Source organism: Bacteroidales bacterium (assembly GCA_035299085.1).
GTDB lineage: Bacteria > Bacteroidota > Bacteroidia > Bacteroidales > UBA10428 > UBA5072.
On sequence record DATGXG010000024.1, the window covers coordinates 173015 to 288357 of the forward strand.

Sequence of the window (115343 nt, forward strand, 5' to 3'; positions counted from 1 at the left end):
AGAATAGGCATTAAAAAGATGGAAGTATTTTTGGCTCCCAGTATTTGCGTGATTTTTGTATCGGTCAGGATCACCTGTTCGGCTGATTCGCACTTCGGAATGAGGATAAGGTTAACCGGGTGCCCGATACACCAGCGGAGGTCATCCAGACCGGCCGGAACCTGGTTGATTCGTACCATTCTTTCGGCACCATAGAAATCAACCGAACGAAGTGCGTTCCTGACTAGAATCCGGGCCTCATGCTTTTTCTCAGGGGAAACGGCATCCTCGAGGTCAAGAATGATTCCGTCACTGCCATAAATACCGGCATTGATCATCAACTTGGGATTATTTCCCGGAAGGTACAACCGGGTAATCCGGTCTCTATCCCTGTCAGTCGAATAAATATTTTGTGGTAAAACCGGCAGAAGGTATTCTTTATTTTGAGGCCTTAACAGGTTAATAGCAGCTTCGAGCCGTGCAGCAAGTGTAAATGGAAGGGCACCTGAATCATCAATTTCAAGCCTGGCGTGTTCAATTTCAAAGAATTGAAACATTTCCAGGCATAATCCGGTGATCGAACGACCGTATAATGCTTTGACTTTGCTCCTGAGATCAATTTGAATTCCGCCGGCTGACAATACCTCCAGGCTCATAAAACAGTCCGACCGGATACCTTCGCCGTGATTACCGGATGTGTATACCATAATCGCCAATTAGTACCAAAAAAGTACTGAATAAAAAGCGATTAATTGCTGATTGTTGTCATGGTGCAATAGGCGGGGTTTCACCCCGAACCCTGACTTACTTTTTTTCTGCAGCAAAAAAAAGTAAGCAAAAAATGCCGCCGCTGCTGAAAAAATCGCTAAAAATTAATTCACTACGCTAAAAGAAAAGAACTCGCCCGCAGGAATCGGGCTCAGACAGCTTTTCTTTTTTAACGCTTCGTGAATTAATTTTTTTAACGCGTTTTTTCAGAGGCGGACGTAGCGGTCCCTAGGCCTTATCATTATGTTCAATGAAGCGGATAGTCAATAACACTATCACACTGCTTTAAATATAGATCACAACAATAATCGAAGCACCGTGGGTGGGCCGGGACAAAGAAAGAACACACTATTCGGGGTGAAACCCCGATTAAGATTGAAAGGATTTCAATCCTATATCAATCCTCCTCACCGTCTCACTCTTTCCTATCATTTCCATGATATCAAACAAATGGGGACCCATGCCTGAACCGACGATCAGGAGCCTGAGAGGAGTTGCCACTTTGCCGAAGCCTATCTGATTTTCGGTGACATATTGATTCACGGCTGCTTCCATGCTTTGTGAACTGAAATCAGTTAACCCTTCAAAAATTGATTTGACTTCAACCACAATGCGGTACGTATCTTCTTTCCAAACCTTTTTAACCATCTGCTGATCATAAGAAGCCGGGGCTTCAAAGAAATAGAAAGCCTGGTCCCAGAAATCCTTTACAAAAACAAGCCTTTCCTTAACGTGAGCAGCCACTTTTTTAAGATAATCCAATTGAACCGGGTGTCCTTTCTGCTGAACCACGGGTACAAAAAAGGCAGCCAGATCGGCATCTGATTTCGAACGGAGATATTGCTGGTTGTACCATTTTGCCTTTTCAGGATCGAAGTGCGAACCTGATTTCCCTACCCGGTCAAGGCTGAATGCATCCGCAAGTTCGCACATCGAGAAAATCTCCTTTTCGGTGCCCGGATTCCAGCCCAGGAACGCCAGGATGTTCACCATGGCTTCAGGAAAATACCCCGATTCACGGTAACCAGATGAAACTTCACCTGAGAACGGATCCGTCCATTGCAGGGGGAATACGGGGAATCCCATTTTATCACCGTCGCGTTTACTGAGTTTTCCCTGTCCATTGGGTTTCAGAATAAGGGGCAGATGAGCGAATTCCGGCATCACATTTTCCCATCCCAGAGCCCTGTATAACAGCACATGCAGGGGCAACGAGGGAAGCCATTCTTCTCCCCTGATCACATGGGTGATTTCCATCAGATAATCATCCACAATGTTGGCCAGGTGATACGTGGGAAGACCGTCACCTTTATATAACACCTTGTCATCCAGCAATGATGTGTTCACCTTAACCTCACCCCGGATTATGTCTTTAACAACGACTTCATGGTTTTCAGGCATTTTGAACCGGATTACATGCGGAGCACCTGTTTCAAGAAGTTCAATGGTTTCAGTTTCACCCAGCGTAAGGGAATTTCTCATTTTTAAACGGGTGGAACTGTCATACTGGAAGTTCTTTCCATCCGATTCGTACTCTTTGCGAATCGTGTCCAGTACCTGGGGCTCATCAAATGCATAATAAGCATTGCCTTCAGATACCAGTTTTTCGGCATACTGCCTGTAAATTTCTTTTCTCAGGCTTTGCCTGTAAGGGCTGTGAGGTCCTTCTTTGTCAGGACCTTCGGAATAATGAAGGCCACACCACTTGAGTGATTCAATAATGTATTCTTCGGCTCCCGGCACAAACCTGGCCTGGTCGGTGTCTTCAATCCTCAGAATAAAATCACCATTGTTCCTGAGGGCAAACAGATAGTTAAACAAAGCTGTCCGGACCCCGCCGATGTGCAGGGGACCTGTTGGACTAGGCGCAAAGCGCACTCTGACTCTTCTGGACATAGAAATGAATTATTTGGCAAAGATATGTTAATTTTGCCGGATGGAACATCCACTCCAACACTATTACTCCCGTATTTACCGCACATACGATCTGGTTAACAGGCTTTTTACTTTTGGTCTCGATAAAAAATGGAGAAAGATTACGGTTAACGAATGCCTGTCGGTAAATCCCCGGAATGTGCTTGATCTTTGCTGTGGTACAGGCGACCTTGCCATCGAAATACAAAAGAAGGCCGGCACGAACTGCACAGTGACCGGGTTTGATTTGAACCCTGAAATGCTTTCAGTTGCCAGTCATAAATCGGAGAAAGATAATCTGAATATTGAATTCATCCGCGGGGATGCCGCTACAATGCCTTTCACTGACGAATCATTTGACTGCATTACAATCGGTTTCGGTTTCAGAAACCTTACCTGGCAAAATCCGTCAGCCGCTAACCATATCGCTGAAATCAGCCGGGTTCTTAAAATCGGCGGCAAACTGCTGATCCTTGAAAGTTCGCAGCCCTCAAACGGATTCATCCGGTTTTTTTATTCGGTATATCTTAAATCTGTGTTGGTGCCGCTTGGCGGTATCCTTTCGGGCAACTGGAATGCTTACCGTTACCTTGCCGGATCATCCGCCGGTTTCTATACATTCAATGAACTAAGGTCAATGCTTGAACCGTTTGGTCTGGATCTTCATATGAAGCACCGTTTTCTTTTCGGATCGGCAAATCTGCTTGAAGTCATTAAATCAGCGAAGTGATTTTGCTATCTTTGTTACAGTTTAATTCTATTTATGATCAACAAACTGAATGAAATCTGCCGCGGAACCTTTATCAGTTTTCTCGGTATTGAATTTCTGAACTATGGTGACGATTTCCTTGAAGCATCAATGCCGGTAGATAATAAACTTCAGCCAATGGGTCTTTTGCATGGAGGAGCTTCACTTGCGCTTGCTGAAACTATTGCCAGCGGAGGATCTTATTTGCATGTTGATGCTTCAAAATATGATGTGGTAGGATTGCAGGTTTCCGGTAATCATTTGTCACCGGTAAGTGAAGGGATGCTTTATGCAAGGGCTGATATTATCCACAGGGGTCGGAAAACGCATGTATGGGATGTGAGAATCAAGAGTGATACGGGTAAACTAATTTCTGTGGTTCGGGTTACTATGATGATCATAAAAAAGAAACAACATCCTGATGCCGGAAGTATTGAACAATAGTACCACCCTACAGGAGGCAATCTCACTTTGTCTTCACCGGAATTTACATTTTGCAGCCTACAGGTTACCAGGCGAAAAGAATTCAACGCTTGTTATACAGCAGGATCCGGTAGTGCAGATCCCGGCAAAAATGGATCATCATCTTCCGGACAAAGGATTTCTGATCGCTCCCTTTTCAAGGGAACATAATGAAACCTGGTTAATCCGGCCTGATATCATTCTTCATAACACAACCACAGGCGATCAGTTTGAAAGGCTTCAGCACCTTCCTGAACATGATCCGTATCCGCTTTCTCCTTTTCCCGATGATACAACCCAAGCAGAATATATTAAGCTCATCAGCGATTCAGTGATTAAAATCAAAAGAGGTGATTTTGAAAAAGTTGTATTATCAAGGGTTAAATCAGTGAAGGGAAAATTCAGAATGCTTATGCCGCAGGTTTTTACGGCGTTGTGTTCTGCCTACCCTGATGCATTTGTTTATCTTTTCTTTGTTAAAGGTCAGTGCTGGATTGGTGCCAGTCCCGAACCCTTTGTCTGCTCACACGATCAGCGATTGAAAACCGTTTCCCTGGCCGGGACCAGACCATTGAACAAATATAATCTTGATATCGCCAACTGGAATCATAAAGAACTCGAAGAGCAGAAATATGTAACCCGGCATATTGAGAAAATCCTGAATGGATTTGATATAAATCATGTTGAAAAAAACGGCCCTTATGTGATCCGGGCAGGGAACCTGCTGCATTTAAGAACCGATTTCTCATTTGACCGGAAAATGGTTGGCCGAAGATTGCCGGCACTTATCCATGCCCTGCATCCCACTCCTGCCGTTTGCGGGATGTCGACAGGACAGGCGATGGATTTTATCCGGAATTTCGAAAAACATAACCGTGAATTCTATGCCGGATTTCTCGGACCGGTTGGCTTTACCGATAAGGTATGCCTGTTTGTGAATCTCAGATGCATGAAAGTGTATGACGACAGGCTTATTCTGTACATTGGAGGTGGAATTACAGGTGAATCAATGCCTGAAGAGGAATGGGAAGAAACAGAAATCAAGGCTGACACATTGCTTTCGGTTATTAAAGAGATGCAGTGATAATGCTTCATCCCAAACAACATATCACCGACCTTGCAGAAATTCTTAAAAGAAGGAGCATTGAACACATTGTAATCTCCCCCGGATCGAGAAGTGCGCCGCTGATAAGGGCTTTTTCCGAAAGATTCGGCGATAACTGCATAAGTTTGGTGGATGAACGAAGTGCCGCATATTTTGCCCTGGGTATCGCTCTGTATACTCAAAAACCGGTTGTGCTGATTTGTACATCCGGGACCGCAGTTTTGAATTACGCTCCGGCACTTGCTGAAGCTTTCTATCAGAAAGTCCCCCTCATAGCCATTACAGCCGACAGGCCTCATGAATGGATTGACCAGTTTGATAACCAGACTTTAAGGCAAAACGGTATTTACCGGAATTATATAAGGCGGAGCTTTGAATTACCGCAGTACACGGTTACAGAAGATGATCTTTGGTTTGCCCACAGGATCGCGAACGATGCAGTAAATGCAAGTTCAGGTAATCCTAAGGGCCCGGTGCAGATCAATGTTCCTCTTACTGAGCCCTTATATGAAGACCTCCCTTTACCCTCTGAACATCTCAGGATCATTCCTGAATTTGCAGGGGAAACAATGCTTAGCCTTCCGCAAGAATTCCTGGATATGTGGAAAAATGCCCGGAGGATCATGATCGTTCACGGCCAGGATCAGCCGGGGGCCATAGAAGCATTGAAACCCCTGCTTGAGGATCCGAGAGTTGCCCTGATTGCAGAAAACATCTCAAACCTTGGAAGCGAAAAGGTTATCCAAAATTCAAACCTGGCATTGTCGGTATTCAAACGGAACAGTCCGGCACCACCTGACCTGGTTTTGCATAGTGGTGGACAGGTAGTTTCAAAATCGCTGACCTCTTACCTGCGGAAAGCTCGTGATATCAGGTGCTGGAGAATCGGAAAGGATGACAGTATTGTAGATACGTTCAGAAAGATTTCCGGGGTGATCCCGTATCCGGCCGTACCTGTATATGCGGCATTGAATAAGTACATCCAGAAAAAAACCGGAAGTGATTACCGTTCTGACTGGCTGAAGCTGTCTGAAACTGCAGATAACCTTGCATCTGCAAAGCTTGAAGAATTACCCTTCTCTGACATCCATGTTTTCAGAAAACTGGTTGACCTGGTGCCCGACAATGCTGTTGTCGTTGCCGGAAACAGCAGTATTATCCGCTATTCACAGCTTTTCAGGTTCAGGAAAAAACTAACATTCTATTCAAACCGCGGGGTTTCGGGAATTGATGGTAGTTTTTCAACCGCCGCAGGAATTGCACGGGTTAGCGATAAACCCGTGGTGGCTATGATTGGCGACCTGGGATTCCTGTATGATTCAAATGCCATGTGGAACCGTGAAATGCCAGCTAACCTTAAGGTTATTGTGATTAATAATGAAGGCGGCGGTATTTTTCACATATTGAAAGGCCCTTCGGATCAACCCGGATTTAAAAAGTTCGTGGAGGCAAACCATCCGGTAAATATTGCTAAATTAGCTGATGCTTACGGATTAGGTTATTTCGCCGCATCCGATCCGGGAGAAATAGAAGAAAAATGGCCAGAACTTATGAACGCAAAATCATCAGCCATTCTTGAGATAAAAACAAATGCCGTGACAAGCGCGGATTCCTTCCGGAAGCTGATGGCCGGAAACTGAAACTAATTTGAAAGAGGAATGCATATGAGAGAATGGAAGACACTAAAAACATATGAAGAGATTCTCTTTGATTTCTTTGAAGGAATCGCAAGGATAACCATTAACCGCCCCAGGTACCGCAATGCCTTTACGCCCGATACAACACGGGAAATGTGTGATGCCATGTCGTATTGCCGTGAAAACCCTGATATTTCAGTTGTAATTCTTACAGGCGCAGGGGATAAAGCTTTCTGCAGCGGAGGTGACCAGAATGTAAAAGGATTTGCGGGATACATCGGCAAAGATGGAGTTCCGCGTCTGAATGTGCTCGATTTGCAGAAAATGATCCGGTCGATTCCCAAGCCGGTTATCGCCATGGTTAACGGTTATGCCATTGGGGGCGGCCATGTGCTGCATGTGGTGTGTGACCTCACGATTGCATCCGATAATGCTATTTTTGGTCAAACCGGTCCGCGTGTGGGAAGCTTCGATGCCGGTTTTGGTTCTTCTTACCTGGCAAGAATTGTGGGACAGAAAAAAGCGCGGGAAATATGGTTCCTGTGTGAACAATATTCGGCTGCCCAGGCACTTGAAATGGGACTTGTGAACAAGGTGGTACCTTTTGATGTTTTAGAGGATGAGACTGTTGCGTGGTGCGAAAAAATTATGCAGCATAGTCCCATTGCACTCAGAATGATTAAAGCAGGTCTAAACGCTGAGCTTGACGGACAGGCCGGAATCCAGGAACTGGCCGGAAATGCCACGATGTTGTATTATATGTCCGATGAAGCACAGGAAGGTAAAAAGGCCTTTCTTGAAAAGCGTAAGCCTGATTTTTCAAAGTATCCGAAGCTCCCGTAAGCTCCGTTAGGAGCGACATTATGGTAGCATGGTATGGGTACAGGATTTAGAGCACCGGTACGGCATTATGGTTAATAACTATAACATGAAGCATCTGAACATCTGGATAAAAGCCTTCAGGCTGCGGACACTTCCCCTTGCCCTGTCAAGCGCCATTCTCGGAAGTTTCCTGGCCTATGCTCATGGTTCATTTCACTGGTATGTTTTTATCCTTGCCATACTTACAACACTTTTCCTTCAGATACTTTCAAACCTTGCCAATGATTATGGCGATACCGTTCACGGAACGGATAATGCAAACCGTGTCGGCCCGTTAAGAGCCATGCAGAGCGGTCTGGTAACCCACCAACAGATGAGAAGCATGATCGTGCTTTTCATAGTACTTGCTCTTGCATCCGGATCAATCCTTATTTTTACCGGGCTGCGGAACATCGGATGGAAAACTATCCTGTTCTTCTTTATCCTTGGACTTTCAGCTATTTATGCCGCCATAAAATACACAATCGGGAAAAACCCCTATGGATATATCGGGCTTGGAGATGTTTTCGTATTCATTTATTTCGGTATTGTGGGCGTGGCCGGTACGTTTTATCTTCATACCAATTCTTTTGATCCCTGGATTTTACTTCCTGCTTCTGCAATCGGTCTTTTAAGTTCCGGCGTTCTGAACATTAATAATATGCGGGATATTGAAAATGATACCCTATCAGGAAAACGCACACTGGTTGTATATATCGGCAGCAAAGCAGCAAAATATTACCATCTTGCCCTGATTAGTTTTTCCATTGTTTTTTCCCTGATCTATACTTTTGTTAAATTTGATTCCGTATTTCAGTTTCTTTTCATACTTACCTGCCCGCTTTTTGCATTAAACGCCATCGTCGTAATGAAAAACACGGATCCGGGTGAATTAAATACCGAACTCAAAAAACTGGCATTCAGTACCTTTATATTTTCAATAACCTTCGGCTTAGGACTCATTTTAAAATGATAAAAGCTAAATCCTCATACCTGGAATTTCATTTCCAACGGCCTGCAACCACCTCACGTGGAACCCTGATGACCAAAAAAGTATATTTCATCATATTGTATCATACTGATGATCCCACCATTGCAGGAGTGGGTGAATGTTCGCTGTTTCCGGGACTTAGTTATGATGATGTCAAAGGCTTTAAGCAGAAACTCAATCAGACTATTGACCGGATCAACGAAGGGGACTATTTTAATGACAGTAGCCTTATTGAATGGCCTTCTATCAATTTTGCCGTAGAAACGGCCTGGAAAGATATCCGGGCTAACGGTTCAAAGATTCTGTATCCGTCAGGTTTTACTGAAGGGAAGGACTCCATTTGGATCAACGGCCTTGTATGGATGTCGGATAAAAGCGAAATGATCCGCCAGATACGCCAACGGATGAATGATGGGTTTACATGCCTGAAGCTTAAGATCGGAGCGCTTGATCTTCGGGAAGAGATAGAAGTGCTGCGTTTCATAAGAGAACACTGTTCACCTGATGAAGTTGAAATACGCCTGGATGCCAACGGTGCCTTCGGGAAATCGGAGGCACTGGAAGTTATTAAAATACTCTCTGAATTTCAGATTCACAGCATTGAACAGCCTATTTCTGCAGGACATCCCGAAGACCTCGCGAAGATATGCGAGGCATCGCCGGTACCCATTGCACTGGATGAGGAACTGATCGGAAAACATACAATGACAGGCCGGAAAAAGCTTCTTGAAACTATAAAACCAAAATACCTGGTACTAAAACCCGGGTTACTGGGCGGCCTGGCTTCATGCAAGGAATGGATAAACCTTGCACAGGAAAAAAATATCGGGTGGTGGATCACTTCCTCACTTGAAACAAATATCGGCCTCAATGCCATAGCCCAGTGGACTTATACCTTGAAAAATGAAATATACCATGGGCTAAGCACGGGTTCACTTTACAACAATAACATCAGATCACCTTTATACCTTCATGGCGAAAGGCTGTATTTTGATCCCGAACGTAAATGGGATCTTTCGTCGTTTGAACTGGAGTGAAATATGGAGCCCTGGAAACTTGGACTGACACTACACAACAACTATTACTCGTATAAAGAACTGCTCGAATATAGCGGAGAGCGCATCGTTTCTTCTGACACACATCCGTGGGAGAAGGAAATCTTCAGGTTTATTATTACCTGGCTCAGTAACAGCGATCATATCATTCAATATTCATCCGGAACCACCGGTAGGCCCAAGGAAATAAAATTGTCTAAAATGGCAATGATTAAATCGGCCCTGAATACGTGTTCTTTTTTTAATCTTCACAAAGGGGATTCAGCACTTCTTTGTATGCCCACCGATTACATTGCCGGCAAAATGATGATCGTTCGGAGTATGGCTGGCGGATTAAATTTATTCATAACAGAGCCCCGTAGTGTACCTGAGATTCGGGTTTCGGAAAAGATTGATTTTTGTGCCATGGTTCCGCTCCAGGTGACCAATCTGATGCTTTGCAGCACTGACCTGTCGCCTGTTAAAAAACTGCTTATCGGAGGGGCCGAAATAAGCCGCGAACTTGAAAAGCGACTCCAGGAAACCGACACCCTTGCATTTGCCAGCTACGGTATGGCCGAGACCTGCTCTCATGTTGCTATCCGTAAATTAAACGGTTCCGGTCAGCATCCCGATTACATAGCGCTTCCTGATATCAGCCTGTCGGCTGATGAAAGAAGCTGCCTTCTTATTCATGCATCCTATCTGCCTGCACCGGTTATCTCAAACGATATGGTGAGTTTTACCGGTAATAACAGATTCCGGTGGATCGGAAGGTTTGATAACCTGATTAATTCAGGAGGCATCAAAATCGTTCCCGAGGAAGTGGAAGCACTTGTAATGGAAAAAGAATCAATAGAGTGCGTGGCAATGGGAATTCCGGATAAAAAACTGGGCAATAAGCTTGTAATTGTGGTTGAAGACACCAGCACAACAACAGATTCTGCCGATACTCTGAAAACAAGATTTGCAGGTATACTTCCCCGTCGTTGGAAACCAAAAGAGGTAATTTCAGTACCGCATTTTCCCCGTAACGATGCCCTGAAGATTGACAGGAGAAAGCTCGCTGAAATTATTTTGAACTGTTATTAAATTCCGATTACCCGATTTTCTATCTTTATTTTGTTTACAGTGTCCTAAACCCTAAAAATTTAACAATATGTTTCTGATTATTCTTGGAATAATTGTGCTCATCATTGGTTTCTCTTCGGCCAGGATGAACAGCTCATCATTGCAGCGCTACGGTAATCCTATAAAAGCAGCAGGTTTTCTTATTATTCTGATCGGACTTATGTTAACCTGTGTGGTACAAATCGAACCCGGTGAGGTTGGCGTTCAGAAACTTTTCGGAAAGGTCAGCGACCGGATTCTCGAGAGCGGCTTAAACGTTAAAAATCCGCTTGTTCAGGTTGTACGATTCGACAAGAGGACGCAGAACTATACTATGTCGGGTGTAGCTGCGGAAGGGGATATTACAGGTGATGATGCCATCAGGGTTCTTACATCGGATGGCCTCGAAGTAGTACTTGACCTTACCGTCCTTTACAAAGTGATTCCTGCAGAAACACCAAAAATTCTGAGGGAAATCGGGATAGATTATAAAAATATCATTGTTAGGCCGATATGCAGAACCAAAATCAGGGACAATGCAGTATATTACGAAGCAGTGGCACTGTATTCGACAAAAAGAGATGAATTCCAGGAGCGCATATATAAGACTATTGAAAGTGATTTTAAAGCCAGGGGTCTGCTGCTCGAGCAATTGCTTGTCAGGAATATTACCCTCCCTGAATCAGTTAAACAGGCTATCGAGTCTAAAATCAATGCTGAACAGGAGGCACAGAAAATGACTTTCGTTCTGCAGAAGGAAAAACAGGAAGCTGAACGCAAGCGTGTGGAAGCACAGGGTATCGCCGATTACCAGAAAATCATCAGCCTTTCATTAACTGACAGGCAGTTGCAGTACGAAATGATCAAGGCTATTTCTACATCACCGAATGCCAAACTGATCATAATGGGTGACGGCAAGAATACGCCGATTATGCTGAATAGCAATTGAGTAGAAGGGATTAAGGGATTAAGGGATTAAGGGATTAAGGGATTAAGTAATAAGGTAATTATCTCCTTATTGCTTAATCACCTTATTACTTAATCACCTTATTACTTAATCACTCAATCCTGCTCTCTGCTTAAGCAGTTCCGGAGTTAATGTAATCAGGTGACCAATCTCCTGTCCGTTCCTGTAGGTTACCACTCTAAGGGTTATAGGTCCCTCGGGCAAGGCAAAAGGAGCTGTATATTTCGGAGAATATTGATCGGGCATTGAACCGTCGATACTATAGAAAATATCAACTCCGGGAACTTCCGATGCCATATCAATCCACATCTTGCCGTCCTTAATGGTTGCATTGACAATGGCATCATACATAGCTTTTGAATAGTTTATTTCTGCGATGTCCGAGCGCGTAAACTGGTTTTCCACTCTTTCCACAAAATTGCTCCAGTTCTTATTCTGTGCAGGAGTCCAGAAATCCTCGATCAGGGCCCAGCCTCTTGGCCAGGTCATATATTGCGCATAGCGAAGCGTTTCAACCTGTTCGGTCCAAAGGTTGCCCTGGCCACCCAGGATGTACTTTGCATCAACACCTTCTGGAACCGGTTCAAAGCTGTAGCTTTTCTGCAGTCGTAAAGTAGCATATATCGGAGGATCAACAGTAACGTCACCCTGCGTATAGTCGATATAACAGAATGTTGTAGGCGTCATAACCACATCATGTCCCATTTTTGCAGCTTTTATTCCGCCTTCGACGCCTCTCCAGCTCATTACAGTAGCGCCCGGTGAAATTCCACCCTCAAGGATTTCATCCCATCCCAGGAGCTTTTTACCTTTTGCATTCAGAATTTTCTCGAGACGGTTCACAAAATAACCCTGGAGCTGTTCCACATCGGTCATATTCTGTGCTTTCATGAGCGCCTGGCAACCGGCATCTTCTTCCCAAAATCCCTTGTAGCATTCATCACCGCCAACATGGATATAGGGATTCGGGAACAACTGTGCCACTTCGGTGAAAACCTTGTCGAGAAACTCATAAACCTTTTCATCGGAGGGATTCAGCGTATTTTCAATGAGCATTCTGAACTTCCCGTCACCATACCATTCGGCAAAATTAGTACCGGGATTTACACGGGTATTCGGATCCTTTTTGGTACTGAGTTCCGGATACGCTGCAATGGCGGCCATGCTGTGACCGGGAACATCAATTTCAGGCACTATGGTAACATATCGGTCAGCAGCATATTTGATGATCTCCCGGATATCGTCCTGGGTATAAAAACCGCCAACTGTTGAAGGTTCATCGGGCTTAACGTCAGCCCTGTCACCAAAATGACCATGCCGTTCGGCACGCCATGCCCCTACTTCAGTAAGCCTGGGCAGCGACTTGATTTCAATTCTCCAGCCATTGTCATCGGTTAAATGCCAGTGCAGGGTATTAAATTTGAAACGGGCCATCTGGTCGATATAGGCTTTAACCTCATCTTTTGTGAAAAAATTACGGCTTACATCGAGCATAAGACCTCTCCATCCGAAACGCGGTGAATCGGTAATCAATACTGCAGGTATTGTCCACTGGCCTTTTACGGCTTTTTTGCTTTCAATTTCCTTAGGGAATAACTGAAGCAGGGTTTGTATGCCATAATACAAGCCTGCCGGTTTGTTAGCAGTAATTACAACCCCTTTTGCCGAGCTTGCAAGTGTATAACCTTCTGAACCCAGTTTAGCATCCTCTTTGTCATTCAGGTTAAGCTGGATAGAATTCCCTGTTCCCTTTTTGCCGGCAAACTTAAGCCCTGTTGGTGTGCCCAGGTATGTAACAAGAGCATCCGCAACAGGCTTCGCCTCATCTTTATTATATCCCACTGAAGCGCCCTGGTTCAGGGTCCATGATCCGGTAAGAACCTGGACACTGGCCGGCTGAGGAATAATATTCACTTTAGTTGTCTGTCCCATAGCAGCAACTCCGGTAATCAGTAATAATCCAAAAATTAGTCTTTTCATATTGCATTTACAATTAGTAATAAAATTCAATTACCATAGACGCGATAAATCGCGTCTCTACCTCTCCCTACTCCTTACTCCTTACTCCCTACTGCTTTCCGGAGTTGCTTACAAATGCCACATGCCGGCTGTCAGGCGACCATGACGGAACATTGATTGTCCCCTGCCCTCCGTAAAGATAAGCCACCACTTTGGGTGCGCCGCCGTTAACCGGCATAATTCTCAGCATTACCCTTTTGTAAGAGGGATGTGCATCGGGATCGATTTCTGTCGGAAACGATATGAACAGAATCCATTTGCCATCCGGCGAAATATGCGGGAACCAGTCGTTATACTCATCAAAGGTAAGCTGTTCCCTTGCCGAACCATCCGGCTTCATTCTCCACAGCTGCATGGTGCCGGTCTGGCTGCCGTTATAGTAAATATATTTATTGTCGGGTGATCCTTCAGGTCCGTCAACATGACCGTTTTTGAAGAAAGTAAGCTGTACTTCCGGTCCGCCGGCAGCGGGACTCTTATAAACATTATAAATAGGAGTATCACGCTGGGCTACATAAAGCACCCATTTGTCATCTCCTGTCCATCCGTGGAAATAGGAGGGTGTTTTTTCCGTAATGAGTTTGCCTTCTCCGCCTGAAAGCGGTAACACATAAACCGATGATCCTCCGCCTGGCAAGCCGGGACGATGGTTGCTCACGGCAAGCATTTTACCTTTGAACGAGATGCCGTGATCATTATTCATCCTGTCGAGTGATCCGGTATTCAGTTTCGCCGGTGTTCCTCCTTCAACAGGAATGGTATACAATGAGCCGTTTTCATTAAAAAGCAGGCTTTTTCCGTCAGGCATCCAGTTAGGTGCTTCAAAACGGCCTTTCGATTCATGAATTACTTTTCGCATACCGGTGAAAACATCAAGAATCTCCATCCTGCATCCAATCCATCCTTCTTTATCGGGATTGTATGTATCAGCAACCGGCTGATCAATCCTTACATTCCAGATTTTCGCCTGTTCAACCACATCGGGGTTATGCGATGTAATAAAAATTCCTGCAAAAACATCATCCGGAAGATCATTTGCCATTGTGGTTCCTATAAGCTGTAAAGGCTCACCGACCTGGGCAGCCCTGAAGATCATTTTTTTGCCCTGGCGTTCCAGCTGAAGCACCTGGTAACCTTCCTTGGGTGCAAAGATCTCATCCTGCGGGTCCCTCATGAAAGCGCCTTTCAAAGGCCGCCATTGCATAACGGTTAGCCCTGCACTGTGCAATACGGCACTGTAATGCGAAGAATTATCGTCAAGTGTTTCCCGTACCATCCAGCCCACTTTCCGGTGCGGGTCAACACCTTTTCCTTCAAAAGCAAAATTCGCTGTCAGAATAAAATCGCCTTTTAATTTTTTATAAGCATACTGAAATTCATCCCTTTCGAACCATATATTATATCCTGCTCCTTTCATTGTATAGGTTTGTGAGCTCTCATCAAATACAGTTGATCCTGCATGTTTTGGATTTCCGATATCCGAGTGGCTTTCAAAAACCCCCACCGGGGTTTGGGCAAAACTACCTGTTATCATGGCGGAGGCCAGTATTAAAGTAATGACTTTCATAAAGAATTATAGTTAATTGAGTAATTCCCGTTTTGTTGCAATGAGAATTCAAGTTGGATCATCTTTAATCCAAATTTAGGAATTTCCGCTGAACATCCTCTATGTTGATTTTCACAGAAGGGTTAAAATCCGAAGACGACATGTATTTCTTCAGACTATACAGAAATTGCCGGCTTTCAGGCCTTTTACCGCTATCCGTAATTAAATCAATTCCTGAAACGATAATTTTACCCTTCCCTATCCGGGCCTCGAATAGTAAGGCCAGCGGACGGTTCCTGAACCAGGTATCAATAACTCTGACTATGGGTTTCAGGCCAGGTGGAAGATCAGATAATAACAGGGCATTGGAATGGCTCATGGCATCCCACCACTGATAATCACTGTAAAAATCTGTCGGAAATTCATTAAATGCAGGATGTTTGGGATTGCAAAGAATTCCCAGGGTATGCGGTGCCTGGTTACTTGTCCATGCAGTGTTCCAGAATATGCTTGAAAATCCCACAGCAACATCTCCTCCCTGCTCCGGTTTAATGCTGCCTTTTTTTATTGTCAGCAAAACTTTTCCCCCATGGTTCAGCACATCCACAGCTTTCTGATCTAAAGATTGTGTTACCAGGATATTATCCCTTATTTCCTGCTGTTTACCGGGATATACCCAGACAGGCCAGCTGTTTTCATATTCACCCGCCGATAAGGTAAGGGTAAGTTTCTGAGGCTTTTCAAAACCTCTGAGTTGAATATGAATGGCTCCCAACCAGTATGAGCTTCCAATGGGTATATCGGTTGCCGGTAATTTTCCGTCTGCAATTGGTTCTCCACCCTCTGCAGTGAGTTTCCAGGAAGGGATCATTTGCTTAAGCGGTGCCTTTCCGAAATGTGCTATTTCAAGTGAGGCAATAAGGGAATCGCCATCAGTATAAATCAGTTTGGGTAACCTGACCAATGGTACTGTGGAATTGCAGAATCGCCTGTATTCCCCGGGAGTCACATATCCTTTTGAGTTCCAGAAAGCATTCAGTACGCCCACCAAAGCTGTTCCCTGACCCGGAAAATCATGCAGATCGAGTAATTCAAAGCCTCCGAAACCCGGTGTCCTCAAGGCGGCCTCGATATCTGCCTTGTAGCATAAAACCTGCAATTTCCCCGATGCCAGAAGGAAACTATCGGCCAGGGATCCCATGTTGTTCTTTTCAAGTGTTTCCCTGAAGATCTCAAAATTCTCAGGCTTTAAGACTCCTGTATATTGAGAAATCTCCTTAAAATCGGGATAAGCACACCATTGGCCGATTTCATGACTTATGGTTGGCTTTGTGGCTGATATTTTATCTCGCCAGTCATAATCGGTTTTTGGTGGCTGGGCATTGATAATGCTGTTTAATCCCTGGCCCCATCCCTGGATCCTGGGTTCCGGCACATTATTGAAATCATTTTCAGGTATAATCGGCCAACCGGCACCCCCGGAGTATATTCGCCGTAAATCTTTACTCTTCCAGTGATCGATAAAACTTCCAAGCCATGTATTCATATTTTTTCCATCCGGTTCATTTCCATAAAGCAGCATGCAGAATGAAGGATGATTACCATAAGCATTTACCATTCGTTCACTTTCGTCATAAATAAACTGATCCACAGGCAGGCCGTTGCCTATAGATGTTCCCTGGTTGGCCCAGGAAGAACATTCAACATGCAGGTAGAAACCTGTTCTGTCAGCCGCTTCAAAAGCAGCATCAGGCGGACACCATGAATGGAAGCGCATTAAATTTAACCCATAGGAACGGGCAATCCTGAATATCCGCATCCATTCGGCAGTATCAGTAGGAGGATACCCGGTTCTGGGAAATATGGCGCATTCAAGTGTCCCTCTGAAAAAAACTGGTTTCTCATTAACAACGATTTGTTTCCCGTTCACACGGATTTCCCTCATACCAAATAAAACTTCCTGGGAGTCTGTTTCCTTTTTCACATTCTCAACCGATACTTTGAGCCTGTACAGGTTAGGGTTGAATTCATCCCAAAGCATGGGCTCATTCCCCATCGGATATTCAAGGTCATATTCAGCTGAACGGCCTTTTATAAATATCTCTGTGGATTCAGAGTTAAGCTTCTCCGGAGATATCCCCTGTTCAGTGACGGCCAGCAGGGTGATTGTGGCTTTCTGTTCAATTTCCGCTGTATTTTCAACAGTCACTTTAACACGGATTAGTTTCTTTTTAAGATCAGGAAAAACTTTTATGTTGACGATGTGAAGCAGGGGTTTCGACTGAAGTTCAATTTTGCCTGCTATGCCATTCCAGTTCGTCTGTGTGTGATCGGAAATACTGTGCGAATTCTGGCCGACATTAATGTCTTTTATCCGGTTATCTACCAATATGGTTATGGAGTGTTTACCGGGCGTTAGGTATTCCGTCAGATCATAGATATGGGGCGTACCCAGGGAATTCAGTGTGCCTGTCCATTTGCCATCGACCCACACGGATGTTTCCCAATGACATCGTTCCAGAAAAAGTTGAATGTATTTGCCCTTCCAGTTATTTGGGATGGTTATCTCCTTTTGATACCAGGCCATTCCGACATAATGCTTGTTGAGTTGCAGCCAGAATGGAATTTTTATTTGCCCTGCCTTCCTGTATTTTTCATATTCCGGAGAGGTAAACCATGAGCTATCCACAATCTGCCCGGTCCATTCCGTTTTTACTGAAATATCATCACCTTTGATATTGGTTGCCATGGAACCCGGCAACAGTACAGTCTCTTCAAACCGACTATTATACCATTTTTCCTGAATTCCCTTAGATCCGGGATCTGTTTTAAATGACCATTTGCCTGAAAGGTCGATCCCTCCTGTTTGTTTGCAGCCAAAAAGGCCCGTGCATACCAAAATCAATAAGCAAAAACTCTTTTTCATATTTTTATCTGATATGATTTTGATCCAAGCCCGGCATTCAAAGCATGTTAGGTTCTTTCAGAATTCCCTTTCTGTAGAAGTCTCTGAATTAATTACCGGTCGAATGAAATTACAAAAAAATGCGATAAACCGGTGCTGACCTAAATCATCATAAAAAAAATAGTTGCACAAAAGGTATTTTCTATTTTTACAAACCGGTATTTAAGCCGACCAAGATTATGTGTAAATTTCTTTTCTCTCTCTTCCTGCTGTTTTCACCTATGCTTTATTCAATAGCAGGTTCCACGATCCGGGTTGTCCAGGTCAGTGACGTTCAGCTGGGTTTTACAGAAGCCCATGCGAAGGAAACCGGCAAAATTGCTGAAACAGGCCTTGATGACAAGTATTTCATGAAAGCTGTGGAATTGATAAACAATCTTCAGCCTGCAGCCAACCTGGTTGTGAACACGGGAGATATGGTAAATGATCCTGCAAACGAAGAGCTGTGGCAACAATACAAAACAATTTCGCAAAGATTAAATCCTCCTGTTTATGAGGTAATGGGAAATCACGATGGCTGGAGTGAAAAAGGAATCCAGGACTACCGTAAGCATACGGGCAGGAATGATTTTTATACATTCACTCTGAAAAACTGTCGTTTTATCGTGCTGAACAGCTGGTACCTGAAAGAACCGGAAAAAAACAGTGGGGCCGCCTCAGAACAAAAAAAATTCCTCGAAAAAGTTCTTCGGAAAGACAGGTCCGCATTCAGGGTAATCATGCTTCATCATCCGGTTTTTATTGAGCGTCCGGATGAAAATGATGCCTATTTTAATCTTCCGTTAAAAGAAAGGCAGTGGCTCCTCGATTTAGCTGTAAAGTATAAGGTAAAGCTTATTCTGTCGGGGCACAGTCACCGGAATATAATTAAAACATACAGGGATTCGGTTACCCTGATCACTACCGGACCTGTAAGTGAACCGCTCGGACTTAACGATGACCAAACCCCTTCGAAAAGAGGATTTCGGATTATCGATATCGATCCTGAAACAGGCACATTTACCCATGAATACATTACCCTTCCACAGGCTGAAAAAAAAGAAACGGCGAACTCCTTTTCCTTTATCTTTTTAGGTGATCTCCACTTTGATAAACCCGGGCATCACGATATGGATTGGGTACTTCGTACTCATCCTGCAGACACATCACAAATCAGGCATTATTGTTTTACGACTAAATACCATCTGCCGGTACTGTACAATGAGATTGGTGCCATAACACGAAAAGATGCATCGTTTGTTGTTCAAACCGGCGATTTTACCGAAGGACTTTGCGGAAATTACAGACTGGCTGCACTTCAGTTGAATGAGTTCGTGCATTACACCGAGAACATGATCCATGTTCCTTTTATGGTAAGCAAGGGAAATCATGACATTACCGGACCGGGAGCTGATTCAGCCTATAAAGAGGTAATTCTACCCTTTGTATCAAGGCAATCAGGAAATAAAATTACAAGTTCGAGATATGTCTATTTAAAAGACGAGGCTGTTTTCTTCTTTTACGACAGTTACGACAGGACCTCTCTGCCCTGGCTTGCCAGCCAGATGAAAAAATACGCCGATATTCCCCTGAAGTTTGTTGTTATGCATGAACCTGTGGTGCCCATTAATGCCAGGTCTGAATGGGTTGAATTTTCAAGGCCGGAAGAAAAAAAGGATCATGATGACCTCCTTGAATTGCTGGGTGACAACCGGGCTATAGTTCTGGCAGGTCATTTACATGCATATGGAATAATAGAGCGGGAAACTTCGCACGGCCGGTTTGTTCAGTTGTCGGGATCATCAGTGTTAGACAACACTGAACAGGTTCCCGGCAAGGCTCTTTCGGGAGTTGAGAACTACGGACCTTCCCTTACAGAGCTCGAACCGGGTTTTTCTCCTTCCGACCGTGAACGACGAAAAGAAAAGTTATCAAAGGAAAAACCTTATGTCCGGCATTTTGAATATGGGGATATTCAGGGCTATATATTAATTCATGTAGCCGGAAACAAGGTCACCGCCGATATTTATAGCGGAACGGGATTAAAAAGGTGGAAAACTGTGGATATTACGTCTCTTTTATCAAATTAACGAAGATAATTATCAAAGTGCTCGGGCAGCCTGAGTATCTCATCAAACGTAAGCTGGAAATTCTTTGACAGGCTCTCACTGTACTTCAACCTGAATTTATTGAATTCGGATATGGCCCTTGAGCTGTTTTTCAGAATATACAGTGATTTTATTTTGTACACCATCGCTGATTCATTGAGAAAATCGAAATGATTGAGAATGACGTCTGAAATTTCTATGCACTTCATATGATTATGAATATGGAATGCATTACGGTTCATTTCAGTTAATACATCAATTACAGCCGCACTATAGCCATCCTTGAACTGATCAACATAATCCCATGTCTCATTGCGCAGCAGATTTCCGAACGAAAAATAATCAAGAACCAACTCGCTTGTTTGCTCATCATGTATCGTAACAATAAGCTTCCGAACCTCAATATAATCAATATAAACCTTTTCAGAAAAACTGATCTTCCAGTGCATTTCATCTTTTAAAATACTGACCCCGTCCATATCCTCAAAAATCTTACGGAGGTTATTTATTACAACTCCCCTGTTGTTCTTCTGCTGGATTTTATTAAGGGAAGGCCATAAAAGATCCGAGAAATCGGCTGAAAGAATGCCGTTCCTGAAATAACTTTCCATGAAAAGCACGATAAAGGCATGCCTCAATTTGGTGGCAAACCTGTAGGTTATATCATGGCCATTCCTGTCAAATACCCTGAAATCATTCAAAAGCCATATTGAATTCTGTTTCCTTCTTTCGAATTTCTCAATTAATTCAGGCTTTTCAGGGGTAATCGTTTTTCCATTTTTCTTCCTGATAAAATAAAGGGTGAGAAGGATAAAGAATGCCAACAGTAAGCCTGCAATGAGCATCCATACTTTTCTTGGTTCAGTCTGGCTTACTGGAATCATCCCTGAAGGAGGAAAGATAAGCCTGTAAACAGTTATTGCAGCGTAGTTCTGGTTGGTAGTCTCACGGGTTACACAGTATAATTCATTTTGAATCTTGTTTTGAAACAGGAAGGCATTCCCTGACATATCCGAAAAAATAACGGGTATTGAATCGGTTACAACCTTTATTTCAGGTTCTTCGAGATTGATTTCATATAATCTCAGGCTCGATTTCTCAACCGGTTTGTTGCCCAATACATAGGCAAGGGGCTTGTCGGGTCTGAAAATTAAGGTACCTCTTGGCACAAAATCAAAGCCCGGGGAATCAATATCCCATAATTTTTTAATTTTTCCTGCCTGCGGGTCAAATTGGTAAAGATCATAAAAGTATTTCCCTTCAAGTGATTGTGATCCTTCCTTATTACCAAATCCTCCGAAAAGATAATAATCTCCCGTATACATGTTGCGATTAACCGATGCATGCGTGCGTGGATAGATTTCATCACCTGAAAAGTCCATTTTTTCCCAAAAACCGGAATTAAAATCAAAGGATCTGAATGTATTGTAATAATGAAAGTATGAATAGCCTCCAAAAGTAATTACTTTACTGGTGTCATTATTCCAGAAAATACAATGATGGTGGTTCTGATCAAGCACTGTAGCACTGTCAGGCATTGACCACAAATTCGTTATAGGATCATAAACAGAATAAACCCTGCTTCCGTCATTTACTTTGAGGAAATGAAAATCATACCCGATAACGGTCTGGTTTTTCGGATTAAAAACAGCAAAGAATGCATCCCTCTCAAAAGGTCTTTTATTTGCATAGTGCAAAGATCGCAATGACAGGCTGTGAGGATCACACATGACAAGCGAGTCCCTGTTCAGTATAAGAAGAGTATTATCCTTGACCATTACAATGCCGGCCATCGGATCCGATTTCAATGTCATTACCTTTTCCCAGTAATAATGCTTATCCTGCATCCAGTTCGGATTACTGACATCCGATTCAATCTTACTTATTTTTTCATGTGCGATATCTCCTGAAAACTCATCCAATGGCCACTGATAGTCTACCTGGTCATTCAGGTTAAGCCTGACATTCTGCAAAATCATCGGTGCTACGTCGGTGTTTTCACCAAACAGGCCAAATACAAAATTCATATTCAGGTTGTTCGGAAAAGCAAACTCCGTTTCCTGGTTCCTGCCATTGAGCGTTATGAGGATAAGCCTCTCTTTTACAAGTCCCCGGATTGCAAAAGACAGGTTATTCAGTTGAAGCGTGTCCACTGTAAACTGGATTGTTTTTTTGGAATTGGCAAAATGGAATTCAAAAAGGCACTTCCCTGAATTTCCCTGGGCCGGAATAAAAAGAAGGTGCATCAGCGGTGCTGAATTCTTTTCTGAAGCATGAGTGGCTCTGAAAACAAAACCGAAATATTTCGGATTATAGATTTGACAATTAAATTCAAGATCAAACGATTTTGTAACACGCTTGAAATCATTGAAAAGTTTGAATGATGTTCTTTGCCCCGAATAAACCTGTTTTGAAAGAAATTTAAGGCCGCCGGAATTCAGGCTATTATCAGATGTTACTGCTGAAATCAAAAAAACTAAGGATAACAGGGCAATATATCTGAAATGTTTTTTTAAAAAAGTCATCAAGTTTTAAAATATGCATAAAATCTCCACTTACAGGAGTGTGTGGGATTGATTGAATAGGCAGATTGCAACTCAACCTGTGTTAAAAAGCTATGATATAGTTTATTTAACAGTACAGCTAATCCAAAATTAACCCTTTTTTTTATCATCGACTTCTATTTTCACGCAAAAATTTATGCCTGCAGTGGTGCAAGGCCATTCAACCGATACAGGATTATTAACTAATAAGTACAATTTCATGAAACAATTATTACTAATGCTGCTCTTACAAATACCCTTGCTTGGTTTTTCACAGGAAAGCAGGATCAGTGGTAAGGTAGTGGACCAGGACAATATTCCCGTGGCGGGAGTTTATGTACTGATAAAAGGTACGCAGTCGGGTGCTGTAACCGATGTCAATGGTGACTATTCATTAAATGCAAAACAGGGTGACGTTCTTACTTATTCTTTTTTGGGAATGATACCCCAGGAAGTTACAATCCAGGGACAGACTACAATTAATATAACCCTGTTAACCGAGACAAAAATGCTTGACGAAGTGGTTGTCACAGCATTGACAATTAAGCGTCAGGAACGGTCACTGGGGTATTCGCAGCAGCGGATTGAAGGAAACCAGGTAAGTGAGGCAAAGGAAAATAACCTGGTGAGCCTGCTTTCTGGAAAAGTAGCAGGTATTCAAATCACACCACCGCAGACAACTACAGGTTCAAGCCGTATTGTAATAAGAGGTGCCAATTCATTATCGGGGAATAACCAACCTTTATTTGTGGTTGACGGAGTGCCAGTCGACAACTCCGGCACTGAACTGGCCACCTGGAGTACCGGAACCCAGCTCGACTATGGCAATAACGCCGGTTCGATTAATCCGGATGACATTGCGGAAATCCAGGTACTTAAGGGTGCCAATGCGGCTGCCCTTTACGGATCGCGTGCGGCAAACGGTGTCATCATGATCACTACAAAACAGGGATCTAAACAAAACGGGCTCAAAGTAAACCTTAATTCGAGTGATTCATGGAGTAAGATTATTGAGTATCCCGATTACCAGAACGTTTACGGGTCAGGTGCTGATTTTAATTTTACACGTGACCAGTACGGTATGCCCAATATGGCCGACTGGTACAGGAGCTGGGGCCCGAAGATGCAGGGACAGGAAGTGATCCGTCTTGACGGAACTGTTGGCAAATATGTTCCCCAGCCCGATAATGTGAAGAATTTTTACCAGACTGCCCGGTCCCTGTCAAATTCAATTTCAGTTGAAGGAGGAAACGAAGCGCTGTTATACCGTTTGTCATATACGAATCTGAATTCAAACAGCATAGTTCCGAAATGCAATGTGGATAACCGTCATACTCTTAACCTAAGGGGAAGTATAAACAAAGACCGGTTTAAGATCGATTCGAAGATCACCTATACCCTTGATAAGGTCGATAAGAGAATGTACAACAATGGCAATGTCAGGAACCCGGCAAATGTATTCATTTTTATGCCCCGCGATCTGTCGCTTGAAACCATGAAACATTACAAAGATGCCGACGGAAGCGAAATCACAACCGAACATGAAGGTTTCAGGAATCCTTACTGGGCTATTTATGAAGATCCCAACCAGGATCAGCGCGACAGGATTGAAGGATTTCTCGCCCCGGAATATAAACTTACCGATTGGCTCACCCTGGCAGGCCGGCTGGGAACCGACATGATATTTTTCCAGGGATACAATGCCACAACCAAAGGCAGTTCAGTAGATCCCGACGGGTATTATTCCACATTCCAGAACTATAACAGGGAGATCAATGCCCAGTTTATGGCGCTTGCACAAAAGACTTTCGGCGATCTGGATTTATCAGCCAACTTTGGCGGGAACATTTCTGACAGGCAGGCGAAGAATAACAGGTCTACTATCAACAGTTTAATCCAAAGCGATTTATTTACAATTACAAATTCAAACGACAGACCTGTTGTTAGCCAGTATACCGGTCATAAAAGAATCAATTCACTCTTCGGGTCATTTGTGGCAGGTTATAAAAACTTTGCGTTTCTTGAGCTGACAGGAAGAAATGACTGGTCCTCAGCATTGCTTAATAAGAACGGGATGAACTCCTATTTTTATCCTTCGGCGAACCTGAGTTTTGTAGTAAGTGACATTTTCAAGCTTCCTGAATTCATTTCATTCAGTAAAGTAAGGCTTTCATGGGCTAAGGCAGGAAATGACATGGATGCTTACCGCCTGCGTAACTATTACCAGTTCAGCGGTTCATTCAACGGACAGACGCTTGCTTCTCCCAATATAGTCAGTTATAACGAAGGAATCAAACCGGAAGAAACGACATCGAAGGAAATCGGACTTGATGCAAGTTTCGTCGACAGGAGGATAAACCTGGATGTTACATACTATAAGAGTTCGACTGTGAACCAGATCTTTGAGGCCCGTATGCCGGCTTCTTCAGGATATGATTCGAAAATATTCAATGCCGGCGAAATTCAGAACAAGGGGATTGAAATTACGCTTAACGTAATCCCTGTTGTAAAGGATGACTGGCGATGGGAAATGACCTTCAACTATGCAAAGAATAACTCGCTTGTGGTTTCGATGATTGATGGTAAAGACCAGTTTGAGCTAAATTCATGGTGGAAGGTACAGGTTGTGGCTGAAGTAGGCCAGCCTTACGGGGTCATGAGGGGTGTCGGCTGGGCACGCGATGAACAGGGACGTAAACTGGTTTATGGTGAGGAATCGCCGATGAACCTCAGAGGTCGCCCCATTCCCGAAGAAAACCGCCTGATAGGAAATGCAACACCTGACTGGACAGGTAGTTTTTCATCAACCCTGAGATACAAAAACTTATCGGTCAGAACATTGCTTGATGCAAAAATTGGTGGCGATATGTTTTCCGCAACCTATCTTAAAGGAACCGTCTGGGGAACATTTGCCAATACACTGCCGGGCAGGAACGATTATTTCATCAACAATTTTGTCTATGGCCAGGATCCGACCCTGGGTGAAGTGCGGGGCGGAATTCTCCTGAAGGATGCCTATACACCCGATGGCCGGAAGAATTCATATTATATAAACCCGAATAACTGGTACCTGGCCGATCGTGACCTGATACAGGAATTGTCATTCTTTGATGCTTCCTATATCAAGCTGCGTGAAGTAGTGCTATCCTATACCCTTCCTGTTGCGATACTCAAGAGCACTTTTATTAAAAACGCCTCAGTGGGTGTTTTTGGCAGAAACCTGGCGATTTTGTACCGCAACACACCAAAAGGGCTTGATCCTGAAGCCAGTACCAACGCAGGCAACGGACAGGGGATCGAATTCGGCTCTCTGCCGCCAATGGGAACTTTCGGTATAAATGTCAATCTGGAATTTTAAAAATAGCAAGATGAAAAGGAAATTATTCTTCATAATACTTGGATTTATTGCATTTGTCTCCTGCACAAAGGATTTCGACACGATCAATACAAATCCGAATGTGGCTGAAAAAGTGGATCCCGATTTCCTGTTTCCCACTTCAGTCGTAAACACAGCCCGGTTGCTCGAAGACATTGAATATGAAGCAGGCTGGACCTATGGAATGTACTGGACTGAAAGCGGTGGTGCCTTTGTTAATTTCGGAACAGTGGACGTTACCCTCGAAGGTTGGTGGAGGAGATTCTATATCAACTGCCTCACCGGTCTTTCTAAAATCGATCAGATGTATGCCGCTGACTCGAATTACACCAATCGTGTGCTGGTTGCCAAAATCTGGGAATCTTATATATACTCCCAGATGATTTCATTCTGGGGGCCAGTACCCTTTTCGGATGCAATAAACGAGCAGGTAACTTCATCATATGACAGTGAATCCGAAATATACCATACACTGATCAATAATCTCATTGCCTGCTCTGATTCATTGAATCCGGATGGGGATACTTATATGCAGGCCGCTGATCTTATTTACGGGGGTGACCTTGTGAAGTGGAAAAAGTTTGCCAGGTCGCTTGCTTTAAGGCTGACCATGCAGATTTATAATACTGACAGTGAGTTTGCCGGTCCCGTACTTACAGAACTTCTTGCTGAACCTGATAACCTGATATCATCGAATGATGATAATGCCATTTTCAGGTGGTATGCAGGATCTGAACAATGGAATCCGCTGTATCAGCGGTTCATTTACAGCCCGGGTGACCGTAAAGTGAACATCAGCGAGTTTTTATACATGTATTTGGCTCCCTACAATGACCCACGGCTTTCATTATATGCTGAAGCAGCCGCTGCAAACGGTGAATATTCAGGAAGGCCGATAACCAAAGCAGGAATTCCTGCCGGTGCCGATATTAATCCTAACCCTCATGCCGGCAGGTCTGACAACGACTATTCGAAACCCGGTGACATGTGGTTTGCCGAAGAAGGTTACTTCTCGCTGCTCATGTACCCCGAAGTTTGCTTCCTGAGAGCCGAGGCTGCCTATCTCGGCCTTTCAGCCGAATCGGCAAAGACCATGTATTATGCAGGGATTGATGCATCTCTGAAAATGTTCGGCAAAGAAAATAAGGCTGAACTGTATAAAGCTGTTGGCGGAGTCACGTGGGGCACTTATGGTGCAGGAACAACCGATTGGATCGGTGCCATTCTTCCGCAATACAAGTTTACAAGTGAAATCAAAAATCCATATAAGCAAATCATCATCCAATCGTGGCTGGCTATGTATCCGAGGGGACTTGATGCATGGACACTTTTCAGAAGGACTGGAATTGTTCAATTACCGGTGATCTTTTCATCTGATCCGTCCAATACTGAAATTCCGGTATCCAGCCCGTTGCCTGAAAGGTTTAAGTATCCCAACGAAGAGAGGGTTTATAACAGTGCCGGGTATAATGAGGGTGTTTCATACCTCGAAGCCGGGGATCTCATGTATACACCTTTGATGTTCAGCGAAAACAAATAAGTAAAACAATCTAAAAAATTCATCAGATGAAAATAGCCATTCGAACATTGATCAGCATTGTAGTTGCGATTAGTGCCCTGTACGGATGTAAAAAGGATGATCTTTCGGAAGATCTTCTTAAACCCTGGAAAGCCCCGGAAACTGAACTCAAAGCCGATATTACGCTGGGCGCATATTATACCCTTTCCTTTAAGGATACAAACTGGCTGAATATAGATCCGTTATACCTGCCTGACCTGGGCAAGTATAATTCAGCAGATCCTGCTGTGCTTGAGCAACATGTCACCTGGGCGCTTGCATCAGGTATCGATTTCTGGATTTGTTCCCATAATGCATTCAATGACAGTATTATGCTGAATGTATTCCCGTCGGTACCCGGCATGTCCGATTTGCAGGTAGCACTTGACCTGAGCCTGTCGACTCAGAATAACGTAATGGATTTCAACGATTCGGCCGATATTCAGAGGGTCATTGCTGATTTTAAGACAATGAAACCGGTTTTTGAAATGCCTAACTACCTGAAAATAGATGGTAAACCGGTTGTCGTTTTACAAAGTGCCTATAATTACGAGCCGCGCCCTCTCAGCAGTGATAGTACGGATACCCGTGTTCAGGGAATGCTTGACCTGAGAGCAGTGCTGAAAGACAGTACCGGCTATGATTATTACTTCATTGCCAATTACATTACTTTCAATAATCCTGATCGCTACCCTGAATACCTGGGGGCTTTCGACGCCTTAACAACAAACATGTTCACCGATCGTAAAGCCCTGAGTAATTCGTTGAATGAAAACATTGACCTGGCATGGGCCCACTGGAATGATGTTTTGAACAGCCAGGACGTAGCTTTTGTTCCGGGCATCTTTCCCGGCAGGAATGATACGCTGAACACGCGCACTGATGTGCTTCCGAGAAGTGAAGCCTTTTTCACCGACCAGTGTAAACTCGCTAAGCATTATATGAATGATAACGCACGGATCATAATAATCAATTCATTTAACAACTGGAATTCAGGCACCCAGGTTGAACCTGCCAATACCTACGGAGAATCTTACCTTGAAATTCTCAGTCACGAACTCAAGGTACAATAAACTGAAACCATGGTAATCAAACTAGTATAATTAAACTTTCTATTTATGAGAAAACTTTCACTATTACTCCTGTTTTTCTTGCTGCTTGTGCCGCTTGCCCGTGGGCAGGTGACGATAGGCGCAACGGATTATGGATCAGATCTGCAATCGGCAATCAATGCCGCTGCCGATAATGATCATATCACTATCACAGGCACACTCAGCCTCAACGGTAACGTTGATCTGGGCGGAGGTGTCAATACACTTACGATTGACGGTGAATCTTCAGCAAAAATTATATTCACCGCGGCTGCCCGTTTCATTTTTGAGCAGGCAAAAACCAGAACACTGAAGAACCTGGTTATTGATGGTGATTCGGTGGCCGATCGGGGTGGCGTTATTAAAATGGGCAATGCTGCTAATCTTACACTTGATGGCGTTACGATAGACGGAGGCCGTTCCGGTTCTCATGGCGGTGCCATTGCAGTCTCAGGTTCAACGCTTACTCTCCGTAACAGTACATTATCTGATAACCGGAGTGCGCTGAGCGGAGGTGCAATATTCGCCGAAGGAAATTCCTCTGTATCACTTTATGGCAGCAAGTTCCTGAACAACCGGGCTGCGGCATTTGCTGACGGTGCTGACGGTAAAGGAGCGGCAATTGCCATGATCGGATCCAACACCCCCGGGATGTATGCAGAAGGATGCCTTTTTTATGGTAATTATTCAAGGAATCACGGCGGTGTATTCATCTTCGAAAATTCAACGGGTTTACTCGTAAACTGTACCCTGGCAAAGAACAAAACCCTGAACGCCGGTGGTGTTGCATTTCTGTGGGGACCCGTTCATCTGAAATTTGTAAACAGCACTCTTGCATATAATACAACGGGAGGAAATACAAACAGCCCGTGTATCAAGAATATTCAGAATACCAATGTGCTTGAATTCGACAATTGCATCCTGTACGAAAATCGTGATGAAAACGGTTCCGGAAATGAACTGGATATACAATCGGATGTTGCACATACAATTACCGTTAATAATTCAATATTAAGCGGTTATACGAGTAATCTTACTATCAATGGCACCGGGAATATTACAGGTGCCGATATAATTAATCCGGGCCTCGCTTCCGATATCAATACATCGGGCGTTCTGTCCCTGTCGGGTAACAGCCAGGCCGTTAACCTGGGAAACGGAAGTTTTCTGACAACATTAAGCATTACGACCGATCAATCGGGAAAGACACGAAACTTCGCAGGCGGAAAAGTTGACGCCGGTGCTTATGAGCTGAACGCATCGTCGGGCAGCGGTTTCGTGACCTTAAACGGAACCGGTTACGGAGCCGATTTTGGCGGGGCAATGATTGCCGCGACAAACGGCGATACGGTGAAAGTATTCGGAGTAATCGATGTCACTTCATCAAAAGATATTGACGCCGGGGGAAACCGTGTTGTAATTAAGGGATATGACGGTGCCACATTCAGGTTCTCAAGCGCAGGTGCAGCCGGAGCCGGTTCAAGGTTTGTCTGGGCTAACAATGCCAATACCGGAGTTGAAAGGACTTTCATTGACATTGACTTCATAGGCGACCCGAAAGGTCAGGCTGACCAGGGAGCTATTATTACCATGACAAAACCAGGCACTCTTAACCTGGTAAATGTGACAATGACCGGTGGGTATACAACAGCCGGTAGCGGTGGTGCCATCCGAATTACATCAAACGGTGCCATACTGAATGCGACCCATTGTACTTTCTCAAACAATAAGGCATGGAGCAATGGTGGTGCCATTTACGTGAACAATAACGCACTTGTTGTTGCAAGGGATTGCCGCTTTTTGAGCAACCAGGCCGCTTTGAGACTCACTGACGGTAAAGGCGGCGCTATTGCAGTAAATGCATCGCCGTTAAACGGTTTGTGGGCCGACAAATGTGCGTTCATTGGCAACAGGTCATTTAACCACGGTGGCGTTTTCATCTTCGAAAATTCGAAAGCCACTGTTATGAATTCAACCATATACGGTGACACCTGTAAAAATGCTGGCGCAGTGGCCTTCATATGGAACACGGCTAATGTTACCTTCATTAACAATACAGTGGCTTTCAATGTCACACAGGCTTCAGTTGGCGATGGTCCGGGTTTGAAGAGCAACCAGGCCGTAAACAGCATTACAATCCGCAATTGCTTCTTCTATAAAAACCAGGGAATCACCGATGGCCTTTATGGTGATATTTCATGCAATGAAGCCAATACAAACATCAACCTTTCAGGAACCATATTGCAGGGCGGATTCAATGCGAATACGGTAACCACCGGTGGAATGAATATAGTAGGCAGTTCTCTGGTGAAACCGGGTATTTCAGAATCACTTAACGGTGATTATATGCTGCCGCTGATTGACAGCACGAGCCAGGCTGTAAACCTCGGTGACACTACAGGTATTTCGGCATGGATAGCAAAAGACCAGAGGAACTTCACGAGGAACTTCCAGTTCGGAAAAGCAGATGCCGGGGCTTATGAAATGGCCGGAGTAACCGGTCCCATGCCGGGCGGCAATTACCCTGATTCCTCTGCATTCAAATCGTATACCGGCTTGTCCATGAGCGGCTACCAGGGTTGGTTCTCGGCTCAGGGTGACGGTTCAGGACAAAACTGGGTACATTATGCAAAGAACGGTACTTTCGGTCCGGGCTCCTGCGTAATTGATTACTGGCCGGATATGCGTGAAGCAACCAGTTCTGAAAAATTCAGTACCTCCTTCCTGAAAGGATCGGATACGGCTTATGTATATAGTCCGTATATTCCGGCCACTGTAAGCAGGCATTTCCGCTGGATGAAAGAATACGGCGTTGATGGTGTGTTCATGCAGCGATTCGTGGTGGATATTATGAATCCGGCAACAAAAGAACGCCTTAACCAGGTTCTGATTAATGCCATTCAGGCTGCAAAAGCCAATCACAGGGCAATAAGCGTTATGTATGACCTGAGCGGTATCGATACGACTTCGCGTTCAGCACAGGAATATCTCGACATAATCAAGAACGACTGGAATGAATTAAAGAATTCAGTAGGTATATTTAATTATGGAGACGGTATCAAAGGTGAAAATCAGCCGATGCTTTACCACAGTTCAAAAGCTAACGGTGGCAAACCCTACCCACTGGTTACCATTTGGGGAGCCGGCTTCAATGATGGAAGAAAATACAATACAGGCTTTGTGTCCAGGGTTGTTGATATCTTCCAGAACGACGACATGCTTGGCGGTTGCGCTGTAATGCTTGGTGTACCTACATACTGGAGAAACGGCGGAAGTGATGTGGTTACAGGAGCCGAGTATACACAGCTGATCAACCTGATTAAGAAAGTTGATATTGTACTTCCATGGCACACAGGGCGTTTCAACCGTACCGACTTCACTGGTTCAACCTATCAGAACCTCGTATCGGGCGACGTAACCTGGTGCAATACAAATGATGTGGATTATGTACCGGTCATCTCACCGGGCTTCTCCTGGAAAAACCTCAAGGGAGACGCATCACTCACAGGAAAGCCGAGAGAAAACGGTATGTACTACTGGGATATGGCAAAAGCAGCTATCAATTGCGGTGTAAAGATGCTGTATACCGGGATGTTCGATGAAATGAACGAAGGGACACAGATCTTTAAAGTGGATAACAATCCTCCTTCGAATGCAATTCCATTCCTGACTTACAGCCCAAATGCGCAGGATCACTACCTGTGGATAAGCGGTGAAATCAGGCGAGCCCTTAACGGTGAAAGCACAATGGGTAATGAACTGCCTGTAAGAGCCAGTGCAACAGGGTTCACATCAACATATGGTTTCACCAGAAGCGACAGTATAGTGGGCCGCACACTGGTGGCGTTAAACCAGGCAACATCGGATCATAAAGTATATTATGCCGATCCTTATTCTGTACCGGACGGAGCACCGACAGTGAATGCAAAACGCGACACCTCTTTGTTCAGAAATGAATTAAAGTTGATTGCCGATACGATCGATCTGAAATCATATGACCAATACTTACGGTTGGTTGAAGTGGATGCCAGTGATAAGGTTGTAGGTTATAAAGCTATCCTGCTTGATACAGCCGTTCTCGGCAGTATCGCAGATTCCACAGGTTTTACCGATCTTTCGGTGAACTTCAGGCCCAGTTATACGCAGGTGGGCTATACAGTCCTGCAGGGCAATCCTGACCAGGGAAATACCTATTGGGCTGCATCCATCCAGGAAACTTCAGATTTTTCCGGTATGTTTTACAGGACATCCAGGGATACGAGCGTATTTAATGTTCCGATGAGTACATTAAGTACAGGTATTTCAGTGGCTGAAGGCGATTACATCCCGGTAATTGAAGTGAATTCCGATGACCAGGTTCTTGGTTTCAAAGTATTCAGGATAACCAAACCGCAGATCGGACGGCTTGTCAATCCATCAACCGATTTGCTGCATTCATCTTTCCAGGTTACCTATGCTGATCCTGTAGCGAAACTCAACATTAATACAGCTGAAGGCTATATTCTCTATCGTACCGGTTTAGCTGCTGCTGCTGCAGATCTGCCATTTTATGGTGCACCATACAGCAATTACAGCAATGTTTTCAATACAGTTGCTGTAACGGGTGAATTTAAATACATCACCGGACAGGTCATATCGTTTATAGAGATTAAAGACGGTGCTATAGTCGGATATGGTAAATATGTTTTGAACCCGATTCCCCAGGTTTCGGTTCAGTTGAAAGCTGATCCCGACCTTGATCTGGGTAATCACAGTATCATATCATTGGGCGAAGCTGCACCGGCAGGACATAAGGTATATCTCTACCCTGCTGCTAATCCCACGGATGAAACGCCAAGAATCGGCCTTGATTATGCCGAAATTGCACCGCTGTATTCACAGCAGGTTACTGCTACAGGTGTTTCTGTTGCAGCAAAAGCCAATGATATTTACTTCCTTGTGGAAACCGATGCAGGAAACTCTGTTATTGGTTTTACCGCGCTTACATTGGCTCCTGAAGATATCAGTATCTTTGCTGATCCCGCGGTTCACAAACTTCAATCAACTTATTCAGTTGATGTGATTGGTAAAACCACATCCGGTAAGATTGATGTAAGTGTAACTCCTGCAGCCGGTCATACTGTTTACATTTCCGATGTAATGGCAGAAATTTCAAGGATGCCGGTTTACAGGTCCAAAACAGCGAATAATCCCGAATTGCATGCTTATTCCACTTCGGTTTCTTTGGATGCTTCGATGGGAAACAACCTTATAATTGCTGAATATGACAATGCGGGTGAACTCACTGGTATTGCTATAGAAGAAGCAAGGGACAGTGTGTTGCAGGTTTATTACGTAGCCGAAACGGGTAATGATGCCAATAACGGTACGAAGTATAATCCTTATAAAACGCTGGAAAAGGCCCTGACGCATGTTACGGGGATAACTCCGCTTGACAGTGCAATTACTATTCATGTGAGCGGTACCATACAGTTACAGCCCCCGGCAGTTGCCGGAAACGGTACTCAAATAACCGGCAGCGTAAAGATCCTGGGTTCTGATGCTGCAACAATTAAGGCTGCTCCGAACAGCAGGGCACTTGAATTAAGCGATGCCAGGTTCTACTTCGAGAACGTTGTAATTACCGGCGGTAATACAGCCAGTGCAAACGGTGGATCAGGCGTATACCTGCACGGGACACGCACAACCTCGGCCACATTTAAAAATGTAAGCTTTACAAACAATACAATTGCTGAAGGCGGACAGTATGGTGGTGGATTGAGGATAGTGGGTGCCAATGCCAGGTTCACATCCTGTGTGTTCGAAGGCAACCATGGTCGGAACCGCGGCGGTGCCATTGCGATTGCACATGGCGCAACCGATGCTACAGCCGATTACTCAATTGTTTTTGACGGATGCTATATAGCCAATAATACAAGCCATTTCGTAGGAACTGTTGAAGGCCACGGAGGTGGATTCTTTATAACAAACAGTGAAGCCGGTCATCTGAATGTCGATATTATCAATTCGACAATCCAGGGTAATATTGCACAATCAGCCGGTGGAGCAATGTTTGTGGAAGGTTCAGGTTTGGTTGTTACCAAAATCAGGCTGATTAACAGCATTGTTACCGATAACCAGGGCCAGAACTCCGGAAACGGACATGGCATCAGAATGGTGGGTGCGGCCAATAACACGCTTGAAATTTACAATTCATTACTGTTTGATAATGCAGGCGGCAGTGACGGAACCACAGTTGATATCCGGAATGATGCAGGTACTGTGATTACATGCCAGCAAAGCTATGTTAAGACACTGGCGACCGGAACCACGTTAACAGGTACTTACAAAACCGGCGATCAGGCAAACCTGGGAGTATTAAAGGCTCCTTTGCCAGCTGCGTATGCCAATTCGTTGTTCATTAACAGTGCAACCAGCTTTGCGATTAACTATGGTAACCCTGTGTATCTTACTAATGCCGGTGTGAATTATGATGCCACATTTACTGAGCGTAATGCAACGGATGGATTTGTCGATGCAGGTCCTACGGAGTACAACGCGCTTAAGTTTGACAAGGCGCCTGAAATCAATAATCCGATTGCAGATGTCGAAGTGGCTATGAACGCCGAACCTTCTGAAATTGATCTCACTGACGTATTCCTTGACAGGGATGGCAATCCGTTCACCTATTCAGTGGTTTCAAACAATAACGGATCGGTTGTGGGCGCAGTTGTCAGCGGCACAAAACTGACACTTACATATGCTGACAACTTGGAAGGTGATGCCAGGATTAAAGTTCGCGGTACCACTAACAGCAAATATGCCGAAGATGAATTCATTGTTCATGTAGGTTTTGCACCTTATGTGGTCAACCCGGTTGCGGATATTTCAATTCCCAATATGAACGGCGGCAACTTCAGTGTTGATATGAACGGTGTATTTGCAGATCCAGATAATGACGAATCTGATATTGCTTTAAGCGTGATCACCAATACCAGAACGGATCTCATAACAGGGGCAACATTCAACGGAAAGACTTTAAGCTATACCGTTGCTGCAGGTCCTCAGGGAATCGCTGTTCTGACAATCAGGGCTAAGAGCGGTATCAGAACTGCCCTTACCACTGTAACAGTAAGTGTAGGTATACCTCCGGTTGTACAGAACCCGATATCCAGTGTGGCTGTTTTGATGAATTCAGCACCTGTTACGCGTGATCTGTCGGCTACATTCCATGATCCTGACGGTAATGATGCTGCCATTGTGAAAACAATTGAAGGCAATACCAATCCGTCACTTGTTACACCGGTTATATCAGGTAATACCCTTACACTGACGTTTGGGTCCAACAAAACAGGCCAATCGGTTATTACAGTCAAGGGTGAATCTGACCAGCTGATGGTAAGCACTACTTTCAATGTAATTGTTACAAGTGCTCCCCAGTTAGTTGTTCTGAATCCCATTCAACCGGTTATGGTAATGAAAAATGCCGGAGACAGTGTTATTGATCTGACCAATGTATTCTACAACATGGGTGATCCCAATGCTGCGATTACAATTACAGTCACGGGTAATTCAAATCAATCACTGGTTTCAACGGGCATTTCAGGTAAAAGCCTGACGCTGGGTTTTGAACCCGACGCAGAAGGTGCGGCCGATATAACGCTGCATGCTGTATCAGGAGTCAACTCAATTGACCATACTTTTAAAGTAGGTGTTGGCAATATTGATCTGTTGGTTGTGAATACCCAGCCTGCCGATATGCAAATAAGCAACAATCCCGATGAGGAAACCGAAGTGGATATCTCACAGGTATTCTCTGTGGTTGGCAAACCCGATGCCGAGGTAACTGTTGATTTCAGTTACACGAATCCTTCGCTGATTAATGCTTATATAAATACACAAACCCATAAACTGGTGATTTCCGCTGCAGGAAGCTCAACCGGATCGAGTGTATTTACGTTGACCGGCACGTATGGAAATGCAACAATTTCAACGCAGTTCACAGTAACCATCCTGGCAACAGGAGTACAGAGGATTGAGATACTCAATGTGACCCTGTATCCGAATCCCGTTTCATCAGTGCTTTATTGTGCAATTGAAAACGGCAAGGATGTTGTAAATGTGCAGATAGTTGCACTTACCGGTATGGTAGTGAAATCGTTCGACAGATCGGTAATTGTTGAAGATGTTGCTGAAATAAATGTGGAAGATCTTGCTCACGGTTCATACCTGTTGAGGATCAATACGCGTTCAGGTTCAGTAACCAGGATGTTTATCAAATAATGAGTTTATGAAAAGAAGCCAGACTGATCTGGCTTCTTTTCTTTTCTTAAGAAAAAATCTCAACTTAGCTTTATATGATAAATCGTTACAAAATGAAGTACCTGATACTGACTTCCCTGATTGTACTTTTCATTGAATCATGCACAAAAACGGATCCCCTGAAATATGTCGATCCCCGCATCGGTAATGTTGGTTTAATCCTGGAACCGACGCGTCCTACAGTACAACTCCCTAACCAGCTGATCAGGATGTATCCGAATCGTAAGGATTATCTTGACGACCAGATAACTTCATTTCCCTTAACCCTGATTTCACACCGTAATGGTGAGTTTTTCGGCATTATGCCTTTCACGGGAGATGCTTCGGATCAATGGAGAATCGTATCATTCTGGGATCAAAACGAAGAAATTACAACTCCCTATTATTATTCCGTTTTACTTCAGAATTATAACACCAGGGTTGAATTCGTACCCGGTATAAAATCAGGTTTTTTCAGGTTCACTTTCCCTGAAAATCAGATAAAAAATATTGCGCTTCTTAACATGAACAAAGGAAACTGGCAACAGCTCTCAGACAATGCCTTTTCAGGAATTGAAATGGTTGAAGGCATGAAAGCTTTTGTTTATGCCGAATTAAACCAAAAAGCGAAATTCAGTTACGACTCAGCAAGTCACAGGGCGCTTCTTCATTTGAATTCACCCGGGGAATCCACCGCTGAATTCAGGTATGCCATTTCATTTATAAGTTCTGACCAGGCTAAAGAGAATCTTAAAAATGAAAGGACAGGATCCACATTTGAAAGTATGGAAAAAAATGCCCGGGATGCCTGGAGCAAAGCACTGGGGAAAATAATTGTAAAGGGAGGAACGGAAGAACAGAAACGGACTTTTTACACAGCCCTTTACCGTAGTTATGAGAGAATGGTTGATGTGACCGAAGGCAGTCAATACTACAGCAACTATGACAAACAGATTCATAAAGCCGACAGGCCTTTTTATGTCGACGACTGGATATGGGATACCTATCTTGCACTTCATCCGTTACGTTGCATTCTTGACCCGCAACTTGAATCTGAGATGATCAATTCGTATATCAATATGTATGTGCAAAGCGGATGGCTTCCTACTTTCCCGGTTTTATGGGGGGATAACCCCTGTATGAACGGGTTTCATTCGACCATTATGATACTTGACGGATGGATGAAAGGCGTTCCCGCCATTAATATTGAAAAAGCTTATGAAGCCATGAAAAAGAACGCCATGGAGGCAACCATGCTGCCATGGGAAAATGGCCCTGCCTGCCGGCTTGATTTCTTCTACCAGAAAAACGGCTTTTATCCAGCCTTGAAACCGGGTGAAAAAGAAACAGAGCCCCTTGTACACTCTTTTGAAAAAAGACAGGCGGTTGCCATAACGCTTGGCCATAGTTATGACGACTGGGCGCTGGCAAGGGTGGCAGAAAAGCTGGGCAAAAAGGAGGATCAGGAGCTTTTTGATTCCCGCTCAAAGTATTACAGGAATCTCTACAATGCCGGTAAGGGATTTTTCATGCCCAAAGATGAAAAAGGTGAATGGATCGACATTGATCCGGTTTTTGACGGAGGTATGGGCGGCCGTGACTATTATGATGAAAATAATGGGTGGACCTATCTCTGGCAGGTTCAGCATGATATTCCCGGACTCATCGAACTGATGGGCGGAGAAGAGAAATTTATTCAACGACTGGATCAGCTTTTCAGGGAACCGCTGGGAAGAAGTAAATACGAAATGTGGGCTAAATTCCCTGATTTTTCTGGCATTACAGGACAGTTTTCAATGGGAAATGAGCCCTCGTTCCATATACCCTATCTATATAATTTCACCTCACAACCCTGGAAAACGCAAAGGAGGATCCGGGCACTTCTGAACAACTGGTTCCCGGATAACATTTTCGGAATTCCCGGTGATGAGGATGGCGGAGGCATGTCGGCATTTGTGGTTTTTTCATCCATGGGCTTTTATCCTGTAGTTCCCGGAATTCCGGTATATACAATCGGAAGTCCCGTGTTTGATGAGATTTCTTTACGTCTGCCCGACAATAAAAAATTCAGGATTGTGGCTGAAAACAACAGCGAAAAAAATGTATATGTTCAGAAAGCCATACTGAATGGTAAAGTACTTACCGGTCCATGGTTCACACATGCAGAATTGATGAATGGCGGTGAACTGAGGTTAACAATGGGTCCACTTCCCAACAAAGAGTGGGGAAATAATACAAACTTATTTAAACAACTCCCGGGATTAAGAGAATAGCTTGGTTTTTGTTAGTGGTTAAATTTGGCCCGGTTTAAAGCCGGGCCATTGTTTTATAATGCTATTTTGCGAGTTGTTTTCTTTTCGCAAAATAGAGGTAACTGAATGCAATGATAAGTACGGCTGGAACTATTGCCATATACAAAAGTGTATTTGCCCCTGCCGCCAATTGGATGCCCTTTAATAGACCAGGGTCAGATGCAGCCTCCGCTGTCGTCAAAGCATTTATTCTTGCGTCATAAATAGCGCCAAGTACCGGCTGGGCAATAGCCCCGCCAAGGAAACCGATACCTCCCATAATGGCCAGTCCGAGTGCGCCGCTCTGGGGAATATTCTCTGATGCAAAGCCCAGCATTGACGGCCAGAAAAAGGCCACTCCCAATGCAAAAACAGCGGCTGCAAGAAACACCATCGAACCTGATGTATTGCCTAAAAGAACTAATCCTGCAAAAGCCAGGATGGCTGATGTGAGCAACACAACGGTTGAACGCATGTTGTGTATTAATGTACCGCCAAACTGGCGGGCAAGTGCCATAATCCCGGATATCCATACAAGCAGCAGGATGGGATTATCGGAAACATTCGACATTAATGCAGCAATCCACTGGTTTGTCCCAAGTTCGGTGGCTGCTGTAAGAAGCATACAACAGGCTATGAAAATAAACAGGGGGCTTACACAGGCTTTGAGCATTTGCTTGTAGCTGAAACCAGAGACCACTCTTTCAGTCTGGGGAAATTTCTTATTCAGGAACCAGATACCGTACCATAGAGTGGGTATAAGCATGGCCCCCATTGATACTCTCCAGTCGGTGACACCGGTCTTATTGAAAATATACACCATCAGACCGCCTATGACGATGCCTGTGGGAAACCAGGCATGAAACCGGTTAAGCCTGCGGGTTTTTTCATCGGTGTACATGCTGGTGATAAGAGGGTTGCAGGCAGCTTCCACGCTTCCGTTACCAATGCCCACCAACAGGGTGGAAACAAAGAGTGTCCAGAAACCGGTTGCAAAAATGGTCATGATAATTCCGGCTACATGACAAATAAAGGCAATCAATATGATCTTTCCGATACCAATGATGTCCACTAACGGTCCGCCAAAAACCATGGCCAGTGTAAAGCCCCAGAATGCCGTTCCGACAATCCAGCCAACCTGTGTATGGCTGAGGTTAAACTCATCAACCCAAATCTCAACAAAAGAACCTCTTGTGGCAAATGCAAGTGCAGTAACCACTAATGCCACGCAACTGGCACTGAACAATGCTGATTTATTGATGGAATTCATTGTAATGAGAATTAGTAAGTAATCGGAATGGTTACTTAAATATACTATATAATTCTCATTTTCAAAAAAAAGCCCTGTAATGAACTTAATTACAGGGCTGAGCATGATGAAAGGAAAAGAATCATTTTCCTTTCCTCTTTGATGATTTGTCCGACATGGTTTTTGCAGCAGCCGATTTTTCTTCCTTGCTTGATTTCTGATCTCTCATAGTCTTTGAAGCTTCACTCGCTGACTTTTTATCTTCCGTTTTCTTTGCCATAACGCTTATATTTTGATTAATCTAAACATTATAACAATTCGAATTACAGAAAGTTGCTGATGTTTATCCTACAAATTGAGCTGCCATTTCCGAAGGAGTCACCCACTGCACCGAAGATCCGAATGCCTTTTGTATGCGTTCTGCCAGTGTTGCCAGTCCCTGAAGGCCAAGCTCAGTGCCTTGTGTAAAAAGCGACTGCCAGTGTGTGACAATTACGGCAGGATATCCGCCATCGATCAGGTCCTTTATCCGTCCCGTTTTTCCATCCTGAGATACAAGCCGGTCTATCCCGTTTTTTATAAAATCTACACGTCCTTTTTCATCGGCTATCTCCATGCTCCAGAAAGTATCACCTGCATTGGCGGGTATGCTGACAACCTTTTGATTTCTTTCCGTGTCATCATACTCAACCGACATTGGGACCGGTTTTTCAGTATCCTCTGAAAAATGAAGAAAATACCAGGTCAGATTGCGTTTATAAAGGTTCCACTGGGCATCGCCAAGAGCTTTGGCAAATTTCTTTTCCACATCAATACCTGAAACCCAGGGACAGGTAATTCCTTTCGGTTCCATGCCCACATTGCTAAGTATCTGAAAAGCAAGCGTGAAATACTCGACAATTTCATCAGGTTGAGCCTGTGTAATCCAGGCATCTTCATAGATATGCATATACCCGCCGGTTTTCAGGTTATAGGCATTAAGATGAGTCAGGTATTCAGGAGTCATATCAAACCGGGTCGCGATTCTTTCCCGCACCAGCCGCAGAAATTCCAGTAAATGATCCTGCGGCACTTTCTTCAGGGATTTATCAATTCTTCCCAGGCAGCTTGGCATGGGTATAAGCGTGAGTTTCCCGCGGATATCATACTTGTCGAATGTATCCGCCACCCTGCGGGTGAATTCATGCGGAATCAGCAACGGCGTTTCATAACCGGGTATCTCATAAAAAAGCGGGTCAACCGGTGAACCGTCGTCAATGAAAAGACAAATGGGAGCAGGACCTTTATAATTCACCGGAGACCGTGCGATCTGAGGCTCAACTGAGAGCCCTTTAACAACCGATGGCATGGCGCCCATCAGTAAACCGGATCCGGTCAATTGCAACATCCGTCGACGGGAATAACTATTTTCCATCTCTGTATAAATTCAATTCAGTTTCAATTATATGGCTGCTTCTTTATCAGGGCGTTGAGAATAGGATTAACCCAGGCTTCTTTAGTCACATCATAAACAATAAAATCACTGTCGAACTGCCAGTAAGCCCAGCTGAAATTCAGTTTTTCGGCCGTTCGGGCTACAAATGCCGTATACCGTGCCCTTGATTCCATATCGGCTTTATCATACGATCCGAATTCACCAAGGTATATCGGCCTGTTGTTTTTAACTGACCAGTCAGCTGCGACCTGCAGTTTAGATTCAACCTCCTTTTTTTCATCAGGGGTTCCTGTCCATGTAATGCCGCTGAGGTTTTTAAATTCTGTAGCCCATGCCGCACCCTGGTGAGTAAACCGCATCGGGTGATAAAAGTGAACGGTAACAATGATATTCCTATCTTTTTCAGGCAGCTTGAGAGTATTAAGACTTTCTATGCCGTTCCAGTTGGCGGGACCAATGATGAGTGTGCGGTTCGGGTTCGTTTCCCGGATAATATTCATAGCCTCAACAAGGAATGAGTTCCACATATCCACGGTTAGCTTCTGGTTAGGTTCATTCAGTATTTCAAAAATCACATCGGAGGGCTTATCCTTATACCTGGGAGCAACCTGTTTCCAGAATGAAAGAAACATTTCTTTTTTTGCCATGGGATCATCTGCCATCGCGGTGAATTCATGAAGGTCAAGTATGACAACCAGGTGTGCCTCAAGACATTTATTTACAACCCAATCAAGTGTCTCAAGCCAGTGTGGATCCAGTGTATTAGTCTGTTTATCCATGAATGAAAACGGGAACAGGTTAACGCGCACAGAAGAGAAACCTGCCTCTTTAATCATTTTGAAATAGGGTTCCTTAAAACGGCCATGGGTATAATCTTTCCAGAATGCCCGGTCATAGCCCAGAACATTAACACCCTTACCAATTTTAAGATTCTGCTCTTTGGCAGCAACAACCTGCGCCTGTGAAAAAAGGCTGATTGAAAGTCCTGCAATGCACAGGGCAATTAATAACATGGATTTTTTCATGGAATTCATTTTATGGGATACTAAGTTAAAACTACTGAAAAAGCGTTGAATTTAGTATGGAGTTTTGATTTTGTTTTTCATCAGCTCAATCGCTTTTGCAAGCCTGTTTTGTCGTGTTTCTTCACGCCTGGCTTCGGTTATCCACCGAACATATTCCTTTTTATGGGTATAGGACAACTTGTTGAAATATTCCAGAACATTTGTTTCCTTGTTCATCAGGGCCATCAGATCATCCGGTATTTCGACTGTTCTTTCTTCAAGATCTTCTTCAATAACAACATGAACCTTATCACCGGGGTTTTTACCGGTAGCCTTCCTGATTTCCTGAGTGATGCCCAGCCAGTGACATTCTCCACCCATTTTAACAAGTGATCCCTTGTAAGGAACCCCGTCAATCAAAGCCTTCACCTTAACCCTTCCCTTCCCGAACTCCTTTTTCACGTCATAGGGAAATTCAATAAACCCGGCATTCAGGCTTTCATGTTTTTTAATGACGGTATCAAATTCAAATTTTACAGCTGACATATACTGAACAGGTTTATCAAATTTACAAAGAAAAGCCCTTTCCTTCCGTCAAAGCTTTATTGTAATTTTCCCGGTCAAAAGAATACAAATTCGGCGACCGGTGCGGACCTATCTTTCGCTGCACATTAAGGTGTTTAAGGATTCCGATCCCAATGATCTTCTTCTGGAAATTCCGCCTGTCGAGTGAACGCCCCAGGATAGTTTCATATAATTTCTGCAGTTCCGGCAATGTGAATTGTTCCGGCAACAAATTCATGCCCAGGGGTTCGTATTTAATCTGGTGCCTGAGCGTTTCCATAGCCAGTCCGATCATGTGCTCATGATCGAAAAGCATAAGGGGTAACTGTTCAAAGTTCCACCAACAGCATTCTTCAGAAAACTCATCTGCAACAGGAATTGTACGTGTAAAATCAACCAGCGCATAATAGCCGATTGAAACGGTTCTGTTATCAAGCCAGGTTCCCAGTATATCATTATAAAACTTATACGACTTCAATAGGGGACTATCGAAAGTCAGGTTCCGCTCGAGATCTCCGAAGGTATGATACTGCTTTAAAAAGACATCATCGAGCCCGGTTCTTTCCTTTAATATCCGGCTGGCAGCAGAATTTATGGATTCATTCCGCAGAATATAACCACCCGGCAAGCACCATCCTTCAACGCCTTTCCACCTTGTAAGCAATACTCTTAGCTGGTTTTCATGATATCCGAGTATTACACAATCAATCGAAAGCTGTGGGATAAAAAATTTATGCCCCTCCTGAATAAAAGTATATATATCACCCTTTGAAACCATGGTTTAAAAGTAAGAAATTCTATTGTGTAAAATCTACATAATTAAATTATTTAGTATTATTGTGTATATTTTACGCATTTAATACTCAAATTATGAAAACCAAAAGAATCGTATGGCTGACAGCCATTTGGCTCGTAATGACCCAGTTGTCGTTTTCCGAACAGTGGGTGCAGGATTTGAATAAAGGGTGGACATTCCATAAAGTAGGCTCTGCCAAGTGGTATAATGCCAAAGTTCCGGGATGCGTTCACACCGACTTAATGGATAACAAACTGATCCCTGATCCTTTTTATCGTGATAATGAGACCAAAGTACAATGGGTTGATAAAAACTCCTGGGAATACAAAACCGACTTTACGGCAGATGAGGCTCTGATGAAAATGGAACGCATCATTCTCGATTTTAAAGGCCTTGATACCTATGCTGACATTTTCGTAAACGACAGGCTGCTTAAATCCACTGACAATATGTTTTGCGAATGGGAAGTAGATATTAAACCGGTTTTGAAATCCGGTGAGAATACGCTGAGGATTCTGTTTCATTCACCTGTTGCCATGGGTATCCTTAGTCGCGACAAGTTTAACCTTGAAGCCCCCAACGGATACAACCTGGAGTTCCTTAACAATGACTGGCCGAATGTTGGTCCTTATATGCGTAAGGCAAGCTATATGTTTGGCTGGGACTGGGGTCCCAAACTTACAACAAGCGGTATCTGGCGGCCGGTATATCTTAAGGCATGGAACACCGCAAGGATAAATTCCTTGTCAATAGTTCAGAAAGAAATAACAGCCAAAAAAGCGAAAGCATCAGCTGTATTTTCAATTGAATCCTCCGAATCTATGGATGCAACCCTGAACGTTGACTATAGTTTGAATGGATCTAAAATCAGTGTAAAACCGGTACCGGTTAACCTTAATAAAGGCATAAATGAGGTTTCTGTGGATATTGAAATTGCCAAACCGGCGATTTGGTGGCCCAACGGCCTCGGAGCCCATCCTGTTTATTCCTTTACCGGTTCCCTGAAAGGGCAGGAAAAGGAACTGGACCGTATCAGCACGAAAACAGGCCTGAGGACAGTAAAACTTGTTCAGAAACCGGAGTCTGATGGCGGATCCACGTTTTATTTCGAAGTGAACGGCGTACCTGTTTTTGCGAAGGGAGCTAATTACATTCCATCGGATATTTTTCCTTCACGGGTAACCGATGATCATTACAGGGAAATGCTGAAACTGGCTGCAGATGCGAACATGAATATGCTTCGCGTTTGGGGTGGCGGTATCTATGAAAGTGACCTGTTTTATGATTTGTGTGATGAACTGGGTTTAATGGTCTGGCAGGATTTCGCTTTTGCCATATATCATATGCCCGATTACAAAGAGTTTTATGAATCCATTCAAAAAGAACTGGGAGATAACATCACACGGTTGAGAAATCATCCAAGCATCGTATTGTGGTGCGGCAATAATGAAACCGACCTTTTATGGAATGTCCTCTTCAAACGGTACTTTGGCATTCCCTATGATGAAGCCGAGGGAAAGCTGCTCGAAAGTCTGATTCCCTTTCTCCCCGCAGTTGACAGTATCAATCCGGTTTCAAAACAAAGGGTATTAAAAGAATACGACACTGTGTTTTACTCAATTATACCTGAGGCCATTCAGAAATATGATTACAATGCGAGGGATTACTGGCCTTCCTCTCCGATGGGCGGGTACAGGAAACCCGGTACCATGACAAAGCCCTATTCAGGTGATATGCATTACTATGTTGCCGTTATCAATAAACCATTCAGTGATTACTTCGAAATGCAATCCCACTTTTTCAGCGAGCATGGTTTTCATGCCTGGCCGGATAAGAAAACTGTGTATGAATTCACATCAGTTTCTGACCGGTCTGAAAATTCAGCAGTGATGAAATCACATATCAAGGCCGCGAACGGAAGCACCTTGATAAGAAAATATATGGATATGTATTATAAATCGCCAAAGAACTTTGATTCGTACCTTTATGTTTCGCAGCTATTGCAGGTACATTGTATGAAAATGGCTTTGGAACTCCATCGCAGCCGGATGCCCTTTACAATGGGAACGCTTTACTGGCAGCTGAATGATGTATGGCCTGTAGCATCATGGGCCAGTCTGGATTTCCAAAATAACCCGAAGGCGCTGCACTATTTTGTGAAGAAGGCATTCAGTCCGGTTATTGTAGTTCCTTCGGATTACAAGGGACAATTTACGGTAACAGGAGTATCCGATAAATTGCAAGACATTAATGCCACCTTGCAGATGAAAATAATGGATTTTTCGGGTAAGGTGCTTTGGAGTAAAGAATCACCGGTAAAATTAAAAGCCAATTCCAGCCAGGTTGTTTATGAAAGCAAGACCACTGAACTGATCAAAAACATCGATACTACGAAGGCAGTTTTTGTGGCAAAGCTTATGCAGGGAAAACAGGTACTTGCAGCAAACGAATTCTATTTCTCAGAGCCAAAAGATTTAAGTTTCACAAAAGCAGATATCTCCCGCCAGGTGGTTGAGACGGCAACCGGGTATACGGTAACATTAACCAGCACAGTACTGCAAAAAAATGTTTGCCTGAGTTCAGATGAAGACATAAAATTTTCGGACAATTATTTTGATTTGCTTCCTGGGGAGAAAGTCACGATTCAATGCACTACCTCTGGAAAAATTGAAAACTTCAATGATAAGCTGAAGGTTATTTCATTGGTGGATACATATTAAAAAGAGAATCTCAACAAAAGGCCACCCCTGAGGGTGGCTTTTTTTTATGCACCGGCTTTGACACAAAATATCAATCAATTAATTGTAATTTTAGCTTTACTGTAAAAATTCATTCCAGTTTAACTTCCTCAGGGAAATAAATAAGTATGCTGCTGACAAAACTACATATTCCTTCATCCGGCGATCACATCGTTCACAGGTCCGGGCTTTTTGATAAATTAAACGCCGGACTGAACCGGAAATTAATTCTGATATCCGCACCGGCCGGCTTTGGTAAAACTACCCTGGTAAGCGACTGGATCAATCAACTAAAAATACCGGCAGCATGGTTTTCACTGGACAAGAGCGACAACGATCCGGTAGAATTTCTAAGCTATGTTATAACCGGGATACAAACCATACAATGTGAATTCGGGCAAAATGCACTAAGGTTGCTGAAATCACCGGGCGAAACAGGAATAATGTCCATTGCCGACTTATTAATCAATGAAATGATTACTATCGGACAAGACTTTATCCTGGTGCTGGATGATTTCCACTTAATAAGCAGCGGCGAAATAAAGAAATTAGTGACTTATTTTTTAGAACATATTCCCGGTAATATTCATTTTGTCCTGTCTTCCAGGTCAGATCCCGTTTTGGAAATGGCCAGGTTACGAAGTCAGAATCAATTGGTGGAATTACGCGCCAGTGATCTTTGCTTTAAGACAGAAGACATTTCTTACTTGTTTAATAAAAAATTAAAATTAGGATTGTCTGTTGACGATATCCACACACTTGAAAACAAAACGGAAGGCTGGATTGCCGGACTGCAGTTAACTGCCCTGTCATTACAGAGCAATGCTGACATTTCAGGATTTATCAGGGCATTTAAGGGCGACAACCGGTATATCATGGATTACCTGATTGAAGAAGTATTAAAAATTCAGACAGAAGATGTTAAGGAATTTCTGGTAAATACGTCCATATTGGAGCAATTCTCCGCACCGCTGTGCGACGCTCTGTTAAACAGAACTGACAGCCGGTTAATCCTCGAGAAACTGGAAAAGAACAATTTATTCGTTTTTTCGCTTGATGCTGAACGGCAATGGTACAGGTATCACCATCTTTTTGCCGACCTGCTTAAGCAAAGGCTTTTACTGAATGATTCCACAATCGTGGAAATACTTCACAATAAAGCATGCATTTGGTTCGAACAGAATAATCTGTTCGATTTGGCGATAGCACATGCCTTAGAAATAAAAAACTTCGAAAAAGCCATACAGCTATTGGACAGGATTGTTGAATCGCTGTGGCAAAACGGCCATCATACCGTAATCATGAACTATGGCGATACGCTGCCGGATGAATTAATAAAGAAGAATCCGGGTTTTTGCTTGTACTACTCCTGGATCCTGATCACATCGGGTCAAATTCAAAAAGCACGGCCGTTTCTGTTAAGCGCCGAACAAATCTGCGTACAATTAATTAGTGATAAAAGCTCTTCGAAAGATACGGTTCAATTTTATGGAAAGCTTCTTGGAAAAATAGCGGTTGCCTTTGCTTATTCATTCTCAAACGAAGAACATTCGGATAAAATCTTCGATTATTGCGAACTGGCCATGAAACATCTTACCGCAGATGATCCTTTGTGGTATAGCTGGGCATGGTTTTCATCGGCTATTGCACAGTATTCGAACGGAGACTTGTTGGCAAGCAAAGCGGCCTTTAATACGGCTTTTGAATACGGAAAGAAATCCGGAAATATCTACCTGATATCAACAATTGCTATCCGCATGGCTGAAAACGAACAACAATTGGGTTTTTATAAGACAGCTTACCAAAAATGTATTGATCTTTTAGAATTACTGACTGATAAGGGCTATCTGCAAATTGCAAGGGGTGATTGGACATTTGCTGCCCTGTATTTTATCCTGGGGATTTCGCAATACAACTGGGCAGAAAATGATAAAGCCATTGAAAATATAAAACGTGCTTATGATTTGAGTAAGCAGGGGAAAGATATTTATCTGAAAATTACCATTTTGATGGTATATTCAGTAGTACTCCTTGAACTCGGAGACAGTGAAGCGGAAAAGAAAATACGGGAGCTGGATGAATTATACTTTAAAAACAGTATACCTCCTTTTCTGAAGTCCTATTATATAGGATGGAAGATTTATCTCTGTTTCGAAAAAAACGATCTGGATAAAGCGCAGAAAATCGTTTCTCACTATGATCTGGACCTTAGTAAAGAAAAGACACCGGCTAATGAATCGGCCTATTCATCGTATGTGCGTCTGTTGATGGCACAAAACAGGCTGGATGAAGCAGAATCCCTGCTTTCAGAACTTTATGTCCTGGCAAGGGAAGGAAAGCGTAATGAAAGAATGATAGATTGCCTGGTCTCATGGGCCATTTTGCATGAAATGAAAGGCAGGCATGATGAGGCAGTATCACATATCATCCAGGCCATGGAACTGGCTTCTGATGAAAATTTACTGATTGGCTTTGTATTAAGAAGTCATGAAATCAATGCTCTGCTTAAAGATGCCTATAAAATACAGACTACAACAAAAACAAAGATTTCGGATCGTTTTATTGAAAACCTTAAAATGGCTGTTGACCGCAGAACAAACCAGTTGAAAATGAGAACATCCTCTGAGCTCAGCTCCCGTGAACTGGAGACACTGAAGATGATCACCGGGGATCTGTCAAACCAGGAAATTGCAGATAAGCTCTTTATTTCTCTGAATACGGTCAAAACACACTTAAAAAACATTTATTTAAAACTTGAAGTGGACAGTCGTTCAAAAGCTGTAGCAAAAGCAAAAGAAATTGGATTGTTATAGCACGTTGCTATAGTTCCTGTTTATAAAAATCACCCCCGGAATCACCCCCGGGGGTGATTTTTTTTTACCGGGTACCCCTCACCTTTGATCCATTATTAAATCATTTAAAATGAGCGGTAAAACTGAAATTGTAGTACGCGGGCACCTGGATAAAAAATGGAAGAATTGGTTTGCCGGTATGGATATAATGTATGAGGGGGAAAATACAATCATCTCAGGTAAAATTACCGATGAATCCTTTTTACACGGAATTCTGAATAAGATCCGCGATTTAAACCTGGTGCTTATTTCCGTAAATCCATCGAAATAAAACTGAAAGTCCTGAATTCAATAAACATAAAATGATTACAATGAAAAGAATAATCTCAACAACAGTCATTCTTACTTTGCTCACGACATGGGCATTTAGTCAGAAATTTACTCAAACAGTCAGGGGAACTGTAATAGATAACGATAATAAGTTACCACTGATAGGTGTGATAGTGACCCTACCGGCTTCTAACCCGCAAGTAGCCGCTGCAACCGATGTAAATGGCAATTTCAGGCTGGAAAAAGTACCAGTCGGCCGGATATCACTACAATTGAACTACGTCGGATATGATGGGTTAACCCTTTCAAATATAGAAGTTAATTCCGGTAAAGAGGTTGTCCTTGAAATAACAATGAAAGAGTCAATCATAAAAATAGACGATGTGGTAGTGAAGGCTTACAGGAAAAAAGGCGAAGCCATCAATGATATGGCTCTTCTCAGTTCAAAATCCATTTCAACCGAACAAACAAAAAGATACACAGGTGGAATGGAAGACCCTGCACGCGTGGTTTCCAGTTTTGCTGGTGTCACGAGTTCGCCTGATGGGAGCAGTGATATTATAGTAAGGGGAAACTCACCGAAATATATGCAATGGCGTTTGGACGGAATTGAAATTCCAAGCCCCTATCATATGGATGACCAGAATGCTTCTATGGGTGCCCTGACAGCCCTGAATAACAACCTGCTGTCCACCTCCGATTTCTACACAGGGGCATTCTCTTCAGAGTATGGGAATGTGCTGTCAAATGTGATGGATGTGAAACTGAGAAGCGGAAATAACGAAAAAATGGAAGCAACCTGCGGGATTGGTATTCTGGGTACTGATCTTACACTCGAAGGACCTTTTAAAAAGGGCTATGGCGGGTCATATCTGATAAACTACAGGTATTCCACTGTTTCGCTGATGAAAAAAATAGGCCTGGTAGATGTAGATGGTGTAGTGAATTACCAGGATGCAACCTTTAAGGTATTGCTCCCTACTAAAAAAGTGGGTACATTCTCATTCTTTGGCCTGGGAGGGTTGAGCGGCTTTTCAATGGATAACATAAAACTGGGAGCATTCACCACTCCCGGCAGTCCTGCAGAAAATGCCAACGTAATTAAAGATTATGACAAGTCTGCTTTCCTTGCCAATTTCGGAATCAATCATACCTTAACGGTAAATAACAACAGTTTTGTAAAAACCTCCCTCTCCTATTCCGGTAATGGATTTGATGATGATATTTATTCGGCGGAGCTAATAAAAACATACGATAACGAAGGAGTATTATCCGGTGATTCTGCCATTAACAGGCATCAGAGTTTTGAAAGCCGCGTGATGAATTCTGCTATAAGGGGCGCAATTTCCTACAGCAACAAGATCAATGCAAAGAACAAAATACAGGTTGGAATCAAATACACGTTAAACCACTTTGACTACAATCAAAATATATATAATAACCAGTCTGCGGCAATGATAAACGTGACGGATTTCAGAAAAAGCGGCGGTCTCCTGAATAGTTATATTAACTGGAAAAGCAGTATTAACGATAAGATTACTTTGGTGGCAGGGCTACATAGTATGAATGTTTTGATCAATAACAAGTATACCCTGGAGCCCAGGATTGCTGTAAACTGGAAGCTTGGCAATACAGGTTCTGTTCATGCCGGTTATGGAAAACACAGCACCATGGAAAGCGTGCATAATTATTTCACAAAAATTCAGCAACCGGACGGAACAACTACAGAACCCAACAAAAACCTGGGATTATTGAAATCCGACCATTTTGTAGTTGGTTACGAAAAGCGCTTTGGTACGAATTTACTGGCAAAAGTAGAAGCTTACTATCAAAACCTTTACAATTTGCCTGTTGAGAACCTCGATACCAGTTATTATGCAACCATCAACGAGGGAATTGATTACAGGTATGTAGCGCTGGTAAACAAAGGAATCGGTAAAAACTACGGGGTTGAATTTACCCTGGAACGGTTTTTCGATGATAACTATTATTTTTTAATCAATGCTACTTTATATGATTCGAAATACAAATCCCTTGAAGGTATCTGGCGAAATACACAATACAACAGCCGGTACCTGGTAAATCTGTTATGCGGAAAGGAATTTAAAAACATCGGCCATAAGCAAAACAAAACGCTGGCCGTGAACGCCAAGGTATTTTTGGGCGGTGGCAAAAAATACATTCCCCTGTTAAGAGATGCGCAGGGTAATGTCTCCGTTGATCCGTCACACAATAAATTCTGGGATTATAAAAAAGCCTATGATAACAAACTGGATAACATCTACTATGTAAACCTGTCCGTAAGCTATAAAATTAACAGGTCGCATGCTACTCATGAGATTTTCGTTGATATGATGAACCTTACAAACAACCAGGCAAGATTATCAGAATACTATGATGAAAGCAAACAGGGAAAGGTTGGCTATTTAAAACAAATGTATTTCATTCCCAATATTATGTACCGCATTTATTTCTAACTTGAATCGCGAAATTCAATTAATCAGGTCCAAAGTGAAAGCAATATACCAGGCCAAATACGGCCCGCCGGAATCCCTTCAGTTCAGGGAAATTGAAAAGCCTGTTCCCAAAGCCAGAGAAGTTTTAATTAAGGTTTATGCCTCTACGGTAAACAGAACCGACTGCGGATGGCTCAGGGGTAAGCCGGTATTTGTCAGGATAGTAACGGGCATTCCTGTTCCAAAGAATAAAGTCACCGGAACTGAATTTGCAGGAGAAATCGAAAAGGTCGGTAAAGGAGTGAAAATATTCAAGCCCGGAGAAAAAGTGTTTGGCTTGAACGAATTCAAACTGGGATCCCATGCAGAATATATGGTTATGTCAGAAGACGGTCCGATAGCTGCCATACCAGCAAATACGAGCTATGCCGAAGCTGCTCCGATATGTGAAGGTGCTTATTATGCCCTGTGTGATATCAGGGCAGCCCACATTCAGAAAGGGCAAAAAGTCCTTGTAAACGGTGCAAGTGGTGGTATAGGTTCGGCAGCAGTTCAGCTTGCTGTATACTTTGGTGCAGAGGTTACAGCAGTATGCGGTACCAAAAACCTGGGACTGATGAAATCACTGGGAGCGACAGAAGTGATCGATTATACCTGCCAGGATTTTACAAAGAGCAATCAAAAGTACGACCTTGTGTTCGATGCGGTGGGAAAAAGTTCTTTTAGAAAATGTAAACCCATCCTGAAGAAGCGTGGGATTTACATTTCAACTGAACTTGGATATATGGGTCAGAATCCCATACTGGCACTTATAACGCCGCTATTCGGTAACAAAAAAGTACAGTTCCCGATACCTGCGATCCGCAAAAAAGATGTTGAATTTTTAAAAACTCTTGTGGAGGAGGGTAAATACAAACCGGTTACAGACAGGGTATATCCCTTCGAACAGCTCATTGAAGCCTTCAGATATGTAGAAACAGGGGAGAAGACCGGAAATGTAGTCATACAATTTAACCATGTATAAAGAATTAAAACAAATACCATGAAAGCAGTTGTGTTGGAAAAATATGGATCGCCGGAATTTCTCAAAATAAAGGAGGTTGAAAAACCGGTTCCTGGAGAAGATGAGGTACTGATAAAGGTTCATGCTGCTGCTTTAAACGATTGGGACTGGCAGGTAATTTGCGCGAAATCCCTTGCAAACCGGATCATGTTCGGGTTCTTCAAACCCAGGATCAATATTCTGGGCTGCGATATTGCCGGGCACATTGAAGCAGTCGGCCCCAAAGTCAGGAAGTTCAGGCCCGGAAATGAAGTTTATGGTGATTTATGTGAATGCGGATTTGGTGGTTTTGCCGAATATGTAACGGCAAAGGAAAATGCGCTTGCATTTAAACCTGCGGGTATGACATTCGTTCAGGCTGCCGCCATACCCCAGGCTTCCATGCTGGCAGTGCAGGGGCTGATTGACGGGCTGAAAATCAAACCGGGACAAAAGCTATTGATTAACGGCGCCGGTGGAGGAGTTGGTACTTTTGGCGTGCAGATAGCCAAATTATTCAATCTTGAGGTAACGGGTGTCGACTGTGCTGAGAAACTGGAAATGATGCGGTCAATGGGTTTTGATCAGGTTATTGATTACGCAAAAGAGGATTTCACAAAAAATAAGAAGAAATATGATCTTATTCTTGACAATAAAACAAGTCGTTCCCTGTTCGATTATTCCCGTTCACTAGCTAAGGATGGTAAATATGTAACAACAGGAGGCAATAATGGCAGGCTTTTACAGGTGGTTTTCTTTGGATGGATCGTCGGCAGGATAAAGAAAAAGAAATTTCAACTGGTCATCCTGAAGCCAAATAAAGACCTGGCCTACATTAACGAGCTATTCGAAACCGGGAGAATAAAGCCTGTTATAGATACTGAATACCCCTTAGAAGATCTTGCCAATGCATTCCACTATTTCGGTGCCGGGCATCATAAGGGGAAAGTGGTGGTCAGGGTTTAATTAGTGAAATTTGAAAAGAAAAGCCACTGGTATAATGGCTTTCAGTTTCAGTATGAGTTATAGTCAGAATTAGGGATCCAGAATCATTTGCATTCTACAGATGAAATAAAAAATCTGCAGTTACGACGCCATTTGCATTTGTGGTTGTGTGCCAGGCAAAAGCTTATCGCTTTGATCAGGTTTGGTCATTAAAGCAGTATAGAGGGTAGTATTGTAAATATAAGCAATTTACAAACCACAACAATATCCTGTTCCATTTAGGTTTTTCAGGCAAAAATTGCTTTTGATATCAGCCTGTACTACATTTGATTTTCGGTTTGTCCCGTCAGCTTTATTCATTCTGGCTCCTTTGGAAATTGATTAAAACAAGTATTGTTATGAGACTTACTATTTACCTTTTTTCAGTGGCTTATCTTGTTCTTTCACAAAACCTTTTCTCCCAAGAGAAACCGGGCCAATGGAAACAGCATATTGATTCCGATTTGTCATGGGTGTCAACTGACACGACAACACCCCTCTTTGCCGAATATCAGGTTTATCCAACGCCTTCAAGAGGAAAAGATACACAAGGGAGTTTTATGATTTACCTTCCTGAAGAGTATCAGAATACCCTTAAAAGATTTCCTGTGATTTACTTTTTACATGGAGGAAATGGAACCCAAAAAGACGCGGAATGGCTGATGAAAATAATGGATAAAGCCATTAAAGAAGGAAAGATGCCCCCGGTCATTATTGTCGGCCCCCAGGCCTTACCTATTGGATGGTATTGCAATGCAAATTCCGGTGCAAAAGGAGTAACCAGCGGGCCTGTAGAAGATGTATTGATGAAAGATCTTATTCCCTATATTGATGAGCATTACCGGACTATTGATGACCGCTCCGGCCGGGGTCTCGAAGGTTGGTCAATGGGTGGCTTCGGAGCCATGAGACTTGGTTTCAAGTATCCTGAAATGTTTGGTTTCACTTCATCCCTGGCAGGTGCGCTGATTGACTTTCAGGACGAACACAATCCACAGTACCTGGTCAACACATTTGGCCCTGCAACAGGACCGGGCTCGGAAAAATCCATTGAATACTTCAACTCAGTACATCCACGATTTTATGCCGGGAAGAATGCTGAGATAATAAAGAGCAATGTAAAAGTAAGGCTTATTATCGGCGATCAGGACTGGTTGTATAACAATAATGGTAAGTTTATAACTAATAACTTCAGTGATTATCTCGATTCACTAGGTATAAAACATGGCTATACCGTCTTAGAAAATGCTGGACATATGTTCCCGTTAGAATTTGCTGATGGAACCAGGGAATATCCGATTCAGTTCTGGGTGGATGCATATAAAACTTTGGTAACGACGTCCGCTATTAAACATATGAAGGAATAATCTACGCTTCGGATGGTAAAAAAGAAAGACTCCTTACAAAAATGTTAAGGAGTCTTTTCTTGTAGCGGGGGCAGGACTTGAACCTACGTCCCGATTTCATCGGGATATGAGCCCAACGCCCTTAATATGTTTTTATGGGAATTAAAATATAAAAACCGGATCTTTTATGATCCGGCCTTTTTGGTAGCGGGGGCAGGACTTGAACCTACGACCTTTGGGTTATGAGCCCAACGAGCTACCAACTGCTCCACCCCGCAATGTTGGATGGCAAAGGTAAACTAACTTTGTTATAAAAAAAATTGTTTGGGAATAAAATATTAAAGATTATGAAATTGAGAATGTAAGACCCTGCAATTATACCAGATTCGATATTCTTAAATCAGTGTTCCTTGTTCGGTGTTCGTTTGATGGGACACATACGACCTATGGGACGTATGAGAGTGCCGGTATCCAGCGTCCAGTAACCAGCTCCCGGCGCATTTCCTGTGCCGGCAGATTGCTTCGTCGCGATTCATTCTGCGATAATCATTTTTGGTCCGGCTCCTCGCAATGACGTGACTTTTTCCGCCATCCAGTATCCAGCATCCGGTATCCAGCATCCAGAATCACTTCTCCTTCTTCAAATCCTCCAACAACGAGCCTAGCTTATTTACATAATCGGTGAAATCGGATTTGTAACGGATGGAATCGTCACGCTTTTCCGGCAGTTCGATCTTTATGTGATGCCTTACCGTGGCTGGGTTTGAATCAAGGATGTACACATCGGTGGAAAGGAACACGGCTTCACTTTCAGAATGGGTCACAAAAATGACGGTGGGATCAATTTTTGCCGTTTCGAAAATAGAACGCAGGAAAACCTGCACCTGCTTCCTTGTCACAGTATCCAACGCACCGAATGGTTCATCCATCAATAGAATCTGCGGATTTACCACCAGGTTACGCGCTATGGCTACACGCTGTAACTGTCCGCCCGACAAGATCGGGTACTTGGCCCATTTGCTTTCGTGTCCGCTCAACCCTACAATTTTGATCATTTCCATTGCCTTCTCATTGGCCTCATCCTTCGGAACGCCTTTGAGGATAAGCGGTAGTGCCACGTTCTGCAACACCGTTTTCCATTCAAATGAAGTATACTGCTGAAACACCATCGGAATCCGGTCTTTGTCGGTCCTCTTTTTCCCGTAAATATAAACTTCCCCCGATGTGGGAATCTGCAATCCGGATATATACCTGAGCAATGTGGATTTCCCGCAACCTGATTTCCCCATGAGGGTAATAAACTGACCCTGGTTCTTAATATCCTTAATATCAAGGCAGAAATCCTTAAAAACAATGTTGGCAGGTTTATGATCGGAATAAACCTGGTTGATATTGACAAGATTAATGATATCGGTTGATTTCCCGAATGGAACCTGCGACACAGGAGCCTCTGAGGCCCCACTTACCTCTGCAGCCTGACCGGATACCGATGATTCGATTACCTCGTCTTCAGTTTTCTGAAATATATTCCGCTTCATGATCAGGCGTATTTAAAATTGAAAATCTTTCTGTCAAGCCACTTGAGCAGCTTATCCTGGACAAATCCTATAAAGATGATCAGCAGGAGCACCGCGTATAGCTGATCGACATGTGAACCGCGCGAAGTGGCCATGTAGATCATGGAGCCGAGCCCGCCCTGTGCATTCACCATTTCGGCTATCACAATATATGTCCAGCTCACGGCAACCAAGTTGATCACATCCATTGAAAAACGGCTTAAAACGGAAGGAATGTAAAAATGCTTCAGGGTCATCCATGGGCTCGCGTTAAGGGTCCACATGGTTTGCTGCAGGGCTTTAAGATGATCGTCGGTCTCAATGTCTTTTATCCGCTGGGTTATGGCAGGCAACAGGTATACAAAAATACCGAATGCAAGGAACTGTACTTTCACTCCGAGTCCCAGTCCGAATAAAGCCATAAAAATTCCGGTTGTGGCCGGAAGAGGTGTAAACCGGATCGCTTCGATTTGTTTGCTGACAAGATGCCTGAAAAACGGTAGCAATCCAACCAGGAATCCTAACGGAATGGCAATGGCCATGGCCTGCAGGTAACCTCCCATGTTGATAAAAATGGAATACCCTGTATTATACACGAGATTCCTGTCAACAAAAAGGGTTTTAAAACATTTGATCACATCAACAGGTGACGGCAGTATGGTGGATTTTATCCATCCCATTGTAGGGACCAGCCACCACAGAAAAATGAGCAGGATCCATCCCAGGATGTTCAATGCCAGTTCCGTCTTTTTATCGACGTTTCCGGCGAACGTAAACAGCTTTTTCACTAATCCCATAATATCCGGTTTTAATTGAGTCATAGCGGGCGAAGTCGAGGTGTAATTACCCTTCGACTCCGCTCAGGGTGACATTATCTTTTACTGGCCGAGGAGCTGGAATTCAGTCCTGCGGTTGGCAGCTTTACCGTCTTCTGTATTGTTATCAGCCACCGGTTTATCAGGTCCGTTACCTACAATGACAAATCGGTTCTGGTCGAAATTGTAAGTCTTAACAAGGTAATCAGCCACTGACTTTGCCCTTTTGCGTGAAAGTTCCCTGTTCATTTCAGCACTTCCGACATTATCGGTATTGCCTTCGATACGTACTTTCATACCGGCGAATTCAACCGATAGCTGACCAAGCTGGTTTTCAATCTTGTCCTTCATATCAGCAGTAAGAGCCCATGAGCCGGTTGCGAAATTGATAATGATAGGCTTAATGGCAACAGCAGGTGCTTTTTCATCCGCTGCTGTAGGAGCCTGGAATTCGATCTGGCCTTCTGCCAGCTGGTCGTCACCCTGGAGATCTGTTATAGCCTGGACAACTCCCGGATAGGAAGCCTCAGCCCATGGCACAATATTCGTCAGGTTATTCCCGTAACCGGTTTTATATACCCGGGCCATTTTGGTATAGAGCTGTTGACCTGTGATACCTGTAAAATCTGTGCTCAGGCCAAAGAAATTCACATTATCACCATAATTTGCAAAGTGAATTTTCCGCATCCCGTCAAGAATGATGCTTACATCATCAGGCACCTCGAAAGCAGTTTTATATACCTGGGCGGCCTGTGCCATCTTCTCAGGATCTTTCATTTCAGCATTGGCAACAAGCCATGCTTCTGAAAGCTTTATAAACAGGTCTTTCTTTTTTTCAAGAACTTCCTTACGGGCGACAAATCCGTCCATAATAATGTTCGGAAGCAGGTTGGTGCTTGTAAGAATTTTTGCATCTCTCGATTTAAGACATTCCTGGTCGTCAGGCGACCATACAACTGTGGCATCGGCATTTCCGGTGGTGAAGGCCGTCTTGGCAGCAAACGGGTCACCCATGGGTAAAATCGTAACATCCTTTTCGGTAAGTCCGCCGGCTTCAAGGGTTGCATGAAGCAGGGTATTGCTCGGCCATCCGAGTGCGCAGGCAATCTTTTTTCCCCTCAGATCGGCGACAGTATTGATCGATTTATCCACGATAAACACGTCGGCGCCCCTTGAATCATCAATTTTAAGAAACTGTACCACGCTCATTTTTGCCAGGTCGCTGCTCCTGTCCATTCCAATAGGCGAGATATCCGTGGTTGTAAAAATAAAATCGAGATCACCGTTTTTAAGGGCATCATTCAGCTTTTGCATATCGTCCATGCGGACAGCTTCGAAAGTAATGCCGAATTGCTTGAACATCCTGGATTCCTTGTTCGGCTTAGCTCCTCCGTTCATATACAAACCCGGTGCAAATCCTACAAAGTTATTGAACCCTGCACGCAGATCGGCTTTATTGCCTTTCGATGCCTTGTTCAGGTAAGGATAACCAAAATATACACCGGCACCTACGGCGCCAATGATAAGTAAAAGTACGATGAGCTGAAATCCCAAAGTCCATTTTTTAGGAAATCCCGGAATGGACCTGCCAGGCTGGTTTTGATAATCGGTTGTCATTTTTTTGATAATATTAGAAATTCAGGGGTTATTAAAAAATATCACCAAGCGGACCCGCTGCACTCTTCTCTTCATGCGTCAGCTTATGGTTCGGGTTTGAAATTTTTGAAGGGCTTGGAACATCTATCTGCCCGGCATCAAGTTTATTGCCGATGGCAAGCAGTTTTTCATAAGCCTCATCACTGTCAAAATCAAATGCTGTGGTGTTCTTTTCAAGGTCTTCCAGGTTCTGTGCCGTCATGGCCAGATCTTCGGAAATACGTCCTGCAACAAATTCAAGAGCATATTCGAGCTTCCAGTTTTGTCCGCCCGGACCGAGGATCTCTTTCAGAATGGCCGTTGCACCGCGCGATGCAGCTGCCATTTCCCAATCCTTTTTCATGATGTTGATGCTTTCCTCGAAATCTTTTATTTTATTTTCGAGAAGCGTTGCACCAATAGCCAGTTTGCGGTCAAGGTTGGCAAAAATATTGGAACGGGCTGCATATTTGGTAGTCCATTCAATGTTCTTTTCCAAAATAGTATTTGAACGGGTCCCTCCTGAAGTAGCATTGATGAATTGCTGCTGAAGATCTACATATTCATCTGTTTCCTTAATGGCTTCGCCTTTCTCCTCCACCATTTTTTCCATCTGCTTTTTGATCTCGCTGGCTTTTTTAGTCTGGTGTTGCACTTCAGTTTTTGCATCCTCAGCCACTTTCTGAGTTCCTTTTGACATTTGTTCAAAATCAGTTCTCAGTTGCTTAATTTTTGCCTTGTGGGTCAGAAACATATCATGGGTCTGCCACATTTTTTGTTTTTGTTCTTCCAGTTCATCGAACGGATTCCACCGAATGATGGCCTTATGAAAAGAACGGACTATCCTTCGGAACAATTTGAAGATGGCAGGTAACAGCAGGATAACCAGAACTACAGCCAGAATGGAGGCAATCACAGCCAGAACCTGGCTGAGGGCTCCGAATACAGCCGGAATGATCCACTTAAAAGTTCCGTAGGCAATTACGGCAATTACAATCAAACCCAGTATAGCACCGATCGGTTTCTCACCTTTGCGCCATTTTGCAAGCGACTCTTTTCCTCTTTCAACCAGCTTGGCATCATCGAAATACTTCATGATGGGCAGCTGCGTTACAGTTTTAGTTTCAGTTTGCATGACATCAGATTTATAGTTTTAGGAAATATTCGTTTTTATGCCGGCCTCAATATCCACAATACTTACAAGAACTTTTTCCCTTGCGTCGCGAATGGCATTGATCTTTTTCTCAATGTCGGAAAACTGGTTCTCGTATTTTATGTCAATAGCGGATAGCTGATTGCTTAGGGTGACTTCCTGGTTTTGCAGATCCTGGATCTGTTTATTCAATTGCTGAATTTTCGTTCTTGTACTCTTCAGGCTGTTATCCAGGTTTGTCCGCTCCGTATCTTTTTCACCCTGGAGGCTTTGCTTTTTTGCAGTGCCCTTATTGATTTCCGCTTCGGCAGTTCGCTGAACCAGGTCTTTATAGAACATCGAACTTTCAAGGAGACGGGCGGGAGTCAATGATTTATCGATTTTCTGCGCTATCCTGAAAACCGTTTTATACACTTCCGGCGTCGGATCCTGTTTTTCTTCAAACAACGATTCGGTGAACTCAAGAAAATCAAAACCGGGTTGGTTGTTCTGGTTGATCAGATTCTGAAGACGCTGTACAAAATCCTCAACCAGGGGCATGTCATTGGTACTCAGCGAAGCAGAAGGAATATATCCATCCGGTGTGGTTTTAGCGGTTGCTTCTTTTACCTGGTTGGGTTTTACGGGTGAGTTTGTCTGATCCTCCCGAAAAAAAAGACTTTTGAATCGAAATCCTTTATCTTTTTCGGCCATAATCGTAGATTTAAATGGTTGGGTTCTTGCACAAAATTAAGGGTTTTTTTGCAGGTTGGTTTTTTTAAACCTGAATAATAGGTGAACCCCTGAATTATACCGGTAAAGGCGGAAATAGTGCCGGTTATAAGCAATTCCGGAATATCATTAAGGGAATATTAATATATTTGGTTTTCTTCAGACAACAAACGGTAATAACCATGAAACGCATGTACCTTCCATTGTTCCTGATTGTTCTCTTCACAGCTTGCAGCAACACCCCTGTTCCTGTCATTACCTACAGGAACATTGAAAAAGGGCAGTGTGATGCAGACACTTCTAACCGCTACCATTACGTTATGCCTGAAAACCATGAAGGCAAGGTTGCCCTGCTGATCATTCTTGACTCGGGTGGTGACGGATTGCTGGGTGTTAAAAAAGGAATCGAAGGAGCAGCAAAGATTCCGTGTGTGATCATCGGATCAGATGTGGTCCGGAATAACAATCCTTTTTACATCAGGATTATCCTTGGACTGATTCAGGATGCAGAGAAAAAGTTCCCGGTGGATAAAGACAGGATATTCCTGGCCGGATTTTCAGGTGGGGCCAGGATGGCACTTGATTATGCCCGTCAATATCCGGTAAATGGAGTTTTAATGTGCGGTGCGGGACCCGGTACAGGGTCGTTCAACGACCTGCCAAGCAAAGTCTATATGATATCAGGCTCAACCGATTTCAATTTCAGTGAAATGTATTACAATCCGATCCGGGTATCGGGAGGAGAGAAATTCATGTCAGACTACTTCAGGGGAAAACATGAATGGCCTCCCGCTGCAAATCTGGAAAACGGTTTAACCTGGTTGATGGCCGGTGAAAATAAGGAACTTGCTAAAGAACACTCAGCTTACCTTGTGAATAAAGCCGACAGCCTCCTGGCACAGAATGAAACGCTTTTTGGGTTAAAAGCACTGGAGAATGCAATGGCACTGGATGGAAAAAATAAAACAGCTGCCCAAAAACATTCGGAGATTGCTTCTTCCCGCAAAATTGAGGATAATCTGGATTTGCTTGAACGGAATCTTTTTGTGGAAAGGCGTATCGGGCAGGCTTATGTTGAAGCCATGGTTGACAAGGATTCTCTTTTCTGGTTCAATGAGATCAGCGATCTTTCAAAACAAATTGCCGGTTCAAAAGGCGAAGAAAATGATCATTACCAAAGGATAAAAGCGTTTCTGGGCATAATGTTCTTTTCGAGGGTCAATGCGCTTTTGCGCTCTGATCCACTGAATAAACAAACGGCTGTTTTGCTGGCCGCATACAGGAACCTGGAACCTGAAAATCCTGATGTTTATTATGATCTTGCCTTATATGAAAAAAATCTGAATCATCACCAGAAATCCCAGCAGTACCTGAAAAAGGCAATCTCACTTGGATTTAAGGATCAACTGAAATTGAAATCTGATTTCCCGGGTTAACTATACTTTCCTTAATACTTTTTGTAACTCCTGGATATCGTTCGACAGGTTGGAGAGCATACGGTTGTTCATGTCAGCAAACCTTGCCGTAACATACTGTATGTATACATCAATGTATTCCTCCACATCCTTGATCCCCGTATCCCTGATGAAATCATCCCTGAATTCATTAAATCTGCTTTGAGGTCCGAAAAATGCCATGACGATATTTTTTTTGATTGAATAATTAAAATTAATAAATTGGCCTAATACTATCTAACAAATACAATGAGAATTGCAGCATTCATCCTGATCCTTGCCGCTTGCCTAAGTGCTTCTTCACAGGAACCAACAGCTCTTAAAGATAAGGCCGGAACATGGACTTACGGCTTTCTTGACGATGCCAATACAAAGTTATATTGTCAGCAGTATGCTATGACATTGGCTGAAAAGGAAACGCTGAAGAAAAAGCTTGACGCCATTGTGGAAGCACTTCACAAAATACCTGTCCTTGCTGAGCCCAAAGGCGTGGATCCCACGGTCGAATCCCGACCCTACAATCCATATGACTTTAAGAGGTATCCTGAAAACTATCCTTACATTGGCGAAATGAATTTCAGGCTCATCACCTGGTATAATTCAAAGGGAAAAGACTGGCGGCAGACCATTGAACCGCCCAGGATGACATTGTACACGAACAATATTCATTTACTCAAAAGAAGCGCTCTGAATGTGGCTGGTCCTGAAGGAGATGATGTAAAGAAAGCTGAGATCCTTGTGAATGAAATCTGTAAACCCGATAAAATAAAGGAACTTGCTCCCAATGTGGTGCTGTATGATGCAGCAATAGTGGTCACAAAGCCGGGCAGACAATTGTATCTTCCCTGCACGGTAGGAGAAGCATACAAGCGACTTATCGCCTATTATGAAGCTTCGGCAAAAAAAGAACCGGCGTTTGGGGTAGTGCTTCAGGGTATTAAAAGCGAATACTCATCGCTTACTCCGGGGCAGCTTGGGGGCCCTGCGTATTTCGGCGGGATGTTTTCAGGAATAACCCCTCAAAAGAACAATGATCCGCTTTACCTTTTCAACAATGAATATTTCGACAGGTCAAAACCTAAGACCGATGTGCAACTGATCGTTTTCCCCATTGATGCCGATTATTTCAGGAAAGAATCGGATTTCGTTCCCAATGATGTCGGATTCCTGCGAATTTACCAGGTTTTGCATGCTCTTGATTATGCAGCACTGGCTAAGCTGATAGATTGAAAATTAGTATTCAGTATTCAGTATCCAGCATCAAGCATCAAGCATCAAGCATTCCGCTTCGGCAGGCTCAGCGACCGGGATGTTTTATTGAACAACCATGACTTCGACATGCTCAGTCATGCTATCCAGTATCCAACATCAAACATCCGAAACTAAACTTCCATATCGTACAGATTGTTAATTCAGAAATCATCATTCATGAGAAAAACCTTCCTGATTGCCTGCATTATAATTATTCCCTCTGTAATCTTTGCACAACAGACCAAAACAAAAAACCTGATCCTTGTTACAATCGATGGCCTGCGCTGGCAGGAAGTATTCACTGGGGCTGATGGTGATCTGATCAGCAATAAAGACCTGGTGGGAAACCAGGAAAAGATGAAATCAAAATACTGGGATAAAGAGGATTCTGTCCGCAGGTTTAAACTGATGCCCTTTATGTGGAAGACAATCAATAACGAGGGCCAGCTTTATGGTAACCGGAATCTTAAGTCGCTTGTTAACGTTACAAACAAATTCTGGTTCTCGTACCCCGGGTATAACGAACTTCTTACAGGGTCTGACGATCCCGATGTAAACACAAATGAATTCGGACCGAATAAAAATAAAAATGTATTTGAATTCCTGGCAGAAAAAAATCCGGGTTTACAGAATAACATAGCTGTTTTTGCATCCTGGAGTACATTAAATGATATTCTCAACGAAAACAGGAGCCCGTACCTTATAAACGCAGGTTTTGAAAAATTGAAGGCAGAACTGGTAAATCCTGAGATGGCCGGGTTAAACGAAATACAATTCGCTTTACCTGATGTGTTTGATGGTATCCGGCTTGATGGCAGCACCTTCTATCTCGGTTTCAGTTACCTTAAGGCTTATCGCCCGAACATCCTTTATCTGTCATTTGACGAAACCGATGACTTTGCACACCAGGGGAAATACGATCTGTACCTGAATTCGGTACATTACACCGATCAGTTTCTTGCTGATCTATGGGAATGGATACAGTCCGATCCGGAATACAGGGATAAAACAACTTTGCTTGTAACCTGTGATCATGGAAGAGGAAAAGGCAACCCCGACTGGCGCAACCATGGCTCAGATACACCCGGGTCGGATGAAACCTGGTTTGCTGTTATAGGCCCCGACACTCCTGCCCTGGGTGAAACAAAAAACGTTCAGTGTTATACCAACCAGCTGGCAGCAACAATATCTGCCCTCCTGGGTTATGAATACGTTTCAGATAAAACTGCCGGAAAACCGGTCCTATCGGTTATGGGAAAATGACCGGCAACCGGAAGACCTTTATACGGCCCTCGATCAATATTTTCGGTAATATACAGCCAGGGTACATTCTGTGGCTGCTGCCATTGGTAGCATCAGGACTGTACATCAACCTTGGATTATTGCCCCTGAAAGGCGACGAAGCCATTAGAGCTGAGGTAGCTCTTGAAATGATGCTGTCAGGTAATTACATCACCCCAACGCTTACCGGGGAATTATACCTGAATAAGCCCCCGCTTTATAACTGGATATTGATTGGCTTTTTCAGGCTGTTTCAGAATAACAGCGAATTCATGGTCAGGTTCCCCACCACCCTTTTCCTTCTTCTTTATTGTATCATTATATTTTATTGGGTAAGGAAAGAACTTGGGAAACAGATTGCCCTTATGTCATCACTTGCTTTCTTTACCTGCGGACGGATATTGTTCTGGGATTCTTACTTAGGGTTGATTGATATTTTCTTTTCAGGACTCACCTTCCTGAATTTTATGCTTATCTGGCATTTATACAGGAAAAGGAAATTCTTCCGGTTGTTTGTGATCTCATACTTGCTGACGGCATTTTGTTTCCTGCTTAAAGGGCTTCCGGCTCTTGTTTTCCAGGGGTTTGCATTGCTAGTAATTTTTCTTCAGCATAAAAACTATAAGGGGTTGATATCATGGAAACATTTAACCGGAATTTTAATACTTCTTTTCCTCACAGGAACTTACTATTTCCTTTATTCAATACAAAACCCGGGCTATGTTGATGATGCATTGATGAGGCTTGTAACCGAGTCCACCCACAAATCGGCTATTGGCAGCACTATTCAGAAAACAATACTTCACTTTTTTACATTTCCCCTGGAAGTGATACAGCATTTTCTGCCCTGGATTCTTCTAACCCCTTTTCTTTTCTATAGGAAAATTTTTAATCGCATCCTGAAGACGCCTTTTATCAGGTATTGTTTCCTTATCTTCATGGCAAACATCGTCATTTACTGGTTGTCTCCTACAACTTACCCGCGGTATCTGCTGATGCTCATGCCTCTTTTATTCCTGGTTTGCCTGTATTCCGCACGCTATCACATCATGTTGAAAACTTTACAGTTTTACATTGTTCAGGGAATTTTAGTTGTTTTTGTCACCGGGCTTATATTTTCTTCCACCCTGTTGCCGGCGCTTTTTCGCCAGAGTTTAGAAGTGGATCATTTCTGGCTGAAACTGCTTGCAGTAGTATTAATTTCAATTACAGCCGTGGTGTGGAAAAGAAAATCTCCAAAAGCCGGATTACTTTTCTTTACTGCAATTGTTCTATTAATCAGCCGGCTGAGCTTTGACCTGTTTCTCATGCCGTATCGTGAAAGTCACGATTTACTCTCCCAATGCAGGAAAGATGCGATTGAACTTGCGGACAAAACAAAAGGTCAACCGCTGTTTTATATGACGGATACTATTACAATGCATAATGTGTATTATATAACCCGTGAGCGTGATGAAATCTTAACTTTTAACGGAAACCCGGCTGCGGGGCCGTGGTTTATAGTGGATGATACATTGAAAGCCGGAGCTGCATTTAAAAAAGAAATTGCGATGAAAGTACCGTATCAAAATAAGACTTTTTACGCCGGAAAATTCAGTGAACCGGGGCCATGAAAATATCAGTCGTTATCTGCGTATATAATGAGCAGGCTAACATTGCACCGTTGATCAGCAATACGGACCTGGCACTGAAAGGACTCGATTTCGAGGTGATCATAGTGGATGATGGATCCACCGATGAAACAGTGAATGAAGTGTATCATCATTCAAGGCCCTGGATCAAGCTTGTCCGGCTAACTAAAAATTATGGCCAGAGCTCCGCGCTGGCAGCCGGGATTAACCAGGCCGGGGGCGATTTTATTGTGACCATGGATGGCGATCTTCAGAATGATCCCCTTGATATTCCCGAAATGATTACAATGATTGAAACCCGGCGATGTGACATTGTGGCCGGTTACAGGCAAAACAGGAAAGACAGCATCATCCGGACTTTCCCCAGCAAACTGGCAAACATGATGATCCGCAGAACCACCGGAGTTAACATCATCGATTATGGATGCACACTTAAGGTGTTCAGAGGCTGTATTGCCAAAAATCTGAAAATCTATGGTGAACTGCACCGGTTTATCCCGGTGCTTGCGGCGCTTGAAGGATATACAAAAATAGTGCAGGTGCCCGTCAGGCATCATCCCCGGCAGCACGGGAAATCAAAATATAACCTCAACAGAACGCTCAAGGTGATCAGCGACCTGCTTTTGCTTGTATTTTTCAGGAAATACATGCAAAAACCGATGCACTTTTTTGGTCCTGTCGGTGTTCTTCTTACTCTCACAGGAATTATAATAAACGTGTACCTGTTGGTGCTGAAACTGGCAGGACATGATATCTGGGGAAAGCCATTGCTAATGCTCGGGGTCATCCTGTTACTAGGCGGTTTGCAATTTATTACAACCGGCCTTGTAGCAGAGATGCTCATGCGAACTTACTTTGAATCACAACAAAAAAAGCCTTATAATATCCGATCGGTAAAAAAATTTGAAACGACGAATCAGAAAATTTATACGGGTAATCGTAAGGTTGCTCATAAGTAGCGCAGCCCTGGTTTTGGTCCTGAGCAAAGCGGATCTTGGGTCAGTCAGGGCGCTTTTTATGCAAAGCAACATTCTGCTGGTATTGCTGGCTCTATTATGTTTTGTTTTTTCAAAATTGGTTTCTGCTTACCGTTTAAATTCTTTTTTTAATGCCTCGGGTGTCCGCATAGCAGATTCGGTTAATTTGAAATTATATCTCCTGGGAATGTTTTACAATTTGTTCCTCCCCGGAGGAATAGGCGGTGATGGTTTTAAAGTATACTGGCTTCGGCGTAATCTTGGTGCCCCGGTTAAAAAGGGCTTGCTTGCCATCCTGTTCGACAGGGTGACGGGTGTATTTGCCCTGTTTATACTTTGCCTTTTATTTGGCATGTTTATGAAGCAGAGCATTGTTAGTGACTACTTGATTGTTATGACTATTGCCGTTGGATTTGCATTGCTCTACGTTATTGTTTACAGGTGGTTCAGAAGGTTCTACCCTGTTTTAAATTCTACGAATTTTCAGTCATTTGTAGTACAGGGTTCACAGGTGGTATGTGCCGCGCTCATTCTCTTATCACTGGGACATTCAAATCAGCTTTTTACTTACTTGTTCGTATTCCTTCTTTCTTCTGTAGCAGCATCTGTTCCGGTTTCAATCGGGGGAATCGGGATCCGGGAGGCAACATTCCTTTATGCTGCCGGGGTTCTGCATCTCGATGTAACTACATCATTATCTCTCAGCCTTATGTTTTTTATTATTAGTGCATTAGTTTCTTTAACGGGAATTATTTATGCGGTAAAACCCGAAAAAATTATTTCTCTTCCTCAATCGCTGAAGGCGGGATAATTGATTTCTGACTGAAATCAATGATCTTTGCAGAAAGAAGTTTAACCGGAATGCGATTTATATTTCTTTTATTGCTGGCAGCATCAACTGTTTTCCCGGCAGAAGCGCAAAAGAAAACAGGATATGGATATATTAACCGTATAATGTATCGCATACCTGATTCCCTTACCGGTTCAACAGAAGCCATAGCCGGATATATCACCCGAAATTTCAGCAGTGATCGCGACAGGGCTACAGCTGCTTATTTCTGGATTGCACGGAATATCCGGTATAATTTTGACAGTATAATCACAAACAGTATATATGAAACGCCTGAATCAGTCAGTTCAAGGATTCTAAAAAGCCGTACCGGCGTATGCCTTAATTATGTCACCCTGTTTAACGAAATTACGCGCAAAACCGGCATCAGGTCTTATGCCGTGCAGGGATATACAAAGCAAAACGGACGGGTTGATTATCTGCCTCATATGTGGTGTGCGGCATGGCTCGACAGTGCCTGGTATTTGTTTGATCCTACATGGGGATCAGGCTATTATTACCGGGGTAAATATCTGAATGAAGTCAATTCGTTCTATTGTATGGCAAAACCGCAACTCCTTATCCGCACTCATACTCCGTTTGACCCGATGTGGCAGTTATTGTATTATCCGGCTACACACCGTGAATTCGCCAGAAAAGCCTGGAAACCGGATACGACAAAACCGTATTTCAACTACAACGATAGCCTCTCTGCATGGGAAAATGCCTCTGAGCTTGAAAAAGCAGCCGGGTCGGCAAGGAGAATCGAAGATGCCGGAATAACAAATGAGTTCATTGCCGCAAAGGTAAGGGTATATAAAGGTGAAATAGAATACCTTAGTAACCGGATCGCTGTTGAACGGTATGATTCCGCAGTTAAAATATACAACCTGGGCATTCACAAACTGAATCAGTTCATCAATCTAAGGAATGAAAGAGATGAGGATACAGTCAAAATGGCAGAAACCCTGGATACCTCATTTATATACCTTGATAATGCAGTTTCGCTGTTGAACGGCATAAGCTCGCGGCAACAAGATATTATACTTTCAGTTATGCAATTGAGAAATGCTATTTTGGGGAGTATGAGGGAGGTGAAGGAGCAGATGAGGTTTGTAAGAACTATTTTAGATTAATTCCTTATTATCAGCAAAATAAATCTGTGTCCCATCTCCCCCTCTCCTGCAAGGAGAGGGGCCGGGGGTGAGGTGTAACCGGATGTATGGAATAGATGTCAGGGGTGAGATTTTATCGTAAATCCACCGTATCCATTTCTGTTACCATGCCGCTTTGCACTTCGACTCCATTAACAGTATCTGCAATAAACGGGGAGACAGGTTTGAATTCAACTGACCAGGTGCCTGTGGGAACCGCCCGTAATATGAAATTTCCGTCTTCAGCTGCCAGGGTACTCAATGTGTCGCCGTTGGATATAGCCGTTATTACCGGCATGGACTCCGCCGGAGATACAGTGCCGGCTATGGCTCCGCCCTGAACTTCCGTATAAGCTCTTATCACAGGTTTCAGAATGAACCCACCATTGCCTTTGTCTACAACAGAACGTGCGGCATCAAAATCAATCCACAATTTGTATACTATTCCGGCGGTAAGTTCGGCATTTATATTCAGCTTTAATCCGCTTTGTTGTGCTGAAGGGGTTTGCAGGTCAAACAAGCCATCTGTTGTCCTTACTTGGTTATTTTCGCCTAAAACAAGCCTTACCTGAGATATACGACCGGCCGGTATTTCTATTGTGCCCAATAGTGTATCCAATCCGTTTCTGAAATCAAGCAAATTATAAACGCCCTGGTTTACATCAAGGCTCTTCCATCCGTCTTCCGATTCAACCTGGACATCCCGGATATCAACCAAAACTTCCTCGTAATTGGCCGGGGCATCGGTAAGTCTTATTTCCAGAACTGATGTGCCCGAATTATCCGACTTTTTACATCCTGCTGTCAGCAATAACGAAATTCCAACAACGGCAATCAAACATACCTTACATTTCATGATATAAATATTTTTGGGTTAACACTTGTTTAGACTTTATGAACCAGAAAAGGTTTAATCAGATGGCAAACATTTTTGTAAATTGCGGTTCATTCTTACATATGACCAGGACATTATTGTTATCTGCAGCTGTTTTGCTTTGTAATGCAGTGTTTTCAGCATCTCCTGATTCAGTGTTTTTCAATACTGAGTTTGAAAAAAAAACCTTTGAGCTTTACGAAAAGGCAAATCCTCTTGATTCTGCCGATCTTTTTATAGCGCTTGATTACAGGCCTGAAGTTACATCCGGTAAAATTCATGCATTTGCCAATGAACTAAAACCGAAAATTGAAAAATTACCTGTCGCGAAAAAACTGAAGGTCATTTTTAACTCAGTTCATGATCGTTTCCTTGTAAAATATAAGGACGAAGCTTTTTTCAATGATATCTTCATAACAGGCGACTACAACTGCGTTACAGCTTCGGCCTTGTATGCACTGATATTGCAGGACCTGGGAATAAAATTCATAATCAAGGAAACACCTGACCACATTTATCTTATAGCAGACCCCGGCAGTTTGCGTTTTATTATGGAAACAACCTTACCTTCAAAAGGCGTTATAGAATTTGACACGAAGGTTAAATCGAATTTCATTCAATACCTGCACAACAATAAAATCATTTCTGAAGAAGACATCAATAAGCTAAGCACCGATGAGCTGTTCGACAAATTTTACCTTAAGGATAAAAATATAACACTTGGTGAACTGGCCGGAATCCACTATTACAACAGGGGCGCCATGCTGTTTAATAAGGAATTCTACGCAGGTTCAATCAGTTACTTTCAGAAAGCAGTCGTTTTCAACAAGGATCAGAAAATAAAATATATGCTGAATGCGGCACTTCTGAACCAACTCGCCATTGAATTGCAAAAGAAAACTTTCGATGGTTATCTCCTCGCCTTGTATGTAAATGCAAATGATTCTAATGATACCGGACTCCAGTATGCAACCCAGTATTTCAATGTAGTGTCATCTGAAATAATTGTAAACAAGGCTGATCCTGATCAATACCGTCGTTATTTTGAAAGGTTTTCAGGTACCCTAAAAAACAAAAACAACGCTGAGTTTTACAGGCTTTACTTTTTTTTCCTTGGCTATTATTTCAATGTGAATTACGAATACCCTGAAGCTATTGCTGCTCTTACAAAAGCATACCAGGTGAATCCGCTGAATATCGGAACACGGGAATTACTCACGCAATCAATTATCAAATGTTATGTTAATGACAGGAATCAACGGCAGGCAATCGATTCCCTTTCAAAGGCACTTGACCAATTTCCGTTTCTTATCAATGACAAGACTATTGTCGGATACACCGAGTATTGTTATGCAAAAACTATAGAGCAACTGCTTCTGGAAGAAAAGCTTGAGGAAAGCAGCGCCCTGATTAAGAAACTGGAACGATTTCTGTATAAATACAACGATGTTGCTCCGAATACCGATAACCTGGTGCTGGTGTACCAGCAGGCAGGACTTTACTATGTATATGCTGAAAAGCTGGATGAGGCGGAACAAATGGTGCGCAGAGGACTGAGACGTGTTCCGGATTCAGAAATTCTCAAAGGGGTGCTTTTAAACATCCGGTCGATGAAACACGGTTCATACGAGTTTCCCGAACTGATGAGCAACAGCAATCCACTCAAACAATACCTTCTTGCCCTGGCCAGGGCGAGGGACAATGCCGACCTGATTAATGAAAACAAACCGGCGTTGTACGGGAAATGGCAGGTAAGCGATCCGCCGGCTATGAAATTAGGATTCACTGTGAAAGAAGGTACAGAAGCGGAATTGTCAAATGAAACAGGAATCAAACCGGTCGGATGGAAATTCGACAGCTCAAAATGCATATTAAGCCTGATGACCGGGCCGGGAAAAAATTCGGTTAATGTTATTATTACAGAACTCTTACCTGGCAAGATGAAGGGCGTGATGTACAGGAACGAAGATTATTCCGAATCATCCGAAATTACATTAATTCCTGTGGAATAATATTTAAAGCATAGTTGCATTATCATAGCTGTCAACTTTTGCATACAATACTTCTAACCACGGAGTGGTTATATGTGAACACAACGGTTGAATACCGTTGACTGATAAGTTCATATGTTCAAATTCAACCGCTAACGCGGCTGTGAAACCGCGAATCCCAATAACACCGGCTTTCAGCCGGCGCTATTCACATTAATCCGCTAACGCGGATTTTAGCTTAAGCTGACGGCTATGGTTGCTTACTACACTTAGCCCGGATGAAGTTTTATCTTTTTAAAACCCACAACTCATTCTTCACTTGTCCCTGCATTTGTTTCATGGCTGCAGCTGCTTCATGGAAGGTTGAAAATGATCCCAGCGATACCATGTAATAATCACCCTTCTTTGGAAGAATAGCAGGTGTAAACCCCTTTTTTTCAAGCAGCGCTTTATGTCTTTCGGCATTATTGGGCACGAGGAATGCTCCTGATATAATGTGAAAAGGCTTATTCTGATCCGTAACGGTTTCAGCAGGAGATTCGACCGGTTGTGCGGGTTGTGCCTTAACTTCTGCTGCCGGTTCTTCATAAGCAAACGCCTTATCCCTGTCAACCTGTTCATCCAGTTTTTTGCTGATATCCTGAACAGCAGAATCGTTTCCTGCATTCACGGGATTGCCGAAAACCAATTTTTCTTTTGCCGGTTTTTCTTTTTTAAATAACCCGGTGAAATCACTGAACAACATATCAAGGTTGCCTGAAAGATACACGGGCAAAAGCAAAGCAACAAATACCAGCAAAATAGTAACCGGTACCCACCATTTCCTTTTTTTCAGTGGTTCAATCACCGGAGGAATAACAGGTATTTCACGTACAGGATTCGGAGTGTGAACAACCGGTTCGGGCCCTGGTTTCCTGGTTTCATCCTTCTTTTCTACCTGGGGAATATTTATGCTGGGCAGTTCAAATAAATTGATTCGCCTGAGCAACTCAGCTGACGGTTCAAATACCGTAACACTGCCGGGTTCTCCCTTCAGTGTGCCAAGACCTTCCCATGTGACAAAGCCGTTTTGCTTTAACGATTCCCTCGTTTTATCCGTAAAATCACGGATAACCTGGTCCGCTTTCCCGGTGTCCATTTTAAGCTTTCTGACAAGATATCCGGAAATGCTTCCGTCATCGTCCTTTATTGTTTTTTCAAACCGTATGCTCATTTTCGGAGGCGCTATTATACGGACTGCCTTGTTTAACTGTGCAGGAATGCTGTCAATAACAAGAGAACCGAAGCCCGGCAGAACGACCTTCTGATTCTTGAGCAATAAATCACGGATGACAGGAATAATGTTCACCTGGTAGTATTAATAGCTGTTAATTAACAGTTGCCAAAATTAATAAAATATCTATGTTAATTCTCAAATCATTATCTTCGTACTGTCTAAAAAAGAATCCATGTATAAAATAAACATGGTCGATTTACACGGCCAATATCTTAAGATCAAATCAGAAATTGACCAGGCTATTCAGCGGGTTTTAGATAGTGCGGTTTTTGTAAAAGGCTCTGAAGTTAAGGACTTTGAGAATGAATTGGCACATTACCTTGGCGTTAAGCATGTCATTGCATGCGGAAATGGTACTGATGCTCTTCAGATTTGCCTCATGGCACTTGACCTGCAACCGGGAGACGAGGTAATTACACCCAATTTTACATTCATTTCAACCGTTGAAGTGGCGGCGCTGCTTAAACTTAAGCCGGTACTTGTAGACGTTGAACCGGGTACATTCAATATTGATATAAAAAAGCTTGAACAGTCCATTACTCCCAGAACAAAGGCTATAATCCCGGTACATCTTTTCGGCCAGTGCGCCAATATGGAGCAAATTATGAAGATTGCAGGGGCACACAATATTGTGGTTATTGAAGATGTTGCCCAGGCTCTTTCATCCGTATATACATTCAATGACGGACGAAAAGTGAAGGCCGGAAGTATGGGAAAAATGGCATGTACATCGTTTTTCCCTTCAAAAAACCTGGGTTGTTTCGGCGATGGCGGTGCTATCATGACAAATGATTCCGAACTGGCCGGTACACTTTCAGCCATTACCCATCATGGAATGCGCATGCGATATTATTATGACCTCACCGGTGTGAATTCAAGGCTCGACAATATCCAGGCTGCCATACTCAGGGTTAAGCTGAAATACCTCGATGAATATTCCGCGGCAAGAAACAGGGCAGCCGACTGGTACGATAAAAATCTTAAAGGGCTTAAAGGAATCGAAATTCCTGAACGTTCGCCATTTACAACCCATGTTTTCCATCAGTATACGCTTAAACTTAGCGGTATCGAACGTGAAGGACTGATGAAACATCTCGAATCCGCTGGAGTTCCTTCTATGATATACTACCCGGTTCCATCGCATTTACAACAGGCATTTAAAAACCTGGGGTATAAAAAAGGTGATTTTCCTGTTTCGGAAAAACTTTGTGAATGCGTAGTTTCACTGCCCATGCATACTGAACTCGATGAGGAACAGCTTGTTTATATAACCGGCAAATTAACAGGATATTTACAGTCATTATAATGAATCCGTCATTTTACGCACACGAATCAGCTATAATCGATGAGGGCTGCCGGATAGGTGATGGAACCAAAATCTGGCATTTCACTCACGTCATGAGTAATTGTATCATCGGTGAACACTGCAACCTGGGTCAGAACGTTGTGGTTTCACCCGGTGTTAAACTGGGCAATAATGTGAAGGTCCAGAACAACGTTTCAATATATACGGGTGTAGTCTGTGAAGACGATGTATTTCTCGGGCCTTCCATGGTGTTTACGAATGTGATCAATCCCCGAAGCGCCATTGCCAGGAAAGATCAGTACAAGCAAACCCTTGTTGAAAAAGGAGCCAGCATAGGAGCCAACGCAACTATTGTTTGCGGGATTAAAATAGGCCAGTTTGCATTTATCGGTGCCGGCGCAGTGGTCACCAAAAACGTGGCAGCTTTTGAGCTTGTTGTAGGTAACCCGGCAAGGCATTCGGGATGGATGAGTGAGTACGGTCATCGACTTCATTTTGATGAAAACGGCATAGCAGTTTGCCCTGAAAGCAAAGTAAGATATCAGCTTGAAAATAATACCGTAAAGAAACTTGGTTAAAAATTCGGAAAATGGCAGATAAAATTTTGGTTACCGGAGGCACCGGATTCATTGGTTCGCATACTGTGGTAGAACTTATTGAAAGCGGATTCGAACCGGTTATTGTGGATAATCTTTCGAATTCACAGTTAAGCGTGCTTGATGGAATCAAAGCCATTACAGGTGTAAAACCTGCCTTTGAAAATTTCGACCTTTGTGACTACGGGTTATTGAAAAAGTTTTGTGAAAAATATACCGGAATCAAGGCGATAATTCATTTTGCGGCATTGAAGGCTGTTGGTGAATCCGTTGAAAAACCACTTGAATACTATCATAACAACCTGGTATCGCTCATGAACCTTCTTTCGGTGATGCGCGAATACAAGATTCCAAACCTTGTTTTTTCATCATCATGTACGGTTTATGGTCAGCCTGACAAGCTGCCGGTTACCGAGAGCACGCCTGTTAAACCTGCGAATTCACCTTACGGTAACACCAAACAGATGAGTGAGGAAATCATCCGTGATACAGTGGCCTCAGTTCCCGGAATCCAGGGCATCTCACTCCGGTACTTCAATCCGATAGGTGCGCATCCTACTGCTCAAATCGGTGAGCTTCCGCTGGGTGTGCCAATGAATTTGGTTCCGTTTATTACTCAAACCGCCATTGGACTCAGGGATGAATTAAAGGTATACGGAAATGACTATGATACACCCGACGGTACCGGCATACGGGATTATATCAATGTGGTAGACCTGGCCAGGGCTCATGTGGTAGCTATTAAAAGGGTCCTGGAAAACAAAAACAAAAGCCGGTATGAAGTTTTTAACCTGGGAACCGGAAGAGGTCTATCAGTAATGGAAATAATCAAAACTTTTGAGAAGGTAACCGGTCAGAAACTCAATTTTAAAATTTACCCTCGCCGACCGGGAGATATTTCAACGGTTTACGCTGACACATCGCTTGCCAATAAAGAGCTGGGCTGGAAATCGGATACTTCGCTTGAAGATACCCTACTTTCTGCCTGGAAGTGGGAAAAACACATACGAAATAAGGAATAACATGACTAAAATGATAATCATTACAGGAGGTGCCGGATTTATAGGCTCTCATGTGGTGCGGCTTTTTGTGAAGAAATATCCCGGTTATACCATCCTGAATGTGGATAACCTAACCTATGCCGGCAACCTTGAAAACCTTGCCGATATTGAAAAATATCCGAATTACCGGTTTATTAAAGCCGATATTACAAAGCAGGATGAAATCAGGGATATTTTCAGCCACAATCCGGTTGAAGGGATCATTCACCTGGCCGCTGAATCGCACGTAGACCGTTCAATAACCAATCCGCTTGAATTTATTCACACCAATATTATCGGAACCGTTAATCTTCTTCATGCGGCTAAAGAAAACTGGAAGCATGATTTCACCGGTAAAAAGTTTTACCATATTTCAACGGATGAAGTATTCGGTTCCCTGGGTTCCGAAGGCTTTTTCACTGAGAATACAGCTTATGATCCCCGAAGTCCGTATTCGGCTTCGAAAGCCAGCTCCGATCACCTTGTAAGGGCTTATCACAACACATACGGTCTGCCGGTAGTCATATCAAATTGTTCTAATAATTATGGCCCCAACCAGTTCCCGGAGAAATTAATTCCACTGGCCATCAACAATATTAAAAACAGCAATCCGGTGCCTGTTTACGGAAAGGGTGAAAATATCCGCGACTGGCTGTATGTAGAGGATCATGCAAACGCCATTGACACTGTTTTTCATAAAGGAAAGACTGGCGAAACCTATGCGATAGGCGGAAATAACGAATGGAAGAATATTGATCTGATAAGGCTTTTATGCCGGTTAATGGATGCTAAACTAAACCGGCCGGCCGGAACTTCGGAAAAGCTTATCACTTATGTTACCGACAGGGCAGGCCATGATTTACGGTACGCAATTGATTCATCAAAGATCAGGAAAGAACTGGGTTGGCAACCCACGCTGACGTTCGAAGAAGGCTTAAAAAAGACAGTCAACTGGTATATTGCCAACGAAGCATGGCTCCGCAATGTGGTTAACGGGGAGTACGGGAAGTATTACGAGAAACAATACGGTAACCGGTAAAGTTTGAAATCGTTTGAACGAAATCGTTTGAACGAAATCGTTTAAAATTGTTCGAATTATTTCAAACTTCTTTTTCAAACTTCTTTCAAACTAGCGAAGCGTCAAACAATTACTCCACCGTCACAGACTTGGCAAGATTCCGGGGCTGATCCACATTGCACCCGCGCATTACAGCAATATGATACGATAACAGCTGGAGGGGTATGACTGCCAGCAGAGGTGAAAAAATTGTATCACATTCTGGAATTTCAATGATATGACTGGCGAGATTTTTAATGGTCTTATCTCCTTCAGTTACAACTGCTATTACAATCCCTTTGCGCGCCTTAACTTCCTGGATATTACTGATAATTTTATCATATGAGCTGTCGCGTGTAGCCAGGAATATTACCGGCATATTCTGATCAATAAGGGCAATCGGGCCGTGTTTCATCTCGGCTGCCGGGTAACCTTCAGCATGTATATAGGAAATTTCCTTTAGCTTCAGCGCGCCTTCAAGGGCAACGGGGAAAAGGTATCCTCTTCCGAGGTACAGGAAATTGTTGACGTTCTTGTATAAATCGGCAAGCTGCCGCATTTGTTTGTCATGTTTAAGAATGGCATCAATTTTCTCGGGAATCATCAGGATTTCCTTAATATAATGATGATACTGTTCATCGGTCAGCGTGTTTCTCCTTTTTCCCAGGAGAATGGCCATCATGGCAAGAACAGTTACCTGTGCAGTGAAAGCCTTGGTTGAAGCCACTCCTATTTCGGGCCCGGCATGGGTGTACACTCCTCCGTCGGTTTCACGGGGAATGCTTGAACCAACCACATTGCAGATTCCGAGTACGAGAGCACCCGACTCCCTGGCGAGCCTGATCGCGGCAAGCGTGTCAGCTGTTTCACCGCTCTGGCTGATGGCAATTACTACATCGTTTTTATTGATAATCGGTTTCCGGTAACGGAATTCAGAGGCATATTCAACCTCAACAGGAATCCGGGCAAGATCTTCAAGTAAATATTCACCTACAAGTCCTGCATGCCATGACGTTCCGCAACCAATGATAATGATTCGTTTTGCATCAACAAGCTTGGGCAGCAGGTTAAACAAACCGCCGAGCCTCAGGTCTTTTTCACTTTCAATGACTCTTCCCCTGAATGTATCATGGATTGAACGGGGTTGCTCAAATATTTCCTTAAGCATAAAATGCTCATACCCGCCTTTGTCGATTTCACCGATATCCAATGTGATTTCCTGGATTTTTGGAGTAAGGGAAATATTCTTCAGGTTCTTTAAAACAAGTTCACCTTTCGTGATCACAGCCACATTCTGGTCGTTCAGGTATATGACGCTCTTTGTGTATTCCACAATGGGAGTGGCATCGGATGCAACGAAATATTCGTCATTTCCCACCCCTATAACAAGCGGACTGCCTTTCCTGGCTGCAATCAGTTTGTCAGGTTCGTCTGTGCACATAACCACAATTCCATATGCGCCTTCAACCTGCAGTAGTGCCAGCCTTACAGCCATTTCAGCATCCACATGGCCGCGGGTATACAGGAACTCAATAAGGTTAACAAGAACTTCCGAGTCGGTTTGACTGGTAAATTCATACCCTCCAAGAATCAGTTTTTCTTTAAGAGTGGCATAATTCTCGATAATGCCGTTATGAATGATGACGAATTTACCGTGAAACGACCTGTGCGGGTGAGCATTAATATCGTTCGGTTCTCCGTGTGTTGCCCAGCGGGTATGTCCCATACCAATATGACCGTCAACCGGATGGCCTGAAACATGATCTTCGAGATCGCTTACTTTACCCCTGCACTTGTAAATATGTGCCGAATCATTAAGTATTGAAACGCCTGCTGAATCATAACCACGGTATTCGAGTCGTTTAAGACCGTTAATAAGCACAGGATAGGCATCCCTGTAACCTATATAACCAACTATTCCGCACATATCTGAAAGGGTTTAAGAATTTATGGAATTATTTATGTGAATCTTCCAGAACTTTATCATAAAACGCCGAGTAGGCATCTACATAGGATTCACCATTCTGGTAAGGTAATAAGTTTTTACCCGATTTTTCAATGTATTTAATGACATCCTTATTTATCTCTTTACTGCCTATAATCAGGCCGTCGGACATATTGGCAATAAGTTTGCAATAATTAACATAGTCGGGATTGTCCACCACTTTAAGATCCTCTTCGGGTATACCGTCCATTGAAAGTTTCTTTTTAAAAGCTTTGTTCAACGGCCTGGTAAACTCCTGGTCATAAAGTGAAACCACCACTCTGGATTTCCTGAAAACCGGATCTTCGTTATACATCCGTTTAATGTACAAAGAAAGCAATCCTGCAAACCAACCGTGGCAATGAATGATATCAGGAGGCCATTGCAGCTTTTTTACTGTTTCAAGTACTCCCCGGGCGAAAAAAATGGCTCTTTCGTCATTGTCATCAAAGTATTCACCTTTATCGTCAGCAAAAAGGAATTTCCGTTGAAAATAATCATCGTTGTCGATAAAATACACCTGCATACGGGCTGCCTGGATAGAGGCAACCTTGATGATCAGCGGATGATCGGTATCATCTATGATGATGTTCATCCCGGAAAGTCTGATAACTTCGTGAAGCTGGTTCCTTCTTTCGTTGATACATCCATATTTTGGCATGAATGTCCTTATTTCCCTGCCTTTTTCCTGTATTGCCTGTGGCAGACTCCTTCCGATAACGGACATTTCGGATTCCGGAAGGTAAGGCGTTATTTCCTGGGAAACATAAAGAACCTTAGTCCCTGTCATTTAGTTCTTCAGCTGGTTTTTTGAAAATTCTTACAAAATTATGAAATAACTTAACAATTTACAACTCAGAGTTAAATGTTTGTGAATTAAGGTTGACTTGCCCCTGTCTTTAGCCCGGGGTAAGGGATAGACCAATATTTTATATTCCCCCTTAAGGTCGGGGCTATTGAATCGCTACAGCTCTTACGGGAGAGCCGTCACCCTTGTGTATTTTCAGCGGGAAACAGCTGAAAACAAACCGGCTGTCCGCAATTTTATCCATGCCGGTCAGATTTTCAATAAGCAGAATCCCTTTTGATAAGATATGATGATGCACAGGCAACGCTGAAGAATGAACAGGGTCAAAGCTGGGTGCATCAACACCGATCCCTTTCAGCTTAAAGCCGGTAAGAAAATCGGCAGCTTCTTCCTCCAGCACCGGAAAATCTTCGAAATATCTGGGATTACCCCATAACTGGTCCCATCCGGTATATAAAAGAACAAACTCAACTTTTTTAATGCGTTTCTGATATGACTGAATTACTCTGCGGGTGATGATCCGCGCACAATCCCTGCAGTCGATTACTATCCCCGCTCCGGTAAACTGCGCCGGTGAAGCCGACTCACAGTCAAAGCCATTGTCAAACATATGGAGTGCGCAATCAAGGTGTGTACCTGTGTGCCCTGTTATCTCAAGTTTAAGCTCGTTATAACCGTCGGAAGACGAATTAGCAATGGATTCCAGGGCAATCTGATCCGACCCGGGAAAAACCGGCATACCATTTGCTATTGTATGAGATAGATCCGTCACCTTAAAAAGCTTTTTATAAAGTGCCATATTCATTTTACTTCTTGTCAGACTAAAATAGTCAATTGAAATAAGGTTTTCGTCATAAGATCATATCTTATTTGAATCTTATGCGTAAACAATGACAAACACACACAAATAACTAAACATGACTAATCTTAATTTTGAACCAACAACATCTACTCCTGCGGTAAGATTCACAGCAGACGGCAGATTGCTCATTGAAGGCCGCTCATTGCCTGAAAATGTTTCCAGGTTCTATGATCCTCTTATTCAATGGGTAAAGGAACTTGAGGCTGAAGTGATACGACTTGACCTCAACCTTGAATACCTCAACAGCGCTTCATCAAAGAAGCTCCTTGAAATGCTCAGAACAATTGACAGAAATGACTGTGTGGAGACCTTCATTATTAACTGGCATTATGAAGCAGATGATGAAGATGCTCTTGAGAGCGGCCAGATTTTTGAAGATCTTCTGGAGAAAGCTGAATTCAGGTATCACGAATATTCAGAAGCAGCCTGATAAATAATGGCGATAAGGATTGAATGAGTAAGAATTATCTATAGCCGCCTAAAGACCAAAACCAAACCAACGGCCCCGTAATTTCTACCTCGTTTCCCGCAACCTTATTTCTGTTTCAACGCTTCAGTTTATGCGCTGAAAAGCTTTCCACCACATTTCAGGAATATCATGATTGAGAGCCTGCTGGTATTCATCCTGCGAACAGGCGACCAGTATCTGCTCCCCCGTTTTCATATCCGGAATTTCCATCCACCATCGACCTGTCACCTGGCTTTTATAAAAGGTCAGAGCATGTTCCATATCGCTGTGATTGACGAGGAAAACTTTAAAATCGGCATGATTCTGTGCCGGCCTTTCCTTGCGACGCTGAGAAAATCCTTCAATAAAATACCAAATAGCCTGCGAAGCCAGCTGCACAGTCTGATTATTCTGGTCATATTTGCTGTTCACCTCAAAAATTCCAAAGCATGAAACAAGGTCACTTAAACCAGCATACCGTGATAACTGGCAGACCTCCTCGGCAAGTATACCATTAGGCGAGGCAAAACGTGTTCCCGGTGAATCGGATTGCTTTATGGCAGCCACATCAATACTTACAAGATGGGCATCCCTAAGAAAAGGCTCAGCCATCGTAATATTTGATCGCAATGCACCGAGCCTTACGGCATCAAATCCTTTTGCTTCCAGCTTTTCATTGTGCCCCGGATCAACGAGGTATTGCTGATGACCAAGATTGGTATAGCGGAATAACCTCGGACTGTTAATTACCGGGTTACTCCATGTAAAGGATCCGAACGAACCATAATTCAGGTCAATTCGCGAATCAATGGAAACTACATTTATCTTTGAAAAGCGCTGTTCAAAAGCCATGAAAATTCCACCGGTCAAATCCTGGCTTCCCCCCATCACAATGGCCACAACCTGGTTATTCAGCAGGTCGATCATCACATCCCGGAGTCCGAAATAGGTGTCATCCGGTTTTGTGGTCTTTTTCAGGTTCCCGAGATCAATTATTTTCAGCTTGTCATTGATGCGGAACAATTCGTAAAGCTTTCCCCGGATAAGATCAGGAGAGGAGGAGCAACCCTGGTTGAAAGAATTGCGATCTTCATTCACCCCAATCAGGGCAACCTGGTAATTGCTTATTTCATCTATCGGATTGCTTTCGGTGTTGATCCGGATATTACGGCCAAACATCATATCACTTACGCCGGTTGAATCGGCATGTCTTTCCAGGGAAACCGGCTCAAAATATGGATTCAGATCCATTACTTCTTCTTTTTCTTTTTCTCAGGTGACTCTTTTATGATGTTCATGCAATCATCAAATGAAAGTGTTTTGGGATCTGAACCTTTCGGAATTTTATAATTTTCTTTTTTATAGCTGATATAAGGTCCCCATCGCCCGTTCAAAACCGACAATTCCGGATCCTGCTTAAAGGTGCTGATAACCTTATTACTGTCCTTTTCGCGTTTTTCCTTTATGATCTCTATGGCCCTGTCGAGTTCTATTGAATAGGGATCATCGTCCCGGCGAAGGGAATAGAATTTTGAGTTATGCAATACATAAGGTCCGAAACGACCGGTTGAAACGGTTACTTCCTTATCTTCAAATTCACCTATTGTCCGTGGAAGTTTAAACAAATCAAGCGCTTCTTTAAGAGTGATCGATTCTATATTCTGACCTTTCCTTAACTGGGCATATTTTGGTTTCTCTTCTGCATTGGTCTCACCAATCTGGGCGACCGCCCCAAACCTTGCCATGCGGGCAAACACGGGCTTGCCGGTGGCGGGATCGTTTCCCAGCATTCTTTCGGGTTTTGCCACTTCTTTTTTGGCAAGTGAAGCTTCGATTTTTTCATGAAAAGGCTTATAAAACCGCTTGATCATGTCGGTCCAGTTCGCTTTGCCTTCAGCTATTTCATCGAATTCCTTCTCAACCGATGCCGTAAAATTGTAATCGAGGATCTCAGAAAACTGTCCTACAAGAAAATCATTAACCAGCATACCGATATTGTCGGGGAAAAGCTTTCCCTTTTCGGCACCAGTGATTTCGGTATTGACGGCTTCCCTTACTTTCCCGTTTTCGAGTATGATTATATTGTATTTTCGTTCTTTTCCCGGCCGCTCCTCTTTCATCACATATCCCCTTTGCTGGATTGTTGAAATAGTGGGAGCATAGGTTGAAGGCCGGCCGATTCCCAGTTCTTCAAGTTTTTTAACCAGACTGGCCTCGGTATACCTCGGCGGATAATGTGTGAACCGTTCAGTAGCATTCACTGACAGGTAAGGCAGGTTCATGCCCTTTTCAAGAGGCGGTAACAGGGTATCACCTTTTTCTTCGGTTTCATCATCCGTCGATTCAAGGTAAACCTTCAGGAACCCGTCGAATTTCATTACTTCGCCTTCAGCAACGAATTTTTGTTTTTTTCCTGAAACGTTAATTGAAACCGTTGTCTTTTCAAGACGGGCATCGCTCATCTGCGAAGCCACCGTTCTTTTCCATATCAGTTCATAAAGCCTTTTTTCAGTGCTGTTGCCTTCGATGCTCAGCTTATTCATATAAGCAGGCCTGATGGCTTCATGCGCTTCCTGGGCACCTTTGCTTTTGGTTTTGTAATTTCGTATGTTAAGGTAATCTTTGCCGAATTCTTTTATTATAATATCTTCACAACCTGCAAGGGCGGTATTTGACAGGTTAACCGAGTCGGTACGCATATAGGTTATCAAACCGGCTTCATACAGTCTCTGGGCTACCGTCATGGTTTGGGAAACCGAATAGCCCAGCTTCCTGCTTGCTTCCTGCTGCAATGTGGATGTGGTAAATGGCGGAGAAGGCGATTTTTTTGCAGGCTTACGGGTTATGTCTTCAATGACAAAATCGGCATTCTTACAATGCTCAACAAATTCAAGGGCCTTCCGGTGATCCGAAAAACGCTCATCAAGCTCGGCTTTAAGCTGGTAGCGCTTCTTATCTTTATCCTGTACTTCGAAAACTGCTGAAATACGATATGATGAAGTGCTTTTAAACTGAATGATCTCACGCTCACGTTCCACAATCAGCCTTACGGCAACAGACTGAACACGGCCGGCCGACAGTTGCGGTTTCACCTTTCGCCAAAGCACCGGTGATATTTCGAAGCCCACAAGCCGGTCAAGGATGCGCCTGGCCTGCTGGGCATTTACAAGATTCTGATCAATTTTTCGGTGATTCTCTACGGCGTGCAGAATGGCTTCCTTGGTGATCTCGTGAAACACGATCCTGCGTGTGTTTTCCTTATCCAGCTTAAGTTCTTCGGCCAGGTGCCATGCAATGGCCTCACCCTCGCGGTCCTCATCAGATGCAAGCCAAACAGTGGCTGCTTTTTTTACGGAATCTTTTAAATCGGCAACCGTCTTTTTTTTATCCTCAGGAACAATATACCGGGGCTTAAAATTGTTATTGATGTCAATGCCCAGATCCTCCTTTGATAAATCCCGAATGTGACCCATGCTCGACTTAACCGTGAAATCCTTTCCCAGGAATTTTTCAATGGTTTTTGCTTTTGCAGGTGACTCGACTATTACCAGATTGTTAATCATTACATAAACGTTTATGACGGTGCAAATAAATCAATTATGGCTCTAAGTTCAAAATTTTAAATCAAATAATTGCTATTTTTACCGTCTTCACTGTAATATTTCTATGAATACAACTAATATCGACAGGAAAAAGTTTAATAAATATTTTTGGGTGATATTTACGGCTCCGTTCGCTCTCCTTGCGTTATTGCTTCTGCTTGCCGCATTTGGAGCCCTTGGTTATATGCCTGATGTTAAAGCACTTGAAAATCCAAAAATAAACCTTGCTTCTCAGTTAATTTCAGAAGACGGAAAAGTGATCGGTTCTTTTTATTACAGTAACCAGAATCGCTCGTATGTGGATTATGATGAACTACCCCCGCACCTTGTAAAAGCATTGCTGGCAACCGAAGACAAACGTTTCTACAGTCACTCGGGTGTTGACGCCAAAGGTATTGCCCGTATGGTGATCAAAAGTGTGCTGCTGATGCAGAAAAATTCGGGAGGCGGAAGTACGATTACCCAACAGCTGGCCAAAATGCTCTTTCATGAGCCCCCAAAAACTACAATCGGACGGGGATTTCAGAAAATTAAGGAATGGATCATTGCAGTCAGGCTTGAGAAGGCATATACAAAGGAAGAAATCATCACCATGTATTTCAACCAGTGTGATTTTGTGAATGAAGCCGCCGGAATAAAATCAGCCGCACAGGTATATTTCAGTACAGTTCCCGACTCGCTGAATATAGAGCAAAGCGCCATGCTGGTGGGTATGGCTAAGAACCCTGCTTATTTTAATCCGAACGATTCAAATAAACGGCAACGGGTAAAACTTCGCCGGAATGTGGTGCTGAACCAGATGAGAAAAATGAATTATCTCACTACCGAACAGGCGGATTCACTGAAGGGGCTGCCCCTCGAAATGAAATTTCAGCGAATCTCACATGACCAGGGACTTGCCACCTATTTCAGGGCGTACATTCAAAGAACCTTACTGGCAAAAGAACCCAGGCGGAAAGACTATTTTGATTACACAGTGTATAAGCAGGATTCGCTCAAATGGATGAACGATCCGATGTACGGCTGGTGCAATAAAAATAAGAAACCCGACGGAAAACCATACAACCTTTTTACCGACGGGTTAAAAATCTATTCCACCGTTAATTCCAAAATGCAACAGTACGCTGAAGAAGCTGTACGGGAACACCTTGCTAATTTCCTGCAACCCGCCTTTTTTAAAGAAAAGAGAAAAAGCAAACGGGCGCCTTTTTCATCTGATCTTTCAGATAAGGATATAGACAGGATTATGTGGCGCGCTGTAATGAATTCAGACAGGGGTAAAAAGATGAAGGACCAGGGAATTTCTTCATCCGCCATAATGAAGGTTTTTAAAAAACCGGTTGAGATGAGGGTATTCAGCTGGAGAGGTCCAATTGACACCACCATGTCGCCCTATGATTCCCTCAGGTATTACAAAACTCTCCTGCGTACCGGTTTTATGGCTATTGAACCCACCACAGGCAATGTCAAAGCGTATGTGGGAGGTATTGATTTTGCAAGCTTTAAATACGACCAGGTGACCCAGGGGAAACGGCAGGCAGGATCAACCTTTAAGCCTTTCCTCTACATTCTTGCCATGCAGGAGGGAAAAACACCCTGCGACCAGGTATTGAACATAAAGCAGACATTCATAACGAAAGATACGATTGGCATCTGGGAACCCAAAAGCAGCAGTCCCAAAAAAGACCTGAACCAGCTCAAAACATTGAAGTGGGGACTTGCCACATCGGAAAATAATATTTCCGCATACCTTGTAAAGCAGTACAATCCCCAGCCAATTGCCGATATCGCCCATAAAATGGGAATAACCAGTTACATCGACCCGGTACCTTCAATGATTTATGGAACTTCGGATATGTCGGTTGAAGAAATGGTAGCATCGTATGCCACTTTTGCCAATAAAGGCATGCATACCAACCCCGTATACATTACCCGTATTGAGGACAAAAATGGCAACGTGCTGGCTGAATTCAAGCCCGAGCGCACCGAAGCCATCAATGAACAAACCGCTTACCTGATGCTTAACCTGATGGAAGGGGTTGTAAATTTTGGTACCGCTGTCCGTCTAAGATATCGCTATAATTTCACTGCTGAAATGGCCGGGAAAACAGGAACCACGCAGAACCATTCCGACGGCTGGATGATTGGCATAACACCTAAACTGGTAGCCGGTTGCTGGGTTGGCGCCGAAGACCGTTCGGTGCACTTTGATTACATGACAATGGGACAGGGCGCCACTATGGCACTGCCCATTTATGCCGAATTCATGAAGCGGGTTTACGCCGATAAAACACTGGGCATAACCCAGCAGGATGTTTTTGAAGTCCCCCCAGGCATGCCTCCGATCCCCAACTGCAACGACGTCAACGCCCAGGGCGCTGATGAGGGGTATTGGGAGAATGAGTGGGTAGAGTAGTGCTCATCGGGGTTTCACCCCGAACCCTGAGCTACTTTTTTTCTGCAGCAAAAAAAAGTAGCCAAAAAATGCCGCCGCTGCTGAAAAAATCGCTAAAAATTAATTCACTGCGCTAAAAGAAAAGAATTCGCCCGCAGGAATCGGGCTCAGACAGCTTTTCTTTCTTAACGCTTTGTGAATTAATTTTTTTAACGCGTTTTTTCAGAGGCGGACATTCCGGTCCATTGGCGTGATCTCTAAGTTTAACGAAAAGGATAGTCATTAAAACCATCTCACTGTTTAATTTATAAAACCACTCCGACAATAAAAGCACCGTGGGCTGGCCATGACAAAACGCTTAGGAGACGTGGCTGTGAATGTCGCATGGCATAGAATTTCAAAAAAGGAGCTTGCGACACTTTTTTAGAAATTCTTGACATGCGGCAGAGCGCGTTGGGAGTCGTTTTGTCTTGATTTTTCTTGCTTCGTTCTTTTTATCAAGAAAAAGAATGAAGTGGGGTTCGGGGCGAAGCCCCCGATCAAATGCTATGTTTTATACTATATACTATCGGTGGTCTTAAAGAGATATTGCACTGCTTCCTCAACTCGATTAACCTTTAGCACAGAAACTTTCTCCTTTTCAGGTATATTTATTCTTTCGTATGCTCCCGAGACCATTACGGCTGTAAAGCCAAGCCGTCCGGCTTCGCGGATGCGGTTTTCAATACGAGTGACGGGACGGATTTCGCCGGATAGGCCAACCTCCGCACTGAAACACATTTTCTTTGTCACGGCCTTGTCAACAGCCGACGACAACACTGCCCCGATCACTGCAAGGTCAAGCGCCGGGTCTGTCACCCGTAATCCCCCTGCCAGGTTCAGAAACACATCCCTCGTAGCCAGCTTGAACCCTGCCCTCCTCTCCAATACAGCCAACAGCATGTTGAGCCTGCGAACATCATAGCCGGTAGACACCCGCTGGGGAGTTCCGTAGGCAGCTGTGCTTACAAGTGCCTGAACTTCTATCAGGAACGGTCTTATCCCGTCAATGGTGGCCGCTGTTGTAATGCCACTTAATCCTTCATTGCTCTTATTGATAAGTACCTCCGAAGGATTGGCAACCTCACGCAACCCGTTATCCAGCATTTCAAAAATTCCAAGTTCTGCCGTGGCTCCAAACCTGTTTTTTGATGCCCTCAGAATACGATACATGTAATGCTGGTCGCCTTCGAAAAGTAAAACAGTATCTACAATGTGCTCCAGGATTTTCGGACCTGCCAGCGTACCATCTTTTGTAATATGGCCGATCAGGAATACAGGCGTGGATGTTTCTTTTGCAAATTTCATCAGCTTTCCGGCACATTCCCTGATCTGAGATATGCTGCCGGGCGATGATTCAAGGCTCTCATCCTGAAGTGTCTGTACTGAATCGATAATCAGAATATCAGGCTTCAGGTTCTGTAGGTGGTTAAAAATCGACTGCAGGGAAATTTCGCTCAGTACGTAGCAGTTTTCATTTTTACGGCCTATTCGTTCGGCCCTCATACCGATCTGCTGTATACTTTCCTCGCCGGAGATATACAGCACCTTGTAATTGCTCATGGCCAGCGCTACCTGCAAAGCAAGGGTTGATTTTCCGATTCCAGGTTCGCCGCCTATTAGAATAACGGACCCCCTGACAAGTCCGCCACCAAGAACACGGTTTAATTCTGCAGTTTGTGTGTCAAACCTGGGCTGACTTTTAGAATCTACTTCATGAAGCTTAACGGGGGCACCGCCACCGCTGCTGAAAAACGGACTGTCAGCAACGGCACTTGTTTTTACAATGGCTTCCTCCGAAAAAGAGTTCCATTGATTGCATGACGGACATTTGCCTACCCATTTCGGGGCTTCAAACCCGCAGTTACGGCAGACAAAAACAGTTTTTGCCTTGGCCATCAGGTACTCCTGATTTTATTGATAATATTCGAGCTTGAAAAACCTTCAACAAACGGTATAGTAAGTACTTTTCCGCCTTTAGCCTTAACAATATCGTACCCCACGATATCTTCCACCTTGTAATCGCCGCCCTTTACAAGAACATCAGGCTGCACTTTGCTGATCAGATTATATGGGGTCTCTTCGTCAAAAAGGGCCACTGCCGTCACAAATCCAAGGGCTGCCAGAACGAGCGCCCTGGTGTTCTCATCCTGGTAAGGACGATCGGGACCTTTCAGTTTTTTCACGGATGCATCCGTATTTAGGCCTATAAACAGGAAATCACCCATGGAGGATGCTTTAGCCAGGTATTGGATATGCCCGCTGTGCAGTATATCAAAGCATCCGTTTGTAAAAACAACCGACTTACGTCTGAACGATGTAACTCTTAACCAGCGATCAAGCGCTTCTCCCGATAGAATTTTTTCATATACTGCGTTAAGGCGGGGCATGGTGGTGGTTTATTTTACTTTATTTGTGTTCGTATCAGGGAGAACAATCCGGGGCTTGAATCGTTTAGCCTCTTCAAAATCCATGGAGGCATACGACATGATAATTACAACATCACCCACACAGGTCCGGCGTGCGGCAGGGCCGTTAAGACATATTACGCCCGATCCCCTCTGACCTTTTATTACATAGGTTTCAAGTCGCTCTCCGTTGTTAATATTAACAACCTGCACCTTTTCATTCTCAATCAGGTTTGAAGCATCCATCAAATCCTCATCAATGGTGATGCTTCCCATATAATTGAGATTGGCCTCGGTTACAGTTACGCGATGTATTTTCGATTTAAGGATTTCAATTTGCATAGTTAAATTTACAAAGAAAAATTAATATTGTCGATCAGCCGGATTTTGCCTACCCGTGCGGCAATGCAGCCTGTTATATTGTCCTCGCCTTCCCAGGCGCTGACAGGCAGAAGGGTGGATCCGTTCACAATTTCAAAATATTCAAGGTCGATACCCGGTGTTGCATTTATTTTATCCGTTACATGACTCACTATTTCGACCGGATCATGGTTGCTTTTCAACTCACGCGCTTCAAAAAGTGATTTCGATAAAATAAGTGCCGTTTTTCTTTCATCGGCACTGAGCAACATATTGCGCGAGCTCATGGCCAGTCCATCCGGTTCCCGGATAATGGGACATGCCACTATTTCAACGGGGTAATGTAAAGTTTTGACCACATACCGGATGATAACAAGCTGCTGAAAATCCTTGATGCCAAAATAAGCCCGGTGAGGTTTCACCATGTCAAACAACCGGGTTACCACCTGTGCCACGCCGTTAAAATGACCGGGCCGGTGCTTCCCTTCCATTACCTTTTCAAGTCCACCGAAATCAAATATGCGTGTATCCGGTTCAGGATAAACTTGCTTTTCATCGGGAATGAAAACAATGTCACAACCGGCTGCTTCCAGCATGGCGCTGTCTTTTTCAGGCATACGGGGATACCGTTTCAGGTCATCCTTGTCATTAAACTGCGTTGGATTTACAAAAATGCTGGCGATTGTAATATCATTTTCCTTTTTACTGCGCTGCACCAATGATATATGTCCGTTATGCAGTGCACCCATTGTAGGGACAAAACCTATTGTTTTGCCCGATTCTCTGATATCCCTTACCTGGGCGGCCAGGATATCTTTCATGTAAGTGATTTCCATATCTCTGCTCCGGGTGCAAAGATAAGAGAAATTTAATGGTCAATCTCAGTATGGGGGGAATCAGAACAATTTTGGAGAATTCAGGCAGTCGGCCGTTATAACACATAGAATTCCTGATGGAATGCCTATAAGTAAAAGCCATTTCAGATCTTCTTTATAAACAGAGAAACTGTGCATCAATCTTAACCAATACTTTTTCATAGTAAGATTCAGATTGTAGTAAATTTACTATCTGTATGTTACATTAATGTTTCAGTAATGTTAAGTTTTAGGTCAGAGTAGTTTTTTCGAAGGAATCATTTTAAACTTCCGGGGTGATTTAAAGCCTTCAAAATTTCCATCCACGTACATTTCAAAAATGCGGTTAATTATTTTTTCAGTTACATCGGGATAGGTGACTTCAATTTTGTAATCTTGAACAATCCATTCACAGATTCTTTCAAATTTAGATTTTGTAAGTTTTTTAACAACCGGTACCCCCATTGACTTTAAAGCTGCTGCGTTAAAAAACTGCTCATATTGATTTTTCATGGGAACTACCAATAACTTCTTACCCAGGAAAAGCGCCTCAGCCGGAGTTTCAAACCCCGCACCGCATAAAATACCCTCACAGGAAACGATGCTTTGAGTGAAGGACCGGCTGTCAACGGGCCTGATTTCTATGTTATCTTTAACATAAGGCTTTGCTATAACCGGCGAGAATATTTGAAATTTAATATCGGAAATTCTTCCGAGATATTCAAGAAGGAAGTTATCATCGTAGGCCGGAAGATAGACTGTATAATGGCCTTTATTCACCTTGGATGCTTCCCTGATCTCTTTCCGGATAATCGGCGTGAATAGTTGTTTTGAATAGCGGCTGAAGTGCAACCCAAAGTAATATCCTGACGGAGCATAATTTTTAAGAATAAAACTGCCTATCGGGTCTTTATGATCCGGTTTGGGAATACCACTGTCAAGCAGGGCAGACTGATGACTGAGGGCAATACAGGGTACTTTCTTCTTATAGCAAGCCCATGCTGACACTGGTTCAAAATCATTTAAAACAAAATCATAATCCTTAACGGGCAAACTATTGATTTCTTCCATGAACCTCCTGACATTTGCCTTTTTATAGGTTTTTGAGAAATCGATTCCTCCTTTTTTGCCATGAGCAAAGGTCAATCCATGTAATCTGAACTCAGGCTCAAAGGGTAAGCTGAGATTGGCCTGGTCACCACTGATTAATACATCGGTTTCACAACGTTTTCTCAGTAGTGGTATGATCTCCCGGGCCCGGCTTACATGGCCATTACCTGTGCCCTGCACGGCATATAGTATTTTCATGATTGTATCTGAAATTCCTTCATCACCATTTTGAAGACCTCCTTATTGTCCATTTCAACAAGGCTTTCATCAACATCCTCTTCAATTAACAGTGTGTTCTTTTGTGTTTCATCCGGATGCCTGTGAACACACCATTCACCCTCATTATATTCAAGGGAGGTCAGATTTTCAATCCAGTCGCCTGAATTCATATATACGATGGAACAGTTATCAAGAGAAATTTGCCTGATTTCCGGCTGGTGAATATGCCCGCACACAATAGCGTGGAATCCGTTCTTTAGGGCAAGCCTGGCAGCAGTGATTTCAAACCGGCTGATATATTTTACCGCTGTCTTAACGTTTTCCTTGATTTTTTTGGAAATGGAAACCCGCTTTTTGCCAAATAACCGGGTAAAAAAGTTTACCATTACGTTGACCAGGATTAGAAAATCATATCCAATAGCTCCTGCTTTTTCAATCCATCTTGAATTTTGCATTAATACATCGAAAACATCCCCGTGAAAAAACCAGGTCTTGTTTCCGTCGAGGATCAATTCAAGTTTGTTTGTGATTTCAATGCTCCCAAGTTTAAGTCCCGCAAATTTGCGAAGTATTTCATCGTGATTCCCTGTTATATAATATACCTGCGTGCCTTTAGCAGCCATGCTAATAACATCCTTGATCACTTTCATATGGGCTTTGGGCCAATATCTTTTGGAGAATTGCCATACATCAACAATATCCCCGTTTAAAACCAGAATTTTCGGTTTGATGTGCTGCAGGTAATCGTGTAAACGGTCAGCACGGCATCCATAGGTTCCGAGGTGTACATCCGATATTACAACCAGGTCGACCTTTCGCTTTTTTTCCTTCATTTTATTTTACTTAAGTACAAAGGAATACAGAAGCCATTACAACAGCATTACAGGAAAATTAAGTTATTGTTAACATACCTTCTTAACGCTGCCTTAACCGTAATTTAACCGAATCATAGAAGTTCTGTAACAGTAAGGTAAAATGCCCCTTCTACTTTTGCTCATAAATTACCAATAACCTTGAGCAATTGAAATATGAAGAAAATCTACACTATTGTTGAGCGCTATAAAAAGACTGTATTTATTATGCTTTCCGTTGTTATGTGCAATTATACAATGGGACAGTCAGGAGAACTTAAAGGTCAGATAACGGATTCCGAAACAGGTGAAACCCTGATTGGGGCAACTGTAATGGTGCAGGGCACTACGGAAGGGACAATCACTGACATTGACGGTAATTACAGTCTGAAAGATCTAAGTAAAGGCAACTACAATATAGTGGTCAGCTATGTTTCCTATGAACAGGTAATCCAGCGGGTTTCTGTTAATGGATCCACTGTTCTGGACATAAAGCTGAAACCATCATCTGTAGAAGTGGATGCGGTTAAAGTTACCGCAAGCAAGAGAAACGATACTGAAATGGCTTTGATATCCAACCTCAAGGTCAGCAGTGTGGTGGCAAACGGAATTTCAAAACAACAAATAGCCAGGTCACAGGATAAGGATGCATCGGAAGTGGTCTCAAGGGTTCCCGGTGTTACAGTAAGAGACGGAAGGTTTATCAATGTGAGGGGACTGGATGAGAGGTATAACGTAGTAAGCCTGAATAATGTAAGTGCACCCAGCTCTGAATCTGATCGGAAGGCATTTTCATTTGATATGCTTCCTGCTTCTCTCATTGATAATCTTGTTCTTTATAAAACCGCTGAACCTGAATTGCCTGCCGACTTTGCAGGTGCCATGGTTCAGATACAGACAAAAAACATAATCGATAAAAACAGCATAGATATTTCCTACGGTACCGGCTACAGGTATAATACCACATTTAAGGATTACTATTCATACAACGGCGGAAAAACCGACTGGCTGGGTTATGATGATGGAACACGGGCTCTCCCGGCCGGCTTTCCGAAAACACCTCAGGAATTCAGGCAACTTGCCGATGCCCCTGATGATGCTGACAAAGCCAAACTGACTGTATTGGGACAGGCCTTCAGTAAAACATGGACACCTGAAAAAAGAAGAGGTATACCTGATCAATCATTGGGAATTACTTTCAACCATAAATTTCTGCTTGGCAAAATCTCAATCGGTAACCTGACTTCACTTGGTTATTCAACCGGAGATCAGTTCCGCCAGGTGTTCAGGGCAGGCTACCAGGCTTATAATGTTAAACTGGATCAGCCGGATACATCCTATCGGTTTAATGATGACATCTATTCAACCAAAACAAAGTTAAACGGGCTGTTTAACTGGGTATTTGTCTTCGGAAACAATCAGAAAATAGAATTCAGGAATTTCTTCAACCAGTACAGCGATAAACAAACGATGCAGCGCGTAGGAAGAGATTATTACGGAGGTCTCGATAAAGCCGGCACCGAATTGAGTTTTCAGTCGCGTTCAATTTATTCAGGACAGCTAGGCGGAAACTTTAACTTCAGAGACAGCAAAAGTCAGTTGAACTGGACAGTCGGATACAGTTATACCAATAAACTCCAGCCGGATATCCGCCGTCTTGAAATGAACCGGGATGAGTATACGGGTAAGTATATGCTATCATTTAATTTCAATGCTGATCCTAAGATGATTGGCAGGCTATATCTCACAAACCATGAGAACATTTATGTGGGTGCCGTAAATTATACCCATAAAATCATAATAGGAAACATTAATCCCGATATACGCGCCGGGGTCCTTATTGAAGAAAAAGCCCGTGATTTTACGGCCCGCAATATCGGATTTGCCATTTCAAATATAATGCACTTTAACTGGGCTCTGAGCGCACAACCCATTGATACGGTTTTCCAGGACAAAAACATCAATTATAATGACGGACTTAAGATTGATGAGTCAACCAATCCGACCGACTCTTACAATGCCGCGAATCATCTTTTTGCATCGTATGCAGGCATTGATATTCCCCTTGGAAAATTAAAGATCTATGGCGGTGTGAGAATTGAAAAGAACAGGCAGGAACTTAAGGGCCTTGATGTAAACAATCAATCCTATAGAGTAAATAATGACTTCACCGATTTCTTTCCATCCCTGAACTTGTCTTACAATATCACAGACCGGTCTCTTGTTCGTTTCGCTTATGGCCGTACTATAAACCGGCCCGAGTTCAGGGAAATCTCACTGCAATCCTATTATGATTTCGAGGAAAAAGCAACCATTTACGGAAATCCTGAACTGAAGAACTCCTATATACAAAATGTGGATTTACGTTATGAGCTTTTCCCGTCATTGAACGGGGATATAATCACCCTGGGAGGTTTTTATAAACACTTTTCAAATCCCATCGAAGCCCATTTGAAGGAGGCTGGTTCTGGCAGGAATTACACTTACGATAATGCTTCAGAAGCAGCCAGCTACGGAGTGGAGATCGATATGCGCAAATCGTTCAGCAATTTCGAAAGCAGCGATAATTTATTGCGCATGCTCAGGCATATGGTAGTTGTTTTCAATGCCGCATTCATTAAAAGTGAATTGCACTCCAACGAAGCAAACGCCCGTGAAAAAGTAAGGCAAATGCAGGGACAGTCGCCTTATATCATCAATACCGGCCTGTTCTACGATAATCCAGGGAAGGGTTTAATGATCAGCGTATTGTATAATGTAATCGGTCCGAGGCTAATGTTTGTCGGAGATATCGATGAACCGCATGTTATACAGATGCCCCGCAACCTGATTGATGTTACGGTGAATAAAAAGGTAGGGAAAAACCTGACCTTCCGACTGGGAATCAAAGATCTCTTCAATCAGCCTGTAGAATTAAGACAGAATGAAAGAATCCAGCTGATCCCGGGTGTATCGGAAAGCACGGCAAAACGGGTACAGAGAACCCAGGTGTACAAGCCCAGCAGTTCATTCACAGCAGGACTCACACTGAGTCTATAAAACGTTTGAGGTTTGAAGTTTATGGTTTGACGTTAACTCCAAACCCCAAACCTCAAATTTCAAATTTCATACTTCAAACTTCAAACAATAACCATACAAATATTAACCAATTAAAACCATTATGAAACGATTATCTACTTTATTAGTAAGTATGATTCTGGTGGTAACCGGTCTGAAAGCTCAACCGGCTATAACCAACTCATTTTTCGAACCTGTTGATTATTCGGGTGCCTTTGGCGCTACCGACTGGACCCGGGGATGGACAAACTGGACACCGCAGACCACGGTTTACCCCGTAGCCAGTGTTACAATTCCTGCAGGCAATATTACTACCAACACCACACTGTCTCCATCGTCAGCGGTGATGGGCGCTGCAGATTTTGCTCATGCAAAACTCAATAACAGCTTTTTTGAACAGGTTGACTATGTGGGTGCATTTGGCGCAACCGACTGGACCGCAGGCTGGACAAACTGGGACCCTCAGAACACTACATATCCGGCAGTTACCGATGTGATTGCCGCCGGTGATATAACCGAAGACATCACCCTTACATCCGACAAGGTATACCTGCTCGATGGCTGGGTTTATGTTAAAGCCGGTGCCACAATCACCATTCAGCCCGGAACGGTTATCAGGGGCAGCAAGGCAAATAAAGGCGCTTTGATCGTTGAAAAAGGAGCCAAAATTATCGCTGAAGGTACCGCTGAACACCCGATTATTTTCACATCCAACCAGGATGCCGGATCACGTTCTTATGGCGACTGGGGTGGTGTCATTGTTCTTGGGAAAGCCCAGGTGAATAAAATCGATCCGGTCATTGAAGGTGGACCCACTTCCACTTATGGAGGTGACAATGATGCGGATACTTCCGGCATTCTTACTTATGTACGTATTGAATTTCCCGGAATTGCCTTCCAGCCTGATAAAGAAATCAATGGTCTTACTTTCGGCGGCGTAGGCAGCGGAACCACAGTAAACTATATACAGGTTTCATACAGTGGCGACGATTCGTATGAATGGTTCGGCGGTAAGGTGAATGCAAAGCACCTTATAGCCTTCAGGGGATGGGATGATGATTTTGATACCGATTACGGATACCGTGGCATGGTTCAGTTTGCTGTTTCTCTTCGTGATCCGGCAATCGCTGACCCGGGTTCGGGATCAAATGGTTTTGAATCAGACAACGATGGTACAGGTACCGGTGCAACTCCTTTTACCGAAGCTGTATTCAGCAATATCAGCTGCTTTGGACCGCTCGTAGCTCCTTCCACAACGGTGAACAGCAATTTTAAACGTGCCATGCACTTACGCAGGAATACAAAACTGAGTATTTTCAATTCAGTGTTTGCCGGATACCTGACTGGCCTTTTTATTGATGGGGCAACTACTCAGGCCAATGCTGATAATGGTAGTTTAAATGTTGAAAATACAATTCTCGCTGGTTGTAAGGATTACTTTGCCGCTGACTATGATAGCACATATTTTACGAATCCTTCACGCCATAATATGCGTCTTGCTTCAAATGCAGATCTTGGATTGAATGATCCTTTCAATCTTACCGCACCAAACTTCCTTCCTGCACAGGTTGCTTACCTGCTTGACGGTTGGGTTTATGTGAAAGACGGCGCGATACTCACTATTAAACCGGGAACAATCATACGTGGAAGCAAAGCAAATAAAGGAGCCCTGATTATTGAGAAAGGCGCAAAACTCATTGCGGAAGGAACTGAAGATAGTCCCATAGTATTTACCTCCAACCAGGATGCCGGATCGAGATCGTACGGCGATTGGGGAGGTGTTATTGTCCTTGGAAAAGCACAGGTGAACAAAATTGACCCGGTAATCGAAGGCGGTCCTACTTCAACCTATGGTGGTTCAAATGATGCGGATACATCAGGAGTATTAAAGTATATCCGTATTGAATTTGCCGGTATTGCTTTCCAGCCCGACAAGGAAATCAACGGCCTTACTTTTGGTGGTGTGGGAAGCGGAACCGAGGTGGATTACATCCAGGTTTCTTACAGTGGTGATGATTCCTATGAATGGTTTGGCGGAGCAGTGAATGCTAAACACCTGATTGCCTTCCGCGGATGGGACGACGATTTCGATACCGATTATGGTTACAGGGGCATGGTTCAGTTTGCCGTTTCCCTTCGTGACCCTGCAATTGCTGACCCGGGATCGGGATCCAACAGTTTTGAATCCGACAACGATGGTACCGGTACGGATGCCACACCGGTTACCCAGGCCCTTTTTAGCAATGTGAGCAGCTTTGGCCCGCTTGTAACCCCGGAGACTATTGTTAACAGCAATTTCAAGAGGGCTATGCATCTCAGAAGAAATACAAAGTTGAATATTTATAACTCGCTATTTGCAGGATATCTGACCGGTTTATTCATTGATGGTGAGCTTTCACAGGCAAGTGCTGCTGCCGGTGAACTGAAGATCAGGAATACCATCATGGCCGGTATGCGTAAAAATTTCAATGACAATGCCATCGACAGTGTATACTTTATGACGGATTCCCTTGAAAACAAAATATGGGCATCAAATGACAGCCTTAAAATAGCTGATCCGTTTAACCTGGATGCTCCAGATTTTCTTCCTGAAACCGGTTCTCCTGTTTTAACAGCTTCCTCGTGGTATGAAGGACCGCAAACTCCGGTAACTGAAATTGAAAATACTATGGACGCCGTTTTATACCCGAATCCTTTCAGTGAAGCCGTAAGCCTGAATATTAATCTGAAGGCTGAAAGCAATCTGTCAGTAAGGTTGTATAATGCTACCGGTGCGCTTGTAATGACCCCGGTAAACGGCAGGTATTCCGCCGGCAAACACGAATTCAGAATGAATATTGCCGAGAAAGGTCTCTTGCTTGTTGAAGTAACAGTTAACGGTAACAGGAGTATGATAAAACTGGTATCACGTTAATCGGAATCTGAACAATACCCGCTGAAAAGCTGCCTGAGACCAGGCAGCTTTTTTTATAACTACACCCTGTCGAGGTACTAGCCACGTTAGTGGCGAAATCTTTGTAGTAGTAACCGTTTCCTTTAAACACAAAGCCACGCTAGTGGCGACATCTTAAGATTTCGCCACTAGCGTGGCTTATGAGTTCTAAAATACAGAAATTTCTACAAAGATATCGCCACTCCGTGGCTAGTTGGATAACACCTTCAATTGAAGTATATGTCAAAAAGATAGTTTTTGTAAAAACTAAATTAGCAACCTGAGTTATTAAAATAAATTCGTTACAACCCAATAAAAGAATGCCGAAATAATGGCAGCGGCCGGAATGGTAAGTATCCAGGCAATGACAATGTTATTGGCAATTTTCCATTTTACCGATGAGGCCTTTTTTATAGTGCCTATTCCGAGAATTGAACCGGTTATGGTGTGGGTTGTGCTTACCGGAACACCCAGTGCGGTTGAAACATAGAGTGTAACCGCAGCACCGGTTTCGGCGCAGAATCCGTCAACCGGCCGCATTTTCGATAATTTCTGCCCCATAGTTTTTACAATCCGCCATCCTCCCAGCATAGTTCCCAGAGCAATAGCACCGTGACAGCTTAATACAATCCAGAGTGGAATGTGAAATTCCGGTCCGAGGTATCCTGCGGTAAATAATAAACTGGCAATAATACCCATCGTTTTCTGTGCATCATTACCCCCGTGACCAAGACTGTACATGGCGGCTGACACTAACTGCCCCATTCTGAAAACCTTATCCACCTTAAATGGATTTGTTTTATACAGTATCCTGAAAACCAACCAGGCCAGGATCATACCCAATACAAACCCGGTAACAGGAGCGACAACAATAAAAATAAGGGTTTTCCGTATGCCTGTCCACACAAGGCTTTGCACACCGGCTTTCACCAGTGCCGAACCAATCAAACCGCCAATCAGTGCATGTGAAGAACTTGAAGGCAAGCCGAGCCACCAGGTAATAAGATCCCACAGTATGGCACCCATCAACGCACCAAAAATTACCTGTTTGTCAATTACTGTTACATCAACAATTCCTTTTCCTATCGTTCCGGCTACATGAAGTCCGAAAAACAGGAAAGCAATAAAATTGAAAAAGGCAGCCCATAAGACTGCGAATTTAGGCGAAAGGATACGGGTTGAAACAATGGTGGCAACCGAGTTGGCTGAATCGTGAAACCCGTTTATAAAATCGAAAACCAGCGCCAGGACTATAAGAGAAATTATAAACCAGTCCATTTCTATACCATTTTAATAAGCATGGTCTCAATGATCAGGATGTACTTTTCACAATTTCTCAATAACTCTCTTGATTTATCCATGATCTCCTTCCAGCGGAAAATATCACCAATATCGTTGTCTTTTAAAAGCTCCGGCATGATCTCATCGAGGATCAGTTCGCCTTCGTTTTTAAACCGCTTTACCTTATGGCAGCTTTTAAGTATGGATGTGGCCTGCTTTTTGTTTTTCAGCATATTCACGATCTCGGCAATACGGATAACTGATTTCTCAATTGTATCGCCCAGGCGGCTCATTTCACTTTTCTTTTTCTTTACCTTAAGCAACCGCGAACTCCGTGTCAGATTCAGAATAGAGTCAACAATATCATCGGCGGCATTGGCAAACTGCTGGATATCCTCCCTGTCGAAAGGAGTGATAAAAGTTTCCTGGTTTTTCTGAATGATCAGCAGGGTTAACTCATCACACTCTTTCGAAAGTGCAAAAAGTTTGTCGACAAGTGACTGGTCAAAGTCGCCGCTTTGAATTGCTTTGTTTAGCAACTGGCCGCCTTTTGAAATCAGGGAAGCCTGGTGTTCGAACATGAGAAAGAACTTCTCTTCTTTGGGGAAAAGTGAAAATGCCATGTATAAAATTTTAATTACGCATTCATGAAAATTTCATGAACAAGGTATTTCAGTAATGTTACATTACTGTTAAGGAAAGGTTAAGTTAATGTGAAGGAGATTATTCTGTACGGGTTCGTACGTCCCTGGCAAGTGTGAAAAGGAATTCAAGTCCGCCGCCTGTGCGGTTTTTAACTGATATGTCACCTTTGTGAAACTGTACCGCATTTTTAACAATGGCCAGACCAAGCCCTGTACCGCCTTTTTTCCTGTCCCTGCCCTTGTCAACCCGGTAAAAGCGTTCAAACAACCTGGGTAAATCCTCTTCCGGAACACCGGTTCCGTTATCTGAAAATGAAAAATAATGGAAGTCAGGGTCCGTCAGGTAGTGATCCAGTCTAACTTCAAGATTTTCACCGGCATGATCAATGGCATTGTCATATAAATTGCGGAAAATTGAATACAATAATCCGCCGTTTCCCTGCAGATGCATGTTTTCAGGCATATTAATAACTGTCCGGATATTCTTGCCTTCCAGCCTGAGCTGCATTTCAGCAACTATATCCGAAACAAGGGTGCTCAGGTCTACATCTTCAATCTGGTATAAGCTTCCGGCTTCCTCAATCTTGGTAAGCAGGGAAATATCATGAACGAGATCTGCCAGCCGGCATGCCTGGAAATAGGCTCTTTTTAAATACTCCTGCGTCCGGGCTTTGTCAGGTTTTCCTTCAAGAATGGTTTCAAGAAATCCTTTTATTGAACTTACCGGAGTTTTGAGCTCATGAGATATGTTTTCAGTTATCTGTTGTTTGAGAATTTTCCGCTTTGTAAGTTTTGAAATGTCATTCACGGAGATTTCAAAACTTTTATCCTGGAAGACAATGCATTTCACTGAAAAAAAACGCCCGCCCTTATTCATGGTGACCTCATAGGTTGGCTGAAGATCCGTTGTATCCGAAGTAAAATCCTTCAGGTACCTGTCGATAAATGCAAAAATGGAATTGAAATCAGATATCCTGAAAAATTCATCAGCTGTGAATACCCTTGTATCGCTTATGAAATTGATAAAACGGATAAAATGATTGTTGCTCGTTATGACCTGTTTGTCTCTTGAAAAAATAGCAATGCCTTCATCCAGCAGGTTCAAATGACGGATTAGTTTTGCCTTTTCCGAAATCAGCTCCTCTTTGGTGCGATTCAGATTCTGGTAAATTTCAATAATTTCCTGTCCCAGGTTACCGAGTTCATTCTGGGGAAATTCGAATTTTTCTTCAATAGGTTTGTTTTCAAGCGCCTTAAGTGTAAAATTCCGTAGTGTATTAATTGATTTACCGAACCTGTCAGTTAGCAGGATGATTGTCAAAGATGCAGAAAGCAAAAGGAGAATGAGGAAAACAAGAAATAACCGGTCAGGCTCTACCAGTTTTCGGGCGCTTAAATCATAGCGGTCTGAGACCCGTACAAAATAACCATTATAATTACGGGCATAATAATAGTATTTGATATGGGTGGTTTCAGAAACCCGGATGTCAGATCCTACACTATCCTGAAGGGCTTCCTGGATCTCAGGCCGATATAAATGATTTTCCATCCCTGACGTGTTCCTTACCCAGGAATCGTACAGTACAACTCCATCTGCCCTAATAACAGTAATTCTTACATCGCGGTTTGCCATCAGGATAATCAGGCTGTCCAGGTCACCAAATTTGTTTGTTTTGACTGAACCATCTTTCTCAATAGTCTGGTGAATAATCCTTACGTAATCATCGAGTTTGCCATTCAACGCTTCCGATCTGTATTTTTTCTCATGAAAAAACTCGGAAGCAAACATGATCCCTGCGAAAAGAATAAAAAAAGAAACAATATAAATTAACCATTTTTTGGTATAGGAAATCAGGATCTTCATCTTCACTATTGAATTTCAAAACAGTAACCGTAGCCTTTCCGGGTAACCAGGCAACTACCGTATGCGCCGAGCTTTTTCCGTAACCGTGTGATATGAACATCCACTGTTCGGTCGGTAACATTCACATCCCGCCAGATATTGTCGAGAATTTGTTCGCGCCCGAAAATTCTTCCGGGATTTTTCATCAGGATCAGAAACAGCTGGAATTCAATAGGAGTAAGATCTTCTTTAATTCCATCCACGATCAGTCTTTTTTGCTCAATGTCAAGTTCAATGCCTGCAACTTTAATGCTTGCGGGGGTATCCAGTATATTGTCGCTCTTGTCGAATCTGCGTATTACTGCCTTTATCCTGGCTACCACTTCTTTTATTGAAAACGGCTTGGTTATATAATCATCTGCACCTACAGAAAAACCGGTCAGCTTATCATTCTCTGTGTTTTTGGCTGTGATGAATACAAAAGGGGCGTTTATCTTTCTGCGTTTACGGATCTCATCGGCAAGACGGTAACCTGACATACCTTTCATCATTACATCCAGCAAGAACAACTGGTATTTTTCAAGCCTTTTATTCAGGGCATCTTCTGAAGAAGTTACTGCATCCACCTGGAATCCTTCCGATTCGAGGTTGAATTTCAGAATTTCACATATATCCTCTTCATCATCAACAACGAGTATATGCACGCCATTTCGGGTAATCATACGTCAGATGAATTAATTTACGAATGTATATCACTAACGTTAAGGTAATGTTACAAAATTGCAATGATATGATGACAATAATGAATCAAACTTGTACATAAAATTCACCTGCTCAATGTAACATTAATTTAACATTGGCGAAACAGTAATGTAATCCGGGTAACTGAAATTTGCAGTGTTAAAAAGTGATTCATTTAACTAACAACTATGAAACAATTAACCCGGTCCTTGTTTTTACTACTTCTTTTTCTTCCAGGCTTTAAAGGTCTTTCGCAAAATGCTTCCGATACCCTGAACGAACGCTTCCAGTCGGTGGAAGGCCGCCTCAATGCTCTTGACGAAAAAACGGCTGCTCATGATGCGGATCTTGGCAAGCTGACCAAAATAAAAGTTTCAGGTTACATCCAGGCCCAGTTTGAAAGCTACCAGGATGGCCTGCTAAAAACAAATGATCCGAATAATACTTTCTATATAAGAAGAGCCAGGGTAAAATTCACCTACGAGGCAGCTGACGGAATCAAGTTTGTGTTGCAGCCTGATTTCAGCACAGGAAACCTTTCATTAAAGGACGCCTACGCAGTGGCTTCACTTAAAAAGGTTCCCTGGTTGTCTTTATGGGCAGGACAGTTCAACCGCCTCAACTATGAAGTGGAATATTCATCGGGTCAGCGTGAGGTTCTCGAGCGTTCTAAAGTTATCCGCAGTATTTATCCTGGTGAACGGGAAGTGGGAGCCAAATTGGAAGCCACCCCGGCTGCTATTCCTCTTAAACTCCAGCTGGCCTTGCTGAACGGAAATTTTACAGGAAAGGAACAGAAGGATGTGGATTCAAAAAAAGACCTGATGGCCCGTGCGGTATATTCAATCAAGACTCCCGTCGGAATAGGCATTGATATTGGCGCCCATGGTTACTACGGCGGAATCCAGGCAAAGAACAAGTATGTTTCCGGTTATGATGCCGTAATGGATAGTGCAAGCACCAATACCGGAACTTACCTTGATAAGCAATGGCTGGGCGCTGAAACACAGGTTTTTTTCGACTGGCTTGGAGGTATGGCGCTGAAGGGAGAATACATTGCCGGAAAAAATGCAACGGTTGGTGACTCAAAATCAAATCCCAATAAGGAGAGAAAATTCAGCGGTTATTATGCATACCTTATTAAAAATATAGGTAAGAAGAACCAGTTTGTGGCAAGGTATGATTACTATGATCCGAATACTTCCCTATCAGGCGATGAAGCTAAAAAAGAAGTGAATTACAGTACTCTGACTCTGGCCTGGCAATTCTACCTGAACGACAACATCCGGTTTTCACTGAATTATGAAATGCCGAGAAATGAAACGAATACAACAGTTCCTAAAGATATAAAAGACAATGTGTTTGGGATCAGATTGCAGGCTAAGTTTTAAAAAAGAACGTCATTGCGATGACCGGTTCCTACGGTCAGAAGCAATCTGCCCGAACAGGCAGGACGTAGCAAAAACAGACGCCAAAAACGCTCTTGGGTTGGAACTGCCTGTGCCGGCAGATTGCTTCGTCGACTAGAATTTGAACTATAATCAGAATACTATCAAGCTCCTCGCAATGACGGCAAAGACTTAAAAAACTAAAATACAAAACAATGAAAAACTTAAAGAAAACAGCAATTATCCTGGCAGGCCTGGCCATAATTGGCTTTGGCTTTATTCAGCAGACAAAGATCACAATCATCGGATCGGATACGATGGTTATCCTGGCCCAGCGATGGGCAGAAATCTATATGAAGAAAAATCCCACGGTCAATATCCAGGTTACGGGCGGTGGTTCAGGTGTAGGTCTTGCCGCCCTGATTAACGGCACAACCGATATCGCCAATTCAAGCCGCCCTATTAAGCCGACCGAAGTTCAGAAACTGAAGGACCGTTATAATACTCTCGGGGTGGAAATTCCCTGTGCAAAAGACGGCATCACCATTTTCCTGAACGAGTCGAATAAGGTGAAGGAACTCACTACTAAACAGCTTAGCGATATATATAGCGGCAAGGTCACCAACTGGAAAGATGTTGGCGGTGACGATGCGCCTATTAAGCTTTACGGTCGTGAGAACAGCTCAGGAACCTATGCTTTCTTTAAGGAAGAAGTGGTTAAAGCCGATTATGCAGCCAGTTGCCAGACGTTGCCCGGAACAGCGGCTGTTGTAAACGCGGTGAAAAAAGATAAATACGGTATCGGCTACGGCGGGGCAGCATATGCATCGGGCGTTAAACATTGTGCCGTGAAAAAAGACGATAAATCAAAAGGTATTGTGCCCACACCTGAAACCATTGCAAAAAATGAATACCCGATTACCCGTTATCTGTATTTATATATGAGGAACAGGCCTACCGGAGAAATAAAGAAATATGTCGACTGGATATTGAGTCCGGAGGGCCAGAAAATAATAACAGAAGTGGGCTATTTCCCTGTAAAGTAACTGCAAAATAATGCACTTAAGAATAAAACAGGCAATGACCGGGGAGGGTATTGACCGGCTTCAACCTGAAACCAGTTCTCTTTTAAAAAAACGTTTTCGGCTAAGTGATGTACTGGCCGAATATGTTATTAAATCGGTTGCATTCCTGTCGATCACCTTTGTTGCGCTTATTTTCATTTTCGTTTTCAGGGAAACATTACCTCTTTTTCACCGGTCAGGTCAGCCAGTGGTGAAGGAACAGGAAAGCCAGACTGCGGGAAATGAATCGCTCAAACCCGAAAGTTACGGTTCAGGCGATGAAGATCTCAAACCCGAAACCTACGGGGCCGAATCAGAGTCACTGAAGCCTGAAACTTACGGGGCCGAAGAAGTCCTTCAGCCGGAAACCTACGGATCAGTGGAAACTCCGGATAACATGGCCATTTATAATGAAGAACCGGTCACCCTTAACGAAAGCAACCGAAGTGCCATTTCAACACTGTTGTCAAAAGACTGGCAACCCGTTTCGGATAACCCGAGGTTTGGGTTGCTGCCTTTATTTTTAGGTACCTTCAAGGTAACCATTATCGCCATTTGTTTTGCCGCTCCTTTAGCGATACTTGCAGCCATATACACTGCCATATTCGCCCCGCCAAAATTGCGTGAAGTCATTAAACCCGCCATCGAACTGCTGGCAGGTTTCCCGTCGGTTGTAATCGGTTTTTTCGCTCTTATGGTCCTGGCTTCGTTTTTCCAGGATGTATTCGGTTACTCCAGCAGGCTTAACGGGTTTGTGGGAGGAATTGCAATGGCCCTGGCTGCCATTCCTGTAATATATACCCTCACCGAAGATGCCCTTTCCTCGGTTCCTGCAACTTATATGGAAGCCAGCCTTGGTCTGGGTGCCAGTTTGAGACAAACCGCTTTCCAGGTTTTGCTTCCTGCAGCAACACCGGGTATATTCGCCGCAGTGATCCTGGGGATCGGCCGTGTATTCGGAGAAACCATGATAGCGCTTATGGCCACGGGAAATGCTGCTTTAATTTCAATAAATCCATTTGATTCGGTAAGAACGCTTTCTGCCACTATAGGTGCCGAAATGAATGAAGTGGTTTTCGGAGATACCCATTACAGTGTACTTTTTCTGATCGGGTCGCTTCTGTTCATTTTCACTTTTACACTTAACGCATTGGCCGAATTCTATTTCCGCAACCGGGTAATCAGACGCTTCCAGGGAAAATAACATGAAACGACCAGGACGAAATACATGGGATAAAATTGCTACTGCAGTAACGGCAACCAGCGTGCTGTTAATCCTTTTCATTATCACTTCCGTACTCGTGATTACAATTTCAGGCGGTTGGAACACCCTTTCATGGGAGTTTCTCACCCAATTCCCCAAAGAGGGGATGACAAAGGGTGGGATATTCCCGGCAATTGTAGGTACCGCATTAATGACTCTGATTATGACGCTGGCAGCGGTTCCACTGGGGGCAATAACAGCGGTTTACCTTGCTGAATATGCGTCGGAACATTCTGTTTTTGCCAAAACAATCCGTTTTGCCGTAAAAACACTGGCCGTTGTACCCTCAATTATTTTCGGCCTTTTCGGTCTTGGATTCTTTATAAAATTTATTGGTTATCACATTGACTCCGCTTTTTACGGTGGTCAGTCACACTGGGGCCAGCCTAACCTGCTATGGGCAAGCCTTACAATGGCACTGCTTACACTGCCCATTGTAATTGTATCGGTTGAAGAATCGATCCGCACTGTGCCCCGTGAAATGCGTGAAGCAAGCCTTGCACTCGGTGCCACAAAATGGCAAACGATAAAAAAAGTCGTCATTCCCGGGTCGCTTTCAGGAATCCTTACCGGAACCATACTTGCCATTAGTCGGGGTGCCGGAGAGGTTGCTCCCATTTTATTTACCGGCGCCGCCTATTACCTGGCCGATATACCGCATAAAATGAGTGAACAATTCATGTCACTTGGCTATCATATATATATCATGTCGACCCAGTCAACCAACGTGGACGAGACCCTTCCGATCCAGTTTGCCACCACTCTGGTACTGTTGCTGCTTACATTCTCACTGAGCCTGATAGCGGTGTTTTTGCGCTATCGTATCAGAAAAAAAGCGAAAAGATGAAAGATCAGAAAGAAACAAAAATCAGTGTTCGTGACCTCTCCGTATTTTACGGCGCCAATAAAGCGCTTAAGAATATTTCAATGGAAATACCTGAAAAGAAGGTGACCGCATTTATCGGGCCTTCGGGTTGCGGGAAATCAACCTTTCTCAGGACACTTAACCGGATGAATGATCTTATCGATTCGTTCAGGGCTGAAGGTGAGGTGCTTATTGACAATGTCAATATATACCAGAAAAACATTGATGTGGTAAACCTGCGGAAAAAGGTGGGAATGATCTTTCAGAAATCAAATCCTTTTGCCAAATCGATTTATGAAAATGTGGCATACGGGCCGAAAATTAACGGGATAAACGACAGGAAAAAACTGGATGAGATCGTTGAAACATCGCTGAAACAGGCAGCCATATGGGATGAAGTGAAAGATAGGCTTTCGTCATCGGCATTGAGTTTATCGGGGGGACAACAACAGAGAATATGCCTGGCCCGCACTCTTGCTGTCAATCCGGATATCATTCTGATGGATGAACCGGCAAGTGCACTTGATCCGATTTCCACAGCCAAAATTGAAGAGCTGATCCATGAATTGAAGAACTATTATACGATAGTTATTGTCACCCATAACATGCAACAGGCAGCAAGAACAAGTGATCTTACGGCTTTCTTTTATCTCGGTGAACTGGTGGAAATGGAAAAAACTAAAACTATCTTTACGAATCCCGCTAAAAAACAAACAGAAGATTATGTCTCCGGTAGATTCGGATAATTGTTGTTTTGCTATTCACTAATGACTAATCACTAATCACTCAAAATATGCAATCATTCTTTGAGGCAGAGCTGGCAAAGCTCAAAAAGCGGATAATTAAAATGTTCAACCTGGTTGACGTGCAACTCGACAAGGCATCGCAGTCGCTGATGAACCAGGAATTCGAATATATCGACCTGGCGTTGCAGAACGAAAACCGGATTGACAAGCTCGACCTGAAGATCGATAAGCTCTGCCAGAAAATTTTTGCCCTTGCACAACCGGTTGCAACCGATCTGCGGTTCATCATGTCGTCACTCAGGATAGGAAACGAAATCGAACGGGTGGCCGATATTGCACTGGATATTATCAGCAGAGGTGAAACCGTAAAAAGGTACCCCACAATACTCGAAGAATACCGAGTACATGAATTGCTGGCTGATGTGGTGAGAATAAACAGGAAAACAATTGAATCATATACCAACAAGAACAATGAACTAGCGAAGGAAGTGATCTTGGAAACAAGAATAACCGGGGATGTATGTAAGAACCTTTTCAATGAAATTATAAGCCGGATGGCCGAAAAATCAGAGGTAATTACAATCGCCACCGATCTGATCCTTATCATACGGGATATTGAAAGGATTTCGGGGCACCTGAGCAATATAGCCGAATCGGTTGTTTTTATTGTGGAAGGCAAGCGCCTTCGTCATGCCGGTCTTCAGGCGCAGGACGAATAAAATCAAGATTGCGCTTTAAGCCGGTGAATTTTGTCCTTTTCACCGCTGAGCCCTTAAATAAGTTCCTGTATTTTTCTTCATCCATCTCATACCACTCTTCGTGTTTCATCTCAAGCAAGCCTTGAACGGGCTGCAGTTCCGGTTCGTTTAACGGGATTGCTTTTTTATTCCACGGGCAAACATCCTGGCAGATATCACAGCCGAAAACACGATTTTTAAATTGTCCTTTGAATTCGGGATTGATTTCTCCCTTATTCTCGATTGTAAGATACGAAATACACCGTCGGGCGTCAACCACTTTGGGTGAAACGATGGCTTTTGTAGGACAGGCAAGAATACAGCGGTTGCAGTCGCCGCAAAAATCAGGAATCGGTTTGTCGTAATATAAAGGAATATCTACAATCAGGGTACCGATAAAAAACCACGAGCCTTTAGCAGGAGAAATCAGGTTCGAATTCTTGCCTATCCAACCCAAACCGGAGCGGGCTGCCCAGGCCCGGTCGAGCACCGGGGCCGAATCTACAAATCCGCGGCCCTTTACCGGGGTAACCGATTGGTTTATGAACAATAAAAGAAGGTTGAGTTTTTTCCTGATGATGTCATGATAATCCTTTCCGAAAGCATACTTTGAAATAACAGGAGCATCAGGATCTGACTGCTGTTGATGCGGGAAATAATTCAGGATAACCGAAATAACCGACCGGGCGCCTTCAACAAGTTGAGTTGGGTCAACCCGCTTTTCAGCGTGGTTTTCCATGTATTGCATGCTTCCATGGTATCCCCTGTTAAGCCATTCGGCCAGGTGAACAGCATCATCGCCGAGCCTTTCAGCACGGGAAATTCCGCAATCATCAAATCCGAGCCTGATGGCTTCCGCTTTGATCATGGATGATTGGTTGTGCAGTTCATCCATGGCAAGGGATATTAAAGTTTCTTCTTAACCTCGGTGGTTTCGTATCCTTCAATGATATCGCCCACGCGGATATCGTTATAGTTCTCGATATTAAGTCCGCATTCCTGTCCGCTGACAGCCTCCTTAACGTCATCCTTATATCGTTTGAGTGAAGCCAGCATCCCGCTGAAGATAACAATACCATCGCGGATAATCCTGACTTTAGTGTCGCGCCTGATCTTTCCTTCCTTAACCATACAACCGGCGATTGTTCCGACTTTTGTGATCTTGAAAGTTTCAAGAATTTCAAGAGTGGCCACAATTTCTTCCTTGATCTCTGGTGAAAGCATACCTTCCATGGCTGATTTCAGCTCATTGATGGCGTCATAGATAATGGAGTACAGACGGATATCGATTTCTTCTTTTTCTGCAAGCTTCCTGGCCTGGAGTGAAGGACGAACCTGGAAACCGATCACAATGGCATTGGACGCCGCAGCCAGCAACACATCGCTTTCTGATATCTGTCCAACCGCCTTATGGATAACATTTACCTGGATTTCTTCATTGGAAAGCTTGATCAGTGAATCCGACAATGCTTCGATGGATCCGTCTACGTCACCTTTCACAATCACGTTCAGTTCTTTGAAGTTACCGATTGCAATACGGCGGCCGATTTCATCAAGTGTAATATGCTTTTGTGTCCTGAGGCCCTGTTCACGCAGTAATTGTTCGCGTTTGGTGGCAATGTCCTTTGCCTCTTTATCGTTTTCATACACATTGAACTTATCACCTGCCTGAGGTGCGCCATTCAGACCCAATACAAGTACGGGGTCGGAAGGACCGGCCGAAATGATTTTCTTGCCTCTTTCATCATACATGGCTTTAACCCTGCCGTAGTTGTGTCCGGCAAGCATGATATCGCCAATACTGAGAGTTCCGGCCTGAACAAGCACGGTTGCAATGTAACCACGGCCTTTGTCGAGTGATGATTCAATGATCGTACCTACAGCGCCCTTATCGGGATTCGCCTTGAGGTTCAGCATTTCAGCTTCAAGAAGCACTTTTTCAAGCAGCTCTTCGACATTCAATCCTGTTTTTGCCGAGATCTCCTGGCTCTGGAATTTCCCACCCCAATCCTCCACAAGGATATTCATTTTTGCAAGGTGTTCCTTTATCTTTTCAGGATTGGCTGTAGGTTTATCGATTTTGTTGATGGCAAAAACCATGGGAACGCCGGCGGCCTGGGCATGATTGATAGCCTCAGTGGTCTGGGGCATAATACCGTCGTCAGCTGCCACCACAATAATTGCCACGTCAGTGATCTGTGCACCGCGGGCACGCATAGCGGTAAAGGCTTCGTGACCCGGTGTGTCGAGGAAAGTTATTTTTCTTCCGTCTTTCAATTCAACGCCGTAGGCGCCGATGTGTTGTGTAATACCTCCTGCCTCACCGGCTATAACATTTGCATGACGGATATGGTCGAGCAGCTTTGTTTTACCGTGGTCAACATGGCCCATGACAGTAACAATCGGAGGACGGGGAACCAGCAATGCCGGATCCTCTTCCTCGTCTTCAATATCTTCCTGGGTATCCACCGTTACAAATTCCACCTTGTAGTCGAATTCCTCGGCAACAAGCACGAGAGCTTCCGCATCGAGTCTCTGGTTGATCGAAACAAACAATCCAAGGCTCATACAGGCAGCAATAACTTCGTTAACAGGCACATCCATCATCGTGGCCAGTTCATTCACAGTAACGAATTCCGTTACCTTCAGAATATTCTTTTCCTGTTCGCGTTTTTCTTCCTCGGCAAGATTGCGCTGTGTCTGCAAATCACGCTTTTCACGGCGGTATTTTGATCCTTTGGATTTCCCTTTTGCCGTCAGACGGGTATATGTATCCTTTATCTGCTTGTCAACATCCTCTTCGCTGATCTCAAAGCGATAGCCTTTACGCTTTTTCTTTTTCTTATTTTTATCATCAGCGGGCGGGTGTTGAGCCGGTTGTTTTTCAACGCTTACACGCTGTGTATCTTTCTTGATTCTCTTTCTTTTCTTTTTCTGACCCTGATCATCCGTTTCGGTATCCGAGCCGGGAAGGTTAATTTTTCCGACAACTTTTGGCCCGTTAAGCCTTTCCACATGGGTCTTCATCACCTCAGGCTGTTGCCTGTCCTGACGATTCTGCGAACCAGCCTGCTGAGGCCTTTCTTCCGGTTGATGATTTCTTTCTTCACGCGGTTGCTGCGCGGGCATGCGACTGCGTCTTTCCTTTTCAAGCTGCTCCCTGGTCTTCTTTGGCGGACGGGTCCGCTGATTCATTGAATCCAGGTCGATCTTGCCAACCACCTTTACTTCTACATCCTTAATCTCAGGCTTAATAAAATCTTCAACCGGTTCAGGACGAACTTCTGGCTGAGGTTCTTCAACAGCCGGCTTTTCAGGTTCAGGTGGTATTTCTTCTACGGTAGGAGGAGGAGGCGGAGGAGGAGGCGGAGGTTCAACCGGTTTCGGCGGTTTGACCTGGACTTCAGGTTCCTTTTTCTCTTCTTTTTCCTTCTCTTTTTCTACCGGCTTTTTCCTGGGTATAAGCTTATCCATATCGATCTTGCCCAATACATTGAGCTTGATCGTTTCTTTTTCAGTTGCAACTTTTTCAACTTCGGGTTCATGGTGTACAGCGGTTGCCCGTACATCTTTCACAAGCACTTCATCTTCTTCTTCAATCCGCTCCTGTTCCGATTCATGATGCATATCGCTGAGGGTAACAGTCTCCATCTTCTCCCGCTTATTGCGCAGATTCAGCTTTTCAGATTCCTTTTTCGCATTAAGATCTGTGTTGAATTCCTTCAACAGCATTTCAACCTGTTCGGATGTAATCTTCTCATTAGGATTTGAATCAATCTTCACACCCTTTTTATGTAGGAATTCCACAATGGTGGATATACCCACATTGAGTTCCCTTGCTATTTTACTTAATCGTGTTGTTTTAATATCTGACATCCGCGGATTTTAGTTGATTTGCAATCGCCAAAATTAGTAAATCCTCTGATATATAAATATACTGCTTAATTATTCGAATTCTGCCTTCAGAATTTTCAGTACTTCTTTAATCGTTTCCTCTTCAAGATCGGTACGTTTAACGAGGTCTTCCATATTCAGGTTCAGCACGCTGCGGGCCGTATCACAACCTATGGCTTTGAACTCGTCAATGATCCATCCGTCGATTTCATCGGCGAATTCTTCGAGGTTCACATCTTCTTCATCGGCGTAATCGGTTTCGCGATATACATCGATTTCATAACCTGTTAGC

General features: G+C 43.5%; 82 protein-coding genes and 1 tRNA gene (2 of these 83 running past the window's edge). 44 read left to right on the forward strand and 39 right to left on the reverse strand.

Features of this window, described 5'->3' with window-relative positions:
- Together VK179_07140 and gltX are read right to left on the reverse strand one after the other, a co-directional pair.
- Positions 1-686: the 5' portion of an aldolase/citrate lyase family protein gene (locus VK179_07140; GenBank protein HLO58499.1), read on the reverse strand. 517 nt of this gene lie to the left of the window's left edge; only the first 686 of its 1203 coding nucleotides appear in the window; it begins with the start codon at positions 684-686; its stop codon lies off the left edge, out of view.
- A gap of 430 nt (positions 687-1116) precedes the next feature.
- Positions 1117-2643, reverse strand: coding sequence for a glutamate--tRNA ligase (gene gltX, locus VK179_07145; GenBank protein HLO58500.1), 1527 nt, complete (start codon positions 2641-2643; stop codon positions 1117-1119).
- 40 nt (positions 2644-2683) lie between these two features.
- Here gltX and VK179_07150 point away from each other — a divergent pair, with 40 nt between their 5' ends.
- The 9 genes from VK179_07150 to VK179_07190 all read left to right on the forward strand — a co-directional run bounded on the left by VK179_07150 (position 2684) and on the right by VK179_07190 (position 11558).
- Positions 2684-3391, forward strand: a complete 708-nt coding sequence (locus VK179_07150) for a ubiquinone/menaquinone biosynthesis methyltransferase (protein HLO58501.1) — start codon at positions 2684-2686, stop codon at positions 3389-3391.
- Positions 3392-3424: 33 nt separating this feature from the next.
- Positions 3425-3853: a PaaI family thioesterase gene (locus VK179_07155; protein ID HLO58502.1), complete on the forward strand. Its 429-nt coding sequence runs from the start codon at positions 3425-3427 to the stop codon at positions 3851-3853.
- Positions 3831-4955, forward strand: a complete 1125-nt coding sequence (locus VK179_07160; protein HLO58503.1) for a chorismate-binding protein — start codon at positions 3831-3833, stop codon at positions 4953-4955. Before VK179_07155 ends, VK179_07160 begins: the two co-directional genes overlap by 23 nt.
- Positions 4956-4957: 2 nt before the next feature.
- Entirely contained in the window at positions 4958-6616 is a 1659-nt protein-coding gene (menD, locus tag VK179_07165) for a 2-succinyl-5-enolpyruvyl-6-hydroxy-3-cyclohexene-1-carboxylic-acid synthase (GenBank protein ID HLO58504.1), read from the forward strand.
- Positions 6617-6634: 18 nt separating this feature from the next.
- Complete coding sequence (menB, locus tag VK179_07170; GenBank protein HLO58505.1) at positions 6635-7456, forward strand: 1,4-dihydroxy-2-naphthoyl-CoA synthase; 822 nt, start codon at positions 6635-6637, stop codon at positions 7454-7456.
- Between the two features lie 85 nt (positions 7457-7541).
- On the forward strand, positions 7542-8447 hold the full coding sequence (locus VK179_07175) for a 1,4-dihydroxy-2-naphthoate polyprenyltransferase (protein HLO58506.1): 906 nt from the start codon (positions 7542-7544) through the stop codon (positions 8445-8447).
- Positions 8444-9502 carry an o-succinylbenzoate synthase gene (locus VK179_07180; GenBank protein ID HLO58507.1) on the forward strand — a complete coding sequence of 353 codons (1059 nt, stop codon included), beginning with the start codon at positions 8444-8446 and terminating at the stop codon, positions 9500-9502. The genes VK179_07175 and VK179_07180 overlap by 4 nt, the downstream gene beginning before the upstream one ends.
- A 3-nt stretch (positions 9503-9505) precedes the next feature.
- On the forward strand, positions 9506-10591 hold the full coding sequence (locus tag VK179_07185; GenBank protein ID HLO58508.1) for an AMP-binding protein: 1086 nt from the start codon (positions 9506-9508) through the stop codon (positions 10589-10591).
- Positions 10592-10658: 67 nt separating this feature from the next.
- Entirely contained in the window at positions 10659-11558 is a 900-nt protein-coding gene (locus VK179_07190; GenBank protein HLO58509.1) for a prohibitin family protein, read from the forward strand.
- Positions 11559-11663: 105 nt separating this feature from the next.
- On the opposite strand, the gene VK179_07195 is transcribed toward VK179_07190, so the two are convergent.
- From VK179_07195 to VK179_07205, 3 genes are all read right to left on the reverse strand, one after another.
- Entirely contained in the window at positions 11664-13556 is a 1893-nt protein-coding gene (locus VK179_07195) for a family 20 glycosylhydrolase (protein ID HLO58510.1), read from the reverse strand.
- 88 nt (positions 13557-13644) lie between these two features.
- A complete protein-coding gene (locus tag VK179_07200) occupies positions 13645-15162 on the reverse strand; it encodes a hypothetical protein (protein ID HLO58511.1) in 1518 nt (505 codons plus the stop codon).
- A gap of 64 nt (positions 15163-15226) precedes the next feature.
- Positions 15227-18067 carry a hypothetical protein gene (locus VK179_07205; protein ID HLO58512.1) on the reverse strand — a complete coding sequence of 947 codons (2841 nt, stop codon included), beginning with the start codon at positions 18065-18067 and terminating at the stop codon, positions 15227-15229.
- 218 nt (positions 18068-18285) lie between these two features.
- On the opposite strand from VK179_07205, the gene VK179_07210 reads away from it, so the two are divergent.
- On the forward strand, positions 18286-20175 hold the full coding sequence (locus VK179_07210; protein ID HLO58513.1) for a metallophosphoesterase: 1890 nt from the start codon (positions 18286-18288) through the stop codon (positions 20173-20175).
- Here VK179_07210 and VK179_07215 read toward each other — a convergent pair.
- Positions 20172-22664, reverse strand: a complete 2493-nt coding sequence (locus VK179_07215; GenBank protein ID HLO58514.1) for a hypothetical protein — start codon at positions 22662-22664, stop codon at positions 20172-20174. The two genes, VK179_07210 and VK179_07215, sit on opposite strands and share 4 nt — an antisense overlap.
- A 292-nt stretch (positions 22665-22956) precedes the next feature.
- Here VK179_07215 and VK179_07220 point away from each other — a divergent pair, with 292 nt between their 5' ends.
- The 5 genes from VK179_07220 to VK179_07240 all read left to right on the forward strand — a co-directional run bounded on the left by VK179_07220 (position 22957) and on the right by VK179_07240 (position 39314).
- Positions 22957-26094, forward strand: a complete 3138-nt coding sequence (locus tag VK179_07220) for a SusC/RagA family TonB-linked outer membrane protein (GenBank protein HLO58515.1) — start codon at positions 22957-22959, stop codon at positions 26092-26094.
- 10 nt (positions 26095-26104) lie between these two features.
- Positions 26105-27652 (forward strand): SusD/RagB family nutrient-binding outer membrane lipoprotein, encoded by a 1548-nt coding sequence (locus VK179_07225; protein HLO58516.1) that lies wholly within the window; start codon positions 26105-26107, stop codon positions 27650-27652.
- A 26-nt stretch (positions 27653-27678) separates the two neighbouring features.
- Complete coding sequence (locus VK179_07230) at positions 27679-28743, forward strand: glycoside hydrolase family 99-like domain-containing protein (GenBank protein ID HLO58517.1); 1065 nt, start codon at positions 27679-27681, stop codon at positions 28741-28743.
- 45 nt (positions 28744-28788) lie between these two features.
- On the forward strand, positions 28789-37023 hold the full coding sequence (locus VK179_07235; GenBank protein ID HLO58518.1) for a T9SS type A sorting domain-containing protein: 8235 nt from the start codon (positions 28789-28791) through the stop codon (positions 37021-37023).
- A 92-nt stretch (positions 37024-37115) separates the two neighbouring features.
- Positions 37116-39314: a GH92 family glycosyl hydrolase gene (locus tag VK179_07240; GenBank protein HLO58519.1), complete on the forward strand. Its 2199-nt coding sequence runs from the start codon at positions 37116-37118 to the stop codon at positions 39312-39314.
- A gap of 61 nt (positions 39315-39375) precedes the next feature.
- Here the strand turns inward: VK179_07240 and VK179_07245 are convergent, their stop codons facing one another.
- From VK179_07245 to VK179_07270, 6 genes are all read right to left on the reverse strand, one after another.
- Complete coding sequence (locus tag VK179_07245) at positions 39376-40602, reverse strand: MFS transporter (GenBank protein ID HLO58520.1); 1227 nt, start codon at positions 40600-40602, stop codon at positions 39376-39378.
- Between the two features lie 121 nt (positions 40603-40723).
- Positions 40724-40861 (reverse strand): hypothetical protein, encoded by a 138-nt coding sequence (locus VK179_07250; GenBank protein HLO58521.1) that lies wholly within the window; start codon positions 40859-40861, stop codon positions 40724-40726.
- A gap of 63 nt (positions 40862-40924) precedes the next feature.
- Positions 40925-41995 (reverse strand): hypothetical protein, encoded by a 1071-nt coding sequence (locus VK179_07255; protein ID HLO58522.1) that lies wholly within the window; start codon positions 41993-41995, stop codon positions 40925-40927.
- A 23-nt stretch (positions 41996-42018) separates the two neighbouring features.
- Positions 42019-43041, reverse strand: coding sequence for a glycoside hydrolase family 5 protein (locus VK179_07260; GenBank protein HLO58523.1), 1023 nt, complete (start codon positions 43039-43041; stop codon positions 42019-42021).
- A 51-nt stretch (positions 43042-43092) separates the two neighbouring features.
- Entirely contained in the window at positions 43093-43566 is a 474-nt protein-coding gene (locus VK179_07265; protein HLO58524.1) for a YdeI/OmpD-associated family protein, read from the reverse strand.
- Positions 43567-43588: 22 nt separating this feature from the next.
- Positions 43589-44362 (reverse strand): NUDIX domain-containing protein, encoded by a 774-nt coding sequence (locus tag VK179_07270; GenBank protein HLO58525.1) that lies wholly within the window; start codon positions 44360-44362, stop codon positions 43589-43591.
- Positions 44363-44454: 92 nt separating this feature from the next.
- On the opposite strand from VK179_07270, the gene VK179_07275 reads away from it, so the two are divergent.
- The 7 genes from VK179_07275 (at position 44455) to VK179_07305 (ending at position 56089) form a co-directional block, all read left to right on the forward strand.
- Positions 44455-47100 carry a glycoside hydrolase family 2 protein gene (locus VK179_07275; protein HLO58526.1) on the forward strand — a complete coding sequence of 882 codons (2646 nt, stop codon included), beginning with the start codon at positions 44455-44457 and terminating at the stop codon, positions 47098-47100.
- Between the two features lie 146 nt (positions 47101-47246).
- The gene (locus VK179_07280) at positions 47247-49931 is read left to right on the forward strand and encodes a LuxR C-terminal-related transcriptional regulator (GenBank protein HLO58527.1); all 2685 of its coding nucleotides are present in this window, start codon (positions 47247-47249) and stop codon (positions 49929-49931) included.
- 109 nt (positions 49932-50040) lie between these two features.
- Positions 50041-50241: a hypothetical protein gene (locus VK179_07285; GenBank protein ID HLO58528.1), complete on the forward strand. Its 201-nt coding sequence runs from the start codon at positions 50041-50043 to the stop codon at positions 50239-50241.
- A 40-nt stretch (positions 50242-50281) separates the two neighbouring features.
- The gene (locus tag VK179_07290; GenBank protein ID HLO58529.1) at positions 50282-52717 is read left to right on the forward strand and encodes a TonB-dependent receptor; all 2436 of its coding nucleotides are present in this window, start codon (positions 50282-50284) and stop codon (positions 52715-52717) included.
- Positions 52718-52751: 34 nt separating this feature from the next.
- The gene (locus VK179_07295) at positions 52752-53720 is read left to right on the forward strand and encodes an NAD(P)-dependent alcohol dehydrogenase (protein HLO58530.1); all 969 of its coding nucleotides are present in this window, start codon (positions 52752-52754) and stop codon (positions 53718-53720) included.
- An 18-nt stretch (positions 53721-53738) separates the two neighbouring features.
- Positions 53739-54704: an NAD(P)-dependent alcohol dehydrogenase gene (locus tag VK179_07300; protein ID HLO58531.1), complete on the forward strand. Its 966-nt coding sequence runs from the start codon at positions 53739-53741 to the stop codon at positions 54702-54704.
- 377 nt (positions 54705-55081) lie between these two features.
- Positions 55082-56089: an alpha/beta hydrolase-fold protein gene (locus VK179_07305; protein HLO58532.1), complete on the forward strand. Its 1008-nt coding sequence runs from the start codon at positions 55082-55084 to the stop codon at positions 56087-56089.
- 181 nt (positions 56090-56270) lie between these two features.
- Here VK179_07305 and VK179_07310 read toward each other — a convergent pair.
- The 6 genes from VK179_07310 to VK179_07335 all read right to left on the reverse strand — a co-directional run bounded on the left by VK179_07310 (position 56271) and on the right by VK179_07335 (position 61920).
- A tRNA-Met gene (locus tag VK179_07310) sits at positions 56271-56346 on the reverse strand.
- Positions 56347-56694: 348 nt separating this feature from the next.
- Positions 56695-57606: an ATP-binding cassette domain-containing protein gene (locus VK179_07315; protein ID HLO58533.1), complete on the reverse strand. Its 912-nt coding sequence runs from the start codon at positions 57604-57606 to the stop codon at positions 56695-56697.
- Positions 57607-57608: 2 nt separating this feature from the next.
- A complete protein-coding gene (locus VK179_07320) occupies positions 57609-58421 on the reverse strand; it encodes an ABC transporter permease subunit (protein ID HLO58534.1) in 813 nt (270 codons plus the stop codon).
- An 81-nt stretch (positions 58422-58502) separates the two neighbouring features.
- A complete protein-coding gene (locus VK179_07325; GenBank protein HLO58535.1) occupies positions 58503-60056 on the reverse strand; it encodes a phosphate ABC transporter substrate-binding/OmpA family protein in 1554 nt (517 codons plus the stop codon).
- A 31-nt stretch (positions 60057-60087) separates the two neighbouring features.
- Positions 60088-61209 carry a hypothetical protein gene (locus VK179_07330; GenBank protein ID HLO58536.1) on the reverse strand — a complete coding sequence of 374 codons (1122 nt, stop codon included), beginning with the start codon at positions 61207-61209 and terminating at the stop codon, positions 60088-60090.
- A gap of 18 nt (positions 61210-61227) precedes the next feature.
- Entirely contained in the window at positions 61228-61920 is a 693-nt protein-coding gene (locus tag VK179_07335; GenBank protein HLO58537.1) for a hypothetical protein, read from the reverse strand.
- A gap of 200 nt (positions 61921-62120) precedes the next feature.
- On the opposite strand from VK179_07335, the gene VK179_07340 reads away from it, so the two are divergent.
- A complete protein-coding gene (locus tag VK179_07340) occupies positions 62121-63374 on the forward strand; it encodes a hypothetical protein (protein HLO58538.1) in 1254 nt (417 codons plus the stop codon).
- Here the strand turns inward: VK179_07340 and VK179_07345 are convergent, their stop codons facing one another.
- A complete protein-coding gene (locus VK179_07345; GenBank protein ID HLO58539.1) occupies positions 63375-63575 on the reverse strand; it encodes a hypothetical protein in 201 nt (66 codons plus the stop codon).
- 66 nt (positions 63576-63641) lie between these two features.
- On the opposite strand from VK179_07345, the gene VK179_07350 reads away from it, so the two are divergent.
- The 6 genes from VK179_07350 (at position 63642) to VK179_07375 (ending at position 70497) form a co-directional block, all read left to right on the forward strand.
- Positions 63642-64622, forward strand: coding sequence for a hypothetical protein (locus VK179_07350; protein ID HLO58540.1), 981 nt, complete (start codon positions 63642-63644; stop codon positions 64620-64622).
- 198 nt (positions 64623-64820) lie between these two features.
- Positions 64821-65906: a sulfatase-like hydrolase/transferase gene (locus VK179_07355; protein ID HLO58541.1), complete on the forward strand. Its 1086-nt coding sequence runs from the start codon at positions 64821-64823 to the stop codon at positions 65904-65906.
- Entirely contained in the window at positions 65903-67537 is a 1635-nt protein-coding gene (locus VK179_07360; GenBank protein ID HLO58542.1) for a glycosyltransferase family 39 protein, read from the forward strand. Before VK179_07355 ends, VK179_07360 begins: the two co-directional genes overlap by 4 nt.
- A complete protein-coding gene (locus tag VK179_07365; protein ID HLO58543.1) occupies positions 67534-68514 on the forward strand; it encodes a glycosyltransferase family 2 protein in 981 nt (326 codons plus the stop codon). The genes VK179_07360 and VK179_07365 overlap by 4 nt, the downstream gene beginning before the upstream one ends.
- Positions 68515-68527: 13 nt before the next feature.
- A complete protein-coding gene (locus VK179_07370) occupies positions 68528-69343 on the forward strand; it encodes a lysylphosphatidylglycerol synthase transmembrane domain-containing protein (protein HLO58544.1) in 816 nt (271 codons plus the stop codon).
- 50 nt (positions 69344-69393) lie between these two features.
- Complete coding sequence (locus VK179_07375) at positions 69394-70497, forward strand: transglutaminase domain-containing protein (GenBank protein ID HLO58545.1); 1104 nt, start codon at positions 69394-69396, stop codon at positions 70495-70497.
- Between the two features lie 112 nt (positions 70498-70609).
- Here VK179_07375 and VK179_07380 read toward each other — a convergent pair whose 3' ends face one another.
- Entirely contained in the window at positions 70610-71371 is a 762-nt protein-coding gene (locus tag VK179_07380) for a DUF4382 domain-containing protein (GenBank protein HLO58546.1), read from the reverse strand.
- A gap of 101 nt (positions 71372-71472) precedes the next feature.
- On the opposite strand from VK179_07380, the gene VK179_07385 reads away from it, so the two are divergent.
- Positions 71473-73401, forward strand: coding sequence for a hypothetical protein (locus tag VK179_07385; protein HLO58547.1), 1929 nt, complete (start codon positions 71473-71475; stop codon positions 73399-73401).
- Between the two features lie 265 nt (positions 73402-73666).
- Here VK179_07385 and VK179_07390 read toward each other — a convergent pair whose 3' ends face one another.
- A complete protein-coding gene (locus tag VK179_07390) occupies positions 73667-74728 on the reverse strand; it encodes an SPOR domain-containing protein (GenBank protein ID HLO58548.1) in 1062 nt (353 codons plus the stop codon).
- A 100-nt stretch (positions 74729-74828) separates the two neighbouring features.
- Here VK179_07390 and VK179_07395 point away from each other — a divergent pair, with 100 nt between their 5' ends.
- From VK179_07395 to rfbB, 4 genes are read left to right on the forward strand one after another with little or no spacing between them, the layout of a single operon-like run.
- Positions 74829-75962, forward strand: coding sequence for a DegT/DnrJ/EryC1/StrS family aminotransferase (locus VK179_07395; GenBank protein HLO58549.1), 1134 nt, complete (start codon positions 74829-74831; stop codon positions 75960-75962).
- Positions 75962-76540 (forward strand): acyltransferase, encoded by a 579-nt coding sequence (locus VK179_07400; protein ID HLO58550.1) that lies wholly within the window; start codon positions 75962-75964, stop codon positions 76538-76540. The genes VK179_07395 and VK179_07400 overlap by 1 nt, the downstream gene beginning before the upstream one ends.
- An 11-nt stretch (positions 76541-76551) precedes the next feature.
- Positions 76552-77580: a UDP-glucose 4-epimerase GalE gene (gene galE / locus VK179_07405; protein ID HLO58551.1), complete on the forward strand. Its 1029-nt coding sequence runs from the start codon at positions 76552-76554 to the stop codon at positions 77578-77580.
- A gap of 1 nt (position 77581) precedes the next feature.
- Positions 77582-78637 carry a dTDP-glucose 4,6-dehydratase gene (gene rfbB, locus VK179_07410; GenBank protein HLO58552.1) on the forward strand — a complete coding sequence of 352 codons (1056 nt, stop codon included), beginning with the start codon at positions 77582-77584 and terminating at the stop codon, positions 78635-78637.
- A gap of 109 nt (positions 78638-78746) precedes the next feature.
- Here rfbB and glmS read toward each other — a convergent pair whose 3' ends face one another.
- The 3 genes from glmS to VK179_07425 form a co-directional block, all read right to left on the reverse strand.
- On the reverse strand, positions 78747-80582 hold the full coding sequence (glmS, locus tag VK179_07415) for a glutamine--fructose-6-phosphate transaminase (isomerizing) (protein HLO58553.1): 1836 nt from the start codon (positions 80580-80582) through the stop codon (positions 78747-78749).
- A 28-nt stretch (positions 80583-80610) separates the two neighbouring features.
- Positions 80611-81429, reverse strand: a complete 819-nt coding sequence (locus VK179_07420; protein ID HLO58554.1) for a glycogen/starch synthase — start codon at positions 81427-81429, stop codon at positions 80611-80613.
- Between the two features lie 163 nt (positions 81430-81592).
- On the reverse strand, positions 81593-82246 hold the full coding sequence (locus tag VK179_07425; protein HLO58555.1) for a cyclase family protein: 654 nt from the start codon (positions 82244-82246) through the stop codon (positions 81593-81595).
- A 118-nt stretch (positions 82247-82364) separates the two neighbouring features.
- Between VK179_07425 and VK179_07430 the strand changes: the two genes are divergently transcribed.
- On the forward strand, positions 82365-82739 hold the full coding sequence (locus VK179_07430; protein HLO58556.1) for a DUF1987 domain-containing protein: 375 nt from the start codon (positions 82365-82367) through the stop codon (positions 82737-82739).
- A gap of 123 nt (positions 82740-82862) precedes the next feature.
- On the opposite strand, the gene VK179_07435 is transcribed toward VK179_07430, so the two are convergent.
- Positions 82863-84008, reverse strand: coding sequence for a formimidoylglutamase (locus VK179_07435; protein ID HLO58557.1), 1146 nt, complete (start codon positions 84006-84008; stop codon positions 82863-82865).
- Positions 84008-86320 (reverse strand): type I DNA topoisomerase, encoded by a 2313-nt coding sequence (topA, locus tag VK179_07440; GenBank protein HLO58558.1) that lies wholly within the window; start codon positions 86318-86320, stop codon positions 84008-84010. The genes VK179_07435 and topA overlap by 1 nt, the downstream gene beginning before the upstream one ends.
- 103 nt (positions 86321-86423) lie before the next feature.
- Here topA and VK179_07445 point away from each other — a divergent pair, with 103 nt between their 5' ends.
- Complete coding sequence (locus VK179_07445; protein ID HLO58559.1) at positions 86424-88775, forward strand: transglycosylase domain-containing protein; 2352 nt, start codon at positions 86424-86426, stop codon at positions 88773-88775.
- A gap of 537 nt (positions 88776-89312) precedes the next feature.
- Here VK179_07445 and radA read toward each other — a convergent pair.
- The 6 genes from radA to VK179_07475 all read right to left on the reverse strand — a co-directional run bounded on the left by radA (position 89313) and on the right by VK179_07475 (position 94577).
- The gene (radA, locus tag VK179_07450; protein HLO58560.1) at positions 89313-90692 is read right to left on the reverse strand and encodes a DNA repair protein RadA; all 1380 of its coding nucleotides are present in this window, start codon (positions 90690-90692) and stop codon (positions 89313-89315) included.
- Positions 90692-91183 (reverse strand): D-glycero-beta-D-manno-heptose 1-phosphate adenylyltransferase, encoded by a 492-nt coding sequence (gene rfaE2 / locus VK179_07455; GenBank protein HLO58561.1) that lies wholly within the window; start codon positions 91181-91183, stop codon positions 90692-90694. The genes radA and rfaE2 overlap by 1 nt, the downstream gene beginning before the upstream one ends.
- Before the next feature lie 9 nt (positions 91184-91192).
- The gene (gene panD, locus VK179_07460) at positions 91193-91543 is read right to left on the reverse strand and encodes an aspartate 1-decarboxylase (protein HLO58562.1); all 351 of its coding nucleotides are present in this window, start codon (positions 91541-91543) and stop codon (positions 91193-91195) included.
- An 8-nt stretch (positions 91544-91551) separates the two neighbouring features.
- Entirely contained in the window at positions 91552-92382 is an 831-nt protein-coding gene (gene panC, locus VK179_07465; GenBank protein ID HLO58563.1) for a pantoate--beta-alanine ligase, read from the reverse strand.
- Positions 92383-92670: 288 nt separating this feature from the next.
- Positions 92671-93723 carry a glycosyltransferase family protein gene (locus VK179_07470; GenBank protein HLO58564.1) on the reverse strand — a complete coding sequence of 351 codons (1053 nt, stop codon included), beginning with the start codon at positions 93721-93723 and terminating at the stop codon, positions 92671-92673.
- Positions 93720-94577 (reverse strand): UDP-2,3-diacylglucosamine diphosphatase, encoded by an 858-nt coding sequence (locus VK179_07475; protein HLO58565.1) that lies wholly within the window; start codon positions 94575-94577, stop codon positions 93720-93722. The genes VK179_07470 and VK179_07475 overlap by 4 nt, the downstream gene beginning before the upstream one ends.
- A 195-nt stretch (positions 94578-94772) precedes the next feature.
- Here VK179_07475 and VK179_07480 point away from each other — a divergent pair, with 195 nt between their 5' ends.
- Both VK179_07480 and VK179_07485 read left to right on the forward strand, forming a co-directional pair.
- Positions 94773-97634, forward strand: a complete 2862-nt coding sequence (locus VK179_07480; GenBank protein ID HLO58566.1) for a TonB-dependent receptor — start codon at positions 94773-94775, stop codon at positions 97632-97634.
- Between the two features lie 121 nt (positions 97635-97755).
- Positions 97756-100566 (forward strand): T9SS type A sorting domain-containing protein, encoded by a 2811-nt coding sequence (locus VK179_07485; protein HLO58567.1) that lies wholly within the window; start codon positions 97756-97758, stop codon positions 100564-100566.
- Positions 100567-100872: 306 nt separating this feature from the next.
- On the opposite strand, the gene VK179_07490 is transcribed toward VK179_07485, so the two are convergent.
- The 4 genes from VK179_07490 to VK179_07505 form a co-directional block, all read right to left on the reverse strand.
- Positions 100873-101862: an inorganic phosphate transporter gene (locus tag VK179_07490; GenBank protein ID HLO58568.1), complete on the reverse strand. Its 990-nt coding sequence runs from the start codon at positions 101860-101862 to the stop codon at positions 100873-100875.
- Between the two features lie 2 nt (positions 101863-101864).
- Complete coding sequence (locus VK179_07495) at positions 101865-102488, reverse strand: DUF47 family protein (GenBank protein HLO58569.1); 624 nt, start codon at positions 102486-102488, stop codon at positions 101865-101867.
- 100 nt (positions 102489-102588) lie between these two features.
- Positions 102589-104373 carry an ATP-binding protein gene (locus VK179_07500; GenBank protein ID HLO58570.1) on the reverse strand — a complete coding sequence of 595 codons (1785 nt, stop codon included), beginning with the start codon at positions 104371-104373 and terminating at the stop codon, positions 102589-102591.
- Positions 104374-104378: 5 nt separating this feature from the next.
- The gene (locus VK179_07505; GenBank protein HLO58571.1) at positions 104379-105074 is read right to left on the reverse strand and encodes a response regulator transcription factor; all 696 of its coding nucleotides are present in this window, start codon (positions 105072-105074) and stop codon (positions 104379-104381) included.
- Positions 105075-105281: 207 nt separating this feature from the next.
- On the opposite strand from VK179_07505, the gene VK179_07510 reads away from it, so the two are divergent.
- From VK179_07510 to phoU, 6 genes are all read left to right on the forward strand, one after another.
- Complete coding sequence (locus VK179_07510) at positions 105282-106484, forward strand: porin (GenBank protein HLO58572.1); 1203 nt, start codon at positions 105282-105284, stop codon at positions 106482-106484.
- A gap of 212 nt (positions 106485-106696) precedes the next feature.
- A complete protein-coding gene (locus VK179_07515) occupies positions 106697-107527 on the forward strand; it encodes a phosphate ABC transporter substrate-binding protein (protein HLO58573.1) in 831 nt (276 codons plus the stop codon).
- 10 nt (positions 107528-107537) lie between these two features.
- Positions 107538-108749 carry a phosphate ABC transporter permease subunit PstC gene (gene pstC, locus VK179_07520; protein ID HLO58574.1) on the forward strand — a complete coding sequence of 404 codons (1212 nt, stop codon included), beginning with the start codon at positions 107538-107540 and terminating at the stop codon, positions 108747-108749.
- A gap of 1 nt (position 108750) precedes the next feature.
- Entirely contained in the window at positions 108751-109656 is a 906-nt protein-coding gene (gene pstA / locus VK179_07525; GenBank protein HLO58575.1) for a phosphate ABC transporter permease PstA, read from the forward strand.
- Complete coding sequence (gene pstB / locus VK179_07530) at positions 109653-110420, forward strand: phosphate ABC transporter ATP-binding protein PstB (protein ID HLO58576.1); 768 nt, start codon at positions 109653-109655, stop codon at positions 110418-110420. The genes pstA and pstB overlap by 4 nt, the downstream gene beginning before the upstream one ends.
- Positions 110421-110467: 47 nt before the next feature.
- Complete coding sequence (gene phoU, locus VK179_07535; protein HLO58577.1) at positions 110468-111139, forward strand: phosphate signaling complex protein PhoU; 672 nt, start codon at positions 110468-110470, stop codon at positions 111137-111139.
- Here phoU and queG read toward each other — a convergent pair.
- The 3 genes from queG to nusA form a co-directional block, all read right to left on the reverse strand.
- Positions 111084-112052: a tRNA epoxyqueuosine(34) reductase QueG gene (queG, locus tag VK179_07540; GenBank protein HLO58578.1), complete on the reverse strand. Its 969-nt coding sequence runs from the start codon at positions 112050-112052 to the stop codon at positions 111084-111086. The genes phoU and queG overlap by 56 nt on opposite strands.
- 11 nt (positions 112053-112063) lie before the next feature.
- The gene (gene infB / locus VK179_07545; protein HLO58579.1) at positions 112064-115033 is read right to left on the reverse strand and encodes a translation initiation factor IF-2; all 2970 of its coding nucleotides are present in this window, start codon (positions 115031-115033) and stop codon (positions 112064-112066) included.
- Between the two features lie 69 nt (positions 115034-115102).
- Positions 115103-115343 carry the end of a transcription termination factor NusA gene (gene nusA, locus VK179_07550; GenBank protein HLO58580.1) on the reverse strand. Its footprint extends 998 nt past the window's final position, so the window shows 241 of its 1239 coding nt (coding positions 999-1239); its start codon lies beyond the right edge, outside the window — the gene reads right to left on this strand; its stop codon occupies positions 115103-115105.

What these genes read in the sequence shown, in the direction of transcription:
- gltX (HLO58500.1), bottom strand. Translation starts at nt 2,643, where the DNA reads ATGTCCAGAAGAGTCAGAGTGCGCTTTGCGCCTAGTCCAACAGGTCCC.
- VK179_07150 (HLO58501.1), top strand. Translation starts at nt 2,684, where the DNA reads ATGGAACATCCACTCCAACACTATTACTCCCGTATTTACCGCACATAC.
- VK179_07155 (HLO58502.1), top strand. Translation starts at nt 3,425, where the DNA reads ATGATCAACAAACTGAATGAAATCTGCCGCGGAACCTTTATCAGTTTT.
- VK179_07160 (HLO58503.1), top strand. Translation starts at nt 3,831, where the DNA reads ATGCCGGAAGTATTGAACAATAGTACCACCCTACAGGAGGCAATCTCA.
- menD (HLO58504.1), top strand. Translation starts at nt 4,958, where the DNA reads ATGCTTCATCCCAAACAACATATCACCGACCTTGCAGAAATTCTTAAA.
- menB (HLO58505.1), top strand. Translation starts at nt 6,635, where the DNA reads ATGCATATGAGAGAATGGAAGACACTAAAAACATATGAAGAGATTCTC.
- VK179_07175 (HLO58506.1), top strand. Translation starts at nt 7,542, where the DNA reads ATGAAGCATCTGAACATCTGGATAAAAGCCTTCAGGCTGCGGACACTT.
- VK179_07180 (HLO58507.1), top strand. Translation starts at nt 8,444, where the DNA reads ATGATAAAAGCTAAATCCTCATACCTGGAATTTCATTTCCAACGGCCT.
- VK179_07185 (HLO58508.1), top strand. Translation starts at nt 9,506, where the DNA reads ATGGAGCCCTGGAAACTTGGACTGACACTACACAACAACTATTACTCG.
- VK179_07190 (HLO58509.1), top strand. Translation starts at nt 10,659, where the DNA reads ATGTTTCTGATTATTCTTGGAATAATTGTGCTCATCATTGGTTTCTCT.
- VK179_07195 (HLO58510.1), bottom strand. Translation starts at nt 13,556, where the DNA reads ATGAAAAGACTAATTTTTGGATTATTACTGATTACCGGAGTTGCTGCT.
- VK179_07200 (HLO58511.1), bottom strand. Translation starts at nt 15,162, where the DNA reads ATGAAAGTCATTACTTTAATACTGGCCTCCGCCATGATAACAGGTAGT.
- VK179_07205 (HLO58512.1), bottom strand. Translation starts at nt 18,067, where the DNA reads ATGAAAAAGAGTTTTTGCTTATTGATTTTGGTATGCACGGGCCTTTTT.
- VK179_07210 (HLO58513.1), top strand. Translation starts at nt 18,286, where the DNA reads ATGTGTAAATTTCTTTTCTCTCTCTTCCTGCTGTTTTCACCTATGCTT.
- VK179_07220 (HLO58515.1), top strand. Translation starts at nt 22,957, where the DNA reads ATGAAACAATTATTACTAATGCTGCTCTTACAAATACCCTTGCTTGGT.
- VK179_07225 (HLO58516.1), top strand. Translation starts at nt 26,105, where the DNA reads ATGAAAAGGAAATTATTCTTCATAATACTTGGATTTATTGCATTTGTC.
- VK179_07230 (HLO58517.1), top strand. Translation starts at nt 27,679, where the DNA reads ATGAAAATAGCCATTCGAACATTGATCAGCATTGTAGTTGCGATTAGT.
- VK179_07235 (HLO58518.1), top strand. Translation starts at nt 28,789, where the DNA reads ATGAGAAAACTTTCACTATTACTCCTGTTTTTCTTGCTGCTTGTGCCG.
- VK179_07240 (HLO58519.1), top strand. Translation starts at nt 37,116, where the DNA reads ATGAAGTACCTGATACTGACTTCCCTGATTGTACTTTTCATTGAATCA.
- VK179_07245 (HLO58520.1), bottom strand. Translation starts at nt 40,602, where the DNA reads ATGAATTCCATCAATAAATCAGCATTGTTCAGTGCCAGTTGCGTGGCA.
- VK179_07250 (HLO58521.1), bottom strand. Translation starts at nt 40,861, where the DNA reads ATGGCAAAGAAAACGGAAGATAAAAAGTCAGCGAGTGAAGCTTCAAAG.
- VK179_07255 (HLO58522.1), bottom strand. Translation starts at nt 41,995, where the DNA reads ATGGAAAATAGTTATTCCCGTCGACGGATGTTGCAATTGACCGGATCC.
- VK179_07260 (HLO58523.1), bottom strand. Translation starts at nt 43,041, where the DNA reads ATGAAAAAATCCATGTTATTAATTGCCCTGTGCATTGCAGGACTTTCA.
- VK179_07265 (HLO58524.1), bottom strand. Translation starts at nt 43,566, where the DNA reads ATGTCAGCTGTAAAATTTGAATTTGATACCGTCATTAAAAAACATGAA.
- VK179_07270 (HLO58525.1), bottom strand. Translation starts at nt 44,362, where the DNA reads ATGGTTTCAAAGGGTGATATATATACTTTTATTCAGGAGGGGCATAAA.
- VK179_07275 (HLO58526.1), top strand. Translation starts at nt 44,455, where the DNA reads ATGAAAACCAAAAGAATCGTATGGCTGACAGCCATTTGGCTCGTAATG.
- VK179_07280 (HLO58527.1), top strand. Translation starts at nt 47,247, where the DNA reads ATGCTGCTGACAAAACTACATATTCCTTCATCCGGCGATCACATCGTT.
- VK179_07285 (HLO58528.1), top strand. Translation starts at nt 50,041, where the DNA reads ATGAGCGGTAAAACTGAAATTGTAGTACGCGGGCACCTGGATAAAAAA.
- VK179_07290 (HLO58529.1), top strand. Translation starts at nt 50,282, where the DNA reads ATGAAAAGAATAATCTCAACAACAGTCATTCTTACTTTGCTCACGACA.
- VK179_07300 (HLO58531.1), top strand. Translation starts at nt 53,739, where the DNA reads ATGAAAGCAGTTGTGTTGGAAAAATATGGATCGCCGGAATTTCTCAAA.
- VK179_07305 (HLO58532.1), top strand. Translation starts at nt 55,082, where the DNA reads ATGAGACTTACTATTTACCTTTTTTCAGTGGCTTATCTTGTTCTTTCA.
- VK179_07315 (HLO58533.1), bottom strand. Translation starts at nt 57,606, where the DNA reads ATGAAGCGGAATATATTTCAGAAAACTGAAGACGAGGTAATCGAATCA.
- VK179_07320 (HLO58534.1), bottom strand. Translation starts at nt 58,421, where the DNA reads ATGGGATTAGTGAAAAAGCTGTTTACGTTCGCCGGAAACGTCGATAAA.
- VK179_07325 (HLO58535.1), bottom strand. Translation starts at nt 60,056, where the DNA reads ATGACAACCGATTATCAAAACCAGCCTGGCAGGTCCATTCCGGGATTT.
- VK179_07330 (HLO58536.1), bottom strand. Translation starts at nt 61,209, where the DNA reads ATGCAAACTGAAACTAAAACTGTAACGCAGCTGCCCATCATGAAGTAT.
- VK179_07335 (HLO58537.1), bottom strand. Translation starts at nt 61,920, where the DNA reads ATGGCCGAAAAAGATAAAGGATTTCGATTCAAAAGTCTTTTTTTTCGG.
- VK179_07340 (HLO58538.1), top strand. Translation starts at nt 62,121, where the DNA reads ATGAAACGCATGTACCTTCCATTGTTCCTGATTGTTCTCTTCACAGCT.
- VK179_07345 (HLO58539.1), bottom strand. Translation starts at nt 63,575, where the DNA reads ATGGCATTTTTCGGACCTCAAAGCAGATTTAATGAATTCAGGGATGAT.
- VK179_07350 (HLO58540.1), top strand. Translation starts at nt 63,642, where the DNA reads ATGAGAATTGCAGCATTCATCCTGATCCTTGCCGCTTGCCTAAGTGCT.
- VK179_07355 (HLO58541.1), top strand. Translation starts at nt 64,821, where the DNA reads ATGAGAAAAACCTTCCTGATTGCCTGCATTATAATTATTCCCTCTGTA.
- VK179_07360 (HLO58542.1), top strand. Translation starts at nt 65,903, where the DNA reads ATGACCGGCAACCGGAAGACCTTTATACGGCCCTCGATCAATATTTTC.
- VK179_07365 (HLO58543.1), top strand. Translation starts at nt 67,534, where the DNA reads ATGAAAATATCAGTCGTTATCTGCGTATATAATGAGCAGGCTAACATT.
- VK179_07375 (HLO58545.1), top strand. Translation starts at nt 69,394, where the DNA reads ATGCGATTTATATTTCTTTTATTGCTGGCAGCATCAACTGTTTTCCCG.
- VK179_07380 (HLO58546.1), bottom strand. Translation starts at nt 71,371, where the DNA reads ATGAAATGTAAGGTATGTTTGATTGCCGTTGTTGGAATTTCGTTATTG.
- VK179_07385 (HLO58547.1), top strand. Translation starts at nt 71,473, where the DNA reads ATGACCAGGACATTATTGTTATCTGCAGCTGTTTTGCTTTGTAATGCA.
- VK179_07395 (HLO58549.1), top strand. Translation starts at nt 74,829, where the DNA reads ATGTATAAAATAAACATGGTCGATTTACACGGCCAATATCTTAAGATC.
- VK179_07400 (HLO58550.1), top strand. Translation starts at nt 75,962, where the DNA reads ATGAATCCGTCATTTTACGCACACGAATCAGCTATAATCGATGAGGGC.
- galE (HLO58551.1), top strand. Translation starts at nt 76,552, where the DNA reads ATGGCAGATAAAATTTTGGTTACCGGAGGCACCGGATTCATTGGTTCG.
- rfbB (HLO58552.1), top strand. Translation starts at nt 77,582, where the DNA reads ATGACTAAAATGATAATCATTACAGGAGGTGCCGGATTTATAGGCTCT.
- glmS (HLO58553.1), bottom strand. Translation starts at nt 80,582, where the DNA reads ATGTGCGGAATAGTTGGTTATATAGGTTACAGGGATGCCTATCCTGTG.
- VK179_07420 (HLO58554.1), bottom strand. Translation starts at nt 81,429, where the DNA reads ATGACAGGGACTAAGGTTCTTTATGTTTCCCAGGAAATAACGCCTTAC.
- VK179_07425 (HLO58555.1), bottom strand. Translation starts at nt 82,246, where the DNA reads ATGGCACTTTATAAAAAGCTTTTTAAGGTGACGGATCTATCTCATACA.
- VK179_07430 (HLO58556.1), top strand. Translation starts at nt 82,365, where the DNA reads ATGACTAATCTTAATTTTGAACCAACAACATCTACTCCTGCGGTAAGA.
- VK179_07435 (HLO58557.1), bottom strand. Translation starts at nt 84,008, where the DNA reads ATGGATCTGAATCCATATTTTGAGCCGGTTTCCCTGGAAAGACATGCC.
- topA (HLO58558.1), bottom strand. Translation starts at nt 86,320, where the DNA reads ATGATTAACAATCTGGTAATAGTCGAGTCACCTGCAAAAGCAAAAACC.
- VK179_07445 (HLO58559.1), top strand. Translation starts at nt 86,424, where the DNA reads ATGAATACAACTAATATCGACAGGAAAAAGTTTAATAAATATTTTTGG.
- radA (HLO58560.1), bottom strand. Translation starts at nt 90,692, where the DNA reads ATGGCCAAGGCAAAAACTGTTTTTGTCTGCCGTAACTGCGGGTTTGAA.
- rfaE2 (HLO58561.1), bottom strand. Translation starts at nt 91,183, where the DNA reads ATGCCCCGCCTTAACGCAGTATATGAAAAAATTCTATCGGGAGAAGCG.
- panD (HLO58562.1), bottom strand. Translation starts at nt 91,543, where the DNA reads ATGCAAATTGAAATCCTTAAATCGAAAATACATCGCGTAACTGTAACC.
- panC (HLO58563.1), bottom strand. Translation starts at nt 92,382, where the DNA reads ATGAAAGATATCCTGGCCGCCCAGGTAAGGGATATCAGAGAATCGGGC.
- VK179_07470 (HLO58564.1), bottom strand. Translation starts at nt 93,723, where the DNA reads ATGAAAATACTATATGCCGTGCAGGGCACAGGTAATGGCCATGTAAGC.
- VK179_07475 (HLO58565.1), bottom strand. Translation starts at nt 94,577, where the DNA reads ATGAAGGAAAAAAAGCGAAAGGTCGACCTGGTTGTAATATCGGATGTA.
- VK179_07480 (HLO58566.1), top strand. Translation starts at nt 94,773, where the DNA reads ATGAAGAAAATCTACACTATTGTTGAGCGCTATAAAAAGACTGTATTT.
- VK179_07485 (HLO58567.1), top strand. Translation starts at nt 97,756, where the DNA reads ATGAAACGATTATCTACTTTATTAGTAAGTATGATTCTGGTGGTAACC.
- VK179_07490 (HLO58568.1), bottom strand. Translation starts at nt 101,862, where the DNA reads ATGGACTGGTTTATAATTTCTCTTATAGTCCTGGCGCTGGTTTTCGAT.
- VK179_07495 (HLO58569.1), bottom strand. Translation starts at nt 102,488, where the DNA reads ATGGCATTTTCACTTTTCCCCAAAGAAGAGAAGTTCTTTCTCATGTTC.
- VK179_07500 (HLO58570.1), bottom strand. Translation starts at nt 104,373, where the DNA reads ATGAAGATCCTGATTTCCTATACCAAAAAATGGTTAATTTATATTGTT.
- VK179_07505 (HLO58571.1), bottom strand. Translation starts at nt 105,074, where the DNA reads ATGATTACCCGAAATGGCGTGCATATACTCGTTGTTGATGATGAAGAG.
- VK179_07510 (HLO58572.1), top strand. Translation starts at nt 105,282, where the DNA reads ATGAAACAATTAACCCGGTCCTTGTTTTTACTACTTCTTTTTCTTCCA.
- VK179_07515 (HLO58573.1), top strand. Translation starts at nt 106,697, where the DNA reads ATGAAAAACTTAAAGAAAACAGCAATTATCCTGGCAGGCCTGGCCATA.
- pstC (HLO58574.1), top strand. Translation starts at nt 107,538, where the DNA reads ATGCACTTAAGAATAAAACAGGCAATGACCGGGGAGGGTATTGACCGG.
- pstA (HLO58575.1), top strand. Translation starts at nt 108,751, where the DNA reads ATGAAACGACCAGGACGAAATACATGGGATAAAATTGCTACTGCAGTA.
- pstB (HLO58576.1), top strand. Translation starts at nt 109,653, where the DNA reads ATGAAAGATCAGAAAGAAACAAAAATCAGTGTTCGTGACCTCTCCGTA.
- phoU (HLO58577.1), top strand. Translation starts at nt 110,468, where the DNA reads ATGCAATCATTCTTTGAGGCAGAGCTGGCAAAGCTCAAAAAGCGGATA.
- queG (HLO58578.1), bottom strand. Translation starts at nt 112,052, where the DNA reads ATGGATGAACTGCACAACCAATCATCCATGATCAAAGCGGAAGCCATC.
- infB (HLO58579.1), bottom strand. Translation starts at nt 115,033, where the DNA reads ATGTCAGATATTAAAACAACACGATTAAGTAAAATAGCAAGGGAACTC.